The sequence below is a fragment of the Pseudomonas sp. RIT409 genome (genome assembly GCF_003052515.2).
GTDB lineage: Bacteria > Pseudomonadota > Gammaproteobacteria > Pseudomonadales > Pseudomonadaceae > Aquipseudomonas.
In genome coordinates this window covers 170680-284892 of record NZ_QARE02000002.1, presented here as the reverse complement: position 1 = coordinate 284892, position 114213 = coordinate 170680, and the positions used below count along the sequence as shown (strand labels likewise).

Genomic DNA, 114213 nt, shown 5'->3' with positions numbered 1-114213 from the left:
CAGAAAGAACCCGCCATGAATCGAAACGCCATCGCCATGCAGCGACTCGTCCAAGGCTCCGGCATTGGCTAACGTCTGTCGCTCGACATCGGGGTAAACCTTACGCCGGATAATCCCGGCGTCGAGCAGCACCAACAGACCGTTGACCAGCATTTCGCTGCACCCATACAGGCCTTGCGCAAAAGGCGAGACCCCGCCCTCGCGTTCGATCAGGGGTTTCCAGGTAGAAATCCCGTCCAGCTCAGAAAGGCACGCGCGGTAGCTCTCATTGTTAGCCTGGCGAGCGAGCAATGCGGCGGTCAGCGCATCGCCCATCGAACCGATACCGATCTGCAACGTGCCGCCGTCGCGCACCAACGTACTGGCATACAAGCCGATAAAGTGATCTTGGGTACCCACCGGCATATTGGGTGTCGAGAACAGCGTGCTGCGCTCTTCAAAATCGATCAGCAGGTCGAAGGTGTCGACGCTCACCTCGGCATCGCCCGGCATATAAGGGAGATCGTCATGCACATGACCCAACACCAGGACCGGCTCACCTGCGGCCCTACGCTTTTCCAGCATGGGCAGCAAATCGAGGGTGATATCGGGGTTGCAGCACAGGCTCAAATGATCCGGGCGTTGCGCATCATGGGCCACCAGTTGCGCGATCAGGTTCACGCCATTGGCGTTGATGTCCCGCGCCGCATGGCTGTAGTTACTGCTCACATAGTCCTGTTGCGCCGGTGCGCTGCCCAGCAGGCTGCCGGGCTGCATGAAGAACTGCTCTACATGCACGTGCGGCGGGAGGATGCCTTTGTGCAGGTCAGTGAGGAAGTCAAGCTCGGGGTAGTCGCCAAAAACGCGCTCCAGAAACGGCTCAAGAAAGCGGCCCTGCAAACCATCGCCCGCGTTCGGTCGGCCCAGGCACAGCGCGGTGTAGATCGTCAGTTGTCGGTCAGGCAGGGATTTGATCCGGTTGTACAGCGCATTGGCAAAGCGATTGGGCTTGCCCAGCCCTAACGGCATGCCCATGCGAATGTGCGCAGGCAGTACGGCCAGTACATGATCGACGGCTTGCTCGATCGAGCAGGAATGCGGCATCCGGCCTCTCCTGGATTGTTATTCGATGGAGGTTGGACCGGGGATGGAGAGGAATTGCTGCACGGCTTTTGATTCTACCCGTAGGCCACTATGGCGTGCAGATCAGTCCCGCCGAGTATCGATCGCAACCAGCTTGTCCTCAATGAATTTCAGGTGCTGAAAGGCGCCATTGCGGGGACCGTAGATCCAGAAACTCACCTTCGCAGCATTCATACGTGGCACGCCATTGATACGTGCGACAGGCTCCTGCTCTTCGCTTTTGTCAGGTGCCCCGCACTTCTCGCGGACCACGCTCGCGGTATCACCCAAGCTGATCAACGCCGTCCCGCAGCGCATGGTCGCGTTGGCCACGCCCATGAACATCAGCAACGAAAGCCCTGAAAGCATCAGTGATTTTCTGAACATGGCACCTCGCTTCTGGTGAGGGGGCAGAGGGCGTTACAGCCCGGACATTTTCTTGATCGCGCCCTTCAAATCGTCGTCCGAACAGTCGGCGCAGGTGCCTTTGGGGGGCATGGAGTTGATGCCGGTGATGGCTTTGGCCAGCAGGCCATCAAGGCCGCCCTGTTCCTTGGCGCGTTTGCTCCAATCGGCGCTGTCACCGATCTTGGGCGCCCCAAGCAGGCCCGCACCATGGCAGGCGTTGCAGTGCTTACCAATGACATCGTCCGGCGATTTGGCCCCACCCGTGCTGCCCGCTGTCGCGGCGACGTCCATACCTGGGCATTCCTTACCCTGAATACAGACTTGGCCGACCGGTTCGAGTCGCTTGGCGAGATCATCCCTAGAGGAGGCCTGTGCAGCGAACACCCACCAGGCAAGCAGTGCGATGACAGCCAGGATCTTATTATTGAGGTTCACGCTTTCACCCTCACGGTGGCTATGACGCTACCGCGGTCTTGGTCAGCCGCAGGTTGCGAAAGTATAGCGGGTGCCCCGTAGGGTGTCGGTCGTTCAAGGAGCGGGGTTGACCTGGCCCACCCGCAGAATGCGGGCGGGGCGGCTCAGAAGTTTGCAGGCGTGGCGGCGCTGATCAGCCGTGCAGGTGCGTCGAACGGATTGCGGAAGCGATGGGGCCGCGTGCTTTCGAAATAGTAGCTGTCGCCGGCTTCGAGCACGTAGGTGTCGATCCCCACCACCAGTTCGAGCCGGCCTTCGACCAGAATCCCGGTCTCCTCACCTTCGTGAACCAACATTTCTTCACCCGTGTCGGCGCCGGGTGGGTAAACCTCGGTCAGAAAGGCAATGGCACGGCCCGGATGGGATTTGCCCACCAGTTTCATGGTGACAGCGCCGTCCGAAATATCGATCAGTTCGCTGGCTTTGTAGACGACCTGCGTCGGATTTTCGGGTTCGAGTTCTTCGGAAAAGAACTCCACCATGGACATCGGAATGCCACCCAGCACCTTACGCAACGAGCTGATCGACGGGCTCACGCTGTTTTTCTCGATCATGGAAATGGTGCTGTTGGTCACGCCCGCTCGTTTGGCGAGTTCACGTTGAGACAGACCTTTTAATTTGCGAATGGATTGCAGTCGCTCACCGACGTCCAATGCGGGGGTCCTCCTGATAGTCAAGCACGGTCTCGTGGCCGCCATCATGGCAACAGCGTTCAGTATTTACAACACTTGAGCAGATCGAGAATCGACCGGAAGACTGGCGGCCGCGAACAGCCGCGCACTACGCGTTGAGATGCAGCGGTCAGGCTTCGGAATAGAGCCTTGGCACCCGCTTCAGGTTGCAGAATATCTGATAAGGGATGGTGCCCGCGCTCGCCGCGACATCGCTGGCAAGCACCTGCTTACCCCACAATTCGACACGGCTGCCTACGCCTGCCGTCGGTACGTCGGTCAGGTCGACGCACAGCATGTCCATCGAGACCCGACCCAGCAACTGACTGCGCTGGCCCTCAACCGCGACCGGCGTGCCGGTAGGCGCCTGGCGGGGATAACCGTCCGCGTACCCCATCGCCACGACGCCGATGCGCATGGCGCGATCGGTCACGAATGCCCCGCCGTAGCCCACCGGCTCGCCTGCGGGCAGCTCGCGCACGCAGATGACACGAGACTCCAGGGTCATGACTGGCTGCAGACGGTCCGCTACCGATTGCGCTTGGTCGAAAGGCGTCGCGCCGTACAGCATGATCCCGGGGCGCACCCAATCGCTCGGCACGGTTGGCCAGCCCATCACCCCCGGCGAATTGCGCAGACTGACCTGGGCCGCCAACCCTTCCCGAGCCGACTGGAAAATCGCCACTTGTTCGTCGGTGCGCCCGCTGCCCAGCTCATCGGCACGGGCGAAGTGAGTCATCAGTACGACGCTGGCAACCTTGCCCGTGGCCAGCAGCCGGTGGTAAGCCGATTGATACTCGTCGGGGTGCACGCCGACTCTGTGCATGCCTGAATCCATCTTTAACCAGATGTTCAGTGGCTTGCCGGCAGGAGCGTGCTCGATGGCCTCCACTTGCCACATCGAGTGTACGACGCACCAGAACTCATGCTCGACGATCAGCGCCAGCTCGTCGGCCTCGAAAAAACCCTCCAACAACAGGATGGGCGCACGAATGCCGGCTTGGCGCAGCTCCAGCGCTTCCTCGATACACGCGACGGCAAAACCATCGGCTTCGCTTTGCAGCGCCTGAGCGACGCGCACCGCACCATGTCCGTACGCATCGGCCTTGATCACGGCAAGAGCCTTGGCACCAGCGGTTTCGCGGGCCAACTGATAGTTGTGGCGTAACGCCTGGAGGTCAATGAGGGCGCGGGCTGGACGCATGGTGGGGCTTCTAGTCTGAGAGTTTTTGAACGGTAGGAGCGCGCTCGCCCGCGATGCGTCCTGTCAGTCAACGCCGATACGGCAGGCATGACGTCATCGCGGGCAAGCGCGCTCCTACAGGTAAGGCGTTACGGCAGTGCAGCGATCACCGAGATCTCGATCAGCACGTTCGGGGCGGCCATCTTCGCCTCAACGGTTGCACGCGCAGGTGCAACGCCCTTTGGCAGCCAGGTATCCCACACGCTGTTCATCGCGGCGAAATGCGCCTCGATGTCCTTCAGATAAATCGTCACCGATAACAACCGGGTGGTGTCGGTCCCGGCGAGGTCAAGCAGACGCTCGATATTGCCGAGCGTCTCACGGGTCTGCTGTTCGATTCCCGCATTCAGATCGTTAGCCACTTGCCCGGCGAGGTACAGGGTGCCGTTGTGGGCGACGATCTGGCTCATGCGCTCATTGGTGAGCTGGCGTTGTACTGACATGTCGGGCGATCTCCTTGGAGCTTCCGTAGCGGGAAATATCGAGGCCTTCGGCACTGATCTGCGGCTTTCTGCGGGCGATCAGATCAGCGAGCAAACGACCGGAGCCGCACGCCATGGTCCAGCCCAGCGTGCCGTGGCCGGTGTTCAGAAAAAGGTTGCGATAGGGCGTGGCGCCGACGATAGGCGTGCCATCCGGGGTGGTCGGACGCAAGCCGGTCCAGAAACTGGCTTCGCTCAGATCGCCGCCCTGAGGATAGAGGTCGTTGACGATCATCTCCAGCGTTTCCCGCCGACGCGGATTCAACGAGAGATCGAAACCCGCGATTTCTGCCATACCGCCGACCCGGATGCGGTTGTCGAAACGGGTGATGGCAACTTTGTAAGTCTCGTCAAGGATGGTCGAAGTCGGCGCCATGTCAGGGCGGGTGATCGGCACCGTCAACGAATAACCCTTGAGCGGATAAACCGGGGCTTTGATGCCCAGCGGCTTGAGCAGTTGTGGCGAATAGCTGCCCAGCGCCAAGACGTAGCGATCGGCGGTTTCCAATTGACCGTTGACCCGCACGCCATTGATTCGATCGCCCGCGAAATCGATCGACTCGATGGACTGGCCGAAACGGAATTCAACGCCTAACTTCACACACATCTCGGCGAGACGCGTCGTGAACAGTTGGCAATCGCCGGTCTGATCGTTAGGCAAGCGCAGCGCGCCACTGAGGATATGGCTAACGCCCGCCAACGCCGGTTCGACACGCGCGATGCCCTCACGGTCAAGCACCTCGTAGGGCACACCGGCCTGCTCTAGCACGGCGATGTCTTTGGCGGCGTTATCCAATTGTTCCTGGGTACGGAACAGCTGGGTGGTACCCAGAGTGCGGCCCTCGTAGGCGATACCGGTCTCGGCACGCAGTTCGTCGAGGCAGTCACGGCTGTATTCGGACAGCCTGACCATGCGCTCTTTGTTCACTGCGTAACGACTCTGCGTGCAGTTACGCAGCATTTGCGCCATCCACAGGTGCTGGTTCACATCGCCGGTGGCCTTGATGGCCAGTGGCGCATGGCGCTGCAGCAACCATTTGATGGCCTTGAGCGGCACGCCCGGCGCCGCCCAAGGCGATGCATAGCCCGGCGAGACTTGCCCGGCGTTGGCGAAACTGGTCTCCATGGCAGCGGCAGGTTGACGGTCGACGACCGTCACCTCGAAACCTGCCCGGGCCAGGTAGTAAGCACTGGTAACACCGATTACGCCACTTCCAAGGACCAGCACGCGCATGTGAATTCCCTCATCGCGGATATCCGCTGACGTTTTGAAGTTTCGAGCCAAGATGTGCGCAGTATAAGCAGCGGCTGGCAGTGCTTTTCACTATATAAACGCCTATATTCGGCGTTAATTCTGGACATCCGACGGTTTAGCAGAGAGAGGCTTGGCCATGCGCACTCAACACCAGTCAAAACGTGAGCTGGACAAGATCGACCGCAACATTCTGCGCATCCTTCAGAACGACGGAAGGATTTCGTTCACCGAGCTGGGCGAACGTGTCGGCCTGTCAACGACGCCGTGTACGGAGCGGGTCCGTCGCCTTGAACGCGAAGGCATCATCATGGGCTACAGCGCTCGCCTCAACCCGCAAAACCTCAAGGCCAGCCTGTTGGTTTTCGTCGAGATCAGCTTGGACTACAAATCCGGGGACACCTTCGAAGAGTTCCGCCGCGCCGTTCTGAAATTACCCCACGTGCTGGAGTGCCACCTGGTGTCGGGAGATTTCGACTATCTGGTGAAGGCCCGGATTTCCGAAATGGCCTCCTACCGCAAGCTATTGGGCGACATCTTGCTCAAGCTGCCCCACGTGCGGGAATCCAAGAGCTATATCGTGATGGAAGAAGTGAAGGAGAGTCTGAGTCTGCCGATCCCGGAATGATGGAAGCCATTAGGCTCGTCAGACCAATACCTGACGCGTGGAGGCAATGAACGCATGCACCTGCTTTTCCACGCGAGGATGGATCAGGACCTCAGGACGGCGACCATTGGGGCATGGCAGCGTGGGCGTGGTGCCGAACAGGCGGCAGATCAGCGGACGCTCATCGTAAACGGTGCAGCCGTCAGGCCCCAGGTGCACGCAATTCAAGGCGTTCAGCGCGGCCTCCTGCTCGGCCGGGCTTTTGCGCGGCAACCGCGCCATCTCCTCGGAGGACGTGGTTACTGGCCCACAGCAGTCATGGCAACCCGGTATACAAGCAAACGATGGAATCTGTCGCCGCAGGTCGCGAATCCTCTGGCTGTTGCAGCTCATTACGGCAGTTTTCCCTGTGAAAGGCATGATTGTGCCTTAACGAGGGAATGGCTGACAGCGTTCTGGACGCCTGCGCGTCCAGCGCCAGGGCTCAGAGAGCCAGCACCTGGTACGCCTTGCCGCCTTCAAATCACCTCGTTACCCTCCTAAGCACTTTCCGACAGCCAGCCGAGATTCCGTATGACCGTCTCTCCCCATGCCGCTTCTTATTACGCGGCCAGTAGCCACGAACAGCCGGTCTACCCAACGCTCAAAGGCGAAGTCTCGGTAGACGTCTGCGTGGTCGGCGGCGGTTTTACCGGGCTCAACACCGCCATTGAACTGGCCGAGCGCGGCCTCAGCGTCGCACTGCTAGAGGCGCACCGCGTTGGCTGGGGCGCGAGCGGGCGCAACGGCGGGCAGTTGATTCGGGGCGTCGGCCACCATGTCGAAAGGTTTCGCCGCGACATCGGCGACGAAGGCGTACGTCAGCTCAAGCTCATGGGCCTGGAAGCCGTGGACATCGTGCGTGAGCGCATCGAGAAGTATCAGATCGCGTGTGATCTGACCTGGGGCTACTGCGATCTGGCCAACAAACCCAAGGAATTCGAAGGATTCGCTGAGGATGTGGAAGAACTGCGCGGCCTGGGCTACACGCGCGAGTTGCGATTGATCCCAGCCAACGAGATGCGGACGGTGATTGACTCCGGTCGCTACGCTGGCGGCCTGCTGGACATGGGATCCGGGCATCTGCACCCACTGAATCTGGCGCTGGGCGAAGCCCGCGTTGCGCAGTCGTTGGGCGTGCAGGTCTATGAGCGTTCTGCCGTGACCCGCCTGGAATACGGCACTGAGGTGAAAGTCCATACGACGCAGGGGGTGGTCCGCGCGAGCTCTCTGGTCCTGGGTTGCAATGCCTACCTCAACGGGCTGGACACTACCCTCAGCGGCAAAGTCTTGCCCGCAGGCAGCTACATCATTGCCACCGAACCGCTGAGCGAAGCGCTTGCCCAGCAATTGCTGCCGCTCAACACCGCCATGTGCGACCAGCGTGTCGCCGTGGATTATTTCCGGCTATCGGCGGATCGTCGCCTGCTGTTTGGCGGCGCCTGCCACTATTCGGGTCGCGACCCTCAGGACATCGGCGCTTACATGCAGCCGAAGATGCTCAAGGTGTTTGCACAACTCAAGGATGTAAAAATCGATTTTCAGTGGGGCGGCATGATCGGCATCGGCGCCAATCGCCTGCCGCAGATCGGGCGTCTCAAGGATCATCCCAATGTATTTTACGCGCAGGCCTATTCAGGTCACGGCCTGAACGCCACGCATTTGGCGGGCAAATTGCTGGGCCAAGCCATAAGCGGCCAGCACAGCGGCGGCTTCGAGCTGTTCGCGCAAATTCCGCACATCACCTTCCCTGGCGGCAAGCATTTGCGCTCGCCCTTGCTGGCGTTGGGGATGTTATGGCATCGAATGAAAGAGTTGGTTTGATCAATCAATCGCTGTGGCAGCACAGTTGGGCTGCCACAGCGAGACGTCGCGCGACATGACACCAGGGAAACTTACGCGCCGCGCGCATCATTCCCTCCAAAACGGTTTAAGCCCTTCATGACGAGCCTGCTCGTAAGTCAGACCGATGTCCCGCAGTTGCTCCTCGGTGAGCGCAAGCAATGCGCGGCGAGTGCTTTGCCGTTGCCGGAAAAGCCCCAACAAGCTCAGCCCTTCAGGCCCGCGGCTGCGGACGGTGGTTTTTTGACCATCCAGCAATTCCCTACCATACAGCGATAAACGAACGTCACTTATCCCGGCCATTTCCAGACACCTCATCATGGGTTTCAAGTGATTCCATGATGCGTCTGTATGGAAAACCAATACAGATTCAAATAATTCTTATTTTTTGCATACAGATTATCCTCAGCGGGTCCTGAATGCTGTATTTTCCCGTCATCTGTATCGGTCCGCCGATGCGCCAAGATGCGAGAGTACGCCATGACCCTCTACGTTAACCTTGCCGAATTAATCGGCACCCGCATTGAAAACGGCTTCTACCGGCCCGGCGATCGGTTGCCTTCGGTCAGAGCCTTGAGCGTCGAGCATGGCGTCAGCCTGAGCACGGTCCAGCAGGCCTATCGGTTGCTCGAAGACAATGGCCTGGCGTCACCGCGCCCCAAATCAGGTTATTTCGTGCCCGCCCACCGCAGAGCGCCTGCGTTGCCTGCAATCGGCCGCCCCGCACAAAGGCCCGTCGATATTTCCCAATGGGAGCTAGTGCTGGAACTGGCCAGGGCCACACCTAGCCCAGACGTGGTGCAACTCGCCCGCGGGATGCCGGATGTGACCAGCCCCACCCTTCGGCCTTTGACTCAGGCGCTGGGCAAGATCAGCCGCCGCCAGGACATGCCGGGTCTGCATTACGACAACATCCATGGCACCCAATGCCTGCGCGAGCAGGTAGCGCGCCTGCTTCTGGATTCGGGCACGCGGGTGGCACCTGACGACTTGATGATTACGACCGGCGCGCAGGAGGCACTGGCCGTGAGTATTCGCTCGATCTGCCAGCCCGGAGACATCGTCGCCGTCGACTCCCCCAGCTTCCATGGTGCAATGCAGGCGCTCAAAGGGCTGGGCATGAAGGCCTTGGAAATCCCCACCGATCCGCTGACAGGTATCAGCCTGGATGCACTGGAGCTGGCGCTGGAGCAGTGGCCGATCAAGGCCATACAACTGACTCCCAACTGCAACAATCCGTTGGGCTACAACATGCCCGAAGACCGTAAACGGGCGCTGTTGACCCTTGCCCAGCGCTTTGACGTCGCGATCATCGAAGACGATGTGTATGGCGACTTGTCCTACACCTACCCACGCCCTCGCACAATCAAATCCTTCGACGAAGACGGGCGCGTTCTGTTGTGCAGTTCCTTTTCGAAAACACTGGCCCCCGGACTGCGAGTGGGGTGGATCGCGCCGGGGCGGTACCTTGACCGAGCGCTGCACATGAAATACATCAGCACCGGATCGACGGCGACCCAACCGCAGTTGGCCATTGCCGAATTTCTTCAGGCCGGGCATTACGAGCCGCATCTGCGCCGCATGCGCACTCAATACCAGCGCAGCCGCGACCTGATGATCGATTGGGTGATGCGGTATTTCCCGGAGGGTACCCGCGCCAGCCGCCCGCAAGGCGGCTTCATGCTATGGGTCGAGTTTGACGAAGACTTTGACTCGTTGCGCCTGAACAGAGCTTTGCAGGGCCAGGGCGTACAGATCGCGGTGGGTAGCATTTTTTCGGCCTCGGGCAAGTATCGAAACTGCCTGAGGATGAATTTTGCCGCCAAGCCTACACCGCAAATCGAAGCTGCCGTCAAAAAGGTGGGCGAAACTGCCGCGCGGCTCATGGCTGAATCCTGATGGGTCAGGGTTAACCTTTTGCTGAACGTGCGGTCATACCGCCATGACGTAACTTCTGGATGACAGCGTTGACGAACCACTGGGCAGTCTCTTTTCTTCTGACCTTGGCCTTTGGCATCAGCGGCTGCGCGACCAAGCCTGCGCAACAGGACGGGCCGAGCCAGGCGATTCCAGCCTCAGTCTCACCCTTCGGGCGCTCGATCCTGGCAGAAGCAGCACCCCATGGCGGCCGCTCCGGCTTTCGCCTGCTGCCTAACAGCACCGATGCGTTCACGGCTCGCGCCGAACTGATTCGAAATGCCAAGACCAGCCTCGACCTGCAGTACTACATCGTTCATGACGGCCTGAGCACGCGCGCGCTGATCGACGAGCTGCTCAAGGCCGCGGACCGCGGGGTGCGCGTTCGCATCTTGCTGGACGACACCACCAGCGACGGGCTGGATGAAGTCATCGCTACCCTCGCCGCCCACCCCAATATCCAGATCAGGTTGTTCAATCCGCTCAACCTCGGACGCAGCACCGGCGCGACGCGCTCGCTGGGGCGCCTGTTCAACCTGTCCCAGCAACATCGGCGCATGCACAACAAACTATGGTTGGCCGACAGTGCGGTGGCCATCGTGGGCGGGCGCAATCTGGGCGACGAGTACTTCGACGCCGAGCCAAATCTCAATTTCACCGACATCGACATGCTCGGCGTAGGGCCCGTCGCCGAGCAACTGAGCCATAGCTTCGATCAGTACTGGAACAGTACCTTGAGCAAGTCGGTTGACGATTTCGTCTACTGGCCACCAGACATGAAAGACCTGACGGAAGCGCGTAAGCGCTTGGCCGCCTCGCTGGACCAGGCTCATGTGGAGAAAAAAGCCCTTTATGAGCGGCTGATGGCCTACAAGACTCAACCGCGCCTGAAGACCTGGCTCAACGAGCTGATCTGGGCCTATAACCAGGCATTGTGGGATGCGCCGACCAAGGTGTTGTCCCGAGGCGAGCCCGATCCCCATCTGCTGCTGACCACGCAGTTGAGTCCCGACCTGCTGAGCGTGCATCAGGAATTGATGATGATCTCGGCCTACTTTGTGCCCGGACAGGAGGGCCTGACCTATCTCACCGGCCTGGCAGACAAGGGGGTGTCCGTCAATCTGCTGACCAATTCCCTGGAAGCCACGGACGTTCCTGCCGTGCACGGGGGTTACGCGCCCTATCGCAAGGCCCTGCTCGCTCACGGGGTCAAATTGTTCGAGCTGCGGCGCCAGCCTGGCGACCCCAGCAACTCGCGGGGAAGCGGCCCCAGTTTTCTACGCACCAAAACCTTCAAGGGCGGCTCTGAATCGAGTCTGCACAGCAAGGCCATGATTTTTGACCGGCAGAAAATTTTCGTGGGCTCGTTCAACTTCGACCCCCGCTCGGTGCTCTGGAACACCGAGGTGGGCGTGCTGGTCGACAGCCCGGAGCTCACGGAACACCTGCGTGAACTCGCCCTTCAGGGTATGGCCCCGGCCGTCAGCTACCAGGCCGAGCTGGAAAACGGCCAGGTGGTCTGGGTCACCGAGGACAACGGCAAGATTCACACGCTGTACAAAGAGCCGGGAGATTGGTGGCGCCGCCTGAACGCGTGGTTCAGCAGCGCCGTCGGCCTGGAAAGAATGCTCTAGGCCGCAACCGGCTGCGGACCGAAAGCACGCGCACGGCGCGCCAGGATGACCAGCCCGAACGCACCTGCCGCCATGAGTAGCGGCAACGCTTGGCCGCTGATCCACTGCCCCCCTGCTCCAGCCGCCAGCGGCCCGAGCAAGCAGCCCACACCCCACAGTTGCGCGACGTGGGCATTGGCCCGCACCAACGCATCGTCACGGTACCGCTCGCCGATCAAGATCAACGACAGGGTGAACAGTCCGCCTGCGCTGGCACCGAACAACACCCAGAGCGGCCACACCGCGACCGTGTGAACGAATAATGGAATCGCCAGGCTCGCCAGCATCAACACCGCGGCGCAGCCTAAAAACAGACCACGACGGGAGATTCTGTCCGCCAATGCCCCGATGGGCAGTTGCAGTAAGGCGTCGCCGACGACTACCGTGCTGACCATCATCAGGGCCACTTCCGGGGTAAAGCCTTGTTGCAGGCAATAGACCGGAAGCAGCGTCAAAATCATCGCCTCAAAGCCTGCGAACAATGCAATCGCCCAGGCAATGGCCGGTAGCTGCTGACAGAAGCCCGCGAGGTCCCGGAAGCTGACGTGACCTGACTCGGCACTTGGCGCGCCAGTGCGACCCAACAGCAGCAGAGGCGAAGTGGCCAGCAACGCCGCGCCGACCCAGAAGCCATAATCGTGCTCGGTGCCCAGCGCGCCCAGCAAAAGGGGCCCACCCAGCTGGCTCAGGGCATAAGTACTGCCGTAGAGCGCCACCAATTTGCCCCGTAGACGCTCGATCACCAATTGGTTGATCCAGCTTTCGCCCAGAATGAACACCATGGTCAGGATCACTCCGAGCATCAGGCGCAGCACCAGCCAGATCCAGTAATGGGGTAGCAAGGCGAGCAACCCAACCGAGAGCGACCCGCCCCACAGGCAAAGGCGCATGACGTTGGCGGTGCCAAGCGTCGAAGCCAGACGACTGGCCAGGCTGGCGCCGAGTAGCACGCCAATCGCCGGCATGGCCGCCATTACACCAATGGCGAAAGCGCCATAGCCCCAAGCTTCCAGACGCAACGACACCAGCGGCATGCTGACGCCAAGCGCCAGGCCGACGCTCAGCACGGACGACAGCACTGCGAAATAAGTCCCCCACCGCATTACCACGCTCCTGTGGCTCAACAAATCAAAAACAAAACAGCCAGGCTGTTGGGACAAGCCTGGCTGCTCGACGCTCCATTCGATCTCCCCGAAGAGATCACAACCGAGCCCAGGCCGGCGAGATGCGCCTACCTGGACAGAACACATGCTTCGGGGTCATTCGCGTTCAGAAAAAAAGCGAAAGCGGTGAGACGACTGCCCCACCTCGCTCACTTCACAACTTGATCCAAGTCGCCTTCAGCTCGGTGTATTTGTCGAACGCATGCAGCGACTTGTCGCGGCCGTTGCCCGATTGCTTGAAACCTCCGAAGGGCGCCGTCATGTCGCCGCCATCGTACTGATTGACCCAGACACTGCCCGCACGCAATGCACGCGCAGTGAGGTGGGCCTTGGACAGATCGGACGTCCAGACCGCTGCTGCCAGACCGTAGGGTGTGTCGTTGGCGATCTGCACGGCTTCCTCGGCCGTGTCGAAGGTCAGGACCGACAGAACGGGCCCGAAGATCTCCTCTTGAGCGATCTTCATCGCGTTGGTCACACCATCGAAGATGGTCGGTTCGACATAGGTGCCGCCCGTTTCCTGCAGAATACGGTTGCCGCCCACTACAAGCTTGGCACCATCGGTATGCCCGGCCTCGATGTACGACAGCACGGTGTTCATCTGCTGGGTGTCCACCAAAGCGCCGACGGTGGTTGCTGGGTCGAGCGGATGTCCGGGTTTCCAGGCTTTCAATGCCTCGATCACCATCGGCAGGAACGTGTCCTTGATGGAGCGCTCCACCAGCAGTCGCGAGCCTGCGGTGCAAACCTCACCCTGGTTGAACGCAATGGCGCTGGCGGCAGATTCAGCGGCCGCCTGCAGATCCGGGGCGTCGGCGAAGACGATGTTCGGGCTTTTACCGCCTGCCTCGAGCCAGATGCGTTTCATGTTCGATTCGCCTGCGTACACCAGCAATTGTTTGGCGATCTTGGTCGAGCCGGTGAACACGGCGGTGTCCACGTCCATGTGCAGAGCGAGCGCCTTGCCGACGGTATGGCCGTAGCCCGGCAGCACATTGAGCACGCCAGCGGGAATACCTGCCTCCACGGCCAACTGCGCGACGCGGATCGCGGTCAGTGGCGACTTTTCCGACGGCTTGAGGATGACCGAGTTGCCACTGGACAATGCAGGGCCGAGTTTCCAGCACGCCATCAGCAGCGGAAAATTCCACGGTACGATGGCCGCCACTACGCCGACCGCCTCGCGGGTCACGAGACCCAACTGGTCATGGGGCGTGGCCGCCACTTCGTCATAAAGCTTGTCGATGGCCTCGCCACTCCAACTCAACGCATTGGCCGAGCCCGGAATGTCGATGCCATAGGAGTCGCTGATCGGCTTGCCCATGTCGAGGGTTTCGAGCAGGGCCAGTTCTTCGACGTGTTCTTTGATCAGGGCAGCAAAACGCAGCATCGCGGCCTTGCGTTTGGCCGGCGCCAGGCGCGACCAGACACCGGAAGTGAATGTTGCGCGAGCACTCTCGACCGCGCGCTGGGCGTCGGCGGCATCACAACTGGCGACTTTGGCGAGGAATCGGCCATCGACGGGGCTGATGCAATCGAACGTGGCACCCGATGCAGCTTGGGTGTATTCGCCATTGATGAAGGCGCGGCCTTCGATCTTCAACGCCTGGGCTCGTTGTTCCCAGTCAGCATGAGTCAGAGTGGTCATCGAATGTCCTCCTATGAAATGTGCACGCCCTGACGCTCATCAACCGCGCAACAGGACACCGCCTGACAGGCCGACGGTCAGCCAAAGGCATCCGTCACCCTAAACCAGCACCGAAGGAATTTCCAATATATTGGACATAAATACGAGAAACGAGGTGTTATCGTGCATTTTATTCAACAGAGGCGTGTGAAGCAGGCCAATGGGAGCAATGACTCCCTCCTGCCCTCTAACGTCGTCCAGGCAGCAAGACTCAGGAGCTAACAACATGACTGTCGAAAGCATCGTCGATTTCAGCGAAGCCACCACTGGGGCGGAACGCTTCAAACCCGCCGCGGAAAAGGTCCTCAAGGGAGACCCGGAACAAACGATCTATAACCACTACAACAGCCCGTGCGGGCAAATGAGTGCCGGCGTTTGGGAAGGTGAGGTCGGGCAATGGAAGGTTAACTATACCGAGCACGAATACTGCGAGATTGTGCAGGGCGTGTCAGTGATCCGGGACGAGGACGGCCATGCAAAAACACTGCGGGCAGGCGACCGCTTCGTGATCCCCGCTGGATTCAAGGGCACCTGGGAAGTCTTGGAGACATGCCGCAAGATTTACGTGGTGTTCGAACAGAAGCCCTGATTCCCTTCGTTCGAGCTCTCAGGATGTAGCCAAAAACCACGCCCACAAAAAAGCCCGCATCGCTGCGGGCTCTTTTGCAAGAGAGAAAACCAATTACTTGATTTTGCCTTCTTTGTAGATCACGTGCTTACGAACAACCGGATCGTATTTCTTGATCTCGATTTTGTCCGGGGTAGTGCGCTTGTTCTTGTCAGTGGTGTAGAAGTGACCAGTGCCAGCGCTCGAAATCAAACGGATCAGTTCACGCATGATGCTCTCCTTAAACCTTTGCGCCGTCGCGGCGAATTTCGGCCAGAACGACATCAATGCCGCGCTTGTCGATGATGCGCATGCCTTTGGCAGATACGCGCAGACGTACGAAGCGTTTCTCGCTCTCAACCCAGAAGCGGTGATGCTGCAGGTTTGGCAGGAAACGACGACGGGTTTTGTTGTTTGCGTGGGAAATGTTATTCCCGGTTACCGGACCCTTACCGGTAACTTGACAGACTCTCGACATGCCTCAGCCCTCTAAAACCACATGCCCAACCCGGCATGGGTTGGCCGCTTAATCTCTCAGTCATTTGGCGCCAGGCGCCGCGTTTCTTCAGGGGTCTTACCGGCCACACCGACGGTGAAGGCAGCGGGCCCCTAGAAAAGAGCGCTGCTTTATACCAGAAAGGCTTGGGGGCAACAACACAAACGACGAATTACCTGAAAGAAAATCAGGCCATTTCCCTGCGCAGGGCCGCCGCCCAAGGGGATGAGCGGCACTCTACCATTCGTCGCGTTAAATAGAGCGCCTGGCTCGGATGCAAGGTCCATGGGGCTGGTGGCCGTGGCGGCTTGCAAAGGAGGGTCGACAGCCCCTAGGGTAGACCTCTTGCCAGACTGCACCGGCAGATGGGCCATTCTAGAAAGGAAAATCGCCATGCGCCTAGCCGCTTTACCCCTTTTGTTCGCCTCTCTGTCCCTGCCGCTGATGGCTCAGGCCGCAACGAGCCTGAGCGTCTGCACGGAAGCCAGCCCCGAGGGCTTCGACGTAGTGCAATACAACTCGCTGACCACCACCAATGCATCGGCCGATGTGTTGATGAACCGCCTGGTGGACTACGACGCACAGACCGGCAAGCTCGTCCCTAGCCTGGCGGAAAGCTGGAGCGTCTGGCCCGACGGCTTGACCTACGACTTCAAACTGCGCACCGGGTTGAAATTCCATCACACCGACTACTTTACCCCGACCCGCGACTTCAACTCGGCGGACGTGGTGTTCAGCTTCCAGCGCATGCTAGACCCGGCCAATCCGTGGAACAAAGTCGCCGTGCAGGGCTTCCCCCACGCCCAGTCGATGCAATGGCCCTCGCTGATCAAGAAAATCGAGGCGCCGGATGCCAATACCGTACGCATCACGCTGGATCATCCGGACGCAACCTTCCTCGCGACGCTGAGCATGGGCTTTGCCTCCATCTATTCGGCCGAGTACACGGCGCAGTTGCTGAAGGCAGGCACCCCTGAAAAGCTCAACGCCGAACCCATTGGCACCGGCCCCTTCATCTTCAAGCGTTTCCAGAAGGATTCCGTGGTGCGCTACGTCGCCAACCCTGACTATTTCGCCGGCAAGCCGAGCGTCGACACGCTGATCTATGCGATCACGCCCGATGCCAATGTGCGCTTGCAGCGGATCAAGCAGAACGAGTGTCAGATCGCGCTTTCTCCCAAACCGCTGGACGTGACCGAGGCGGGCAAGGATTCCAACCTGAAAGTCGAAAAGACCGACGCTTTCATGACCGCATTCCTGGCGATCAACAGCCAGCACCCACCGCTCGACAAGCCGGAAGTGCGTCAGGCGATCAACCTTGCCTTCGACAAGGACACCTACCTCAAAGCCGTATTCGAGGGCTCGGCACGCGCGGCCAATGGCCCGTACCCACCCAACACCTGGGGCTACGCCAGCGACTTGCCGGGCTACAAGCATGATGTCGCCAAAGCGAAGCAACTTCTGGCCAAAGCCGGACTGAAGGACGGCTTCAAGACCACGCTGTGGACGCGTCCTTCCGGCAGCCTGCTGAACCCGAATCCGAGCGCGGGCGCGCAACTGCTGCAAAATGATCTGGCGGCCATCGGCATCAAGGCAGAGATCAAAGTGATTGAATGGGGTGAACTGATTCGTCGCGCTAAAACAGGGGAGCATGACCTGCTTTTCATGGGTTGGGCAGGCGATAACGGCGACCCGGACAATTTCCTGACACCGCAATTCTCCTGCGCTGCGGTCAAGTCCGGGACCAACTTCGCGCGGTATTGCGATGAAGGCCTGGACAAGCTGATCAGCCAAGGCAAGGCCGTGACCGATCAAGCCCAGCGCGCCAAGCTCTACCATCAGGCTCAAGCACAGATTCAACAACAAGCGCTGTGGCTGCCATTGGCTCATCCCACTGCCTTTGCACTGACCCGCAAGGACGTTGTGGGATACAGCGTCAGCCCATTCGGACGGCAGGACTTTTCGAAGGTGATGGTGAAGTAAAGGCGCCCGACCCGGACCGGCAGCGCTGTGGCGACGAATGCGTTCGCTGCCACAGCCATGCCACCCGCGAGCCCCTTACATGACGCCGTGCTCCACCATCGACAATGGATCGCCGTCGCCCACGATCAGGTGGTCCAGCACCCTCACATCGACCATGGCCAGCGCCTCCTTCAAAACCCGGGTCAGCTCGATGTCGGCATCGCTCGGGTCGGTCATGCCGGACGGATGGTTATGGCAAAGAATGACGCCGGCTGCGTTGTGGGCCAGCGCTCGCTTGACCACTTGCCGGGGGTGGACATGTGCCACGTTGATCGAGCCGTGAAACAGCGACTCGAACGCCAGCACGCGGTTTTTACTGTCCAGAAACAGGCATCCAAACACCTCGTGGGGCTCGTGCCGAAGCAGCGCTTTGAGATAACTGCGCACCTGGGTGGGACTTTTCAGCGCCGAACCGCGCTTCAAACCCTCTCCCAAATGTCGTCGGGCCATTTCCATGACCGCCTGCAACTGTGCGTATTTGGCGGGGCCCAGCCCAAGTTCGTTACTGAACGTGGCGAGGTTGGCTTCCAGCAACGCACGCAGGCTGCCGAATTGACTTAACAAGTGCCGCGCCAGGTCCACTGCGCTTTTTCCGGACACGCCCGTGCGCAGAAAAATGGCAAGGAGTTCGGCATCCGAAAGACTCGCGGCACCTCGCTCCAGCAGCTTCTCCCGGGGCCGTTCCGCCGCGGGCCAATCGCGAATACTCATAGCACCTCCCTGTCAGTGGACGCCGCTGTCTCCGGGCGGTCGCTGTGCTATCTTAGCCATCTTTTTTACGCGTCGATTGGGCCCTGACCGGCCATAAGGTTGCCGCGTGTAACTCGACCTGAAGGCAGGCCTATGCAACGGCTGTATCGGAAACGCATCGTTCTCGGCGTAGGCGGCGGCATCGCGGCCTATAAAAGCGCCGAGCTGGTCCGCCGCTTGCGCGATCATGGAGCTGAAGTCCGCGTTGTGATGACCAAGGGCGGCGCCGAATTCATCACGCCCCTGACCATGCAAGCGCTGTCCGGGCATCCGGTGCACCTGGATCTGCTGGACCCCGCCGCCGAAGCAGCCATGGGCCATATCGAACTGGCCAAATGGGCGGACATGGTGCTCATCGCACCGGCAACTGCTGACTTGATCGCACGTCTGGCCCAAGGCATCGCCAATGATCTGCTGACCACGGTGGTGCTGGCCACTGACGCCATCGTCGCGGTCGCCCCAGCGATGAACCAGGCCATGTGGCGCGACCCATCGGTGCAAGCCAACCTGCAGGTGCTCGAATCCCGAGACTTTCGCCTGTTCGGGCCGGCCAGCGGCAGTCAGGCCTGTGGCGACGTGGGGTATGGCCGCATGCTGGAGCCCAACGACCTCGCCCAGTCCGCCGCCGACTGTTTCCAGCGCCTGAGCCTGACCGGCAAACACGTGCTGATCACCGCCGGGCCGACCCAGGAAAACATCGACCCGGTGCGCTACATCACCAACCACAGCTCCGGCAAAATGGGCTTTGCCCTCGCTGAAGCCGCCGCAGAAGCCGGGGCCCGCGTCACGTTGGTGACAGGGCCGGTCAATCTGCAGACGCCAGACCGCGTGTCGCGCATCGATGTGGTCAGTGCGCGGGACATGCTTGCGGCCTGCGAAGCCGCCATGCCATGCGATCTGTTCATTGCTTCGGCAGCGGTCGCAGACTACCGCCCTGAAGTCATTGCCCCCCAAAAACTCAAGAAAGATCCTACGACCGGCGACGGCCTGCTGCTGCAAATGGTCCGTAACCCGGACATTCTTGCCACCATCGCCCAACGGGATGACCGCCCATTCAGTGTTGGTTTCGCCGCCGAGACCGAACATCTGCTCGACTACGCAGCGCGCAAGCTCAAGGACAAAAACCTTGATCTGATCGTCGCCAACGACGTCGCCAATCCCAGCATTGGCTTCAACAGCGAGGAAAACGCCTGCAGCGTTATCGACCGAGCGTTGAAGGAAACGCTCTTCGCCCAGACCAGCAAGGCCAAGATTGCCCGCCAGTTGGTGACTTTTATCGCCGAACGTTTGAACCAGGTTTAATCACGTATGCACGCTCTACAAGCCAAGATCCTCGACCCTCGCCTTGGCAGCGAATTCCCGCTTCCGGCTTACGCCACCACCGGCTCCGCCGGCCTGGACCTGCGCGCCATGCTCGAAGAGGACACCGTGCTGGAACCCGGCCAGACCCTCCTGATCCCCACGGGTCTGTCGATATACATTGCAGACCCCAGCCTCGCTGCGCTGATTCTGCCGCGTTCCGGGCTGGGCCATAAACACGGCATCGTCCTGGGTAATCTGGTGGGGCTGATCGATTCCGACTACCAAGGACCTCTGATGGTCTCCTGCTGGAACCGTGGCCAGAGCGCGTTCAAGATTTCCGTCGGCGAGCGCTTGGCTCAACTGGTGCTCGTGCCCATCGTTCAGGCGCATTTCGAAGTGGTCGAGGCGTTTGACGAAAGCCAGCGCGGCGCGGGCGGCTTCGGCCATTCGGGCAGCCGCTGAGCCCACCAAGCGTCGATCCGGCGGGCCTTTCGTCGAATCTCCGAACCGGCATGGCAGGATGCTATAAACATACAACGCCCCAGGAAGTAACAGCAGGGAGAGTCAGGTTTGAAAGGCATCAAGCGCACAGCCAAGGCGAGCTCTCGCCCGGAAACGACTGACGCAACGATCAAGGACGCCCCTCTGAGCCTGGCAAGTCCCGGGCTGATTCCTTCACTCATTGGCTGGGTGGCCGCCGGTGTTCTGGTCTGGCTTGGCCTGCTCGGGCAACCCGAGGAAAAAGACCAATTGGCCCAGGCCTGGGGCACCGCCCAGGCAGGGGCTATTGGAAAGGCGCTGCGGCAGATCAACGCGGGAACCCAGGCTGCTGCGCTGGACCCGTCCCTCTCGAAAGCGTTGCAGAGCAACGATCCGGCTGCCATAGACACCGCCCAGGGGTCACTGAAATACCGCGACAGCGTCGTCGGTGCGCGGCTGAGCCCTTTGGGCTTAAACACGCCCGACACGTCCGCCTTGCCGATCAGCTTCGCCACGCTCGACATGCTCGCCAGCGCTGCCAAAGGTGAGGTTCCGCCGCCGGAAGCCCGGAAAGTGGGCGACAGTTGGCTGATCTACAGTGTCGCGCCAGTGCGTGCCACGGCGGACGGGCCGATTTCCGGGACCTTGCTGCTGGCTTACAAGCTGCAAAGGTTGACCAACGCGTTGCCGGACGCTCCAGCCGAAGTCGGCCAGATCGTGCTCAGTCAGCAGTTCGGCGATGCAACGGCGCAAAGCTTTCTTACACGAGGGCAGGCTGATGGGGGGCGTGCGGTCGACTTCACCACCGGCTACCCCAACTGGAAGCTGACATTCACCCCCGGCCCTGCGCTGCAATCCTCCCCTCCCTCATTGATGCTTGCGCTGGCCGCCCTCGTGGCGCTTGGCAGCCTGCTCCTGGGGTTGTATCTGAACGAGAGTACGTTCAAACGGCGCGTCAAGGCCGATGCCAGACAACTGGAACAGCTGCTGCAAGAACTCTCCAGCGGAAAGGCCGTCAAACCCTTCGGCCTGAGCATGCCCGCCTTGAACGGCCTGGCTCAGAGCCTTGCAAGGCTCTCGCTGCGCCCTGCACCTGCGGCGCCTGCTTCGCCCTCCAGCCATGGCGCGGCAACTCCGAACCCAGATGCAACAGGCAGCTCGATCGGCTTTTCATCAGTCGATGCCCCTGAAACGGAGCTGACGGACCCGCTGTTCCAGGACACCGACATTCTCGACATCGACCTGCTCGATGAGCCACAGGATTTCCAGACGTCGGAGCAACCACCCGCAATGAGCAGTACAGTTTCCTATGCCCCCGAGTTTCCTGACTCGATTTTCCGCGCCTATGACATACGCGGCATCGTCGGCGAAACCCTGACAGGCGAAACGGCCTATTGGATCGGCCGGGCAGTCGGCGCCCAGAGCCTGGCGCAGGGCGAGCCGAACGTCTGCGTGGGGCGTGACGGGCGTCTTTCAGGGCCGGAACTGATCGCGCAATTGGTCAAAGGCTTGTACGACAGCGGCTGCAATGTCAGCGATGTCGGCCTCGTTCCTACTCCGGCTCTCTATTACGCCGCCAGCGTCCTTCAAGGCCGTACGGGCGTGATGCTGACCGGCAGTCACAACCCGAAGGATTACAACGGGTTCAAGATCGTCATCGCGGGCGACACCCTCGCGAACGAGCAGATCCAAGCGCTGCACGACCGCATCAAGCGCAACCACCTGCCTGCGGGGAAGGGCAGCGTCAGCAAGGTCGACATCCTCGATCTCTACTCGGGGCAGATCACCAACGACGTGGTCTTGGCGCGCCGCCTTAAGGTGGTGGTCGATTGCGGCAACGGCGCTGCGGGCGTGATCGCTCCGCAATTGCTGTCGGCGCTGAATTGCGAAGTGATCCCGCTATTCTGCGAGGTGGACGGTCATTTTCCGAATCACCATCCGGACCCGGGAAAACTGGAAAACCTTCAGGACTTGATCGCCAAGGTCAAGGAAACCGGCGCCGATGTAGGTTTGGCCTTCGACGGCGATGGTGATCGGGTAGGTGTCGTGACCAACGCGGGGAGCGTCGTATACCCCGATCGGCTGTTGATGCTGTTCGCGCGTGATGTGGTCAAGCGCAACCCGGGCGCCGATATCATCTTCGACGTGAAATGCACGCGCCGTCTGGTCCCGCTGATCCAAGCGTACGGCGGCCGTCCGGTGATGTGGAAAACCGGCCATTCGCTGATCAAGAAAAAGATGAAAGAGAGTGGCGCACTTCTGGCGGGTGAGATGAGCGGCCACATCTTCTTCAAGGAGCGCTGGTTCGGGTTCGACGACGGCATTTACAGCGCAGCACGGCTGCTGGAAATCCTCAGCCAGGAAACGCTCAGCGCCGAAGAACTGTTCCAGACGTTTCCGAATGACTTTTCGACGCCGGAGATCAACATAACGGTTACCGAGACGAGCAAGTTCAGCATCATGGAGGCGCTGGAGCGTGACGCGCAATGGGGCAATGCCAGCTTGACCAGCATTGATGGCGTGCGTGTCGATTATCCAAAAGGCTGGGGCCTGGTGCGCGCTTCCAATACCACGCCGGTGCTGGTATTACGGTTCGAAGCCGAGACCGAGGACGAGCTGCAGCGGATCAAGGACGTGTTCCATACCCAGTTGAAAACCGTAGCACCGGATCTAGAACTACCTTTTTGATAACTTTTTGAGTGGAGCCCAAATGACCCTCGAACGCGATGCCGCATCCAACGCCGCCAAAGTCCTTTCCGAAGCCTTGCCCTACATTCGACGGTTCGTCGGCAAGACGCTGGTGATCAAGTACGGCGGCAATGCCATGGAAAGCGAAGAGCTGAAAACCGGCTTCGCGCGCGACATCGTGCTGATGAAAGCCGTGGGTATCAACCCGGTCGTGGTCCATGGCGGCGGTCCGCAGATCGGCGACCTGCTCAAGCGCCTGTCCATCGAAAGCCACTTCATCGATGGCATGCGCGTCACCGATGCACAGACCATGGACGTGGTTGAAATGGTCCTGGGCGGCCAAGTCAACAAAGACATCGTCAACCTGATCAACCGCCATGGCGGGAACGCCATCGGCCTGACCGGCAAAGACGCCCACCTGATCCGTGCCAAAAAGATGAACGTCACCCGCCAGACGCCGGAGATGACCAAACCGGAAATCATCGACATCGGCCATGTCGGCGAAGTCGTGGGTATCAACACCGAGCTGCTGAACATGCTGGTCAAAGGGGATTTCATCCCGGTCATCGCCCCGATTGGCGTAGGTGCCGAGGGTGAGTCCTACAACATCAATGCCGATCTGGTCGCTGGCAAAGTGGCAGAAGCGCTCAAGGCCGAGAAGCTGATGCTGCTGACCAATATTGCCGGCCTGATGGACAAGGAAGGAAAGGTACTGACCGGCCTCACCACCGAACAGGTCAACGGCCTGATTGCCGATGGCACCATTTATGGCGGCATGCTGCCGAAGATCCGTTGCGCATTGGAAGCCGTGCAAGGCGGTGTGACCACCTCCCACATCATCGACGGTCGCGTGCCCAATGCCGTGTTGCTGGAAATCTTCACCGACACCGGCGTCGGCACGCTGATCAGCAACCGCAAGCGTCACTGACCGAGCCGATTCACCTTGTAGCGGTGCCGTCCAGCCGCACCGCTACAAGCCCGCCCGGTGGATCACTGCGCCAGCAACTGCTGCAACCGCGCCCGGTCCTGGGTGAAGTCAGCGTCCGCCTGCTGCCGGTTAGCCTGATAACGAAGGATATCCACCTTCAGATTCTGCTGTTGATCCCGCAAATCGTTCATCTGATCGAGCAGACCCTGCTGCACCGGGTGACCTGCCCGCTCCTGATCGGCGGCCTGCTTTTGCAGGGAAGCCTGCTGATTCGCAAGCGCTTGAATGTTGCCTTGGGCCACCGAAATGAGCGCGTCGATTTCCGCCAGCTTGCGCGCCCGCGCTCGTTCCACATCCGCTACACCGCTGTAGAGGTGCAACAATTGCGCGTCGGCATCGGACTGGATCTTGGCTGCCTGAGCAGCCGCTTGGGCCTTGCGCGCCTGATCGGCCGTGGGCGCAGGCGGGATCACTTGAATCACGCGGCCCCGCTGATTCAGCACTTCGTAACCCTTGCCGGCGTACTCGGCAGGTACGCCTTGGCGATCGAGCACCGTAACGCCGCGACTGTCGACATAGCGATAGAACACAATGCCCGGCCCCTCATCGGCCAGAGCGCCTGCAACGCACCCCATGCCCAACGAGAACCAGAGCCCTGCAGCGCATAGCTTCTTGAGCATAAAAAGGAGAATCCTCTGGCAATCAGACGCCGTATTGAGCCCGGTACGCTTCCACCGCAGGCAAATGCTGCTTGAGCTGCGGATCGTCGGCCAGAAACTCCAGCACCTGATTCAGCGACACGATGCTGACCACCGGAATACCGAAGTCGCGCTCGACTTCCTGAATGGCCGAAAGCTCGCCATTACCCCGTTCTTGACGGTTCAGCGCAATCAGCACGCCTGCTGCAGTGGCGCCCTGCGCCTTGATGATCTGCATGACTTCGCGAATGGCGGTGCCTGCAGTGATCACGTCATCGATGATCAGCACGTTGCCGGTCAACGGCGCGCCCACCAGACTGCCCCCTTCGCCGTGGTCCTTGGCCTCCTTGCGGTTGAAGCACCATGGCAAGTCCAGCGCGTGCTGATCGGCCAACGCCACGGCCGTTGCGGCCGCCAAGGGAATACCTTTGTAAGCCGGACCGAACAGTACGTCGAAGGAAATGCCGCTTTCAACGACCGCCGCCGCGTAGAACTTACCCAGTTGGGCCAGTGCAGAACCGCTGTTAAAAAGACCGGCATTGAAGAAGTAAGGACTGGTGCGTCCCGACTTCAAAGTGAACTCACCGAAACGCAAAACCCCGCGATCGATGGCAAAACGAATGAATTCGCGCTGATACGCCTGCATGAAAAAAGCCCCGAATACCACGGATTTAGCTAATTAGGTAGAGCTCGGGTATCATACACGCACGTGATTTTTGGGGCCATTTATGCGGATCATCAGTGTGAACGTTAATGGTATTCAGGCTGCAGTCGAGCGTGGTTTGCTCAGTTGGCTGCAAGCCCAGAATGCCGACGTCATCTGCCTTCAGGACACCCGCGCCTCTGCCTTTGAACTGGACGATCCGGCCTACCAGCTGGACGGCTACTTCCTGTATGCCTGCGATGCCGAAGTTCCCGCCCAGGGCGGTGTGGCACTGTATTCGCGGCTGCAGCCAAAGGCGGTGATCAACGGTCTGGGCTTTGAAACAGCCGACCGCTATGGGCGTTACCTGCAGGCCGATTTCGACAAAGTCAGTATTGCGACCTTGCTGCTGCCCTCTGGCATGAACGGCGATGAGGACTTGAACCAGAAGTTCAAGCTCATGGACGACTTCGGCAAATACCTGGACAAGCAACGCCGCAAACGTCGTGAGTACATTTATTGCGGCTCGCTTTACGTTGCGCAGCAGAAGCTGGACATCAAGAACTGGCGCGACAGCCAGCAGTCGCCGGGCTTCCTTGCGCCGGAACGCGCCTGGATGGATGAGATCGTCGGTAACATGGGCTATGTCGATGCCCTGCGCGAAGTCAGCCGGGAAGGCGACCAGTACAGCTGGTGGCCGGATAACGAACAGGCCGAAATGCTCAACCTGGGCTGGCGGTTCGACTACCAATTGCTGACCCCGGGCCTGCGCCGTTTCGTACGCAGCGCACGCCTGCCACGCCAGCCGCGCTTCTCGCAGCACGCACCGCTGATCGTGGACTACGACTGGACGTTGACCATCTGACGTCCCGCTCGCCCAAAAGAAAGCCGACGTGAAGTCGGCTTTTGTTTGCCTGGCGTCTGGTCCGGGAAGGCTGACGACAGCATTGTTTGGCGATTATTTGATCAACCGCCAGGTAAACGGATACCGATAGGCGATTCCGTCATTGACCTTGATGCCGGCGATAATGGTCAGCACCAGCGCACCTACGCCAACCAACATCAGCAGTGGAAAGCCAATCACGACGATCATCAGCAGAAAGCAGATCATCGCCGCAATGGCCACGGTGATCTGAAAGTTGAGCGCTTCCTTGCCCTGCGCATCGATGAAAGGATCGGTTTCCTTCTTCAATTGCCAGACGATCAGCGGCCCCAACAGATTGCCAAAAGGGAAAATCAGCCCGAAAAACGCGGCGAAGTGGCACAGCATGGACCACTGGCGAACTTCCTTGCTCGGGAGGGGTGAAGGCGTCTGGTCGATCATCGTGCGGGCCCTGTCTGGAGGTAATGGGGTCGGTCAGTCGGCCAGCGCCGCTTTCTGCAAGTCGAAAATCTGACTCATGCCCTGCTGCGCGAGCGCCAGCATGGCATTGAGTTCGTCCGGCTGGAAGGGTGCGCCTTCGGCCGTGCCCTGGACTTCGATGAAGCCACCGGCACTGGTCATGACCACGTTCAAATCCGTCTCGGCGGCGGAGTCCTCCAGGTAGTCCAGGTCCAGCACAGGCTCGCCCTGGTACATGCCGACCGACACCGCCGCGATCATCTGCTTCAGCGGATCGCCGCCCTTCAGGCCGCCGCGCTTCTTGATCGCTTTCAAGGCGTCGACCAGCGCAACCATGGCACCCGTAATCGATGCGGTGCGGGTACCGCCATCGGCTTGGATCACGTCGCAATCGACATACAAGGTGATATCGCCCAGCTTGGACATATCCAGCGCAGCGCGCAGCGAACGCCCGATCAAACGCTGGATTTCCAACGTCCGGCCGCCCTGCTTGCCTTTGCTCGCTTCGCGCTGGTTACGCTCGCCGGTCGAACGCGGCAACATGCCGTATTCCGCGGTCAGCCAGCCTTGGCCCTGACCTTTGAGGAAACGTGGAACGCCATTCTCGACGCTGACCGTGCAGATCACCTTGGTGTCGCCGAACTCGACCAGCACAGAACCCTCGGCGTGCTTGGTGTAGTTGCGGGTGATGCGGATCGAGCGAAGCTGATCGGCAACGCGACCACTTGGACGTTTCATCTGGGATACCTGTACTGAGACGGAAAACTGACCTGCATTATAGAGGTGCAAGCTCACGCTTGGGGCATCAAATCATTGCACAGCGATCGTCGGGGCCAGGACACGGCCACCCAAATGGCTGTCCGCGCCAAGCGCAAGGCATCGCCGATCGTATGCGTTAACGCCACATTTGGGCGCACACCTTGCTCTGAGCTACAATCTTGCGCCTTTACAGCCGGTCGCTTCTTTACGACTTCATCAGGTGCGGGTTGCTCGCCCTTTTTAGGCTGATCCTGACTTTTACAGAGGTACTTCCCATGGTGCACAGCATGACGGCTTTTGCCCGTGCCGAACGAGCGGGCTCACAAGGCACGCTGAGCTGGGAACTGCGCTCGGTCAACCATCGCTACCTCGAACCCCACCTGCGCCTGCCCGAGTCTTTCCGCGATTTGGAGGGCGCTGTCCGTGAGGCCCTGCGGCAGGGCCTGTCCCGGGGCAAGGTCGAATGCACCTTGCGCTTCACTGAGGAAAACGCGGGCAAACCGCTGCAAGTGGACCGCGAGCGCGCCGGCCAACTGGTGGCTGCCGCTGAAGTCGTCGCGGGCCTGATCAAACAGCCTGCGGCGCTCAATCCACTTGAAGTGCTGGCCTGGCCAGGCGTACTGGTCGCCGATGCCGCCGACCCCCAAGCCCTGAATAACGATGCAATGGCCCTGTTCAACGAAGCCCTTGACGAGTTGAAGGCCGGCAGAGCGCGCGAAGGCGCGGACTTGGCCAAACTTCTCGACGAACGGCTTTCGTCGATCAAAGCAGAAGTGGCCACACTGCGCACCCTCGTGCCCCAGATGCTGGCTGCCCAACGTCAGAAAATTCTCGACCGTTTCACCGACATGAAGGCCGAACTCGACCCGCAGCGCCTGGAACAGGAAATGGTCCTGCTGGCACAGAAAAGCGATGTAGCCGAAGAGCTCGACCGCTTGAGCACGCATGTGACTGAAGTGCGGCGCGTGCTCAAGGCCGGCGGACAGGCTGGGCGGCGGCTGGATTTCCTGATGCAGGAACTCAACCGCGAAGCGAACACCCTGGGCTCCAAAGCCTTCGACCCTCGCAGCACTCAGGCTGCGGTCAACCTGAAAGTGCTGATCGAGCAGATGCGCGAACAAGTGCAGAACATTGAGTAAGGCCCGACACGACATGACCCATAGCACCGGCACGCTGTACATCATTTCCGCCCCATCGGGTGCAGGCAAGACCAGTCTGGTCAAAGCCCTGATCGATGCCCAGCCGCAGATCCGCGTCTCTGTTTCCCACACCACTCGCGCCATGCGCCCCGGCGAAGTGGACGGCGTGAACTATCACTTCGTCGACCGTGCCGAGTTCGTGCGCATGATCGAGCACGGCGATTTTCTCGAACAGGCGGAAGTCTTCGGCAACCTGTACGGCACATCGCAGAGCCGTCTGCAGCAGACATTGGACGAGGGGCACGACCTGATTCTCGAGATCGACTGGCAGGGCGCCGAGCAGGTCCGTCGGTTGATGCCCCATGCCCGGTCGATCTTCATTCTGCCGCCGACCCAGCAAGCGCTGCGCCAGCGCCTGACCAACCGCGGACAGGACAGCGACGACATCATCGAAGGGCGCATGCGCGAAGCCGTCAGTGAGATGAGTCATTACGTCGAGTACGACTACATCGTCATCAACGATGATTTCGCGACAGCCCTCGAAGACTTGAAAGCCATTTTCCGCGCCAACCTGCTGAGTCAGGAACATCAGCAGCAGCGCCACGCCGAGCTGCTGGCCCAACTGCTGGCATGAGCTTGCAGGAGCGCGCTTGCCCGCGATAGCGTCAGACCAGAAACCAGCCTGTCTCTGACGTATAGCTATCGCGGGCAAACGCGCTTTTACAGGAGACGTGTACGGCCCGCTGTAGCGCGTGAAAACCGACCGCTCGTGGCGTGCCGCTTGAAGCTTGTGGCTGACCACTTGTAAACTACCGAGTCCGCTCGCCCATCCGGGCACCGCGCATCCGCATTTGCTACGAGGAATACCCATGGCCCGCGTGACCGTTGAAGACTGCCTGGAACATGTAGATAACCGCTTCGAGCTGGTCATGCTCGCCACCAAACGCTCGCGTCAACTGGCGACTGGCGGCAAGGAGCCGAAGCTGGCCTGGGAAAACGACAAGCCCACCGTTGTTGCCCTGCGTGAAATCGCAGCGGGTCTGATGGACTACTCCGTCATTGCAGAAGCTGAAATCGTTGAAGATGAACCACTGTTCGCTGCGTTCGAGGACGAGTCCAACGAGGCCGTCTAAGCCTATGCCTGGTCGACGTAGCAAGCCGCAGGGTCACAGTCTTCGGCAAGGAGTTCCATCTTGCCGAGCATAGACGCCCTCGCCGATCGCCTCTCGACCTACCTCGGCGCCGACCAGGTCAACCTGGTTCGCCGGGCGTATTTCTACGCCGAACAAGCCCACGACGGCCAACGCCGTCGCAGCGGCGAAGCCTACGTCACCCATCCGCTGGCGGTGGCCAATATCCTTGCCGATATGCACATGGACCATCAGAGCCTGATGGCCGCGATGCTGCATGACGTGATCGAAGACACCGGCATCGCCAAGGAAGCGCTCAGTGCGCAATTTGGCGAAACCGTGGCCGAACTGGTCGACGGGGTCAGCAAACTGACCCAGATGAACTTCGAAACGAAGGCCGAAGCCCAAGCGGAAAACTTCCAGAAGATGGCCATGGCCATGGCGCGGGACATCCGCGTGATCCTGGTCAAGCTCGCCGACCGCCTGCACAACATGCGCACGCTGGAAGTACTCTCGGGCGAAAAACGGCGTCGCATTGCCAAGGAAACCCTCGAAATCTATGCGCCCATCGCCAATCGTCTTGGCATGCACAACGTGCGCATCGAATTCGAAGACCTGGGCTTCAAGGCCATGTACCCCATGCGCTCCTCGCGCATCGGTCAAGCGGTCAAGCGCGCTCGCGGCAATCGCAAGGAACTGGTCAACAAGATCGAAGAATCCCTCGCCCATTGCCTGGCGGTAGATGGCATACAAGGCGATGTCAGCGGGCGGCAGAAACATTTGTACGGCATCTACAAGAAGATGCGCGGCAAGCGCCGGGCTTTCACCGAAATCATGGACGTCTATGCGTTCAGGATCATCGTCGACAAGGTCGATACCTGCTATCGCGTACTTGGCGCTGTACATAATTTGTACAAACCGCTGCCTGGCCGCTTCAAGGATTACATCGCAATCCCTAAGGCCAACGGCTATCAGTCGCTGCACACCACCCTGTTCGGCATGCATGGGGTTCCCATCGAGATCCAGATTCGCACCCGCGAAATGGAAGAAATGGCCAACAACGGCATCGCCGCCCACTGGCTATACAAGTCTTCCGGCGACGAGCAACCCAAAGGTACCCATGCCCGTGCCCGTCAGTGGGTCAAGGGCGTGCTGGAGATGCAGCAGCGGGCGGGCAACTCGTTGGAATTCATCGAGAGCGTAAAGATCGACCTGTTCCCCGACGAGGTCTACGTATTCACGCCCAAGGGCCGGATCATGGAGCTGCCCAAAGGCTCCACGGCCGTCGACTTCGCGTATGCCGTGCATACCGATGTGGGCAACAGTTGCATCGCCTGTCGGATCAATCGGCGACTGGCGCCGCTGTCAGAGCCCCTGCAGAGCGGTTCGACCGTCGAGATCGTCAGCGCGCCTGGCGCACGCCCCAACCCGGCATGGCTCAATTTCGTGGTGACCGGCAAGGCGCGCACCCACATTCGCCACGCATTGAAACTTCAGCGCCGGTCTGAATCCATCAGCCTGGGCGAGCGCCTGCTCAATAAGGTGCTGAACGGTTTCGACAGCAGCCTGGAGAAGGTTCCGCACGAACGCCTTCAGGCAATCCTCGCCGAATACCGGGTGGAGGTCATCGAAGACCTGCTCGAGGACATCGGCCTTGGCAATCGCATGGCCTACGTGGTGGCGCGTCGACTGCTGGCCAGCGAAACCGAAGAGTTGCCGACCGCGGAAGGTCCGCTGGCGATTCGCGGCACTGAAGGCCTGGTGCTCAGTTACGCCAAATGCTGCACGCCGATCCCGGGTGACCCGATCGTCGGCCATTTGTCGGCTGGCAAGGGGATGGTCGTGCACTTGGACAATTGCCGAAACATCAGTGAAATCCGCCACAACCCGGAAAAATGCATCCAGCTTTCCTGGGCCAAGGACGTCACCGGTGAATTCAACGTCGAGCTGCGGGTGGAGCTGGAACACCAGCGCGGCCTGATCGCCTTGCTGGCCAGCAGCGTCAACGCGGCCGACGGCAACATCGAGAAAATCAGCATGGACGAGCGCGATGGTCGTATCAGCGTGGTCCAACTGGTGGTCAGCGTGCACGACCGTGTGCACCTGGCCCGCGTGATCAAGAAACTGCGCGCCCTGGCCGGGGTGATCCGCATCACCCGCATGCGCGCGTAGCCCACCGCCCACAGGAGTTTTTCATGAGCAAGACCGTTATCTCCAGCGACAAAGCCCCTGCCGCCATCGGCACGTACTCTCAGGCGATCAAAGCTGGCAATACTGTCTATATGTCCGGCCAGATCCCGCTGGACCCGAAAACCATGGAGTTGGTCGAAGGTTTCGAAGCCCAGACCGTTCAAGTCTTCGAAAACCTCAAGGCAGTCGCCGAAGCGGCAGGCGGCTCGTTCAAGGACATCGTCAAGTTAAACATTTTCCTCACCGACCTGAGCCACTTCGCCAAGGTCAACGAAATCATGGGCAAGTATTTCGAACAACCTTACCCGGCGCGTGCAGCCATCGGCGTCGCTGCGCTGCCACGCGGTGCGCAGGTCGAAATGGATGCCGTGCTGGTCATCGACTGATCCTCTCGCGGAGCGTACCCGCGCTCCGCTATCCCCTTAACTCAGGAAGGACTCCGCCATGCCGATGCGCGTCGCGTTCGCCCTCTCGCTGTTGGCCGCGCTGCTGAGCGGCTGCGCCAGCCACTCCAACAAAACTCCCGACGGTGTCTGGATCAACCAGGCGGCTATCGATGCGGCGGCCGAGGGCGGAAATCTTCGCCAGTCGCTGCTGGCTTACGGCCCGACCCTGGAATGGAACATCAATACTGCCGCAGGCCAGGCCACCGCGTATAACGGCTTCGAGCTGACCGAAGGCAAGATTGCCAAAGATCCACAAGGGGCGTGGAAGGTCAATGTCTACGGCAGCGCCTCTGACGAATTGAAACTCAAAGGTGACGAACTGGTGCAAAGCGCCACCGATTCAGGACCTGAGCAGCATTTCCGCACGCCAAAAGAGCCAGCCCAGGCGGGTGCACAGCCCGGAAGCAGTTTCGAGCGTGCGCTGTACTCGGCCTATCTGGGTGGTAAATGGACCATCGTCAATGGCGAGGGGCAAGGCAGCGTGGTCGAGTTCGCTCCGGACGGCAGCGTCACTGGCCTGCCAGGGAATGACCGGTATGCACTGTGCCTTGCGGGCGACTGCGCGGCCATGAGTGGCGAATACGACAGCATGTGGCTGGAAAGAAACGAGCGTGGCAATCCCTGGGTGTTTGTGCGCCAAGGCAAGCAACTGGAGATTTTCCAAGCGGTGAACAACGCTCAACCCACCGAAATGCCTGACCTGCGCCCTGGCGAACGGCATTGGGTGCTGGAAAAGAACTGAACGGCGCAAACGGGTTGTCGATGGGAGAGAATGCGCTCCCATCGATGAATCGCCATCCACCGATCAGATAGGGTCGGCCGCCAGCATGGCCTCGTACCCCTCTTTGTAGCTCGCGTACCGAGGCGCCCAACCCAAGGCTTTCGCCCGAGCATTGCTGCAGCGCTTGCTCCCCGCTCGCCTCACGCTGTTCTCATCAGACCAGCGCGTGACGCCCAGCCGCTGCCGCATCCAGTCCACCACCTCCGCCAACGGAGCGGGAGCGTCGTCCACACCCAGGTAGCAGTCATCCAGCGCCACGCCTCGCGCATCCGCCTGAAGCAAGAACGCCAAAAGTCCCGCCGCATCGTCTGCGTGAATACGGTTGCCGTATAACGGCGGGTCGACGGCGACGCTGTACCCCTGACGCACCCGGTTCATCAAATCGCTGCGGCCAGGACCATAGATACCCGTCAGTCGGACAACACTCGCAGGCCACCCGCTGGCCAGCGCCACCTGTTCCGCCTCCCGCATGATGCGTCCCGAAAAACCGTCAGCCTCGGCCGGCGAAGCCTCGTCGACCCACTCGCCACCCTGCTGTCCGTACACGCTACTGCTGGAGACGAAGACCACCCGTCTGGGCTTCTGTCCGCTTCGCTGGATCCAGCCCAGCACATGATGCAGCCCCTGTACGTAAGCGGCACGATAGCCTGCCTCGTTCCGCTCACTGGGGGTGGCGCAGTACACGAGGTAGTCGATTCGACCGTCGGGCCACTGGTCGGGCATACGCGCGTCGAACAAGTCGGCGGTCACCCCCTGCACGCCTCTCGGCAGCTTTGCAGTGTTTCTGCGCAGCCCGTATACCGTCCACCCCGAAGCAAGCACCTGCGTCGCAAGACGGCTCCCTATATCGCCACATCCTGCAATCAAAACCGATGGCCCAGCCATGCCTCGTTCTCCACATCGAAAATCGTTCGAACCCGTAAATAAAGGGCGTCATGCGACCATCGGGACGCATTCACGTTAAAAAAAGATACTCTATTACTTTTGTTAACAAGAATTACTTGCAATAATGACGACCCTTTGTTCTTCTCCGCTCGCCTCGCGCAGCGTGACGCATTCAGAACGGATACACCTTTCACATCAGGTCGGGCCAGCATGACATTCACTCAATCCCCCGCTTCCTCAATCACGTCTTCGGGTCTGCCACGCGCAGCGCGCGTCATCGCGGCGCTGCTGTTCAGCCTGATGCTCTCGCCTCTTGCACTCGCCGACTCTTCCGCTCCGGCGCCGACGCCTGCCACACAATCTTCAACGCCAGCGCCTGCCGCTCCAGTGGACACTGCCGCGGCACCTGCCGTTCAGGATCTTGCATCGCCCGCTCCTTCGGAGTCCGAAGCTGCCGCCGAAGATAACACTCTGGGCATGTCTCACGACCTGTCGCCATGGGGCATGTACAAGAATGCAGACGTGGTCGTCAAAGCGGTCATGATCGGCCTGGCGATCGCCTCGATCGTCACCTGGACCATCTGGATCGCCAAAGGCCTGGAATTGCTGGGCGCCAAGCGCCGCCTGAAGGCCGAAATTGCCGCCCTCAAACGCGCGCGCACACTCGACGAAGCCAGCGCCGGCGCCAAGAAGGAAGGGACATTGGCCCACCTGCTGGTTCACGATGCGTTGGAAGAGATGCACCTGTCGACCAACAGCCGTGAACGCGAAGGCATCAAGGAACGCGTCAGTTTCCGTCTGGAGCGGCTCGTCGCAGCCTGCGGTCGCAACATGAGCATGGGCACTGGTGTTCTCGCGACCATCGGCTCGACCGCACCGTTCGTTGGTCTGTTCGGCACCGTGTGGGGCATCATGAACAGCTTCATCGGCATCGCCAAGACGCAGACCACCAACCTCGCCGTGGTCGCCCCGGGTATTGCCGAAGCCCTGCTGGCCACGGCACTGGGGCTGGTGGCCGCCATTCCTGCCGTCGTCATCTATAACGTCTTCGCCCGCTCCATCGCCGGCTACAAAGCCCAGGTGTCGGATGCGTCGGCTCAGGTCCTGCTGCTGGTCAGCCGAGACCTGGATCACCAGCCGACCGCCGAGCGTAGCCCGGCACCGCACATGGTCAAGATGGGGTAAACCATGGGCCTGCATCTCAACGAAGGTGGCGATGACCTCGCCGAGAACCACGAAATCAACGTGACGCCGTTCATCGACGTCATGTTGGTGCTGCTGATCATCTTCATGGTGGCCGCGCCGCTGGCGACGGTGGACATCAAAGTCGACCTGCCTGCCTCCACGGCGAAGCCTGCACCAAGGCCCGAGAAGCCTGTATTCCTGAGCGTCAAAGCCGATCAGAGCCTGTACCTGGGTGACGAAAAAGTCGCGCGCGAGCAGATCGGCCCCGTGCTGGACGCCAAGACCAAGGGCAAGAAAGACACGACTATTTTCTTCCAGGCCGACAAGGGCGTGGATTACGGCGACCTGATGGAGGTCATGAACCTGCTGCGCGGTGCCGGTTACCTGAAGGTCGGTCTGGTGGGTCTCGAGACGGTTGGTAAGAAATGATCAATACGCGCCAAAAACTGACGCGCTATAGCGGTAGTCTGTTGTTGGTGCTGGCGGTCCATGCTGTGGCGATTTTCATTGCGCTGCACTGGTCCGCGCCGCAGGCCATCGAACTGCCTCCGGCGGCGATGATGATCGAGCTGGCACCCGTTCCGGAGCCCGCGCCGCCGCCACCGCCGAAAGTGGTTCAACCACCTCAGCCGCCTGCGCCGGAAGAGCCTCCGCCGATTCCGCCTGTTGCCGAAGCGCCGAAGCCTGAAATCGCGGTTCCAAAGCCGGTCAAGCCAAAGCCGAAACCCCAGCCACCCAAGCCGGTGAAAAAGGTCGAGCCGCCGAAGGAAGAGAAGCCTGCCGATGAGAAGCCGGTAGACACGCCTCCCTCCAACGCCAAGCCGGAAAAATCGGCAGCCCCCGAGCAAGCGCCTCCCGCGCCGCCGAGTACTGCGCTGCCGACGTGGCAGGGCGATTTGCTGCGCCATCTGGCCAAGTACAAGCGCTATCCGGAAGATGCGCGCCGTCGTGGCATGCAAGGCATCAACCGTCTGCGCTTCGTGGTGGATGGGGAAGGTCGCGTTCTGTCGTATGAAATCGCAGGCGGTTCGGGCAGTGCGTCGCTGGACAGGGCCACGCTGGAAATGATCCGCCGCGCCCAGCCGCTGCCCAAACCACCGGCCGAATTGCTCAACAACGGCACTCTGGAAGTCGTCGCACCCTTCGTTTATTCGCTGGATAAACGTTGAAACGTTGATTTTGCGACGACAGAGGGTTTGATAACGTGCGTCTATCGATTGCACCCGCTATGCTGGGGCCGCAACTTCATGGACGCACGCTATGACCCTCACAGAATTGCGCTATATCGTTACCCTCGCCCAAGAGCAGCACTTCGGCCATGCCGCCGAACGCTGCCATGTCAGCCAGCCGACCCTGTCGGTGGGCGTGAAGAAGCTGGAAGATGAACTCGGTGTGCTGATTTTCGAGCGCAGCAAGAGTGCAGTACGTCTGACGCCGGTTGGCGAGGGCATCGTCGCTCAAGCGCAGAAGGTGCTCGAACAGGCCCAAGGCATTCGTGAACTTGCCCAGACGGGCAAGAACCAGTTGACCGCTCCGCTGAAAGTCGGCGCGATCTACACCGTCGGGCCTTATCTGTTCCCACACCTGATCCCGCAGTTGCATCGGGTCGCGCCGCAGATGCCGCTGTACATCGAAGAAAACTTCACCCACGTATTGCGCGACAAGCTGCGCAACGGCGAACTGGACGCGATCATCATCGCGCTGCCATTCAACGAAGCCGACGTCCTGACCATGTCGCTTTACGATGAGCCGTTCTACGTGCTCATGCCGGCAGAACACCCCTGGACGCAGAAACAGACCATCGATGCCTCGGCCCTCAATGACAAGAGCCTGCTGCTGCTCGGAGAAGGTCACTGCTTCCGCGATCAGGTGCTGGAAGCCTGTCCGACGCTGGTCAAGGGGGGCGATAGCAGCAAGCACACCACGGTGGAATCCAGCTCCTTGGAAACCATCCGCCACATGGTCGCCTCTGGCCTCGGGGTTTCGATCCTGCCGATGTCGGCCGTCGACAGCCACCACTATGCCCCAGGCGTGATCGAGGTTCGTCCACTGTCGGCGCCGGTGCCGTTCCGCACGGTCGCCATCGCATGGCGGGCAAGCTTCCCGCGCCCCAAAGCCATTGAAATCCTCGCCGACTCGATCCGTCTGTGCTCTGTTGCTCGCCCCAAAGCGCAGGCACAAGCGAGCTAAGTGGCGGTATGACAGAGCTGTCCCACGTCTCGGTCACGGTGCTCAAGGGCGTCGGTGAGGCCATGGCGGAAAAGCTGGCGAAGGTCGGTCTGGAAAACATCCAGGACGTCCTTTTCCATTTGCCGCTGCGCTATCAGGATCGCACCCGCGTGGTGCCCATCGGCGCGCTGCGGCCCGGTCAGGACGCCGTGATCGAGGGCGTGGTCAGCGGCGCCGATGTGGTGATGGGCAAGCGCCGCAGCCTGTTGGTCAGGCTGGGCGACGGTACCGGCGTGCTGAGCTTGCGCTTTTACCATTTCAGCAACGCCCAGAAAGATGGCCTGAAACGGGGTACGCACCTGCGCTGCTATGGAGAGGCGAGGCCGGGCGCCTCGGGATTGGAGATCTATCACCCTGAGTACCGCGCGATAACGGGTGATGAGCCCATCCCCGTTGACCAGACACTGACGCCGATCTACCCGACGACCGAAGGCTTGACGCAACAACGGTTGCGGCAGTTGTGCCAACAAAGTCTCGGCATGCTTGGCCCTCGAAGCTTGCCGGACTGGCTGCCGGAGGAGTTGGCACGAGACTACCAGTTGGCTGCGCTGAGCGATGCGATTCGCTATCTGCACCACCCGCCGGCTGACGCAGACGTCGAGGAGTTGGCGCTGGGGCATCACTGGGCACAGCACCGGCTGACCTTCGAAGAGTTACTGACCCATCAACTGTCACAGCAGCGCCTGCGCGAAAGCTTGCGCTCGCAGCGAGCACCTGCACTGCCTGTCGCCCGCAACCTGCCGAAGCAATTTCTGGCCAACCTGGGCTTCCCGCCGACCGGTGCTCAACAGCGGGTCGGCAAGGAAATCGCTTACGACTTGAGTCAGCAGGAGCCCATGCTGCGGCTGATCCAGGGCGATGTGGGCGCGGGCAAAACCGTGGTTGCCGCGCTCGCGGCCCTGCAGGCGCTCGAAGCCGGCTACCAAGTCGCGCTGATGGCCCCCACCGAAATTCTCGCTGAACAGCACTACATCAACTTTACCCGCTGGCTCGAACCTCTGGGCATCGAGACGGCCTGGCTGGCGGGCAAACTGAAAGGCAAGGCGCGTGCTGCGTCGCTCCAGCAGATTGCCAACGGCGCGCCGATGGTGGTGGGCACTCACGCTCTGTTTCAGGACGAGGTGCAATTCAGGAACCTGGCCCTGGTGATCATCGACGAGCAACATCGCTTCGGCGTCCAGCAACGGCTGGCCCTGCGTAAAAAAGGCGTGGGGGGCCAGATGTGCCCGCACCAATTGATCATGACCGCCACGCCCATCCCCCGGACGTTGGCCATGAGTGCCTATGCGGATCTGGACACATCGATTCTCGACGAGCTTCCGCCCGGCCGCACCCCGGTCAACACGGTGCTGGTTGCCGATAGCCGCCGCATCGAGGTGGTGGAACGGGTGCGCAATGCCTGCGCCGAAGGCCGCCAGGCGTATTGGGTGTGCACGCTGATCGAAGAATCCGAGGAGCTGACGTGCCAGGCCGCCGAAACCACCTTCGAGGAGCTGACCAGCGCGCTGGGCGAGCTCAAGGTCGGGCTGATTCACGGTCGCATGAAGCCGGCAGAAAAAGCCGCCGTCATGGCTGACTTCAAATCAGGCCTCCTGCAGTTGTTGGTAGCGACTACAGTCATCGAGGTGGGTGTGGATGTGCCCAACGCCAGTCTGATGATCATCGAGAACCCGGAAAGGCTCGGGCTGGCTCAGCTTCACCAGTTGCGGGGCCGCGTCGGACGCGGCAGCGCGGTCAGCCACTGTGTGCTGCTGTATCACCCGCCGCTGTCGCAAATCGGCAAACAACGGTTGGGCATCATGCGCGAAACCAACGACGGCTTCGTGATCGCCGAAAAAGACCTGGAGTTGCGCGGCCCAGGAGAAATGCTGGGAACCCGACAAACGGGCTTGCTGCAGTTCAAGGTTGCCGATCTGATGCGCGACGCAGACCTGCTGCCCGCTGTCAGGGACGCCGCCCAGGCATTGCTGGAGCGTTGGCCCCATCACGTCAGTCCACTGCTGGAACGCTGGTTGCGACACGGCCAGCAATATGGCCAAGTGTGAAGTGGTCGGCATTAGAGACGTGTCTCACCTATAGAACAACCAAGCTGGTTATACTTCAGCAATTGTAGGAATTTGGATACAGGCCATGACAGAAGTTGCCCAAATCGACGCAACCCAACACGCCCCGTCTGTCATCCGGCAGTTGCTTGGCAAAGCGGCCATCAGCTACCGGGAAGTCACGGACGACGAGAAACTGCCGACCTCGCAGAAAGTGCAGGCCATTCTGGTCCACGACACAGTAGGTGCGTTACTGGTTCTGTTCTCGCAAAACCAACTGCTGGATCTGAACCGCATCACCGAACTCACCGGACGCAAGCTGACTGCCGTGTCGCAGGATCATCTCGATCAGATGCTGGGCAAGCACAGCTTGCGTGTCTTGCCTGCCCTGCCCGCACTGACCAGTTCGCCCTGTTTATATGACGAGCGCCTGCTGTTGGAGCCGACCGTGCTGATCGACTCGGGCGAACCGGGGCTGCTGTTGGAAATCGACAGTGATGACTTCAAGACGCTGCTGAGCAAAGCCAGCGCGGCCGCCTTTGGCGAGCCCATCGCGTCGGTCCAACCGAACCTCACCCGCCCTGACGACGACCGCGACGAAATCACCAAGGCCGTGCAGCACTTCACCGCCCGCCGTATTCAGCAGCGCCTGGAAGCAACGGTGGAGATTCCGCCACTGGCTGACACCGCGCAGAAGATCATCAAGCTGCGCGTCGACCCTGACGCTACCATCGATGACATCACCGGCGTCGTCGAAACCGATCCGGCACTGGCCGCCCAAGTGGTGAGCTGGGCAGCATCGCCTTACTACGGCTCGGCGGGCAAGATTCGCTCGGTCGAAGACGCCATTGTCCGTGTGCTTGGCTTCGATCTGGTCATCAACCTGGCGCTGGGGCTGGCGCTGGGCAAAACGCTAGCGCTGCCGAAAGATCAGCCGCAACATGCAACGCCCTATTGGCAGCAGTCAATCTACACCGCAGCGGTCATCGAGGGCCTGACCCGCGCCATGCCGCGCGCCAAGCGCCCCGAAAGCGGCCTGACGTACCTGGCGGGCCTGCTGCACAACTTCGGTTACTTGCTGCTGGCTCACGTCTTCCCGCCGCACTTCTCCCTGATTTGCCGTCAGATAGAAGTCAACCCGCACCTGCACCACAGTTTCGTCGAGCAGCACTTGCTGGGTATCACGCGGGAGCAGATTGGCGCCTGGTTGATGCGCAATTGGGACATGCCCGAAGAGTTGGCCACTGCGCTGCGCTTCCAGCACGACCCCCACTACGCAGGCGAGTATCACGAATATGCCAACCTGGTATGCCTGGCCGTGCGTTTGCTGCGCAAGGAAGGGATCGGCTCTGGCCCCCAGGAAAGCATTCCGGACGAGCTCTTCCAGCGCCTGGACCTGCCGCGCGAAAAAGCCGAAGACGTCGTGCAGAAAGTGTTGGAGGCCGAAGTGCTGCTGCGCGAGTTGGCGTCGCAGTTTCATTAAGCCGAATACTTGCCGCGCCCTACATACTGTAGGAGCGCGGCTTGTCCCGCGATCTGTCGGGCACCGACAGTAAAACCGGCAGACTTTGACCGCCTGAGAGACCGCATCAGCTGATTTCACGGCGACAGCGTCCCCGATCGCCGGACAAGCCACGCCCCTACAGAATTACGCCTTCTTCTTCCTCGGCTTCAAATACTTCGTCAGGCCCTGAAACCACATCACCAATCCGGTGTTGCCGGTGACCTGGATGTCTTTTTCCTGAATCCCATGCATGAACGCCAGTTGCTTGTTCTTCGCCTGCAACGTGGCGAAGCCATAGGCCGCGTCTCTGAATGAAATGGCGAACGCAGGCGATGCCACCGCGCCGCTTTGGCTCGTGACTCGCTGATCACGTATCACGAAATGCCGCGACACTTTTCCATCGCGGGTCTGCAACTGGAACGTCAGGTCCTTACCGGCCAGTTGTTGCTGAAAGGCCGGGTTGCGACGACTTGCACGGGCCATCATCAAGCCCAGCATCCAGAGAAGAAAACGAAACTTCATACCCAAGACCCCCACCCGAGCGATGCGAAATCAGCATCCGGTGGCAGTGTACCCAGCCTTTCGTGGGCATGAGCGAGCAGAACCCGTCAGTCGCGAAGTGGCGCACTAGACACCCTCGGGCGCAATGGGGCGTCGCCCAACAGTGGCGGCACTCCGCGCAAAAACCAGCCATAAAAAATGGGCATCCCGGTTTCAGGTATGCCCACTTGCGCACCGTTCGCCTTCCGCAAGGCGTCCGGTCCCAGATTATGGGTTGACGCTGTCTTTCAGAAATTTGCCGGGTTTGAAGGCGACGGTGTTGCTGGCCTTGATCTTGACCGGTTCACCCGTCTGGGGATTTTTCCCGGTGCGGGCGCCGCGATGGCGTTGCAGAAACGTACCGAAACCAACCAAGGTTACGCTGTCCTTTTTGTGCAGCGCATTGGTGATTTCGTCGAGGAGAGTGTTGAGAACGCGGTTGGCTTGTTCTTTGGTGAGATCTGCTTTTTCAGCAATGGCGGCTGCGAGTTCTGGTTTACGCATATGAAGCCTCTTTACGGTTTTTGTTTTTATGTCCCGCGCAGCCAGCAATAGGCTGCAAGCAGGTGCCGCGACGGCTCTACGTAGCGGCAGACCGGAATGAGGATGGCATGCCACCGAGCACGACGCCAGTGCAGGAGCGACGTTTATATCAACAAAAACGTGGCTTATCCGACAGAACGACATGCATTTACGCCAACAGCGGCGGCAGCACCTTGTTCAGCGCGAGTTTGTCCATCACAGCCGCGCCGGTGAGGGCGTATCCGAGCAGGTTTCCGTCCACATCGCGACACAGCGCCTTGATGTCGGCCCCCTGCCCTTCGACACTCCAGGCGCCCTCGCGGCCTTTTGGCACGGGCGAAACCACCAATGGGCAAACCGGGGTCTTTACGGTTACGGGCATCGGCCCGTACTTCACCGCTGTCGGGGTGCCAGTGAGCGTTTGCGCCAGCGCGCGGGCGCAACTCATCAGCGGCATGACGTACAGCAAATTGAGACCATCCACCTCGGCGCAATCACCTAGCGCATAGATGTTGGCGTGCGATGTTTTCAAATAACGGTCCACCACGACGCCTCGCGACGTTTCAAGGCCGGCGGCGGCTGCAAGGTCTACGCGCGGACGCAAGCCAACCGCCGAGACCACCAAATCGCAGCGCAGCACTTGGCCATCAGACAAGTGCGCCTCTAATCCTTCCTCGGTTCGTAACAGCCGACTCAACACCGGACCGAGGTGAAATCGCCCGCCGATGCTTTCCAGCCCGGCCTGAACCGCCGCCGCGGCTGCCGGGTGCAACAGGGTCGGCATGACCTGTTCACAGGGGGCGACAAGGTCCACCTGATAACCGCCAAGCATCAGGTCATTGGCGAACTCGCAACCGATCAATCCAACGCCGAGGATCAAGACCCGGCGCTTGCCCAGTGCAGCCAGACGGAAACGAGCGTAATCCTCAAGATCGTTGATCGGAAAAATCGCATCACTTGCATCGCCCTCCACCGGCACGCGCACGGTTTCAGCACCCCAAGCCAGCACCAGGTCGCGGTAATAAACGGCCTCTTCACCGATCCACAGTCGCTTGTGCCCTGGGTCGATCCCGCTCACTCGGGTGTGAGTCCGCACTTCAGCCTTCAGTTGATCGGCCATTGCCCCGGGCTCGGCCATGCTAAGGCCGTCGGCGTCCTTGCTCTTCCCGAAACCGGTGGACAACATGGGTTTGGAGTACGAACGACCATCATCGGCGGTGATCAGCAACAGCGGCGTCTCGCTGTCGAGTTTGCGAAATTCACGGGCCAGGTTGTATCCCGCCAGGCCAGTGCCAATGATCACCACAGGTGCGCTCATGCCGCTCTCCAGAGTCAGTAGGTCAATGAAATCAAGCGATTTCGATCATCTCGAAATCCATTTTTCCGACGCCACAGTCCGGGCATAGCCAGTCCTCGGGAACGTCTTCCCAGCGGGTTCCGGGGGCGATGCCGTCATCCGGCCAACCGTCGGCTTCGTTGTAAATCAGGCCACAGACAATGCATTGCCACTTTTTCATGGGTCGGTTCTCTCGGTTTCAGGCTATACGTGCCCAGCCGCACGGCTGTAACTCCTGGACAGAGCCCCGTATTTTTGACGACTGGGTCAGGGCGTTTTACTGACCGGCGGGCGTCTATGCAAGTTTCATCGACGCCGATGACCGTACCCGGTCGTCGGACCGCTTCGCCAATCGTGCTAAGCTCGCTGCCTCGATTGCCGCCGATATCTGCTCACTGTGATCCCGCGAAATCCTGCACCTACTTCGCCCGAATGGCTGTTGCGTGAGCAACTGATCGCCCCTCCCGCGCCTGTCGTGCTCGAATGGCTTTTCCATGAAGACTCCCTCACGCGCCGGCTGACGCGGCTTTCCAACGAGAGCTTCAGCGTCATGCCCTTGTTCGAGGGCTGGCAGCGCCTGCGTGCTGACGAATGCGCCGCATTGCAATTGCCCACAGGCAGCGAGGGTTGGGTCCGCGAGGTGTACCTGTTGGGGTGCGGCGAGAAATGGGTGTTCGCCCGCAGCGTCGCCGGGCGCGCCGCGTTGGCGCAGGATGGCCTGCACATGGACCAGCTCGGCACACGCTCGCTGGGCGAATGGCTGTTTAGTGAACGAGCTTTCGTGCGGGGGCCGTTGCAAGTCTGCCAATACCCCACGCGCTGGCTGCCCGATGCAGACGCTGGTGAGGAGCTGTGGGGGCGCCGTTCGTGTTTCCGCCGTGGGCCGCTGAGCATCCTGGTGGCCGAAGTGTTTTTGCCGACCGTCTGGCAGGTTATCGACCAGACGCCCCATGCTGCCAGGGAGCGCCGCTGATGTATCTGTCGCTGCTCAAATCCTTCAATCGCCTGCACCCTCGGGCGTGGGATTTTATTCAGTTGATGCGCCTCGAAAAGCCCATCGGCATCTACCTGCTGCTGTGGCCGACGCTCTGGGCATTGTGGATCGCAGGCAAGGGCTCGCCTTCGCTGGGCAATGTGCTGATTTTCGTGATCGGTGTCTTCCTGATGCGCGCCGCAGGCTGCGTGATCAACGATTTCGCCGACCGCAAGGTCGACGGTCATGTCAAACGCACCGAACAGCGCCCGCTGGTCAGCGGCAAGGTGACGTCGAAAGAAGCGCTGATTCTGTTTGCGCTGCTGGTAGGGCTGAGTTTCGGGCTGGTCCTGCTGACAAACGCGACCACGGTGTGGCTGTCGTTCGGCGGCCTCGCGTTGGCCGCGACCTATCCCTTCATGAAGCGCTACACCTATTACCCGCAAGTGGTGCTCGGCGCCGCGTTTTCCTGGGGCATGCCGATGGCGTTCACCGCGCAGGACGGCAACCTGCCTGCCGCAGCCTGGTTGTTGTACATCGCCAATTTGCTGTGGACCGTGGGTTACGACACGTACTATGCGATGACCGACCGCGAGGACGACCTCAAGATTGGCGTAAAGTCCACGGCGGTACTGTTCGGCGACGCTGACCGGGTGATCATTCTCACGCTGCAGGGATTGGCGCTGTTCTGCCTGATGCTGGCGGGTTCGCGGTTTGAACTGGGGTTATATTTCTTTCTCGGACTGGTGGTCGCTGCGGCCTGTTTCGTCTGGGAGTTCTGGTCAACCCGCGACAGGGATCCACACGCCTGCTTCCGGGCTTTCCTGCACAACCACTGGGCCGGCCTGGCGATTTTCGTCGGGATCGTCGTGGATTACGCGATGCGCTGACCCGTGAGGGCCAGCGCAGACGGCTCGAAGTGGATCAGGGTTTGGCAACGTGCCAGACATCGCCTTTGCCATCGCCGGACTTTTCTCCCGCAGCCTTGTCATTCTTGAAGGTGTACAGCGGCTTGCCTTTGTAGACCCACTGCGAGGCGCCGTCGTCACGCTTGATAATGGTCCAGTCTCCCTTGGCCTTGTCGCTGGCCTCAGCCACCAGCGGCGGCCAGTTCACCGCGCATTGGTCGTTGCAGACCGATTTACCGGCAGACGTATCCTTGTCGAAGGTGTAAAGCGTCATGCCTTTGCTGTCGACCAGCACGCCGTCTTTCGTTTCAGCTGGAGACGCGAACGCCATGCCGGATGAGGCCAGCGCAGCCGCCGTCAACAGGCCCAGGAGTGCAGTAGAAAGTTTTGCCATCGGTAGATCCTCTTTTGTTCGTCGTTGCTTCGACATTTCTTGTAGGACAGGGCCGATAGTCTAGCTGGAGCCCAGACTTCTCGCCTCATTCGCATTAACCTGTCACACGACTGCAATAATTCCGTTATCTAATGCGGCCCAAGACAGTTAAATGACATGAGGTTCGAGGCATGGTTGGCAGGAGCATTCTGATCGTCGACGACGAAGCGCCGATTCGCGAAATGATCGCCGTCGCACTGGAAATGGCCGGCTATGACTGCATGGAGGCGGAAAACTCTCAGCAAGCGCACGCCGTCATTGTCGACCGTAAACCCGACCTTATCCTGCTCGACTGGATGCTGCCCGGCACCTCCGGCATCGAGCTGGCGCGCCGACTCAAGCGTGACGAACTGACCGGCGACATCCCGATCATCATGCTGACGGCCAAGGGCGAAGAGGACAACAAGATCCAAGGCCTGGAAGTCGGCGCCGACGATTACATCACCAAACCCTTTTCCCCTCGCGAATTGGTCGCGCGCCTCAAGGCCGTGTTGCGGCGCGCAGGCCCCAACGACGGTGAGTCACCCATCGAAGTCGGCGGTTTGCTGCTCGACCCGATCAGCCATCGCGTCACCATCGACGGCAAGCCTGCGGAAATGGGCCCCACCGAGTATCGCCTGCTGCAGTTCTTCATGACCCACCAGGAACGCGCCTATACCCGCGGGCAATTGCTGGATCAGGTCTGGGGCGGCAACGTTTACGTCGAAGAGCGCACCGTCGATGTGCACATTCGTCGCCTGCGCAAAGCCCTCGGTGATGCCTACGAAAATCTGGTACAAACCGTCCGCGGTACTGGTTACCGTTTCTCCACCAAAAGCTGAACAGGCTTTTGGCGAAGGTCAGCATGACGCTGAAAGACAAGGACGCGTTAATTGAATCAAAACTGGCATGGCACCCTGATACGCCACCTGCTGCTGTTGGTCAGCGCCTCGCTGCTGGCCGGGCTTGTCAGCGGGCATTACGGCGGGTGCCTGGCGATCGGTCTGGGGCTGTACCTGGCCTGGACACTCAAGCAGCTGCTACGCCTGCATGAGTGGTTACGCCACCACACGCCCGATGAGCCACCGCCGGACGGCTATGGACTGTGGGGCGACGTTTTCGACAGCATCTACCATTTGCAACGGCGCGACCAACGCGTGCGCGGGCGCTTGCAGGCGGTCATTGATCGCGTTCAGGAATCGACCGCCGCACTCAGGGACGCTGTCATCATGCTCGACAGCGAAGGCAACCTCGAATGGTGGAACCGCGCCGCTGAAACGCTGCTGGGCCTGAAAACGCCACAAGATAGCGGCCAACCCGTGACCAATCTGGTGCGGCATCCACGCTTCAAAGAGTATTTCGAACAGGCCAATTACGCCGAGCCACTTGAAATTCCCTCACCTGCCAGCGACCGCATGCGCATTCAAATGCTGATCACGCGCTATGGCAACAACGAGCATCTCATGCTCGTGCGAGATGTGACGCGCTTGCATCAACTCGAACAGATGCGCAAAGACTTCGTCGCCAATGTATCTCACGAGCTCCGCACCCCGCTGACGGTCATCTGCGGCTACCTGGAGACGCTGCTGGACAACGTCGAAGAGGTGAACCCCCGCTGGAGTCGGGCGTTGCAACAGATGCAACAACAGGGTGAGCGCATGCAAACGTTGCTCAACGACTTGTTGCTGCTGGCCAAGCTCGAAGCCACTGACTACCCCTCCGACAACCACCCTGTTGCCATCGCCCCCCTGCTAAAGAGCATCACCCATGACGCTCAGGCGCTGTCAGGCAGCAAGAATCAGCAGATCACGCTGGCCATCGAAGATGAGGTGAGCCTCAAAGGCAGCGAGGCGGAATTACGCAGTGCCTTCTCCAACCTGATCTTCAACGCGGTGAAGTACACCCCCGCCGACGGCACGATCCGCATCCGCTGGTGGGCGGACGGGCGCGGAGCGCATTTGAGTGTGCAGGATTCAGGCATCGGCATCGACACCAAACACATACCTCGCTTGACCGAGCGCTTTTACCGGGTCGACTCCAGCCGCGCGTCCAACACTGGTGGCACCGGGTTGGGCCTGGCGATCGTCAAACACGTTCTGCTTCGTCATCGCGGCGCGCTGGAGATCAACAGCGTGCTCGGCAAAGGCAGCCTGTTTATCTGCAACTTCGCCCCTGCACAGATGACCAAACCCTAGCAATGGCGCTAGATACCCGCTAGATTGCGCTGCTTGGGCCCTCCATCCGTGAGGGCTTATTTCATCCTTATTTTGAAACGGAACCTGCAAAACTCCATCATGGACCCTTCCCCTGGTATCAACCTGGCTTCACTTTTTGCCGACTTCGGCATGATTCTCTTCGCAATGATTCTGGTCCTGCTCAACGGATTTTTCGTTGCCGCAGAGTTCGCCATGGTCAAACTGCGCTCCACCCGCGTGGAAGCCATCGCCGAGCAAAACGGCTGGCGGGGCCGCATTCTCCGGACGGTACATAACCAACTCGACGCCTATCTGTCGGCGTGCCAATTGGGTATCACCCTCGCGTCGCTGGGGCTTGGCTGGGTCGGTGAGCCCGCTTTCGCGCACCTGCTGGCACCGTTGCTGGAAGCCGCGGGCGTCATCTCGCCTGAAGTGATCAAAGGCGTATCGTTCTTCACAGCGTTCTTCGTCATCTCTTATCTGCACATCGTGGTCGGCGAGTTGGCTCCCAAATCCTGGGCGATCCGCAAGCCCGAGCTGCTGTCGCTGTGGACCGCTGTGCCGCTCTACCTGTTCTACTGGATCATGTACCCCGCCATTTACCTGCTCAACGCGAGTGCCAACGGCATTCTGCGCATCGCCGGCCAGGGTGAACCGGGGCCTCATCATGAGCACCACTACAGCCGCGAAGAGCTCAAGCTGATTCTGCACTCCAGCCGCGGCCAGGACCCCAGCGACCAAGGCATGCGTGTTCTGGCCTCCGCCGTGGAAATGGGCGAGCTGGAAGTGGTCGACTGGGCCAACTCTCGCGAAGACATGGTCATTCTTTATGCCGATGCGCCGCTCAAAGACATCTTGGCCATGTTCCGCCGCCATAAATTCAGCCGCTACCCCGTGTATGACTCGGAACGCGAGGAGTTCGTTGGGCTGTTGCATATCAAGGATTTGCTCCTCGAACTGGCGGCGCTCGATCACCTTCCCGAGTCGTTCAACCTGTCGGAGCTGACCCGCCCGCTGGAACGCGTGTCCAAACACATGCCTCTGTCCCGTCTTCTGGAACAATTCCGCCAAGGCAGTGCGCACTTCGCGCTGGTGGAAGAAGCGGACGGCAAAGTGATCGGCTACCTGACCATGGAAGACGTGCTCGAGGTGCTGGTCGGCGACATTCAGGACGAACACCGCAAGGCCGAGCGCGGCATCCTGGCCTATCAGCCTGGCAAACTGCTGGTGCGCGGCGACACCCCGCTGTTCAAGGTCGAGCGGTTGCTGGGCATCGACCTGGACCACGTCGAAGCCGAGACATTGGCGGGCCTGATCTACGACAGCCTCAAGCGTGTGCCTGAGGAAGAAGAAGTGATGGAAGTCGAAGGCCTGCGCATCATCATCAAAAAGATGAAAGGGCCGAAGATCGTGCTGGCGAAGGTGTTGAAGCTGGATTGAGGCAAGGCTTGTTGAAAATCTTTGCCAGCAGCCTTGCGATACGAGTAGCCATGCTCTCCAGCTGTTCGCCACCCCGGCCTTGATTGGGCCGCGGGTGAGGTCGGTGACGACGGCGGTCAGGAGCAGTGATACCAGCTGCTCTTGGCCGCGAGCCAGTTTGCGGACTGCTCGTTCGGTCCATTTCTGAATCTGTGCTGCGAAGCCGCCGCAGAGGGGCAGCCCCACCGGTTTCACACCAAAAGAAAGGTCGGATCAAATCAGGGCGGATTGCTGGGAAGAATCACTCATGCGAATACGTACAGCCTCGCCTCAATTCCCACCCACCGCAAAATTCGGCAGGCTCTGCACCGGCTGAGCGAATTCATACGGAATCGACTCCAGCGCAAGCCCCACGTTGCGCTGTACCACGAAGTGCAGATGCGGGCCGGTGCTGTTGCCGGTATTTCCCGAGCGGCCCAACGGCGTGCCTACTACCACCCGGTCTCCTTCCTTGACGCTGACAGAGCCCTGTTTCAGGTGCAGATAGACGCCCATCGTCCCGTCATCGTGAAGAATCCGCACGAAGTTGCCGGACGGATTGACCCCTCGGCCTGACTGGTTGTTCTCCGTTTTAATCACAGTCCCGCTCCGCGCGGCGATGATGGGCGTGCCCTCTGGCATGGCGATATCGATGGCGTAGCGGCTCTTGGCGCCCACATGGCTGTAGGCGCCGTTGGGGCCTTGGCTTATACGAAACGGCCCGCCAATCCAGGGCAGCGGATACCGATATCCCCCGCTGCTGTTCGCGATGCCCCGCACCGGATCTCCCATCGTCGAGCGCAGGCTGGGTTTGTAGGCCATGGCCTTGCTCGGGATCTGCGGGCTGAGGGCAATCAGGCGTTCGTTGCTGCGCGCAGGGAGGGTACGCCGGATGACTTGATCGGTGACACCTATGACGTTCTTGACGCCCGAGAGCCTGAGTTCCACCTCGACCGGCGCGTACAGATCGTTGCGCACGTAAAGGCTGTCCGTGCCCTTGGCCTTCCGGACACTCAAGCGCACTTGGCTGTCGATGCGCTCGACCATGCGCTCACGCAGCTTCATCACCTGCGCGCCGGGCACGGGATGGTCGGTAAACGAAACCACCCCATTGGCGTCGGTATATCGATAGATGGTGACGGCGGCGGCCGATTGCGCAGCCAGCAGGAATGCACACACCACCAGCAAGCGCTCTAACATCTGGATAGGCCTGGCGTTGGAGAACAATGGGCGCCAGCCTAACAGCGATACCGATGAAACGGGACTCAACCGTATCAATCGGTAATAGACGAAGCGTCAAGGAAATCGCGTCAGGGCCGGGCGCCTGGGGTTGTGCAAATTCTATGCAACGCAAAGGGGCGTCTGTCGCGGCAGTCTCCCTCGACAGTTCAGCCCCCTATGGATTCAGGCGCTTACGCGCCCGGAACGAAATGCTTCTGCGCAGTACCACGGGCAATCAGACGCGACAAGTAATCGAGCTTCTGGGTGTCTTGATCGACAAAGCGGAATGTCAGTTGCAACCAGTCGCTGTCCGGCTTCTGCTCAAACGCTGCAATCGCATGGAGGTAGCCGTTCAGGCGGGCCACTTCAGCGTTCTCTCCTTGCTCAAGATCCAGCACCGCACCATCGAGAATCTGTGGCAGGACTTCACCGCGACGCACGATGAGTAACGCCTCCTTGAGCGTCAGGGCCTTGATCACGCATTGCTGAGCGCCGCTGGGCAAGCGCAACTGACCTTGCCCTCTGCCAGTCGGGGCAGGGGCAGCTGCAGCGGGCGCAGGCGTGGGTTGGGGCTTGACCAAAGGTTGGGCAGCAGCGGCTGGAGTAGCGGACACCACTTCAGGACGATTACCTGTGAGCGCACCCAACGAATCGTTGGCAAATGCCGCAGTGGGGCGGGGCGCACTGCTCATCAGGGCGTCAAGTTTGCCGACTTTGTGCAGCGCTTTTTTCACCTTGGTCAGCAATTGTTCGTTGGTGAACGGCTTGCCAATGAAGTCGGAAACACCCGCCTGAATCGCTTGAATAACGTTTTCTTTGTCGCCACGACTGGTCACCATGATGAACGGCATGGTTTTCAGGCTTTCCTGCTGACGGCACCAGGTCAACAACTCGAGCCCGGACATCTCGGGCATTTCCCAATCGCAGAGCACCAGATCGAACGCTTCCTTGGTCAGCAGTATCTGAGCTTTGCGGCCATTGACCGCATCTTCCAAAGTGATGCCGGGAAAAGCGTTGCGCAGACCTTTCTTGACCAGATCGCGAATGAACGGCGCATCATCCACGACCAACACACTGACTTTACTCATCGACGCTCCTGATGGCGTGTTCACCGCAAATGGCGAGCATATCGCTGGCTGGTGGCCAACTGCCAAATTGTTTGACGACACCGGGACATTGTATTCGCGGGTGACTGAAAAATAGGGAGGCCAGACCGGCTGGCTGCCCAAAAAAAAGCCCGGCGTTCGCCAGGCGTTTTTTCTCAGGCAATATTACTTATCGTCAGGCGAGTCTGGAACATTAGGCATTTCTGCAGACAGCCCTTTGACTTCTTCCTGCATGCGCTTGAGGCCCAGGTGGCGCACATCGGTACCCCGCACCAAATAGATCACGAGCTCAGCGATGTTGCGCGCATGGTCGCCAATACGTTCCAGTGAACGCAGTGCCCAGATCACATTCAGCACGCGTGAAATCGAACGGGGGTCTTCCATCATGTACGTGACCAGTTCACGCAGGGCTGTCTTGTACTCGCGGTCGATGTTTTTGTCATATTGCGCTACCGCCAGGGCGAGGTCCGCGTCGAAGCGGGCGAACGAGTCAAGCGCGTCACGCACCATCTTGCTGACCTGATCACTGATGTGGCGGACCTCCACGTACCCCCGCGGCGATTCACCTTCCTCGCACAATTGAATGGCGCGACGGGCGATCTTGGTGGATTCGTCTCCGATGCGCTCCAGATCGATGACCGACTTGGAAATGCTGATGATCAGGCGCAGATCCGAGGCCGCGGGTTGGCGGCGAGCCAGAATGCGCAAGCACTCTTCATCGATGTTACGTTCCATCTGGTTGATGCGATCGTCGACTTCACGAACCCGCTGGGCCAACCCCGAGTCGGCTTCGATCAGTGCGGTCACGGCATCGTTGACCTGCTTCTCGACCAGCCCCCCCATTTCCAGCAGGTGGCTGCGAACGTCTTCCAGCTCAGCGTTGAACTGCTGGGAGATGTGATGTGTATGGCTGTCTTTGATCATGCTGGGTGTCCGTCCGATTGATTGCGCGGTGGTTCAGGGCTGACGAAGCACGTGCTAGCCGTAACGACCGGTTATGTAGTCTTCAGTCTGCTTTTTGGTCGGATTGGTGAACAGCGTATCGGTGTCCCCAAACTCGACTACCTTGCCCATGTGCATGAAAGCGGTGTAATCCGATACACGCGCCGCCTGCTGCATGTTGTGGGTAACGATCACAATGGTGTATCTGGATTTCAGTTCGTAGATCAGCTCTTCGACTTTTAACGTCGAGATCGGGTCGAGCGCGGAGCACGGCTCATCCAACAGCAGGACTTCAGGCTCGACGGCGATGGTGCGTGCGATCACCAGGCGTTGCTGCTGACCACCGGAAAGTCCAAGGGCCGACTCGTGGAGGCGGTCTTTGACCTCCTCCCAGAGGGCCGCGCCCTTCAACGCCCACTCGACCGCTTCATCCAAAGGGCGCTTTTTGTTGATGCCCTGAATGCGCAAGCCATAGACGACGTTTTCATAAATCGTTTTTGGAAAGGGGTTCGGCTTCTGGAACACCATGCCCACGCGACGACGCAACTCGGCAACATCTTCGCCCTTGGTGTTGATGTCACGCCCTTCGAGGCGAATTTCGCCTTGCACACGGCAACCGTCCACCAGATCGTTCATGCGGTTGAAGGTGCGCAGCAAGGTTGATTTGCCGCAGCCAGAGGGGCCGATGAACGAGGTCACGCGCCGTTTCGGAATGTTCATCCGAATATCGAAGAGTGCCTGCTTGTCGCCGTAGAACAGGTCAAGGCCGGGCACTTCCAACGCGATGTCCTCGCCGGCGAAGTCCTGTCCCTGACGCTTGCGCCCCATGGCCGATAGGTTCACGCCGTGCGTCTGTGGATCTTTCTGCATCTCTATCTCGCTTCGGTCTTTGCGGCACGTTTCAAGCCGCAAGGTGCACGTTCGGAAAAGCACGGAGCGGCGTTGAGCTTGCCGCCTGAAGTTTGTCGCTCGCCGCTGCTTCTAGCCGTCCAGCGCACGGTATTTTTCACGGAGCCGGTTGCGAAGCGTCACCGCCGACAGGTTCAGCAGGGCGATCACCAGCACCAACAACAGCGCAGTGGCATACACCAGCGGCCGCGCGGCTTCGACGTTGGGGCTCTGGAAGCCCACGTCGTAGATATGAAAGCCCAAGTGCATGATCTTTTGGTCGAGGTGCAAGTAAGGATAATGACCATCCACCGGAAGGGATGGCGCCAGCTTGACCACCCCTACCAGCATCAGCGGCGCCACTTCACCGGCGGCGCGGGCAACCGCCAGAATCAAGCCGGTCATCATGGCGGGGCTGGCCATGGGCAGCACGATTTTCCAAAGCGTTTCAGCCTGGGTTGCGCCGAGGGCCAGCGAACCTTCACGCAAGGACAAGGGAATACGGGCCAAGCCCTCTTCGGTGGCCACGATCACCACCGGCACCGCGAGCAAGGCCAAGGTCAGCGACGCCCACAGCAGGCCGGGCGTGCCGAAGGTCGGTGCCGGCAACGCTTCAGGGAAGAACAGCTGATCCAACGAGCCGCCGAGTACGTAGACAAAAAAGCCCAGGCCGAAGACGCCGTAGACGATGGCCGGCACGCCCGCGAGGTTGTTCACGGCGATGCGGATCAGCCGCGTCACCGGCCCTTGCCGCGCATACTCACGCAGATAGACTGCCGCCAGCACGCCGAACGGAGTGACGACCACGGCCATGATCAACGTCATCATGACGGTCCCGAAGATCGCCGGGAAAATGCCACCCTCGGTGTTGGCCTCGCGCGGATCGTCGCTGAGGAACTCCCCCAACTTCATGAAGTAGAAGCCTAGCTTTGATGTCACGCTCATCGCGTTGGGTCGATAGGCGTGAACGACTTTGCCAAGGTTGATTTCGACTTCCCTGCCGCTGGCATCCCGCGCCGTCAGGCTGTCGCGCCCGACCTCGGCGCGCAATGCGCTCAAGCGGGACTCGACCTGCTTGTAGTGCGCCTCGTATTCGGCGCGCTCGGCCGCCATGTCAGCTTGTGCTTCGGGTCCTAGCTGGCCGTCGAGCTCCAGCTTGCGCGCTCGCAGGCGCAGCCGTTCGATACCGTGGTTGATGGCACCGATGTCCGTCTTCTCGAGACCGCCGAGTTCCTCGGAAATGCGCTGTGCACGTTGAAGACGCGCCTGAAGTTGCGGCCATGCGGCGTCACCGTCGGCGACAACGTGGCCACTTTCTTTTACGTTGACCAGGTAGCCGTAGAAATTGCCCCATTCGCGCCGTTCGAGTGTCATCACGTCGGCAGGCGTGCTTTGCTCCGTCAGCCACTCCCCCACGACCCAGTTGAAATCGCTGGGATTGAGATCGCGGTTACCGACTTTGAACAAGTCTCGTGTCATGAACTCCGGGCCCTGGTCAGGCACGGGCAGCCCGGCACTCTTCAAGCGTTCGCGCGGCACCTCTTCGGTCTGCACCCACTCCCCCACCAGCTTCTGAGGTGCCTGACCCGGCACCGCATAGGTGGCGGAGAGTACGTCTGCCGGCCAGAAGTGCCCAAGCCCCCGCACGGCAATGATGGCCAGCAAACCGATCGTCATGATGACCGCGATCGATACGGCACCCGCGCTGATCCACACACCGGGGGCGCCACTTTTGAACCAGGTCTTGAGGGAGGTCTTTTTCATCTGTACCTGCCCTAGAAAGACGAATACTGCTTGCGCAAGCGCTGACGAATCAGCTCTGCCAAGGTGTTCATGACAAAGGTGAACGTCAGCAGGACCAGCGCAGCGAGGAACAACACCCGATAATGGCTGCCGCCGACTTCCGATTCCGGCATCTCCACCGCGACGTTAGCCGCTAGAGTGCGCATGCCTTCGAACAGGCTCATATCCATGATCGGGGTGTTGCCCGTGGCCATGAGCACAATCATGGTTTCGCCCACGGCGCGGCCCATACCGATCATCAGCGCCGAAAAAATACCCGGGCTGGCGGTGAGGATCACCACCCGCATCAGCGTCTGCCAAGGTGTCGCACCCAACGCCAGCGAGCCATGGGTCAAACTGCGTGGCACGCTGAATACGGCATCTTCGGCAATCGAATAGATGTTGGGGATGACAGCAAAACCCATGGCAAGACCAACCACCAGGGCGTTGCGCTGGTCATAAGGGATGTCCAAATAGTGCGTGATCCACGAGCGCATGTCGCCATCGAAGAACCAGTTCTCCAAGTGCGAACTCATGCTCAGTGACAACCAGCCCACCAGCAGAATGACCGGAATCAGAATCGCACTTTCCCACCCGTCGGGGACACGCAGGCGAATTGAATCGGGCAAACGCGACCAGAGAAACCCCGCCACCACGATACCGATGGGCGTGAAGATCAAAAGGCTGAAGATGCCCGGCAGGTGCCCCTCGATGTAGGGCGCCAGGAACAAGCCGGCGAAGAAGCCAAGGATGACCGTCGGCATGGCTTCCATCAGTTCGATTACCGGTTTGACTTTGCGGCGCATGCCCGGCGCCATGAAATACGCCGTGTAGATCGCCGCCGCCACGGCCAGCGGAGCCGCGACCAGCATGGCGTAGAGCGCAGCTTTCAGCGTGCCATAGGTCAGCGGTGCGAGGCTGAGTTTTGGCTCGAAGTCACTGCTCGAAGCCGTGGATTGCCAGATGTACTTGGGCTCGTCGTAATTCTCGTACCAGACCTTGTCCCACAACGCACTCCAAGAGATTTCCGGATGCGGGTTTTTCAGGGTCAGAGGCAGCAACTTGCCGCCGTCTTCGACCAAGACGCGGTCTGCACGAGGGGACAGCGCCATGATCGCCGGCCCGCTTGCTACCGGCTCGATCAACAGCGTGCGGTGGGCAGTACTGTGAAACACGCCGAGCCTGCCAGAGGTGTCCATGGCGATGAAGCCTTTGCGACGCTGTTCAGCGACGATCTGCGCGATCGGCGCGCCGCTCATCTTGAAATCCCGGATGTGTTGCAGGCGCATTTCGCCGTCCACATCACGCGCCATGAACCACTGAGCAATGTTGCCTCTGGAATTGCCGATCATCAGCGAGATACCACCGACCAACTGGGCGCTGGCCGTGGTCTCGGCACTGGCATCCTCGAGCAGCTTGTAGCGCCCGTTGAGGGTACGGTCCTCGAGGCTGAAGACATCGGCTTGAGCGCGCCCATTGATGACATACAGCCATTGCTGACGCGCATCGATGTAGATCGCCTTGACCGTTGACGAGAGTTGCGGAAGGTCGATTCGGCTTTGACGATGGGCCGATTCACCGGTCAGGGGATTTTCGGTCTGTGTCAGCGACCGCACGTGCAGTTCGGCACCGGTCGCGCCTGCGAGCATCAGCGTGGTGTCGCTCGCGTTGAGGCTGACGTGTTCCAGCGCACGCCCCTGCGCATCGAGCGTGATCGGGGTTTCGCCATATGGGAAGGTCACAGCCGGGGTGATGGTTTTCTTGTTCTCGGGGTAGCTGATCGGGTAACCGTGCTTGAACACGAGCACTCGGCCATCGGACAACCCAACCGCCACCAATGCCTTGCCCGGCTGATCCTGGGCCACAGAGGTTGCGTGTACCCCGGTGGGGATCGGCAATCGCACGCGGGAAAGCTCACTGCCATCCCGGGTGTCGAAGAACAGGACATCACCCTTGTCAGAGACTCGCATGCCGACCAGATTCTGCTCTTCGAGCGTCAGCAGCATCGCTGTGCCGGCGCCGTGTTCCCAAGCTGGGCTTTGCGCCGTCGATGCAGTCAGTGTCGCGCCCTGGAAAAGCGGCAGCACCACGTAGGCCAGATAAAAGAAGATCAACGTGATCGCCGCAAGAACGGCCAGGCCACCCAGCAGGACGTACCAGCGCGTCAGACGGTCCTTGAGCGCACGGATACGACGCCTGCGTTGCATCTGCGGCGTATTGAAATCAATACGCTCAGGTGGGGACTTCTCGATCATCGATGAATTGGCCAAATCATTCATGCGCACACCCTAGCGGCAATGTATGACAGATACATGACAGCATGGTGACGCAAAAAAGCCCGTCGCCCCGGAACCGTGGCAACGGACTGCTCATATTTCGCAAGCCTCGATCCGTAAGGCCCTCTACTCCATGCAGGACGAACCTCTCGCCCTGCATCCGGGTTGTCCAGGCAGCGATGCGCGCTACCGTTTTTGTAGCCCCAGATCAGCCAGCGTCTTGTCGACAACCTTGGCTGGTAGAGGAATGTACCCGTCTTTCATGACAACTTCCTGACCTTGTCGGGACAAAACCAGTTTGACGAACTCCGCTTCCAGCGGGTTCAGCGGTAAGTTAGGGGCCTTGTTGACGTAGACATAAAGAAAGCGCGCCAGCGGATAAGTCCCATTGAGCGCATTGGCTTCGTTGTCCTCGATGTAGGTATCGCCTTGCTTGCGCGCCAGCGGTACGGTTCGCACGCTGGAGGTTTTGTACCCGATACCGGCGTAACCGATCCCGTTCAACGAGTTGCTGATCGAACTGACCACCGAGGCGGAGCCTGGCTGCTCGTTGACATTGGGTTTGAAATCGCCCTTACACAGCGCAGCCTCCTTGAAGTACCCATAGGTACCCGACACTGAGTTACGGCCAAACAGCTGAATCGACTTGCCTGCCAGGTCGCCGGTCACTCCCACGTCTGCCCACGTCTTGGCCTCGGCCTTGGCGCCGCACAGGCGCGTGGCCGAGAAGATGGCGTCCACTTGCTGCAACGTGAGGCCTTTGATGGGGTTGTCCTTGTGTACGAAGATCGCCAATGCATCTACTGCCACAGGAATGGCCGTGGGTTTGTAGCCGTATTTCTGCTCGAAGGCCGATACTTCGCCATCTTTCATTTTGCGACTCATGGGCCCGAGCGTCGCGGTTCCCTCGGTCAGCGCGGGGGGTGCCGTCGATGAGCCGGCGGCTTGAATCTGAATATTCACCGCGGGATATTCCTGCTTATAAGCTTCAGCCCACATCGTCATCAGGTTGGCCAATGTATCGGAACCGACGCTGGACAGGTTGCCCGACACTCCGGAGGCTCTTTTATAGGAACTGATCGCGGGATCCACTGCGGCGCTCGTATGAACGGCTGCCAAACTGGCTGCAAGGAGGCTGATTGCAGCCATCATACGTTTGAGTCTCATGCCGGCTCCTGGCGAAGTTTCAGGTGGGCCCGATGGAGGGCCATGTGACCACTCTATGACCAGATTGTGACAGGCATATGAATGAGTCATCAGGCGCGCTCGCCATCCATTCTGACCCTGCAGTCAGTCAGCGATGGCTATTCAGCGCACGTTTGCTCGACGCTTCTTACGAATGAAGCTCGATGACGACAAAAAAAGGCAAACCCAGAACGTTTCGCTGTGGCACCCAGCACGGGGAGTAACGGGACCCGTTTCATCATCGCGGGTCACCGCCAAATGCTGGCGCGGCCTCGCGGGCAGGGGCTGCCCGCGAACCGTCGTCTTTTTACTGAATCCGCTTGCTCTTCAGCAGGTACAGCCCAATCACCATTCCCAACCCGCACAGGATCGCCACGTACCACGCGGGGCCCATGGGGTTGGCTTTGAGCATCAGCGTGACCACCATCGGCGTCAGCCCGCCGAAGATGGCGTATGCCAGGTTGTAAGAGAACGACAACCCTGAGAAACGCACGACAGGCGGAAAGGCCTTGACCATCACGAACGGCACCGCGCCGATGGTGCCGACGAACAGCCCGGTCAACGCGTAAAGCGGGTACAGCCAGTCGGGGTAGGCCCCGACGGTGTGGTAGAAGGTCCAAGACGTGACCAGCAGCCCGAGTGAGCCAAGGAGAAAGACCAGCCCCGCGCCGAATCGATCCGCCAGAGCGCCTGCGCCGATGCAGCCCAGGCTGAGCATGACGATGGCCAGGCTGTTGGCTTTCAATGTCACCGCAGGCGCGAAGCCATGCAGGGTTTGAAGGAGGGTGGGCGTCATGAGGATGACGACGACAACGCCTGCCGAGAGCAGCCAGGTCAATGCCATCGACAGTACGACCGCGCCGCGATGATCACGCAGCACGGCTTTGAGGGGGACTTCTTCAGCCAGTTGCTTGCGCAATTGCAGTTCGGCGAACACCGGCGTCTCGTGGAGCCAGCGGCGCAGGTAAACCGACATCAGACCAAACACGCCTCCGAGAAGGAAAGGAATACGCCAGGCGTAGTCCGAAACCTCAGCAGGCGTGTACAGGCTATTGATCCAGGTGGCTACCAACGAGCCGAGCAGAATGCCGGCCGTCAAACCGGACGTCAGGGTGCCACAGGCGTAACCGACGTTACGTGAGGGAACGTGCTCGGAAACGAATACCCACGCCCCAGGCACTTCGCCACCAATCGCCGCGCCCTGAATGACGCGCATCAGCAACAGCAGCATCGGCGCCCAGATGCCAATTTGAGCGTAGGTCGGCAGCAGGCCCATGATGAGCGTAGGGAGCGCCATCAGAAAGATGCTCAGAGTGAACATTTTCTTGCGGCCAAGCAGGTCGCCAAAGTGGGCCATGACGATCCCACCTAACGGACGGGCCAGATAGCCGGCTGCAAAAATGCCAAACGTTTGCATCAAACGCAGCCATTCCGGCATGTCCACAGGGAAAAACAGCTTGCCGACGACCGCGGCGAAGAAGACGAAAATGATGAAGTCGTAAAACTCCAGCGCGCCGCCCAAGGCGGAAAGCGACAGCGTTTTATAATCGTTGCGGGTCAGCGGGCGCGACGGCGCGACACTGGAAGACACAGAGGACATGACAATGGCTTCTCTTTTGAGGCTCTCTTGGGCGAATGATCAACAGTCAGGCAGCCGCGGATAACAGCTGTGCACGCTATTTATCGTCTCGAAGAGGTAATCGGGCATCAAAATTGCGTGCCAATGTCGGCGCAGTACGCCAAATCGGTTCGGCACGATAGCAAATTGCGCGCTGATGCACATGGATTGCAACGCACACCGGGCAAAATGGGCACCCAGCGGTCGTTTCGTGAAACATCGATCGATATACTGGCCAGCCGCGACTCAGTCGGTCTTTGAAGGAAATTGTGCGAAGCCATTTAACCAAGTCGTCTTCGCAGAGTTTCCCTGACAATGAATTGAAGACTTGGGTTCTTTACGAACCCGGCGCGTTATGGGTCCGAGGCCCCTCGACAATGAATGAACTTGAACAAGAAGATCCTATTCCGCAGGGCGATCTGGCGCTGCAAATCACTGCACTTCCGCGTGAAACCAATGGCTTTGGCGATATCTATGGCGGCTGGCTCGTCGCGCAGATGGACCTGGCAGGCACGGCCATGGCCAGCAAGGTGGCGGGTGGCCGGGTCGCCACAGTCGCCATCGACCGCATGGCCTTTCTGGTGCCAGTGGCCGTAGGGGCGCAGTTGTCGTTCTACACCCAGACCCTCGAAATCGGCCGTAGCTCGATTCAGATGATGGTCGAGGTCTGGAGCGACGACCCGTTGTCCAGTGAGTGGCGCAAAGTGACCGAGGCGGTCTTCGTCTTCGTGGCCATCGACGGCAGCGGTCGTACCCGATCGGTCCCGGCCCGGCGCTGACCTACAAACGGGAACAGAACCGTCGCACTTGGCAGCACGCAGTAAACTCATCAAGCTTGGCACAGTCTGATTCAGTCACTGTCCTTTGAGTGAGTATTCCTCTATGCCTACGCCAGAAGTCGAATCCATCCAGCTCGGCGAGCTCAACTGCTGGCGTATTCGCCACGGCCAGGCCGAATTGGTGGTGGCCCAACAGGGCGCGCACATCGTCAGCTATCAGGTCGACGGCGACGAACCGCTGATCTGGTCCAACCCGAACGCGGTGTACAACCACGGCAAGGCGATTCGCGGCGGCATGCCCATCTGCTGGCCATGGTTCGGCAACTTCCAGCGCAACCCGCAGAGCGTCCAGGCGATGCGACGCAGCAGCGAGCCTGCGAACGCCCATGGTGAAGTCCGTGCGATTGACTGGGAACTGATGGGCATGGGTGAAGACGGCGAGGCCCTGATCATCGAGTTCATCCAGCCCAAAGCCGAGGGTCATCTACCGGGCTGGCCACACGTGGTCGGCGTGAAGCTGCAGATTCGCATGGATACCGCCCTGAACGTCAGTCTGGCCAGCTTCAACGCAGGCGACCATGACGTCACGCTGAGCCAGGCACTGCACACCTACTTTGCCGTCAGCGACGTGCATCAGATCAGCATTCAGGGTCTGGATGGCGTCAGCTACCTCAACACGCTGGAAAGCTGGGAAAAGCAGAATGTCCAAGCGGGTGACATCAGGTTCACTGGCGAAACGGACCGTATCTACCAAGACACACCCGCCCGGGTATCGATCATCGACCCCGCCTGGAAACGTCGTATCGAAATCCAGACTCAGGGTTCTAAGTCGTCGGTGGTCTGGAATCCCTGGGTCGAGAAGACGAAAACCTTCAGCGACATGGGCGCCGATGACTGGACGGGCATGGTCTGTGTCGAAACCGCGAATGTCATGACCGACGTGGTGACACTCAAGCCGGGCAACATGCATGTGATGGGTGTGAGCCTGTGGGCCGAGCCCCTGACTGACGATTGATAGCGAGTTTGCGACGCTCTGTGGGCGTGAGCCTTTCACCCCCACAGCCGCGTGGATCCTGACCGTGTTCCTGACTGAACGGGTGTTCTACAGGTCGGCCTCGGTCACCACCCGCACCTTCGACGCATCCAGCGCATAGGCCGCATCGGCCAAATCGTTGCTGACCTTCTCGATTTTCAATGTGCCAACGACCCAAAGCGGCGTGTAGATGTCCTCGATCTTCAAGCCTTTCGGATAGCGCACCAGCACCAACTGATTGGGCGGGGGCGGGGGCACGTGGATGCAGGCGCCCGGATATGGGACGAGGAAAAACAGGGTGCTGTGCCCCTTCGCGTCGGTCTCCAACGGCACTGGATAGCCGCCCAGCCGGATGGCTTTACCATCCATCGCAGCCACGGTCTTGGTTGAATACATCACGGCGGGCAAGCCTTTGCTCTGCTTCAATCCCCCCTTGCTGTTGAACGTGCCTTGGGCTTCGGGCGAGTTGTGATCGATCTCAGGCATGGCTTCGAGAGCTTTTTGATCCGACTTGGGCATCAGTTCGAGCCAGTCGGTTTCAGGGAGCTCGGCCGCGTGGGCCAGTCCGCAAACCAGCAGGAAGGAGAGGAGGAGAAGACGACGCATTGATGTGCTCGGCAGGGGAAAGATGCCGCGCATTCTAGCCCCCCGCGCGCCGATCGCGCAGAGGGCCGGAACGGATTTCATCTCTTTTTGATCAGGCCGTAAATCACCAGCAGGACAATCGCGCCGACCAGCGCGCCAAGGAAGCCTGCGCCTTCGCCCGCCTGATAGATCCCCAGTGCCTGACCACCATAGGTTGCCACCAGAGAACCGGCGATACCCAGAATGATGGTCATGATCCAGCCCATGCTGTCGTCGCCCGGCTTCAGAAAGCGCGCCAGCAGCCCCACGATCAAGCCGATGAAAATGGTTCCGATGATGCCCATGCCATGTCCCTCTGTTCAGTGAATAAGCCAAAGCCTAGACGGCAATTGGCAACACGCTATCTGAGGGGTGTGGGAGATGAATGGTTCAACACGATTCCACACACGAACCTGTAGGACCGCCCTTAACCCCGACTGCGGTGTAGCTGTACCCCTTGCGGGGACTGACACACTGCAATCGCGGGCAAGTGCGCTCCTACAGGCGGCTCGCGGGGTGATCAGTTTTTGATCAGCGCTTCGACAAGCTTCACCTGACGATCCAGCGTCGCACGGTCCTGGCTGCGCACGGTGGCATGCCCTACCTTGCGACCGGCCTTGAACGCCTTTCCGTAGTGGTGCAAATGGCAGTCATCGACCGCGATGACGCTTTGCACTGCAGGCACTTCACCAATGAAGTTGATCATCGCGCTCTCGCCCACTTTGGCCGTCGAACCCAATGGCAGACCGGCCACAGCCCGCAGGTGGTTTTCGAACTGACTGCACTCGGAGCCTTCAATGGTCCAATGGCCGGAGTTGTGGACGCGCGGCGCGATTTCGTTGGCTTTCAGGCCGCCGTCGACTTCAAAGAACTCGAAGGCCAGTACGCCGACGTAATCCAGTTGATTGAGCACGCGACCGGCATAATCTTCGGCCAGCGCCTGCAACGGGTGATCGGTGCTGGCGATCGACAGGCGCAAGATGCCACTGTCGTGGGTGTTGTGCACCAGCGGGTAAAAGCGGGTTTCGCCATCACGGGCGCGCACGGCGATGAGCGAGACCTCACCGGTGAACGGCACGAAACCTTCCAGCAGGCACGGCACGCTGCCCAGTTCGGCAAAGGTGCCGACCACATCCTCGGGCGTGCGCAGGACCTTCTGGCCCTTGCCGTCATAGCCCAAGGTCCGGGTTTTGAGGACCGCAGGCAGGCCGATAGCGGCGACGGCATTGTCCAGATCTACCTGAGACTGAATATCGGCGAACGCAGGCGTTGGAATGCCCAGGTCCTTGAACATGCTCTTTTCGAACCAGCGGTCGCGAGCGATGCGCAGCGCTTCAGCGCTCGGGTAAACGGGCACGAACTGCGAGAGAAAGGCCACGGTTTCGGCAGGAACGCTTTCGAATTCGAAGGTCACCAGATCCACTTCGTCAGCCAACTGGCGCAGGTGGTCCTGATCGCCGTAATCGGCACGCAGGTGCTCGCCGAGAGCGGCTGCACAGGCATCCGGCGCCGGGTCGAGAAACGCGAAGTCCATTCCCAGCGGTGTACCCGCCAAGGCCAACATGCGGCCTAACTGGCCGCCACCGATTACGCCGATTTTCATGAAAACCTCAGGCCTCGCGTGGGTCTGGATTGTCCAGAACGCTGTCTGTCTGCTCAGTGCGGAATTTTTTCAGCACTGCATGGAATTGCGGGTGCTTGGCGCCCAGGATGCTGGCGGACAGCAACGCGGCGTTGATCGCCCCTGCCTTGCCAATCGCCAGCGTCGCAACCGGGATGCCCGCAGGCATCTGCACAATGGACAACAGGGAGTCCACGCCCGAAAGCATCGAGGACTGAACCGGAACGCCCAATACCGGCAAGTGGGTCTTGGCCGCGCACATGCCCGGCAAGTGCGCAGCGCCGCCGGCACCCGCGATGATCACCTCGATGCCACGGGCCTCGGCCTCTTCGGCGTACTGGAACAGCAGATCCGGCGTGCGGTGAGCCGAAACCACTTTGACTTCGTACGGAATGCCGAGCTTTTCCAGCATGTCGGCGGTGTGGCTAAGGGTGGACCAATCGGACTTGGAGCCCATGATCACGCCAACCAGTGCGCTCATCGTCGTGCCTCTTCATCGGGCGCCCGTAGGCGCGTCTAAAAACAACAAGCCACGCGGGAGGACCGGCGTGGCTTGTTGTACGAATGCTGACCAGTGCAACCGGCCAAAGGCCGCGCAGTATACCGCAATGAAACGGGTTTGAAAGATGGCCGGCGACCACCCGTCAACTGCACGGCCCGTTTGCCATTTCCAGCTCAGGTTTTGGAAAAAACCGACCGGCTCTTAGGCATTGGCTGACCGACACCGCCTTTGGCAGATGTTGAGCTTAAGACGCTTCAACCCCAACCCTTCTCAAGGACGAGAACCTACTATGCAGAATTTCATCGCAACCCTCACCGCAACCCTGCTCGTCTGGGCCTCGGCCCATATGGCTGTGGCAGCCGAAAACCATGACGAACCGGAAAAGCTGCCGATCGTCTTGACGCTGTTCCTGCACGACGAACTGACGGATCAGGCGCTCAGGGCACTCAATAACGAGTATCTCGACTGGTTCACTGACGATCTGGAATACATCACCGGCAGGAAAGTCGACATCGTTACGGTTGCTCGCAAGCCCGGCTATACGGACTTCGACTATCGCCTGGGCGATGCGGACAAGTCGATTCAGGAGTGGGATCAACGTGTCATCGATTATGTCGTCTCTGAGCAGAAGCCTCGTGACAAGCGCCACAAATACCTGCTCATCACCCGTGACAAGCTGACACTCTTCACGCAAGGCATCGCAAGATTTGGCGGACGCTCCGCCATCGCGTCGATGACAGCCTATCGCACCATTGCGCATGAAGTCGGACATACGCTCGGCGCCTCACACAGCGACGGCGAATTCCTCGCCACCGCAGCCCCAGCACCCTGCATCACCAACATGTTCATCGAGGACGTATTCTTCCTCAAAAACTGCTACCGGTACGGTGACCGTTCCGCACAGGCCATCAGAAACTACCTGCGCGAAACCCCATGATGCTCGGTTCGGGTGTCCTGATCATTGAACCGTTTCGCTGGTCAGGGCCGCCGTTTCCAACTTGCGCCACAGCAACCGCACGTTGGCCTTGCGTACCAATGCACAGCGGTACAAGCGAATCTCCAGCGGTACATGCCATTGCGGCCCCCCACAGACCACCAACTCGCCCCGCTCCAGTTCGGCAGCGATGGAAAGTCGCGGCACCCATGCGATGCCTAAGCCTTGAAGTGCCATGCCCTTTAGGCTGTCGGCCATGGCCGTTTCGTAAACGGTGGTGAAGCGCAGCGCCCGCTGACGCAACAGCAAGTTCACCGAACGCCCGAGAAATGCGCCCGCGCTGTACGCCAGCAGCGGGACGCTCTGGTCGCCTTCCAGGTCGAACAGGGGCTTGCCGTCGGCATCCGCCGAGCAAACGGGGAGCATTTCGGTCATGCCCAGGTGCAGCGAAGGGAAGATTTCGGCGTCCATTTGCAGCGCCGCGTCCGGATCGTAAAACGCCAGCATCAGGTCACAGCCTCCTTCGCGCAAGGCATGCACCGCGTCGCCCACGTTGGTGGCGACCAGCCGCGTGGCGATGTTCAAGCCCTCGTTGCGCAACTGAGCGATCCAACGAGGGAAAAAACTCAACGCCAGCGAGTGCGCGGCGGCAATCTGCATCACCTCCCCCTGCCCACTTTCCAGATGATGCAGATGGCGCAACACCTCCCCGAGTTGATCGACCACCGTCCGTGCCGTGACCAGGAAGAGTTGCCCCGCTGCCGTCAGCTCGATGGGCGTGCGGGAGCGGTTGACCAGCGTCAGGCCGAGGGCGGCTTCCAGGCTGCGAATTCTTCGGCTGAACGCCGGTTGCGTAACGAACCGGCGCTCCGCCGCCTGCGAAAAGCTCCGGGTCGCTGCCAACGCACTGAAGTCTTCCAGCCATTTGCTTTCAAGGTTCATGGTCATCTCCAGAGCACGACGACGCGGGAGCATGTCCAGCGTCGGCGGATAAGCCATCCGGGGCAGAAATAGGTTCGGTACATGCCTGACGCACGCGCTTCATGCCTCACGCGTCACATCAGCATTATGCCGTTTGTGCATAGGCTAGCGCGCAACAGCATTGGTTCGCAATCGCTCACAGGCCTAGTATTCAAGGCGTTCCGGCTTAGTCCGTGTCTCTCCTGAGAGTTTCTCTATCATGTCCTGCGCTGCATCGTTCCGCATCGAAAAAGACCTGCTTGGCACCCTCGAAGTCCCTGCCGATGCTTATTTCGGCATCCAGACCCTGCGCGCAGTGAACAACTTCCACTTGTCGGGCGTACCGCTCTCGCACTACCCGAAACTGGTGGTCGGCCTGGCAATGGTCAAGCAGGCAGCTGCGGATGCGAACCACCGTTTGGGCCACTTGAGCGACGAGAAACACGCCGCGATCAGCGAAGCCTGCGCTCGCATCATCCGCGGGGATTTTCACGATCAGTTCGTGGTGGACATGATCCAGGGTGGCGCGGGCACGTCCACCAACATGAATGCCAACGAAGTGATCGCCAACATCGCCCTCGAAGCGATGGGCCGAGCCAAAGGCGAATACAAATACCTGCACCCAAACAACGACGTAAACATGGCGCAGTCGACCAACGACGCTTACCCGACCGCCATTCGCCTGGGTCTGCTGCTGGGCCACGATGCCTTGCTTGCCAGCCTCGACAGCCTGATTCAGGCATTCGCCGCCAAAGGGCAGGAGTTCGCCCATGTGCTGAAAATGGGCCGCACCCAGTTGCAAGACGCCGTACCGATGACCTTGGGCCAGGAATTCCGTGCCTTCGCGACCACCCTGACCGAGGACCTCAACCGCCTGCGCAGCCTGGCGCCCGAGTTGCTGACCGAAGTGAACCTGGGCGGTACCGCCATCGGCACCGGCATCAACGCCGACCCTGGCTATCAGCACCTGGCGGTCGAGCGCCTGGCGATCATCAGCGGCCAGCCGCTGGTGCCGGCGGCGGACCTGATCGAAGCGACCTCCGACATGGGTGCGTTCGTGCTGTTCTCCGGGATGCTCAAGCGCACTGCGGTCAAGCTGTCGAAGATCTGTAACGACTTGCGCCTGCTGTCCAGCGGGCCACGCACCGGCATCAATGAGATCAACCTGCCAGCGCGCCAACCGGGCAGCTCGATCATGCCAGGCAAGGTCAACCCGGTGATCCCCGAAGCGGTGAATATGTGCGCCTTCGAAATCATGGGCAACGACCTGGCGCTGACTGTGGCGGCCGAAGGTGGCCAGTTGCAGTTGAACGTGATGGAGCCGCTGATCGCTTACAAAATCTTCGACTCCATCCGCCTGTTGCAACGCGCCATGGACATGCTGCGCGAACATTGCATCGTCGGCATCACGGCCAATGAGCAACGGTGCCGTGAACTGGTCGAACACTCGATCGGGCTAGTCACCGCACTGAACCCTTACATCGGTTACGAGAACGCGACCCGTATCGCCCGCGTCGCGCTGGAAACAGGCCGCGGAGTGCTCGAACTGGTGCGCGAAGAAGGCCTGCTGGACGAGGCAATGCTTGCCGACATTCTGCGCCCCGAGAACATGATTGCTCCGCGACTCGTGCCGCTGAAGGCTTGATCGCGAAGTGACCGCAATGTCTGCAACACGATCACCAGGCTGAGGGTCTAGACACCCCTCACCCTTTTGAGGGCCGGAAGAACATGCTTCCAGGCCCTTTTTTTTACCTGCCGATTTTTCGGAGCAGCACAACCAGACAGCCATACGCCGGGGTAGACCGTCCGTCCCCCGCCGAACGAAATGGGTTCAAAAGCAGAAACGTTTTACAGACTCCAATAACGCGCATCGGTATAGTGCGCCCCCTCTAAAAAAGCGAGGAAACATCAATGCTTGAAGTCATCAACGACTTCCTTTCGGGAAAACTGCTGATCGTGCTCATTGTCGGGCTCGGTGGATATTTCACGATTCGCTCGCGTTTCGTTCAATTACGTCATTTTGCGCACATGTTCGCGGTTTTTAGGGAAAGCTTGCGTAGCAGCTCAGGCCAACTGAGTTCCTTTCAGGCGCTGATGCTGAGCCTCGCCGGACGCGTGGGCGCGGGCAATATCGCGGGTGTTGGCATCGCCGTGACCCTCGGCGGACCGGGCGCGGTGTTCTGGATGTGGGTCACCGCCCTCGTTGGCATGGCCAGCAGCTTTTTCGAGTGCGCGCTCGGTCAGCTCTACAAACGTTGCGATTCCGAAGGCCAGTATCGAGGCGGCCCGTCGTTCTACATCCAGCACGGCCTGGGCAAGCGCTGGCTCGGAATGGTCATGGCGGTCCTGCTGCTGGTGACCTTCGGCTTTGCATTCAACGGCCTGCAATCCCACGCGGTGACGCATTCGCTGAACAGTGCATTTGGAGTTTCGCCCGGTTACGCGGGTATCGCACTGGCCGTGTTGCTAGGTCTGGTGTTCATCGGGGGCATCAAACGAATCGCCGCGGTTGCTGACCTGCTGGTGCCTGTCAAAACGCTGGTTTACATCGGTGTGACGCTGTACGTGATCGGCGTGCAGTTCGAACACGTCCCACACATGCTGATGACCATCGTAAAAAGTGCATTCGGTATGGATGAGGTGTTCGGCGGCCTGGTGGGCAGCGCTATCGTCATGGGCGTGAAACGTGGCGTGTTCGCCAACGAGGCGGGCCTCGGCAGCGCCCCGAACGTCGCTGCGGTGGCAGAGGTTCAGCACCCGGTGGCGCAAGGCGTGGTTCAGGCGTTCAGCGTTTTCCTCGACACCTTCGTCATCTGCACCTGCACCGCGTTGCTCATTCTGCTTTCCGGTTTCTACACACCGGGCTTCGAAGGCGACGGTATCGCCTTGACGCAAAACTCGCTGGCAGCCGTCGTGGGCGACTGGGGCAAGTTGTTCATCAGCGTGGCCCTGGCCCTGTTCGTGTTCACCTCGATTCTCTACAACTACTACCTGGGCGAAAACAGCCTACGCTTCCTGGTTGGAGAGAGCAAAAAGGCTCTGATCAGCTATCGCGCATTGGTGTTGTCATTGATTCTGTGGGGCGCGGTGGAAGACCTCGGTACCGTGTTCGCTTTTGCCGACATCACCATGACCCTGCTGGCGTTCGTGAACCTGATCGCGTTGGCAATGCTGTTCAAGATCGGTTTGCGTATCCTGAACGACTACGATGCGCAGCGTAAGGCCGGCGTCAAAACGCCCGTGTTCGACTCCAGCCAATTCCCGGATCTGGACCTGGACCTGAACGCCTGGCCCAAGCCTGGTCATCAGAAGCCTGCTGGCCAATCCGCGTCGGTCACTGGCGAAGCCGCCGCCAACGCACGCTAATCATCTGAAGTCAGCCCAGGGAGACATCCATGAATCGCGAAAACGCCACACCGGCCAGGCACGTGATGGTGCTCTACACCGGTGGCACCATCGGAATGCAAGCCAGCGAGAACGGCTTGGCGCCCGCCTCCGGTTTCGAAGCGAGGATGGCTGAACAACTGGCCGCCTTGTCCGACGAGGTGTTCGCGCAATGGCAGTTTCACGAGATGTCTCCCTTGATCGACAGCGCCAACATGACGCCCGCCTACTGGCAGCGTCTGCGTGAAGCGGTGGTCGATGCCGTCGATGCCAAAGGCTGCGACGCGGTGCTGGTGCTGCACGGCACCGATACCCTGGCCTACAGCGCGGCGGCTATGAGCTTCCAACTGCTCGGCTTGAATGCGCCAGTGGTATTCACCGGCTCGATGCTGCCCGCCGGCGTACCGCAGAGCGATGCCTGGGAGAACGTCACCGGCGCTCTGCAGGCGCTGGGGGACGGGCTACCTCACGGCGTGCATCTGTATTTCCACGGCGCCCTCATGCAACCGACGCGTTGCGCGAAAATCCGCAGTTTCGGCCGTCATCCTTTTGCCGCGCTGAACCGCTCCCGCGGCGGTCAACCGGTCGGCGTACTGCCCGGAGCGCTGGACTATCGCAACAGGAAAAACCTGGCCAACGTGGCGGTACTGCCACTGTTTCCCGGTATCGGCGCCGCGCAACTGGATGGAATGCTCGACAGTGGCATTCAGGGGCTCGTCCTCGAATGTTTCGGCAGCGGCACAGGCCCCAGCGATGACCCTGCCTTCCTCGACAGCCTTCAACGCGCCCATCGACAAGGCATCTGCGTGATTGCGATCACCCAGTGCCATGAGGGCGGCGTCGAACTGGACGTTTACGAGGCAGGCAGCCGCTTGCGAAGCGTGGGCGTGCTTTCCGGCGGTGGCATGACCCGTGAGGCGGCGCTCGGCAAACTGCATGCACTGCTGGGTTCCGATCTGCCTGCACAGGAGGTGAGGCGGTTGGTCGAACTGGATATGTGTGGGGAGTTGCTGTAACCCTCGAAACTTCATTGCGGTACGCCGCGTGCGGGTTGTGACATAGGCGGCTGAACTGGGACACGCCGCGCAGAAAGGCACAGCTTTTGCTCCTCCTTTCCGGTCGGACAGTCATCGGAAAACCCGCCATGCTTCACTCTCATCTCACGACCCTCAATGCCGTTTCGCTGGTACTGGAAACGTTTTGTGCTGAGGGCTGGAGCAGCGAGGCGCTGCTGGCCGGAAGCGGCATCACGGAAGCAGACCTTCGTCGCCCGGACATTCGCATCACCACGTTTCAGGAAATGCAGGTCTGCGCCAATGCCGTGGCACTGCGAGGGGACATCGGCTTGCCCCTCGGCCGACGCATGCATGTGTCGTCCTATGGGATTCTCGGTTACGCGCTGCTCACCAGTGCCACGTTGGGTGACGCTTTGCGGCTGGCACTTGCATATCCGGCGTTGCTGGGCACGCTGTTCGAGCTTGAGTTGGTCGACGAGGGGGAATGCATCTGGTTCTGTGCCAGCGACTACCGCGATGAGGAAGGGTTGCGGGTTTTCAACGCCGAGCTGTGCATGGCGTCGTTGAAAGTGATCTGCGATGACCTGTTGGGTGTCACACTGCCGTTGCTCGCGGCGCGCTTTACCCATTCGGCGCCCGAGTACCAGGCCAGCTACCGCGAGAGCTTTGCCTGCGATTTGCGTTTCGATGCGCACGACAACGCGTTTGCGTTTGACCGAAGCTGGCTCGATCGACCGCTCCCTTTGGCTGATCCCGTCACCCACCGTGACATGCGCGAGCGTTGCCGCCGACAGAACATCGAGTTTACCGGGCGCCAGGCGTGGCTAGGCCGCATCCGCCATCTGCTCGCCGCCCAACTTGAGCAAACGCCGAGCCTGGCCATCCTCTCGCAACAGATGAATTGCTCCGAGCGCACATTACGCCGCCACTTGCAGGCCACCGGCAGCAGCTACCAGCAACTGCTCGATGAGCTGCGGTTCGAGCGGGCGAAACAGCTGTTGCAGGAGGATCAGATGCCAGTTCACCGTATCGCCGAGGCGCTGGGCTTCAGCGAGACGGCAAGCTTCCGCCATGCGTTCATCCGCTGGAGCGGTGTGGCACCGAGTCAATTCAGAGGCTGAAACGCCTTAAAACGAGTCGCTCCGCTCTGCTCAGGGGCGATTTTCGGACAGATTTTATGGCCGTCATTATCCTCTTTTGACCGTTTCCGTCGTTCTCCTGAAGGCTGAGCGCCTCAAGAATGTGGGGCAACCAAGCCCACTGGAGAACAAGAATGCTGACGATCTATTCGGACGATCATCATCTGCATCACGGCCGCTGCGAGTTGATTGACGGCAAACTGATGCCCTGCTTCGAGATGCCCTCCCGGGCTGACCATGTGCTGCAGCGGGTACTGGACCGCGACATCGGGGCCGTGGAAGGCCCCGGTGATTTCGGCATCGAACCGATCAAGCGCATTCATACCGATGCGTTTCTGGCCTTTTTCAAAGGCGCATGGGACCGCTGGGCGGCCACCGGCCCGGAAGGCGACTTACTCCCTTACACCTGGCCTGCGCGCACATTGCGATCGGTCATTCCGACCAGCCTTCACGGCCAGTTGGGTTACTACACGTTCGATGCCGGCGCGCCGATTACCGCAGGGACCTGGCAGGCGGCCTACAGCGCCGCGCAGGTCGCACTCACTGCGCAAGCGGCAATCCAGCAAGGCGCCCGGAGTGCCTTCGCACTGTGCCGGCCGCCGGGACATCACGCCGCCAGCGACGTCATGGGCGGTTATTGCTACCTGAACAACGCTGCGATAGCCGCGCAGGCCTTTCTCGATCAGGGCCGTCGACGGGTTGCGATTCTGGATGTGGATTATCACCACGGCAACGGCACCCAGTCGATTTTCTACGACCGCAGCGACGTGCTGTTCGCTTCGATACACGGCCATCCGGACTTCGAATTTCCTTTCTTCCTCGGTTACGAAGATGAGCTGGGCGAGGGTGCTGGCGAAGGTTTCAACTTCAATTACCCGTTGGCGGCTGGCAGCGACTGGCCTATCTGGAGCGCTGCGCTGGAAAAGGCCTGCGCGCAAATCGACCGCTTCGGCGCCGACATCCTGATCGTTTCCTTAGGCGTGGACACTTTCAAAGACGACCCGATCTCGCAATTCAAGCTGGACAGCCCGGACTACCTGCGCATGGGTGAACGTATTGCGCGGTTGGGCCTACCCACACTGTTCGTGATGGAGGGCGGTTACGCCGTCGAAGAGATCGGCATCAACGCCGTAAACGTGCTGGAAGGCTTTGAAAGCGTCTGACCCCTCCAATCTGCCCCTCCGAGACACGAAGAGAGAAAACGATGAACAGACTCAAGCGCCTCATTCTTCCCGCTGTCTGCGCGGCCATCTTCAGCAACGCGATGTACGCCGACGAGCCCAAAACCCTGCGCGTTTATAACTGGTTCGACTACATCACCCCGCAGGCCCTGGAAAATTTCAAAAAGGAGACCAGGGTCCCCCTGATTTACGACATCTTCGACACCAATGAGGCACTGGAAGCGAAATTGCTCACAGGTAACTCGGGGTACGACGTTGTGGTGCCGTCCAACGTGTTTCTGGCCAAACAGATCCAGGCCGGCGTATTCCAGCCGCTGGACAAAAGCAAACTGACCCACTACTCGCACCTTGATCCCAGCCTGATGAAACTGCTGGAGGCGAACGATCCCGGCAACAAGTTTGCCGTCCCCTACATGTACGGGACCATATTGATCGGCTTCAACCCGGACAAGGTCAAAGCCGCGCTGGGCGACAACGCCCCCGTGAACAGCTGGGATTTGATCTTCAAGGAAGAGAACATCAGCAAACTGAAAGCCTGCGGCGTGACGCTGCTGGACTCACCTTCGGAAATTCTGCCATTGGCCTTGCAGCACCTGGGGCTCGATCCGAACAGCAAGAATCCGAAGGACTATGACAAGGCAGAAGCCTTACTGATGAAGATCCGCCCCTACATCACCTACTTCCATTCGTCCAAATACATGGCCGACATCGCGAATGGGGACATTTGCGTGGCGGTAGGTTATTCCGGCAGTTTCTCGCAGGCGGCGAACCGGGCCAAGGAAGCGAAGAACGGCGTCGTCGTGGACATGCGCCTGCCGAAGGAAGGCGCGCCGATCTGGTTCGACATGCTCGCCATTCCGAAGGGCGCCAAGGACGTCGAAGACGCCCACACCTTCATCAATTACTTGCTGCAACCGGATGTGATCGCACCGATCAGCGATTTCGTCGGCTACCCGAACCCGAACAAGGATGCGACCCCACTGGTTGACCCCGCGATCCGCAACAATCCGAACCTCTATCCAACCCCTGAGGCAATGAAGACGCTGTACACCCTCACCCCGCTGCCCCGTGATGCGGAGCGCGCGAGGACGCGGGTATGGACCAAGATCAAATCCGGCACCTAGTCGCCGCGGCCATTCTTCAGGCGAGCGACACGGCGGGGCAGACGACCTTCCCTGTCGCTCAACGCTGCATTTCCGTTGCATCTCGCAACATCGAGTTCAAATTGCCTGAAATATTCGCGCACAGCGCCTTCATCTGAATTTCATGCTCTGAAGCCTTGAACGGGCTCTGCAGATCGCTGCCGATCTTTTCGATGGCCAGCAGCATGAAACCTACGACGGTCGAGGCCAGTGGGGTGAACCAACCCAAGGTCTCGACCAGCCCGATCGGGACGATGATGCAGAACAGGGTAATGAACAGGCGCGGAAAGACCACGTAAGGGTATGGCAGCGGCGTATTGGCGATCCGCTCCATGCCCCCCTGGCAGTTGGAGATTTCCACCAGCGTCGCTTCCAGCCGTTCGAAACGAATACTGTCCAGGCGACCTGCCTTGTATTCGTCCGCCAGTATCGCTGCAGACACGTTGAGGATGTCGTTGGGAAAGTTATTGGTGCGCTTGCGCCGTTCGTATTCTTCACGGGGAATCATGGCTGTCACATCTTCGGCGCAGTCTTCGCCCTTGAGATGCGAGGACAAACACTCGACGTACGCCACATGCCGGCGCAGCAGTACGGCTTTGACCGGGTTAAGTTGGCCTTCGTCGTCGATCAAGGTCAGCACCTGCCGCGCATAGCTGCGGGAATTGTTGACCAACGCCCCCCAGAGCGTGCGCGCTTCCCACCAGCGATTGTAGGCGCTTGAGTTTCTGAAACTGGTCAGCACCACCAGAGCCGACCCGAGCAGCGTCAGGGGCATGGACGGCAGCGTGATCTTGGGGTCCAGAAAAAGCATGAAATCCACCGTCACGATCACGTCCCAGATCAATAGCCAGAACAGCGACCATCCGATGTAGGTAAAGGTTTTGATCGTGGCCCGGTACTTCTTGATGATCGTTTCCTGCAATGGCGACCCCCTGGCTTTATGACGACCCGGCAACTGGCCCGGGATCCAAGGTGTTCGAATGCAGAGGGGGTGATTCGTTCGCTGCTGGAAAATTCTGAAACATTCTTCGCACCGGCCCCTCCTTCGATATTTCATGGAACGAACCCGCCTCGCCCGTGCTCAACCCTGTCTGAACGTTTCAGCTACACGTCATGAGGAGAACGCCATGGGCTCGCCTGCTACGTCGAATGCCAATGAACACGATCAACTGACCATCAATACGATCCGCACGCTGGCTATGGATGCGGTGCAAAAGGCCAACTCAGGCCACCCCGGCACCCCTATGGCGCTCGCACCGGTGGGCTACACGCTGTGGAAAGAGTTCCTGCGCTATCACCCGGAACATCCCGACTGGCCCAATCGCGACCGGTTTGTGCTCTCGGTCGGCCACGCCTCAATGCTTTTGTACTCATTGCTGCACCTGGCAGGCGTGGTCGAGATCGACGAGCACGGCACTCCATCCGGCAAACCGGCGGTCAGCCTCGACGACATCAAGCAGTTCCGTCAGATGAGCTCGAAGACGCCGGGTCACCCTGAATACCGAATGACAACGGGGGTGGAGACCACTACTGGCCCGCTGGGTCAAGGCTGCGCGAATAGCGTTGGGATGGCGATGGCCGAGCGTTGGCTGGGCGCGCATTTCAATCAGCCCGATGCGAAGTTGTTCGACTACAACGTGTACGTCCTGTGCGGGGATGGCGACATGATGGAAGGCGTTGCCGCCGAAGCCGCATCGATTGCCGGCCACCTGAAGCTGTCGAACCTGTGTTGGATCTACGACAACAACACGATCAGCATCGAAGGTCATACGGAGCTGGCTTACAGCGACGACGTGCAGAAACGCTTTGAGGGTTACGGGTGGAAAACCTTGCATGTGAAGGACGCCAACGATACGGCGGCCTTGGCCGAGGCAATCCGCGCTTTTCAGAGCACTACCGATGCGCCGACGTTGATCGTGGTCGACAGCGTGATCGGCTACGGCTCGCCGAACAAGCACAACACCGCGTCCGCCCACGGTGAGCCTCTGGGCGAGGACGAGATCAAACTGACCAAAAAAGCCTACGGCTGGGATGAAAACAGCAGTTTCTCGGTCCCTGAGGAGGCACGTCATCACTTGCGCGACGCGATGCTGAGCCGCAGTGCGAGCGAGTACGACGAATGGCAGAAGACCTTCTCGCAATTCGAAAAGGAACAACCTGCTCTCGCGGACGAGCTGCAACGGATGCGTGCGGGTGAGATGCCGGAAGGCTGGCGCAATACCGCCATGAGCTTCGAGGCAGACCCCAAGGGCCTTGCCACACGGGCCTCAGGCGGCAAGGTGCTGAACGGCTTCGCGCAACAGATCCCCTGGCTGCTGGGTGGCTCGGCCGACCTGTCGCCATCGACCAAAACCAACCTGACGTTCGACGGCGCTGGCAGTTTCGCAGCCGGAAGCTATGGTGGCCGCAATCTGCATTTCGGGGTCAGGGAGCACGCCATGGGGGCTATCGCCAACGGGCTGGCGTTGTCCTATCTGCGACCTTACACCTCAACCTTTCTCGTCTTCAGCGACTACATGAAGCCGCCAATCCGTCTGGCGGCGATCATGGAACTGCCGGTGGTGTTCGTCTTCACCCACGACTCCATCGGCGTCGGTGAGGACGGTCCCACCCACCAGCCTATCGAGCACTTGACGCAATTGCGCGCGACACCTGGCCTGTTGACCCTACGTCCAGGCGACGCCAACGAAACCGAGGAAGCCTGGAAAGTCGCGCTGGCGCAGACCCATAAACCCAGCTGCATCGTGCTGTCACGCCAGCCCATGCCGACGTTGGATCGCTCGGTGTACGCGAGCGCGGAGGGGGTCGCCAAAGGCGCGTACGTGTTGGCTGACGCCGTGGAAGGCAAGGTGGAGGTGATTCTGATCGCGACCGGCAGTGAAGTCGGCATGACCGTCGAAGCCTTCGAGCAACTCAAGGCAGCAGGGGTTGCCGCCCGCGTGGTGTCGATGCCAAGTTGGGAGCTTTTCGAGCACCAGGGCAAGGCCTACCGCGATAGCGTATTGCCCCCCGAGGTGAAGGCACGTGTGGTGGTGGAACAGGCTGGCCCGCTGGGATGGGACCGGTACGTGGGCCAGACGGGCGCGAAAATCGTCATGAACACCTTCGGCGCTTCGGCACCCATCGACAAGCTTCAGGCGAAGTTCGGGTTCTCTGTGGACAACATCGTCAAGCTCGCGAAAGCGCAGATCGGAAAATAATCAGCGCCAGCCACTGATCGTTCCAGATACGCCCCGCCGTGCCGTGAAAGTGCATTTGAAAAGGAAGCTTTCAAACACGCAATCGACTCACGTCGGCGGGGAGTCTCCCGGGAGCGTCAGTTCTTGATCAACATCCGCTCAGTACTGCTGGGCGTCGCTCGCCTTCGAAGAAGAACGGGCGTAGGCGCACGCCCACGGCGTTACCTGCAAATGCTGCGATCAACCACAACCAGCCATGCAAGCTGCCTGATGCGATGCCGCTGAAATAGGCGCCAATGTTGCAGCCGTAGGCCAGACGCGAGCCATATCCCAACATCAGCCCGCCCAAGACCGCCGCGATCAGTGAACGCAGCGGAATGTTCAGGCTGGGCGCGAAACGCCCCGCCATGCCTGCAGCCACAGCTGCACCCAACATGATCCCGATGTCCATTACGGTGGTGATGTCTTCCCACACCGGCGCGGCCAGTGCTTTCGCATTGGCGGGCATTTGCCAAAACACCCAACTGCTCACATCGATGCCCAGCCCGCTGGCGACTTTCGCGCCCCACAATGCGAAGGCCGAGGTGATGCCCCAAGGTCGACCGGCCAGCGCCAACGTTGCGTAATTGAGCAAGGCCAGCGCGACCGCGCCCCACACCAGCGGCCACGGGCCTCGTAAAAAGCGGCGCACGCCGACATGTTCACTGGTCACGGCCGTTTCCAGTGCGCCGTGACGGCGTTTTTCCAGTTTCACGGTGATCAGGACAATGAGCGCGAACAGCGCAAGGCTCATGACCAGGGCAGGCAGGACGCCGAAGGTCTTGACGATCGACGTCGCCGGGAAGGACGGCAACGAGAACCACCAGTCGGCGTGATGGGTGGCCACTACTGAACCGATGATGAAGAACAGAAGAGTCACCAGCATTCGAGCGTTGCCACCCCCCACGGTAAACAGCGTGCCCGACGCACAGCCACCTCCCATTTGCATGCCGATACCGAACACGAACGCACCAAAGACCACCGACACGCCTGCCGGTGCGACGAGTCCGGTCACTGGCGAGCCAAATAAGGTGCCAGCACCGAGTGCCGGGAAAAACAGCACGACGGCGATCGATAGCATGATCATTTGCGCACGCAGGCCTGCACCCCGGCGTTCATTGATGAACACTCTCCAGGCCGAGGTAAAGCCGAAGGCGGCGTGGTAAAGGGTCAGTCCCAAGGCGGCGCCAACGAGCAGCAATGCCACTTGCTTGCCACCGACGGTGGTTTGAAGGAATAAAGCACCGATCACCAGCAGAGCGACGGCGAACAGCGGCGCGCCGAGCTTGCGCTCAGGCGTCGCAGAGAGAGGGAGGCTCATGAATGTGTCTCAGAACAGGTTAGCGATGAGGCGAGTATAACCCTCTAAGGGTGTCAGCTAGAAACGCAACGCGTGCACGCTGCAGGCAATTCAATGGCCCGCTCACCACACTTGGCGCAGCCGCTTCAGGGCGCAGGCAATATCGGTCTCTGGAACAGCGGCGAAACCCAATACCAAACCTGCCCGGCTATCCACGGGTATCTCTGAGTCGGGTAGCCAATAGTCGCTGAGCGGCGAAAACTCGACGTCCACGCTCGCGGCTGCGGCAATCAACTCCCGCTCTCGCTCGAGGCTATCCACTCCCACGCAAACATGCAGGCCGGCCAGTGGCTTGGGCATCGGGCGACAGCCCGCGATCTGATCGGGCCAGGCCGCCAGTAAGGCGTCGCGCCTATTCAGCGCAGCCCGGCGCATGCGCCGGATGTGCCGTTGAAAGTGGCCTCCCGCGATGAAGTCGGCCATCACCCTCTGTGTCCCGACTTCAGAATGGCGCATGTCCACAGCCCGCCGCTGGCTGAACACGTCGACCAGATGGTGAGGCAGCACCAGATAGCCCAATCGCAGTGCCGGGAACGCGACCTTGCCGAAGGTGCCGACGTAAATCACCCGACCGTGTCGGTCCAATGCGGCCAACGGCGCCAACGGTGCGCCGCTGTAACGGTATTCACCGTCATAATCGTCCTCCACGATCCAGCCCTGACTGCGCGCGGCCCATTCCAGCAATTCAAGGCGCCGCGCCAGGCTCATGGTGACACCCAGTGGGTATTGGTGGGACGGAGTGACGTAAGCCAATTTGCAACCGCCCCCTGCAGGACAGTGCATGCCATCGCCGTCAACGGGCAGCCCCTCAAGCTTGGCACCCGCGATGGCGAAGGCATGTCCGGCGGCCCGATAGCCGGGATTCTCGATGGCGACGGCGTCTCCCTCGTTCAATAACAACTGTGCACAAAGTGAGATTGCCTGCTGTGCACCGGAGGTGATCACAATTTGTTCAGCGCTGCAGTGAAGGTCGCGGGATGTCTTGAGATAGACAGCGATCAACTCACGTAGCCGCCATTCCCCTGCCGGATCCCCGTAGCCCAAGTGATGCAAGCCCGGCTTTCGCCAGAAAGCCGCATGGAGCTTGCCCCACACGTCAAAGGGGAACAGATCGAAGGCGGGAATACCCACCCGAAAAGCCTTTGGAGCGCCGGTTTTGGGAGGGCTGAGATGATGCTCAGCAAGCACCCCAGCGGCGGTACTGTGGATAACTTCAGGCGCTACATCACCCTGCTCACGGAAGGGATTTGTGGATAAACCTGTCGATAACCTTGGTGATAAGCCTGTGGATATTTTTGTGGATAGTTGAGGCGGTGAAAGCTGCGCGATGTAAGTGCCGTCCCCAACACGCCCCTCTGTGAAGCCTTCTGCATACAGCTGGTCGTAGGCCCTCAGCACACTGTTTCGTGAGATCGCTAGCGCTGCGGCGAGGTCACGAGTGGCGGGTAAACGGGTCCCCCCGCTCAGACGCCCGTCCAGGATCCGCAGGCGCAGCGCCTGGAATAACTGACGGCTTAAGCCTTGACGGCGGTCCAGCTCGATTCCGGCGAAATCGAATGTCATCGACGGCGTAGGGGGTGGCATGAATTGGCCCTATGAAATAGATCCTAAATGGTGCTTACGAAAGACCAATAGCCTGCCTAGGATGAGGCCAATCGCCAAGGACTATCTCATGTACATACCCAGCCATTTCAAAGACGACGACCTCGCAAGCCTGCACCGGGCTATGGAAAGCTCACGCCTGGCAACGGTAGTGACTGCGGATGCGGCCGGCCTCCAGGCGATTCACGTGCCGCTGCTACTGGACCGTACACAGGGCCCCAACGGCATCCTCTTCGGTCACTTGGCTAAAGCCAATCCGCAGTGGAAGGCACTGGCATCGGGTGAGGCACTGGTGATTTTTCAGGGGGCTGATGCGTATGTCAGCCCTTCTTGGTACGCGGCAAAAACCGAGCACGGCAAGGTCGTACCCACTTGGAATTACACCGCCGTTCATGCCTATGGCCGAGCCGAGGTCTTCACCGATCCTGTGCGGCTGCTGCGGCTCGTCAGCGATCTGACCGATAAACACGAAGCGAACCGCGCTGAGCCCTGGGCCGTCAGTGATGCCCCGGCCGATTACATCACCAACATGCTGAGCGGCATCGTCGGCTTCGCCATTCCCATCGAGCGGCTGGAAGGCAAACGCAAGCTCAATCAGAACCGCAGCGCAGAAGACATCGCTGGCGTAAGTAAAGGATTGGCTAATAGCCAACACCCACGTGATCAGGAAATCGCTCGATTGATGAGCCAAGGAGAAAACTGTGCCTGACGTACAAATTCGCCCTGTCACCGCCGATGACCACTCGGCATGGATGCCGTTGTGGAAGGCCTACCTGACTTTCTACAAGACCGAATTGCCGGATGCGGTCACCGACAGCACGTGGAAGCGTTTCCTTGACAGCGATGAGCCGACCAACGCCGCCCTCGCCTGGCAGGACGGCAAAGCAGTGGGCCTGGTGCATTTCATCTATCACCGCTCGAACTGGAGCATCAATGTGTCCTGCTATCTTCAGGACCTGCTGGTGACGCCCGAGCAACGCGGCACAGGCGTGGGGCGCAAGTTGATCGAACACGTTTACGCCACGGCGAAGAAAGCCGGTGCCGACAAGGTCCACTGGCTGACCCACGAAACGAATACGACCGCCATCCAACTGTACGAACGCATCGCTGAACGCCCCGGCTTCATCCAATTTCGCAAACCGCTCTGAGCGCTGGAACTCTGAACATGTCGAACCTTGAACACTGGCAAGCAGCAAAGCTGCCTGACAACCGTACGTTGAACGGGCACTTCATTCGTCTGGAAAAACTCGATGCCGCGCGCCACGGCGATGGTCTGTGGGCGGCATTGGAAGGCCCGGATTCCGATCCAAAGCTGTGGGACTACCTGGCCGTCGGGCCATTTACAGAGCGCGCAACGTTCGATGACTATCTGGCCAGCCTGCAAGACTCGACCGATCCGTGGTTCTACACGGTGATCGACCAGCAGACCGGCGCCATCGACGGCTTTCTCAGCTTGATGTCTATCGTGCCGAGCGCCGGACGCATCGAAATTGGTCACGTGACCTTCGGCGCTTCCATGCAGCGCACGCCGAAAAGCACCGAGGCGGTTTACCTACTGGCGAAAGAGTCCTTCGCACTGGGCAACCGTCGTCTGGAGTGGAAGTGCAATGCAGACAATGCCCGGTCCATCGCTGCAGCCAAGCGCTTCGGCTTCAGCTATGAGGGCACATTTCGCCAACACATGATCGTCAAAGGCAAGAACCGCAACACGGCCTGGTTTTCGATTATCGACAGCGAATGGCCCGCAGTCGAAAAGGCATTCGCTGCTTGGCTGGCTGTGGATAATTTCAAGGAAGGTAAACAAATCGACACATTGAGCCATTTCAGGTCGTTATAAACCTGTCATATCAAACAGCTATACAGGACGGCCTTTTCATAAAATAGGCCGTCCGTCATGTTCCGCGCCAAGAACCGTCTCGCCCTGCAAGTCGCTCTCATCGTCTCCAGCGGCTTCGCAGGCGAAGCCTTCGCCGTGCCTGAGCCTCAGGACCTTCTGATCACGACACCCGATCAAGCAGGCGTCAAATTGAGCGGCACCGACAAGCTGACCGTGACCAACACCGGAGGCATCACGGCGAGCGGCAAGGCGGTCAGCTTCAATGACATGACCAGCGGGTCCGGTGTGGTTGTGGATAACAGCGGCACCATCAAATCCACTGGCGGGCGGGCGTTCGACAGCAGCGGCGACGAAACTCAATCGCGCGACTACAGCATTATCAACCGCTCGACGGGGGTGATCACCAGTACCGATGACGCCATCCGCATCGACACCGACTTTCCCAGCGGCCGCGTTCTGATCGACAACAGCGGCACCATTCGCTCGACGGCAGGCGGTCAGGGGATCGACATGGATTCGGTGCGGGGTGCGGGCGTGACGACCACCATCATCAACCGCGAGGGCGCGCTGATCCGTGGCGACTTGAGCGACGGCATGAAGACCGGCTCCAACGCCACCATCACCAATTACGGCGAGATTTCCTCAGGCGACTCGACCAAAGCCGATCAGAAATTCGACGGCATCGACGTCGACTCGGCGACCGGCGTGACCCTCAACAACTACGGCCTGATTTCGGGTGGCCGCCACGGTATCACCACCGACCTGGGCGCCACGCTGACAAACTACAGCACGGGCATCATCATCGGCCGCAACGGCTCGGGCTTCGGTTCCGATGGCAATGGCACCGTGATCAACTACGGCACCATCATCGGTAGCAACAACGGCCTGCAGCCCAACGGCGACGGTGACGGCGTGGACATCGACCTGCTCGCCCACATCGAGAACTACGGCACCATCAAGGGTCTGGGCGCCAGCGGCGTGGACAAGAACGGTTTTGCCAACGGCAGCGAAGGCATCGCTGCCGGCGGTGGCTACATCTCCAACGCCAGCAATGCGCTGATCAGCAGCGTAGACAACGCCATTCTGGTCGACAACGGCAGCGACGGTCCCGGTGTGGCCGCCACGACGTTGATCAACCACGGCACCATCGAGGGTCTGGGTGGCTTCGGCGTGAAGTTTGTCGGCGAGTTCGCCGACACTGTCTACAACAATGGCTTGATCAGTGGCAGCAGCGGCCTGGCCATGGACATGGGCGGCGGTGACGACACCCTTGCATTGGGGCACAACAGCCAGTTCATCGGCGTAGTCGACGGCGGCACCGGCACTGACTCGGTCATCATGGACGATGCGATGGGTGGCAGCTTCGGCGCCAGCCGGAACTTCGAAAAACTGCAAGTGCGCCAGGGGACCTGGACCCTGACCGGCAGTGGCGATTTCAGCGACGGCGGTAGCGTGTCCAACGGTGCAGCGCTGATCAACCAGGGCGGCATCGCGGGCGCCATGACAGTCGATCAGGGCGGCCTGTATGCAGGCGGCGGCACGGTGGGTGGGCTGAACGTCAACGGCACATTGGTCGCGAACAAAACCCTCGGTGCTGCGCAGGTCAACGGCAATCTCAACATGGGCAGCGGCTCGACAGTGGCCTTTGGCGCCGATGCAGACGGCGGCAGCGCGACGATCAAAGTCGGCGGCAACGCCAACCTCAACGGCGCCTCGCTGGTGGTCAATGCCAGTTCCGGCACTTACCCGTGGCAAAGCCAGTACACCGTGCTTCAGGCAGGCAGCATTAGTGGCACCTTTGGCAGCGTCACCAGCGATTACGCGTTTCTCACCCCGACACTCACCTATCAACCCACCCGTGTTGGCCTGACCTATACCCGTAACGACGTGGCCTTCATTGACTACGCCACCACTGGCAACGGCGTTCAGGCCGCGAACAGCCTGGCGACACTGGGCAAGAACAACGCACTGTACGAGGCATTGCTCAACACCAGCACGTCATCCGCAGGTACGGCCATTGAGCAACTGGCAGGCAGCAGCAACGCCAACCTGACCAGCGCAACGCTGAGTGGAACCTCTCAAGTCAGCGCCACCATGATGTCGGCGATGCAAGGGATGAGCAGCAGTTCCAGCCTGTTGGTCGGCAGGGACGACAAAGACACCCCGGCCCTCGCCGCCACTGGCATTCCAACCGCAGCGCGCAACCTGAACGACCCGAACGCACAGGGCCGTGTCTGGCTGCAGGGCATCGGCAGCTACGGCAAGCTCGACGGCGAACATGGCAGCGCCGGTCTGGAACAGCGCACCAAAGGGACGGTGCTGGGCGTCGACTGGTCGTTGACCCCCGCCTGGCGCATGGGTGTGCTGGGTGGTTATTCGCGCACTGACCTGGACAGCACAGGTGTGGATGGCAAGGTCAACATTTGGCACGTCGGCGCCTACGCGCAGCGTCAGGATGGCCCGGTCGCGTTGCGCTTGGGCGCGGCTTATAGCCGTCATGATGGCGAGAGTAAACGCTCGGTGGCGTTCGATGGCTTCAGTGATCGTCCGAAAAGCGACTACGACGCCGACAGCCAGCAGGCATTCGCTGAATTGGGCTATCAAATGGGCAGCGGTCGTCTGAACGTCGAACCATTCGCGAACCTCGGCTACCAGCGCTACCACCGGGACAGCTACACCGAAAAAGGTGGCGCAGCGGCGTTGAGCGTCGACTCGCAAAGCCAGGACAATTTCAGCAGCGCCTTCGGTGTACGTCTGGCACAACTGACCCAACTGGAAAACGGCATGAGCCTTACACCACGGGGCAGCCTGGGCTGGCGCCACACCTACGGCGACGTCGACAGTAAAACCCGTCAGGCCTTCGTTCTGGGCGGCAGCGCATTCAGCGTTGAAGGTACTGCGCTAGATCGCGATGCCATGGTCGTTGAAGCCGGCCTGGATCTAGGAATCTCTGCTCGCCACACCCTTAGCGTCGGTTACAACGGTGAGCTGGGTAGCAACAGCCGCAATCATGCGTTGATGGGGCAGTGGCAAATGAGTTTCTAATCCGCAGCACGCTGGGCAAAAAAAAGAGGAGCCACGAGAGCTCCCCCAGAGGTAACCGTTCAGCCTCTCGCGTCTGTGCGCGGGAGGCTGTTCAATCAATGATCATTCGATCTCGATCAGAATCTCACCCGGATTCACGCGGTCGCCCTTGGCCACGTTGATGGCCACGACCTTGCCTGCCACAGCGGCCTGGACCTCGGTTTCCATCTTCATCGCCTCGGTGATCAGCACGGCCTGACCGGCCTTCACCACATCGCCTTCCTTGACCAACACATCGACGATGTTGCCCGGCATGGTCGTACTGACATGGCCCGGTTTGCTGGCTTGAGCGCGCTTGCCGATACCGCCACCGACGAATTCGTTGAGCGGTTCGAACACCACCTCTTCCGGCATGCCGTCGATGGACAGGTAAAAGTGCCGTTTGCCTTCGGCCTTGACGCCCACACCCGTGATGTCGACGCGGTAGCTTTCGCCGTGCACGTCGATGACGAATTCGGTCGGCACGCCTTCACCACTGGCCTTGGCGACTGCACCAGGCTCGGGGATCGGGAGCAGCGGCTCTGGTGACAACGTGCCTGCCGCGCGCTCTTCGAGAAACTTGCGTCCGATGTCTGGGAACATCGCGTAGGTGAGTACGTCTTCCTCCGATTGCGCCAGCGCGCCGATTTCGCCCCGCAGCTTGGTCATTTCCGGCTTCAGCAAATCGGCTGGCCGCACGTCGATCAGCTCTTCATTGCCGATGGCCTGGCGCCGCAATTTTTCGTCGATCTGACCAGGCGCCTTGCCATAACCGCCGGTGAGGTACAGCTTCACTTCGTTGGTGATGGTCTTGTAGCGCTCACCTGCCAATACGTTGAAAAACGCCTGCGTCCCGACGATCTGCGAAGTCGGCGTGACCAAAGGCGGATAGCCCAGGTCTTTGCGCACACGAGGAATCTCGGCCAACACTTCGTTCATTCGGTTCAGCGCGCCCTGCTCTTTGAGCTGGTTGGCGAGGTTGGAAATCATGCCGCCTGGCACTTGGTTGACCTGCACACGGGTATCGACAGCGGTGAACTCGCTTTCGAACTGGTGATATTTCTTGCGCACCGCGTAGAAATACAGGCCGATCTCCTGCAGCAGTTCCAGATCCAGTCCGGTGTCGAACTCGCTGCCCTTGAGTGCCGCAACCATCGATTCGGTGCCCGGATGGCTGGTACCCCAGGCAAAGCTGGAAATGGCCGTGTCGATGTGATCGGCGCCGTTCTCCACCGCTTTCAGCTGGCACATTGCAGCCAGGCCAGCGGTGTCGTGGGAGTGAATGAACACAGGCAGTGACTGCTCGGCTTTCAGCGCCTTGACCAGCTCGCCCGTGGCGAACGGTGTCAGCAGCCCGGCCATGTCCTTGATTGCGACCGAGTCGCAACCCATCGCTTCCATCTGCTTGGCCTGGCTCACGAACGCCTCGATGGTGTGCACCGGGCTGGTGGTGTAAGCAATGGTGCCTTGTGCGTGTTTGCCGGCAGCCTTCACCGCTTCGATGGCTACCCGCAGGTTACGGACATCGTTCATCGCATCGAAGATACGGAACACGTCGATGCCGTTAACCGCAGCCTTGGCGACGAAGGCCTTGACCACGTCGTCGCTGTAATGGCGGTAGCCCAGTAGGTTCTGGCCCCGCAGCAGCATCTGCAGACGGGTGTTCGGTAACGCTGCACGCAATTGACGCAGGCGCTCCCACGGGTCTTCTTTCAGAAAGCGCACACACGCGTCGAATGTCGCGCCGCCCCAGACCTCCAGCGACCAGTAGCCGACCTTGTCGAGCTTCTCGCAGATCGGCAACATGTCCTCGGTGCGCATGCGGGTGGCCAGCAACGATTGGTGGGCGTCGCGCAGGATGGTGTCCGTTACAAAGATCTTCTTCGTCATTCTTATCTCCTCACCAGCGTCGAGCTCCAAGCCACAAGCTACAAGTCAGCACGCGTACGGCTTTTACTTGAGGCTTGCAGCTCGCAGCTTGAGGCTGCTGTTAAAGGCCTGCGTGGGCGGCAATGGCGGCGGCGATGGCCAAAGCCAACTCTTCGGGTTTGCGCTTGATCGAGTAGTTGGTCAGTTCCGGGTGGCTTTCAACGAAGCTGGTGTTGAACTGACCGCTGCGGAACTCCGGATTGCGCAAGATTTCCTGGTAATACGCCGCGGTGGTTTTCACCCCTTGCAGGCGCATGTCATCCAACGCCCGAAGGCCGCGGTCCATCGCCTCTTCCCACGTGAGTGCCCAAACGATCAGTTTCAGACACATGGAGTCGTAGAACGGCGGAATGGTGTAACCGGTGTAGATCGCCGTGTCCGTGCGCACCCCCGGGCCCCCAGGGGCGTAGTAACGGGTCACCTTGCCGAAACTGGGCAGGAAGTTGTTCTTCGGGTCTTCGGCGTTGATGCGGAACTGCAACGCGAAGCCACGATGAATGATGTCCTCCTGCTTGACCGACAGCGGCAGGCCAGAGGCGATGCGGATCTGCTCGCGAACGATGTCGATCCCGGTGATTTCCTCGGTGATGGTGTGTTCCACCTGCACCCGGGTGTTCATCTCCATGAAGTACACCTCGCCTTCGGCGAGCAGGAACTCCACGGTACCGGCATTCTCGTAACCCACTGCTTTGGCCGCGCGCACGGACAGGTCACCGATGTAGGCTCGCTGCTCTGGCGTCAACTGAGGGCTGGGCGCGATTTCGATGAGCTTCTGGTTGCGACGCTGGATGGAGCAATCTCGCTCGAACAGATGCACCACGTTGCCGAAGCGGTCACCGAGGATTTGCGCCTCGATGTGCTTGGGGTTGACGATGCATTTTTCGAGGAACACCTCCGCCTTGCCGAACGCTTTGGTCGCCTCGGAAATCACCCGTGGAAACGCCTGTTCCAGCTCATCTCGACTGTTGCAACGACGGATGCCCCGCCCGCCCCCGCCCGAGGTGGCCTTGAGCATCACCGGGTAACCGATGCGGTCCCCTTCGGCCAAGGCTTCGGTGATGTCCGCCACGTTGCCCTCGGTGCCGGGAGTAACGGGCACGCCGGCCTTGATCATGCTGCGTCGGGCTTCGGTCTTGTCACCCATGCGGCGAATCACTTCAGCGGAAGGTCCGATGAATTTGATCCCGCGCTCGGCGCAGATTTCAGCCAGCTCAGCGTTTTCAGAAAGGAAGCCATAACCGGGATGCAACGCATCACAACCGGTCTCCACGGCCAGATTCACCAATTTGCGCGGGTTCAGGTACCCCTCCAGAGGCTCCGAACCGATGCCATACGCCTCATCAGCACGCTTCACATGAAGGGCATGACGATCTGCGTCAGAGTAGATCGCCACCGAGCGAATGCCCATTTCGGCGCAGGCGCGCACGATACGAACAGCGATTTCCCCACGGTTGGCGATCAGGATTTTTGTTATCACTGGCATTTCCTCGACCGATGAGCAGACGGACCGGTAGACCCGGTCAGCACGTCGCGACATTCCGTAACTTCATGTTGCGTCGCAGCGATGCATGCACCCTAAGTCCAATCAGCAATTAATAAAAATGAGTAAAAATTGGGATAACCATAAGTAAAGACTTATAGTCTTAGTTTCGATCATCGAGAGAGCGTTGACAAAATGCGTAAGTCATTGATGCGTATGACATTGCGTCAGCTACGCGTTTTCAACGAGGTCTGCGATTTACGTTCATACAGCCGCGCGGCAGAAGAAATGTCGCTGACGCAGCCTGCGGTTAGCCTGCAGATCCGGCAGCTGGAAGAACTCGTTGGGCAGCCTCTTTTTGAGTATGTCGGTAAAAAGCTTTACCTGACCGAGGCTGCCGAAGCGTTGCAATTGGCCAGCCGCGATATTTTCGGGCGCCTTGAAAACCTCGACATGCAGCTTTCCGACATGCAGGGCTCGTTGCAGGGGCAACTGAAGCTTGCGATCGAGTCCAGCGCGAAGTATTTCGTTCCGCACCTATTCGCCGCATTTAAGCGCCAATACCCTGAAGTCATGCTCAGTCTGACCGTCGTCAACCGCGCCCAGGTGATTCGTCGACTCTCCGACAACCGAGACGATCTGGTGGTGATGTCGATGGTTCCACAAGACATGGGGCTGGAGTTTCTGCCGTTCCTGAACAACCCCATCGTGGCCGTCTCCAGACCCGATCATCCTCTCGCTCAACTGGCGGAACCGTCCTTAAAAGACCTGGAAAGCCACACGTTGGTAGTCCGGGAACAGGGCTCTGGCACGCGCAAGGCCTGCGAGGAATACTTCAAAGAAAAGCGCATTCACTTCGATAGCGCTCTGGAAGTGTCGTCCGCCGAAGCACAACGCGAATGCGTGGTGGCGGGGCTCGGCGTCGCGTTGCTGACCCGCCACGCGCTGAGTCTGGAGCTGGCCGCAGGCACCCTGAAAGAGCTGCCGGTGGCCGAGCTGCCGCTTTATCGAAGCTGGTGCGTCGTTCAGGCCAGAGAGAAACGTCTGTCACCAGTGGCACACGCTTTCCTGGCCTTCATTCGCACGGAGCGGGCGCAGATCAGCGAGCTGGTCAAACGCTTTGACGGGCACCTTCGGACAGGCTAGCGAGCCGCCAGTGGCCTTCCGTCGCTTCGAGGTAGTCATCGAATTCAAGGCTCAGGCGACGGTCTTCGAAGCGGGTCTCGATAGCACGCCGAAAGGCCATGCGTCGTTGATCTTCTTGCTGACGGCGAGTTTTGGCGCTGGTGTGCTGCTGTGAGTCATCGTAGTGCCGAGGCATATCCTGTCTCCCATTGCGTGTGCGGAAGTACAGCATCGCGCTCAGCCGTGACGATCAGGTGGCGCGGCGATTACAAGTTGGTGAAGGGTGCAGAGCGCAAAGCCCGGCCTCAATCACCGCGCGCTGGCTCAATCTTCTGCCGACTTTATGGATTTCGGCGACAGACGCAGACTGCGCAAACTGCGCTTGACGCTCTTCAGGTGGTTGACCAGCGTCGGCCCGCGCGCCATTGCGACCCCCATCGCCAGCACATCGATCACGACCAGATGGGCGATTCGGGAGGTCAGAGGCGTATAGATTTCGGTGTCTTCGTGCACATCGATCGCCAGGTTGACGGTCGACAGCTCGGCCAACGGTGTCTGACTTGGGCACAGCGTGATCAGGTTGGCGCCGCTTTCGCGAACCAGGTTGGCGGTGATCAGCAGGTCCTTCGAGCGCCCGGACTGAGAGATACACACCGCGACGTCCGACGGTTTGAGGGTGACTGCGGACATCGCTTGCATGTGCGGATCGGAGTAGGACGCCGCCGTCAGCAACAGCCTGAAAAATTTGTGCTGCGCATCCGCCGCGACCGCGCCGGATGCGCCGAATCCGTAGAACTCGACACGCTGCGCGGCAGCCATCACTGTCACTGCGGCTTGCAGTGCATGAGGGTCGAGCTTTTCCCGAACCTCCATCAGCGTATGCAGCGTGGTATCGAAAATTTTCAGGCTGTAGTCCGCGACCGAATCATCCTCATGAATCGCGAACTGCCCGAAACTGGCCCCTGCGGCGAGGCTTTGGGCAAGCTTGAGCTTCAGGTCCTGAAAGCCCGTGCACCCGATGGCGCGACAGAAGCGCACGATGGTCGGCTCGCTGATGCCGACACTGTGGGCCAGATCGGCCATGGAACTGTGCATGACAGCCGCAGGGTCAAGCAGCACATGGTCGGCTACCTTGAGCTCTGACTTACGCAAGAGATGGCGGGACTGGGCAATGTGCTGCAACAGATTCAAAGGGCAGGACTCATTGAGGATGATGGGCCGGGCTGTAGCTTTCTTGTAGTTATACTACATGACCTGCAAACCGCACAGCTAAACGAGCTTGGAGTTCGCAACTGATTGGCAGGAGCAGACAGTTCGCCGGTTAGTGTAGGACTTTTCATACGTGACTCCAGGCAACCGACGAAGAACCACGCAAGACTTCACCCATCGCGGCTGTCTCGAGTGGCCGACTGATCAAGTACCCCTGCACTTCATCGCAACCATGGGCTTTCAGGAAATCCAGTTGCCCTGCGTTCTCGACCCCTTCGGCAACCACCTTCAGGTCAAGACTGTGGGCCATGGCGATGATGGCACGGGTGATCGCAGCATCCTCGGAACCTTCACCGAGGCCGCGAATGAATGCCTGATCGATCTTCACGTAATCCACCGGAAAGCGCTTCAGGTAGCTCAGAGATGAATAGCCCGTACCAAAATCGTCAATGGTCAGCTTCACCCCCAGCTCCCGCAGTTGGCGGAACGTACTGATAATGTGCTCGACACTGTCGAGCAACTGACTTTCTGTCAGTTCGAGCTCCAGGTATTCAGGCATCAGACCGGTTTCGTCGAGCACCTGACGAACCAGGGTGACCAGTTTGCCTTGCCTCAATTGGTGCACGGACACATTGACCGAGACTCGGATCGGCACCCACCCAAAGCGCTGCCATTCTCGGGCCTGTCGACAAGCACGCCGCAAGACGAATTCGCCGATATCACTGATCAGACCAGACTCTTCAGCCAAGCCGATGAAATCCCCGGGAGGGACCATGCCATGCACCGGATGGTGCCAGCGGACCAGCGCTTCGGCAGAATTCAGCCGCCCAGATGCCAGATCGAGCTTGGGTTGGTAATACACCGTGAGCTGCCCTTCCTCGATGGCACGCCGCAACTGGATTTCCAGCTGCAATGTCTCCAATGTCCGAGCCTGCAGACGCTCGGTATAAAACTGGAAATTGTTGCCTCCCAAATGCTTGGCATGTTGCATCGCCATGTTGGCTTGAGTGACCAGCGTCGAAACGTCGCGTGCAGTATCTGGGAACAGCGCGATGCCGATCGATGCACTGACTACTAACTCGTGCCCGGCCACCGACAGGGGTGAGCGCAGTTTGGCCAGCAAACGCGTGGTGATCCGGGCAAGCGTCGTCAGGTTGCCCTGGGCATCCAGCAAAATCGCGAATTCGTCGCCAGACAACCGTGCGATGGTGTCCGCCTCCGCCAATGCTGCACTCAAGCGCCGTCCCACTTGGCGCAGCAACTGATCGGCGATGTCGTGACCCAGGCTGTCATTGAGCAAGGTGAAGCGGTCCAGATTGATGTGCAGCAGCGCCAGCGAACGCCCACCCTGACGCACACGCTGGTTCGCCTCGCGCAGACGCTCGTTGAACAGTGCCCGATTCGCCAGACCGGTGAGCGCGTCGTAATGGGAGAGGTAGCGCGTGCGCTCTTCGAATTGCCGGGCAAGCTCTCGATTGAGCGCTTCGCTGTTGGCTTGCGCTTGCTGCAAGTGTTCGATCAGGGCCAGATTCTGGAAACGCCGCATCAAGCCGCGCTGAATCACTCGGTTGACCTGCGCCGCGACGACGATCAGCGCCAAGAGAAGGATCAACCCCAGCCAGCCCCAGCCTCGCAAGCGAATGTCGCCGCTCCAGAACAGGTAAACCACAGGCGGCAACAGGCAAGGCACGGCGAAGGTCAGAAATGCCGGAATGCTCGCAGCGTAAGCCACGCTTGCCGAGAGGGTCGCGGCACCGATAAGGCCGAACACCCACGCCTGTTGCACGAAGCTTTCCGTCGGCACGAGCACCAGCGCCGCGGTGGACAGCGTCAGACCGCTCACACAGGCTCCCGCCAGAAACGTACGTTTCCAGACCGGATCGGCCTGCCGGTCTGACGAGGCGGCGCGAAAGGCTGCCACCTGAAGAATGCGCAGGCACACCAGTGCAGACAGCCAGCCTACCCAGATGCCGACCAGCACATAGCGCTCCGGGCTCCAGAGCAACCAGGCACACAGCAAACCATTGATGAACATGAACAGGGTTGGCAGCATCGAGCCTTGATAGAGAAGACGGATGCGTGCGGCCGCAAGCTGAGTGGCGTAACGCTTGCGAATGACAGAAGGTGTCGCCACGGCGTCGGCCGGGGCTGCTGGGCGGGTAGTCATGGCGATTCTTATAATTAGCGGCCTTGAACGTCAGCGGAGCATACACAAGCGGCTGACCAGACCAAACAGTCAGCACAATAAAATGCGTGAACGGTCGGCCGACGAGCGCGGGTACAGGCGCAGGTCGCCGCCTTCGCCCGTGGGAACGGAAGGTGGCGGGCGATTTAACGACCGGCCAGCGTTAGGGTTTGCCCGCTCTCCTCCCGCACCCTAGAATGCGCCGATGCATAACGACGACCTCTCCCTTCTGCTCAACTCCCTCAACGATGCCCAACGCCAGGCGGTCGCCGCTTCGGTAGGGCGTCAGTTGGTCCTTGCTGGCGCTGGCTCCGGCAAAACCCGCGTGCTCGTGCACCGCATCGCCTGGCTGATCCAGGTGGAGAACGCTTCGCCGCATTCGATCCTGTCGGTGACGTTCACCAACAAGGCCGCGGCCGAAATGCGCCATCGGATCGAGCAGTTGATGGGCATCAACCCGGCGGGTATGTGGGTGGGCACGTTCCACGGGCTGGCGCACCGCTTGCTGCGCGCGCACTGGCAGGAAGCGGGGCTGAACCAGAACTTTCAGATCCTCGACAGCGATGATCAGCAACGGCTGGTCAAACGCGTGATCCGCGAAATGGGGCTGGACGAGCAGAAGTGGCCCGCGCGTCAGGCGCAGTGGTTCATCAACGGTCAGAAAGACGAAGGCTTGCGGCCCAAGCACATTCAAGCGTCCGGCGACCTGTTCCTGAGCACCATGAAGGCAATCTACGAGAACTATGAGGCGGCCTGCCAGCGGGCCAGCGTCATCGACTTTTCGGAACTGCTGCTCCGGGCATTGGACCTGTGGCGCGACAATCCAGGCCTGTTGGATCACTATCAACGCCGCTTCCGTCACGTGCTTGTGGACGAATTCCAGGACACCAACGCCGTGCAGTACGCCTGGTTGCGTCTGCTGGCCAAGGGCGGCGACAGCCTGATGGTCGTCGGTGACGACGATCAGTCCATCTACGGCTGGCGTGGGGCAAAGATCGAAAACATCCATCAGTATTCCGATGATTTCCCGGACACCGAAGTCATCCGCCTGGAGCAGAACTATCGCTCCACCGCCAGCATCCTGAAGGCCGCCAATGGGCTGATCGTCAATAACAGCGGGCGCCTGGGCAAAGAGCTGTGGACGGACGTGGGCGATGGCGAACTGATCAGCCTGTACGCGGCGTTCAACGAACAGGACGAAGCGCGCTACGTGGTCGAAACCATCGAAAGTGCGATCCGCAACGGGCTGTCGCGCAGCGACATCGCCATTCTCTATCGCTCCAACGCCCAGTCCCGGGTGCTTGAAGAAGCCTTGCTGCGCGAGCGTATTCCCTATCGTATCTACGGTGGCCAGCGCTTCTTCGAGCGCGCCGAGATCAAGAACGCCATGGCCTACCTTCGCCTGCTTGACGGCCGGGGTAACGACTCCGCGCTGGAGCGGGTGATCAACGTCCCGCCACGCGGCATCGGCGAAAAAACCGTCGAGGCCATCCGCGAACATGCGCGTCATGCCGATGTGTCCATGTGGGAGTCCATGCGGCTGTTGATCGCCAATAAAGGTCTGACCGGCCGGGCAGCCAGTGCGCTGGGCGCGTTCATCGAACTGATCGAGAACCTTTCGGCCAAGGTCATGGACATGCCGCTGCACCTGATGACCCAGACGGTGATCGAACAGTCCGGCTTGATCACATACCACCAAGAAGAGAAAGGCGAGAAAGGCCAGGCCCGGGTGGAAAACCTTGAAGAACTGGTCAGCGCGGCCCGTGCTTTTGAAAACAGCGAAAGCGAGGAAGACTTGACCCCGCTGGCCGCTTTCTTGGGGCATGCTTCCCTGGAGGCGGGGGACACTCAGGCCGACGAGCACGAAGACAGCATCCAACTGATGACATTGCACAGCGCCAAGGGGCTTGAGTTCCCTTACGTGTTTCTCGTCGGCATGGAGGAAGGGTTGTTCCCGCACAAGATGAGTCTGGAAGAACCGGGCCGTCTGGAAGAGGAACGCCGTCTGGCTTATGTGGGCATCACCCGCGCGATGCAGCACCTGGTGCTGACCTATGCCGAAACCCGGCGTCTATACGGAAGCGAAACCTATAACAAGGTGTCGCGTTTCGTACGCGAGGTTCCACCGAACCTGATTCAGGAAGTGCGTTTGTCCAACAGTGTGTCGCGCCCTTTCGGTGGCTCGAAGACCATGGCACCGAGCCGACTGTTCGATGGCGAAGGCATACCGCAAAGCCAGTTCTCCTTGGGCCAGCGGGTGCAGCACGCTGTTTTCGGCGAGGGCGTGATTCTGAATTTCGAGGGTTCCGGTGCACAGGCGCGCGTTCAGGTGAATTTTTCCGAAGGCAGCAAGTGGCTGATGCTGGGTTACGCGAAGCTGGAGCCGGTTTGACGCTCGGCGTGGCTTCGTAGAAGCGCGCTTGCGCGGGATTGTGGTGTGTCTGTATGCAACGACGTGTCAGGCAAATAGCAATCGCGGGCAAGCGCGTTACCACACTGGTCGACACACCTACGCTTGCATTCCTACGCATGGCCCCCATCTTTCCTACAGAACTTTCTCCGTAGCCCTACAACCCAAGTCTTATAGGCGCTATTGAGATCCACGCAAAAGCCAGAAACATTTGGCCGCTGGTCAGACACAGTCGTCCTGTTCAATATGGCGCGCGTGCAATCCACAAACGGGAATTCCCACTATGCAACGTTTTCTTAGCATCGCCCTGGCGCTGGTCATCGGACTCACCATGAGTCTGGACGCCAACGCCGCGCGTTTTGGTGGCGGCAAGAGCATGGGCTCGGCGCCGACTCACCAGGCGCGTCAGACTGCCCCTTCTGCCCCTGCCGCTGCTCCTAACGCCGCCGGACGTCCTGCGCCCGCCGCAGGCGGTGCTTCCAAGTGGCTGGGCCCGCTGGCCGGTATCGCCGCCGGTGGCCTGCTGGCCTCCATGTTCATGGGTGGCGGTTTCCAGGGCATGCAGTTCTTCGACATCCTGATCATGGCGATCATCGCCTTCGTCATCTTCCGCTTCATCGCAGCCCGTCGTCGCAAGCAGCAGCCGCACATGGCTCCGGCTGGCGCGCCGTACCAACGTGAAACCGTGGAACAGCCTGCGCAGAACAACCACTCGATGTTCGGTGGTTCGAGCGCCGCCGCGCCACGTCCGGTGATCAACGCACCGGCCTGGTTCAACGAGGAGCGCTTCGTCGAAGCCGCACGTACGCACTTCCAGTCCCTGCAACAACACTGGGACGCGAACGAAATGGACAAGATTGCTGAATTCGTGACCCCGCAAATGCTGCAGTTCCTCAAAAAGGAACGTGCCGACCTGGGTGACGCCTTCCAATCGACGTACATCGACAACCTGACCGTACAACTGGAAGGTGTCGACGACCGCGCTGACAAGACCATCGCAACGCTGACATTCAATGGCGTGGCGAAGACCTCGCGCTTTGATCAGGGCGAAGTGTTCAGCGAAAGCTGGAACATGGAGCGCGCCCCGGGCGAGAACCAGCCTTGGCTCGTAGCGGGTATCCGCCAGAACGGCTGAAACTCTTCCAGGCTTCGCTAATCCAAAACCCCGACTGCGATCGGGGTTTTGTTTTTCAGGGGCCGCAGTTAATTTGGTGTCGGCTTTAAGCTACTGTATAAACCGCGCATATCGTTAGAGGGTCCACGTCGTGGAAGAAGTTATCGAACAACTCCGTGAAGCCAATGAGCCGGTCCCCGTCCCGCTTGAGCTGCCGGACGAAGATCAGCTTGTCGAAATCGAAGAAGAGCTGTTCATCAACATTCCTTTCGTCTTCAAGGAATTCCTGCTGAATGTCAGTGACGTGGTGTACGGCAGCCTGGAGCCTGTGACCGTTACCGATCCCGGTTCGCACACTTATCTTCCGGAAGTGGCGGCCAACGCATGGGACGCCGGTGTTCCACGCGACCTGATCCCGATCTGTCAGGACGGTGAGGATTACTACTGTGTCGAGGAAGACGGCACCGTCGTGCTCTGGTCGGGCGACGAGGAGCTTGTCACTGAAGAAAGCTGGGAGTCGGTCTGGCACTGGGCACGAGACGTCTGGCTGGAAAGCTGAGCCGAATCTACGCATGCCAACCAGCAGCCTTCAGCGGCTCAGTGCTCTGAAGGCTCCTGATGATTACCCAGCGTCTCCAGCAACGCGATCTGCATCCGCGTGTGCACGCGAATGAACCAGCGCCATAGCACCGCCGCCACTACGCCCGCCACGCCCACGATCAACAACAGCCATTCGCTCGTCGGCAACATGCTCGCCGACAGCAAGGCGATCAACAGGAAAATCACCATCAGCGACAGCAGCGGGATCACTTCGGCGATCACCCGCCGGACACGCTCTGTGTGACGTCCGGCCATTTCCGGCTTCACGCTCATCTCGGCCAGTAGCATCGACAAGGCCTTGAGCTTGCGATACGCCGCGATCAGGAAAGGCAGCGACAATAGAAGCGAGGCGCCCCAGATCCAGGCTTTCTGTTGGCCGGGGTCCGTCACCCACTCGCTGAAATAGTCGCCTATGCGCTCAGCGAAATATGCGCCACAAAAGAAGATCGCCACGACCAATGCCAGATTGACGCCTACCTGCAGCAGAATCTTGCGAATCATCGAGGCCAGCAAAGCGCTTTGGCCTTGAGGCTGGATGCTGCGCAGCCATTCCCCGTACAGCCCAAACACCCGCGCCATACGCGTGGGTACGACCCTCCCGAACGTGTGAGAAAGCGGATCGGCCGCACGAATCAAATAGGGCGTGAGCAAGGTGGTGATGGCTGAAACGGCCACTGCCACGGGGTAAAGAAAATCGCTGGTGACCTGGAGCGTCATCCCAAGGGCGGCGATGATGAAAGAAAATTCGCCGATCTGTGAGAGCCCCATTCCGACGCGTAGCGAGGTTTTGCCATCATTGCCTGCAATGAACGCCCCGAGGCCGCAAGACAGCATTTTGCCCAACACCACGGCGACCGTAATGACGACAATCGGCCAGGCGTATTCGACGAGAATGTTCGGGTCGATCAACAGCCCGATGGCGACAAAGAAGATGGCGCTGAACATGTCCCGAATGGGCTCGACCAGGTGTTCTATCTTTGCCAGCTGCCTCGACTCGGCCATGATCGCGCCGATCAGGAAAGCGCCCAGCACCATACTGTACTCAAGCTTGACCACGAGCAGACAGAACCCGAAGCACAGCCCCAGCACCGTGACCAGCAGCATTTCATTGCTCTGGAATTTCGCGACGTAGGCCAATAAGCGCGGCACCAGCAGAATGCCGATGACCAGGGCCACGATCATGAACAGCGACAACTTGCCGACCGTGGAAAAGACCTCACCCGAACTGACCGTGCCACTGACCGCGATGCCCGATAACAAGGCGATGATGCCGATGCCCAGAATGTCTTCGACGATCAGCACACCGAAAATCAACTGAGCGAAGCGTTGGTTCTTCATCTTCAAGTCGTTGAGGGCCTTGACGATGATGGTCGTAGAGGAGATCGCAAGGATTGCCCCCAGGAACAGCGAGTCCATCGTGCTCCAGCCGAAAAACTGGCCGATTTCATAACCGATCCAGATCATCAGCATGATTTCCAGAAACGCTGCGATGAAGGCCGTCGCGCCGACCTTGAACAGCTTGCGCAAGCTGAACTCCAGGCCAAGGCAGAACATCAGGAAGATGACCCCCAGCTCGGCGAGTGTCTTGATGGTTTCTTCGTCGTGGATGAGGCCGAACGGCGGTGTGTGGGGCCCGATGATGAAGCCCGCCACAATGTAGCCAAGAACCACCGGTTGCTTGAGACGATGAAACAGGACGGTCACCACGCCCGCCACCAACATGATGACTGCCAGATCCTGAATGAAACCGATGGCATGCATGGCGTGGCTCCTTGTAACTGCGAGAAGGTGGCGCTATCGAGAAAAATACGGACGACTGCTGTACGACAATTCGTTAGCAGGGCCAGAATCTTCTGGTCGGAACGCAGGAATTACCCCATCCAAGGGTTTCCGCAGGTTAACACCGCGCAAAAGCGGATAAAGCCGGTGCAATATATGGAAACAGATCGACACCGAGCGTGACGGAAAACCCGCTGCCAGCGTCCCGGTAACGTCGGTTTTGATGGCCGCATTGCATTCGAACACCCCTACGAGGTGTCAATTGACTCAACCTGACCGTGAGCACGCTATGGAACCCGGAAACGCCCAGCTGTCGATGACTGTTTTGATGACCCCGGACATGGCCAACTTCTCTGGCAACGTGCACGGCGGCACCCTGCTCAAATACCTCGACGAAGTCGCCTACGCCTGCGCCAGCCGTTACGCGGGGCGTTATGTGGTGACGCTGTCGGTGGATCAGGTGATTTTCCGCGAGCCGATCCATGTCGGTGAGCTGGTTACCTTCCTGGCCTCGGTGAACTACACCGGCAACACGTCAATGGAAGTCGGTATCAAGGTGGTCACGGAGAACATTCGCGAACGCTCCGTTCGCCACACCAATAGCTGTTTTTTCACCATGGTGGCCGTTGACGACCAGCGCAAGCCGGCCAGTGTCCCGCCCCTCACACCCGAAACCAGCGAAGGCAAGCGTCGTTACGTGCAAGCACAACAGCGCCGCCAGATTCGTCAGGAGTTGGAGAAGCGGTATCGCGAGATTCGCGAAGACGGGGTTTGATGGAAATCGTTGGCGTTTGAAAGCCCCCATCGCGGATTCATCCGCGATGACGTTTGATCGTCCCCATGCTCTGCGTGGGTACGCATCCCGTGACGCTCTGCGTCACCCCGGCGATGGACGCAGAGCGTTCAGAACGGCATTCCCACGCAGAGCGTGGGAACGATCATGTGCCTATCAAACATCCAGCCGGGTTGCCTCAAACCTGACCCTCGGGTGCGCAATCCTGTCCTGCGCCCGAACCAGTTCGAGCTCGTAACTGGCGCAAGCCTGGGTTTCCAGCAGCACTTCATGCACCGCTGAGGCCGCGAACTCAAAGGCGCTGCGCAGATCCTCGCCGAGCAGCACCTTGCCGAGGAACAAACCGGACGTGAGATCACCCACGCCCACCGGTTGCCGAGGAAACGCCAGCAGCGGCCGACGCAAGTGCCAGCTTTCGTGCTCGGTCACCAGTAGCATCTCGAAGCTGTCAGCTGGCTTGCCAGGGTAGGCGAGGTGTTTGACCACCACGGCTTTCGGCCCCTTGGTGAGCAGCACGCGAGCCATCGCCAGGCAATCGGACAGTCCGCTGGGTTTGCGTCCAGAAAAACTGTCCAGCTCAAGCTGGTTCGGGCACAGGTAATCCGCGACGGCCGCCGCTTCTTCCAGCAGAAAATCACTGACCTCCTGGGGCACGATGCAACCCTTCTCCGGGTGGCCCATGACCGGGTCACACAGATACACCGCGCGAGGATTGGCACGTTTGATTTGCGCCACCGCTGCCAGAATCGCTCGTCCCTGAGCCGCACTGCCCAGATAGCCCGACAAGACCGCATCGCAATTGCCCAACTCGCCAATGGCCGCGATGCCTTCCACGAGGGCCGGAATCTGCTGCGGCGTCAGCACTTCGCCACTCCAGTGTCCATACTGGGTGTGATTTGAGAACTGAACGGTATTCAGCGGCCAGACGTTGATGCCGATACGCTGCATAGGAAAGACGGCCGCGCTGTTGCCAGCGTGCCCGAAGACCACATGGGACTGGATTGCGAGTAGGTGAGGCGAACGTTTCATGACAGGTTCCTGAGGCCGGGAAAGCACAGTAGTAGCGATGCCGGACGAAGTGAAGCGAAATTAAACCATCGGGCTATGGCTGTCGGCGACCTGACGCAGTTAAGCTGGACATCTTCTGTTGGAGCTCTCTTTTCATGCTGACCCTGGGCAACATTTTCGTCCTGATGCTGCTGGCGACCGCTGGCGCATGGCTGTGGCATTCCCATGGTCTGCGTGAACGGGCTTTGGAGCGTGTCAAACAGCACTGCGCCAAGCTCGATCTGGAACTGCTCGACGGCAATGTCGCGCTGCGGCGGCTCACCTTCAAGCGCGACAATGAAGGCCGCAAGCGGCTGGCCCGCGTGTACACCTTCGAATTCACCGTGACGGGTGAGCAACGTCACCCCGGCACCCTCACGATGTTCGGCGCCCACACCGCCCAAATCGAACTGGCGCCCTACCCGTTCGAGATCAAAGATCCCAAGCCGACGGCCGAGATCATCCAGCTCAGTGAATGGCGGCAGGAACACAACAAGTGGAAACAGTGATCGGCGTGGATAACGGGCGCTAGACCAGGCAGGCCCTGATCTGCGCAGATAACGCCCCCTCGTCTTGAGGCTCGTCGAAGATCAACTCCAGGCGCGAGTCCTTGCGCCACTCACTCGTCGTAAATTGGACTTCACTGCCTGCCAACGCATTGCCGGACACCCAGCCCTTCTGGCTGTGGATAAGCAACTTCGCCCGCCGCCAGTCGAGGCTTCGCAGCCAAGCTTGCACTTTGGACGCATCGAATGAACGGTCCGGGTGCCAGCGCCAGCCGATGCTCCAGCCCTCCACCTGCCGCTGGCTCAGGCAGATCGGCTCCAGGGGGTCGCTCCAGACGGCGGGCAACTGCGCCAGGCTCCTGGGCATGACCAAGCTGTCCACACCCTCGGTTGCCCGATGATCGCGCCCCGGTAATCGATCCAGCGGCACGACCCCCGCCTCGGCCCACCAGATGGGACGATCGGGGAGCATCCCCAAGACCGCTCGCTTGTTCACGTCATCCAGTGCCGCCGACTTGTTGAGGACCAACAGTCCGGCGTCTTGCGCAGCGTCTCGCTGTGCCGGAGGTAAGGGGGTTCCGGCTGCGAGGGCCTGACTGTCCAGTACGATGACGCTGGGTTGCACGGCAAGCACACCGCGCCAGGGTGCCTCGCGCAATTGAGCCATCAGTTGCGCTGGGTGCCCGAGCCCGGAGGGCTCGATGAATAGCCGATCCGGTTGCGCCTTGCGAAGCAGACGACCCAGGCCGATCTGAAACGGTGCGCCATTGACACAGCACAGGCAGCCTCCAGCCACCTCACCCAGTGCGATACCATCCTCAGCCGTGGTCAGCAGTGCGGCATCCAGCCCGATCCGACCGAACTCGTTGATCAGAATCGCCCAGCGTTCATTGCCCGGCTTCTGCGACAACAGGTGCTTGATGAGGGTAGTCTTGCCTGCGCCCAATGGGCCGGCAATGACATGGGTAGGAATGTTCTGCAGCATGTCCGACCATTGTTCAACGTGGCTCCTCAGCGGAGCGCAGATGGAGATTATCGATGCGAGCAAGCGGGCTGCCCGCGCCACTGGCGATGCTGCTGATGGCCATGATGTCGAGCCAAGTGCGGGCCGAATCCTGTGTGGTCCATAGCCAGGCCGAGCGGCTTGACGTCAAGGTCTGCCAGGAAAACCTCACCATCCCGCCCGAGCTGTTTCACGACGGCTTTTGCAAGCCGCAGCTCAAGGATCAAAAGGTTGAAGTGACCTTCCTCGAGCAGTGCCCGAGTGGCTCGTTCGGCCAATGCAGCAACGCACAAGTCGCCAATATGCCTTATCGACAGAACATTCACTATTACGGGGTGGCCAGCGATGCCGCTTTTCTCAAGCCCTTCTGTGAACAGCAGAGCAAAGGCATCTGGAAAGCGCCGTGATCGCAGCGGGCGTTGATCCAGGGTAGCGAGCGGACTCGCGACGCGTCAGGTACGTTGACACCTTGTTCATCGCATTCGGTTCGAGCCGCGCTCGTGAGCCCGCTGCGCCCCTAAGGCTTTCTGTATCAAGCCGCCTCGCCATGCCAGTCACCGAACGGATCGGCGAGTTGAGCCCAACCCTCTACCCCGGCCGCCATTTCGACGTCCGTCAGCAGGCAGGCATCTAGCTCAGCGTCGAGGCGCGCAAAATCGATGTTCTGACCAATGAACACCAATTCCTGGCGGCAATCGCCACTCTGCGCCATCCAGTTGCGCATGATGACTTCTGTGCTTTCCTCGTCCTGTGGCCAGTGCTCTTTGGGGACAAACCGCCACCAGCGGCCAGCAAAGCCGTAACGCATCAAGCCGCCGGCCTGCGACCAACTGCCGGCCTCCTGATGTTTGTTCGCCAGCCAGAAGAACCCCTTGGAGCGCAGCAACCGGCCGTTGGTCCACTCGCCATTGATGAAGTCGAAGAACCGTTGCGGGTGGAACGGGCGCCGGGCGCGATAGGCGCCCGAGGCGATGCCGTATTCCTCGGTTTCGGGAACGTGCTCGCCTCGCAACTCCTTCAGCCAGCCCGGCGCTTGCGCGGCGCGCTCGAAGTCAAAACGGCCCGTGTCGAGAATCTTTCCAAGCGGCACCGCGCCCATCACCATCGGCAGGATCTCTGCCTGATGGTTGAGACGCTTGAGAATGGCCATCAATTCCTGACGATCACTGGTGCCAATCAAGTCGATTTTGCTGATCAGGATGACGTCGGCAAACTCGACCTGTTCGATCAGCAGATCGGTGATCGAGCGTTCATCCTCGTCCCCCAGCGTCTCGCCCCGGGTCGCGAGGCTTTCGGCGGCTTGGTAGTCCTGCAGAAAATTCAGCCCGTCGACCACCGTCACCATGGTGTCGAGCCGCGCGACATCGGCCAGGCTCTGCCCTGTCTCATCGCGAAAGGTGAACGTCTCAGCGACAGGAAGGGGTTCTGAGATCCCCGTGGACTCAATGAGCAGGTAGTCGAAGCGACCCTCATTGGCCAGACGGCTGACCTCTTGGAGCAGGTCCTCGCGCAACGTGCAGCAGATGCAGCCATTACTCATTTCCACGAGTTTTTCTTCTGCGCGGTTGAGGCTGACATTGCGCTGGACTTCGCTGCCATCAATGTTGATTTCGCTCATGTCATTGACGATCACCGCGACCCGCAAGTTTTCACGGTTGCGCAAGACATGGTTAAGGAGCGTACTTTTACCGGCACCGAGAAAGCCGGACAGGACGGTAACGGGAAGACGGTTCATGAAGGTCTCATCAGGTAGCAGGTTCGGACGCTTTTTACGTTATAGTATAACAATACTAATCTGCTAACTTTTTTACAAGGACCGCTCAATGGTCAGGGTTTCCCACATCGTTGTCGGTTTAGTCCTGATACTGGGCACGCCGGTCATGGCTGCGCCACCTTCACCTAAGCTGACTCGAGCACTGTGCACGCGCAGCGCCACGCTCCTGGCGTGCGTTGATGCCTACGACAACCGCTACAACGTGGCGATGTCGGGCACCACCCTCTACTTGCGCGGCTTCGAAAGCGCAGGCAATCGCAGTTGGGCGCAGACCAACAGTCGCTATGGCGCGCTGACGTTTTTTACGGGGCTGGCCTCGGACGGGGAAGCGTGGGTGGGGACCATCCAGAAAGTCGGCTGGACGACGATCAGCCGGGTCTCCAGCTCCAGCGGCACTCGGAGCAGGATCACGTGCGATCGGGTCATGGGCTGCCGCTGAAGAGGCGCGGGTCAGGCCTCACATCACGCGAGGGCCTGCTCCGCCGCTTTCTGCTCCTGCCGCCAGGCGATGTACGACCCCAGCGGCGGATTGCGCTCGAAGTATTGCTTCATACCTTCGAACAAGCCGTCGGCCACGGCTTGCTGGTGACGCGCCGTGACCAGGCGCTGGCTGTCGCGGGTATTGGAGATGAAGCCCGTTTCGACCAGAATCGACGGGACGTCGGGGGATTTCAACACCGCAAACCCCGCCTGCTCCACGCGCTTCTGATGCAATGTGGTGATGCCCTCCAGGCTGCCCAGTACCGAATGCCCCAACTGCAGGCTGGCGGCGATGGTCGCGTTCATTGACATGTCGAGGATCACCCCCGCAAGCATCGGATCCTTGTCCTTGAGATTGAGCAGGCTGTTGGCGCCGATCAGATCGGCGTCGTTTTCACGCTGAGCCATAAAACGGGCGGTGGCCGATGTGGCGCCGGTTTCCGACAACGCGAACACCGAAGCGCCGGAGGCGGTGAGCCGGGGTGCTGCGTCCGCGTGAACAGAGATAAACATGTCGGCGTTGTATTTACGAGCGATGTCGACGCGCTTGCGCAGTGGCACGAAAAAGTCATCGTTGCGCACCATGCGCACGTCAAAACCCTTCTCACGCTTCAGGCGCTTGGCGAGCAACTGTGCGATGGAAAGCACTACGTCTTTCTCACGTTCGCCTTTGGAGCCGACCGCACCAGGGTCCTTGCCACCATGACCGGCGTCGACCACCACCATGATGTCGCGCTTGGGGTGCGCCTTGTCGGCGACGGGGGCTGGTTGCTTGATCACGGCCGCCGGCGCGGCAGCGAGTTGTACAGGCGGATGGGCTGCAACCTCGTGCCCTAAGTCCAGCACCAGTCTGTTGCCCTGGGCGCCATCCGGGCCAAGGAGAAAGCTATTGAGTTGAACCGGCGAGACCAGGTCAAGCACGATGCGCGTATCGCCTTGGCCAAAGTGGCCTGAACGAATGCCCTTGATCGGTGTGTTTTCCAGGGCGAGTTGGCTGAAATTGCCCTCCAGGCGCGCGCCACTGATGTCGATGATGATGCGCTCAGGCGCACTCAGCGTGAACGTCTTGTACTGCACCGGTCCACTGAGATCGAAGACCAATCGCAATTTGCTATCGGAACGCCACAGGCGGGCATTACGAATCTGCGTGGCATTGACGGAGAAAGGAAGCGCAAAGGCGGCGCTTGCCAACAGCATATTGAGCAGCATCTGACGTCGGTGCATGACACGTTCCGAAAGAAGATGAGATTCTTCGCAACAATATAACATGCCGGCAACGCGGTGAAGATGAAGCTTTTGATAGGTTCTGCCCTGGATTTATCACTCAAAACAACGGGTAACGGCAAAAAACTCAGGTGAAACAACAAGATGTTCCACGTGGAACATCAGGCCGTGTTCGAGCTGAAAAAGAAATGCCCCGGCGAACGGGGCATTCGGACGAACGGTCTATCAGGTGCGGGGCTTGACTGCCCCACAATTCTGTCCAAGCCAAACCGCTTTGGTGTCCATGCTGCCGTTTTGCTGTTGCCCGGTCGCATTGAAAGAGCCCACGACATGGGTGGTGAACTGACGATCGCTCTGGAACTGCGCAACGCCGGTGCCCTGAGCTTTTGGGCAACTGAATTCGAATTTCCAAGTCGGCCCATTGCGATCAGTGATCCGCTGAGTGCAGCCCGTCTTGGGATCGGTCAGCGGGATCTGTTCATTTTTAACCTGCTCCGAGGTAAGGCATACGCGAACGCCTTGGCCGCCCAGGGTAATGCCTTGCTTGGCGAGCATTTGCTCCATGGCCGCGCGTTGCTGGGGGGCCATCATTTGCAGTTGAGCAAGCATGACTTGCATGTCGGGCATCTGCTGGCCGTCCACCTGCATATTGCTAGACGTCAGCTCCCACAAGCCGGGCTGCAGCACCTGCGCCTGGGCGAAGGGCGCAGCCAGACAAACCATCAACGCCATGACGCGCTTTTTCATGAACATGTTCCTTTATCTGCTGAAGCAAACGAAATGTGGCCGCGTAACAGGGTGGCCCGCCGATGACGCTTAGACGGCAGATCTTCTGGCCAGTTGCAGGCCAAAGAAAATAGCGACAATCCCAGCGCACTGTGGTCTGTTAGGCACTAGGCCAACAGGATAAGGTCGCGCATGGATTATCACAGCCCGTATTTTTTTGGCTACTTGCTTGGCTTTACGCACCTCATTGGCATCGTAGCAGCGATTCACGCGCTGCTGACCGTACGCACGGCACAAGGCTCGATCGCCTGGGCGATGCCGTTGATCTTCATCCCTTACGTCACGCTGATTCCCTATCTGGTGTTCGGCCGAAGTACCTTCGATGCCTACATCAAAGCGCGGCGGCAGGCCAACGAGGAGATGCGTAACGCAATTGTCGACTTCAACTGGAAACCCTGGATTGAAGAGGCGGTGGCCGCACGACGCTCAGCCGCTTATGAATCCTTGCGAGCGATGCCGAAGCTGGGGCGCATGCCGTGTCTGGCCAACAACGAGGTAAAACTGCTGATCGACGGCGACATGACATTCTCCGCCATCTTCGAAGCCATCCGTTCCGCCAGCCGGGTTGTGTTCGTACAGTTTTTCATCATCCATGACGACGACCTCGGGCGGCGCTTGCAATCCTTGCTGCTGGAAAAAGCGGCTGAAGGCGTGGAAATCTTCGTGCTCTATGACCGCATTGGCAGCCACGCCTTGCCCGCTCGCTACGTCGAGACGCTGCGGGCGGGCGGCGTGAAAGTGAAAGCTTTCGCTACGCGCGGGGGCTGGCTCAATCGCTTCCAGATAAACTTTCGCAATCACCGCAAGATCGTCGTGGTGGACGGCGTGAAGGGGTTCGTCGGCGGGCATAACGTGGGCGATGAATACCTTGGACTGAAGCCGCCATTGGCCCCGTGGCGCGACACACATGTGTCGATCGTCGGGCCGGTGGTGGCATGCCTGCAGGAGTCTTTCGCTGAAGACTGGTTCTGGGCAACCCGAGAGTTGCCCCCTTTGATCCTGCCGGACAGCTACCCCGAAGACGGCGTGTTATGTCAGTTCCTTGCGACCGGCCCGGCCGATCGGCAAGAAACCTGCTCGCTGTTTTTCGTCGAAGCGATCCACGCGGCGACCGAACGGGTCTGGATCACCACCCCTTATTTCATTCCCGATGAAGCGGTATCGGCTGCACTGCGCCTGGCCGTACTGCGCGGTGTCGATGTGCGTCTGCTACTGCCATCGCGTCCGGATCATTACACCGTTTACGCAGCGTCCAGTCTGTTTGCCTTCGAAGCGGTGCGCGCGGGCGTGCGGATATTCCGCTACACGCCGGGCTTCTTGCATCAGAAAGTCGTCCTGGTGGACAACGAAATATCGGCCATTGGCAGCGCGAATCTGGATAACCGATCATTTCGGCTGAATTTCGAGCTCATGCTGCTGACGGTGGATGAAGACTTCGCCAGGGAGGTCGAGGCCATGTTGAGCGACGACTTCGCCCAGGCCCATGAAATCTCGATAGAGGAAAGCAAGGAAACCCATCACTTGCAGCAGTTGGGGATGCGCGTGGCGCGGCTGATCTCACCAATCCTGTAGGTCATTCTGGCGTTAGGCGGTCCGTCCGGCTGCCCGGCGCTGGCGTTTTTACCACGCCAGGCCCGACAAGCCGAACGGTACAACGATGGCGAGTGCGCGGTCAGGGATACAGGTCATCCCGCGTCCAGGGCAGGTCATGACCACCGTCGCTACGAGGCTTGACGGCCAGGATCTGATGGAGGTTGATCCAGCCTTTCGAGAACGCATACGCGCACCCCGCCAGGTACAACCGGAAAATCCGCAGGGCCTGCTCCGGTACCATGGTCGCCGCCACGTCCAGCTTCTGCTCCAGACGCATGCTCCAATGATCGAGGGTTTTGGCGTAGTGCAGACGAAGGCTTTCCACGTCGACCACTTCAAGGCCCGCTTCGCTGATGAAGGCGGTGATCATGGCCAGGTGTGGTAATTCGCCATTGGGAAACACATAGCGGTCAATGAAGTCGCCAGCGCCGCGCCCTACCGGACGACCGTCAGTGTGCTTGGCGGTAATGCCATGGTTCATCACCAGACCGCCCTCCTTCACCGCGCCAAATAGGCATTTGGCATACAGAGCGAGGTTCGCATGACCGACGTGTTCAAACATGCCGACACTCACGACTTTGTCGAAGCGGCCATCCTGAGGCAGATCGCGGTAGTCGAGGAGTTTGAGTTCGACCCGATCCTGCAGCCCCTCTGCCTTCACTCTCTCTTGCGCCAGCGCTAATTGCTCGCGGCTCAAGGTGATGCCGAACACTTTCACGCCATATTCGCGGGCGGCGAAACGTGCCAGGCCGCCCCAGCCGCAACCGACGTCCAGCAGGTATTCACCCGGCTTGAGACGCAGCTTGCGACAGAGGTGATGAAATTTATCCTGCTGGGCCTGATCGAGTGTTTCTTCGCCGGTCTTGAAGTAGGCGCAGGAGTAGACCATCTCCTTGTCCAGCCACAGCCGGTAGAAGTCATTGGACAGGTCGTAGTGATAAGAGATGGATTTCGCGTCGGTGTCCTTGTCGTGCTGGGTGCGCACCGGGGCGACACCCTCGTCCGCGTCCGCCAACGCGGCGGTCAATTCGTCGCAGACGCGCATGACTTCGCTGATCGAACCTTCCAGTTCGAGACGCCCTTCCACAAAAGCACTGCCCAAGAGGTCTAGGCTCGGGTGGGTGAAGTCGGACACCAGCGAAGGATCCTTGACGACAATCGTGACGCTGGGGTCATTCCCCAGTTCCACCTCGTTGCCGTCCCAGAGCTTGAGACGCAGGGGCAGATGAAGGTTCTGTAACGCCGGTGGTAATTGCGCGAGCATCGAAGGTAACTCCCTGGTCCAAGACAAGGAAAAGGGTAGTCCAAAACCGGCTCCAGACAGGAACCGTCAGGCTATCGGCGTTAGCGAGGGACTGCGACGAATCTGCTGCAGGGGCGGCCGCTGCTCCGCCTCAGGATTCGAGCCCATTTGAAGCCTGCTGTGTTGGAGCACCCACTCATGACTGACTCATAATTTGTTACAGAGTTCTTCAAGGCTCAAGCGAATTCGAGACCATGGCCGAGCCTTCTGGAGCGCTGCCGGTCGTGGAGGCAGCGCAACCCAAGGCTTGCAAACGTTTATGAATATTTACCGATGGGCTCGTGGAAACGCAGCAGCCGCCCGGCATTACCCAAGACCAGCAGCGTACTGAGGTTATGCAGCACAGCAGCGATCATCGCGCCCGCCGCACCGAGAACACCGAACGCCGCGAGCGCGACGATCGCCAAGGTCCACCCCAGGCCGATGATGACATTCACCTGCAAGGTCGTGCGGCATTGGCGGCTCAATCGCACACAGGTTCCCAGTCGACGCAAATCGCTGCCGATCAGCACGATATCCGCTGACGCCAACGCGATGTCGGCGCCACCGGCCCCCATCGCAACACCCACTACGCCGGCTTTCAACGCGAGTGAGTCGTTGATGCCGTCGCCTACCACCATGGGCCGGAAGCCACGACTGATCTCGCCCATGACGCGATTGAGCTTGTCTTCCGGCAAGGCTTGCGCCTGGATGTCGCCGATACCGACCTCCGCTCCCAGGCTATCGGCCACGCTCTGCCGATCACCGGTCAACAGCAGTTGCCGCCCAAGCCCCAGGTCACGTAACTCGCCAAGCGCCTGTCGCGCCTCGGGCTTGAGGCTGTCTGCCAGGAGCAGCCAGGCGAGAAACGTACCATCGATCGCCAGCCCCGCGATTGGCCCGTCATGGGCGGGAACCGGCGAAGTCGCGATTCCCAACTGGGCAAACAGCTCGGGGCGACCCAGTGCCGCCTCGCCTCGCGACGTGTGTGCGACGACGCCCAGCCCCTGACGTTCGCGGATATCTTCCAGCGGCACATGCAGGTCTTTCTCGACCAGGCCTGCCAGGGCGCGGCTGACCGGATGGCTGCTGGCCGAGCCCAGGCTGGCGGCCAGCACAAGAATGTCCTCACCCGCCCCTTCCTGCGCCAGGACGGACTGCAGGCGCAGACTGCCGTAGGTCAGGGTGCCTGTTTTGTCGACCACCAACGAAGTCAGGTCCGCGAGTTCTTCGAGGAAAGCCGAGCTGCGGATCAGGATGCCGTGTCGCGCGGCCACGGCGATCCCGGCAATCGCCGTCGCCGGGGCGGACAACACGAGCGCGCAGGGGCATGCGGCGACCAGCACGGCGAGCATGGCTTGCGCGTTGTTGGTGATGAACCAGGTCACGGCAGCGATCAGCAACACCAGCACCATGTAACTGCCCGCGTAGCGTTCCAGCAGGCGCGTGATCGGCGGCTTCGAACGCTCGGCACTCTGCATCAGGGCGATGACCTTACCCAGCGTCGATTCGTGGCCAATGCGCGTGACTTCGATGCGCAGCAGCCCATCCAGGTTGATCGCGCCGCCAAACACCTCCATACCGGAGCGGGCTTCGAGGGGCACCGATTCGCCAGTAATGGGCGCCGTGTCGAGACTCGCCTGTCCCGAGATCACCCGTCCGTCCGCGGGCACACGATCCCCGGCACGCACTTCAACGCGATCACCCGCCACCAGCGAACCGTTGTCCACTTCACGAATCGAGCCGTCCGGCGCGATCAGACGCGCGTGGCTGCGAGTCAGCTTGCCAAGGGCCTGAATGGCTTCTTGCGAACCGATGACGCTGCGCTCCTCCAGCACATGGCCAAAAATCATGATGATGGGCAGCAGGGCAGCCGTCATCAGATCGCCGGTCGCCCAAGCGCCGAGCATCGCCAGCGCGATCAACTGGTCAGTAATGCCATGCAGGCTCGGATAGCGCAGGCTATGCCAGCCAGCGCTGACCACTGGGATCGCCACCAGCAGTGAAGCGGCGCCCAGCAGCAATTGGCTGACGCCCACTTGCTCCGGGGCGAAGAACCGCCACACCAACCCCAGCGCCAGGAGCCCCAATGCCAACATGGCCAGTGTGAGTTGCCGGGCAGCGCTGCGCTGCTCGGTGCTGGTCAGCATGCTGCCAGGCGTCGCCGGTTCGGCGGAATGATGATCGTGAGCGTGGGTGTGTGCGGCTTGGCCACTCATTTGTCGGCTCCCTGAATGATCAGGCGTGAATCGTCATGGGGGTCGACCGTCGTCACCGAGCCGGCCTGCTTGAGAATTCCCGGCACCCGCTCGCGGTACAGGCGCAGCAACAGCCCGGGGTCACTCTTGTTCTGGATCGACTGGGAAAGGCCTGTTACCGCAGCCGTGTCGGTCTGCGCCTTGGCCAGCCGTTCGGAAGCCTGAGCATGGGCGACCTGCAGCAGGCGGTCCGCTTGTTGATTGGCGGCCTGGTTCTGTTTTTCGGCGTCGGTGCGCGCGTTGGCCACGGCCTGATCGGCCTGCTGACTGGCAGTGAGCACGGCGTTGAAGGCGTTCACTGCGGCCGGGGGCAGGCTGGACTGAACGTCCACCCGCACCACCTCGACACCCAGTCCGCCGCCAATGGTGGCGAGCGCTTCGAGGCGCTGATTGATCCCCTGTACCAGATCGCCTCGCAGCCGCTCGCGCCGCTCGGCCGCCTGGCTGTCGGACCCCACCAGTTCAGGGCGCGCCACCAGAATCGTGTCCAGATCACGTGCAGCGGTGAGGCTGACCGCGCTGCGGTTGACCAGACGATCCAGTGCTGGCAGCACATGTTCGCCCTGCAGAACGAAGGCCCGGGGATCGGTAACTTTGTAGTACGCCGTTACGTCCAGTTGCACGACGCCCGCATCCCCGGTGAGGAGAAAGCCCGAGCCCGCCAGCGCATCGCTCATCGGCGTGGCGAAGCTGGTGATCTTGTCGGCAGCCAGCGCTGCGGGCGAACGCAGCAGCGCTTCAACGTGGCGCTCAATGACGCGGTCCGCCGACGGCAGCAGCACGACTTGCTCGAACGGCTGTGGCCATGCCAACAACAACCCTGCGTTCTGCACGCGATCCAGTTCACCGAAGCGAAATACCACTGCGCGATTTTGCGGATCGATCTGGCGGACGTTGGAGACCGCCCAGCCGATGGCCGCAAGCAGTGTCACCACGTACAGGCCCACAAACGCCAAACGGCTGGCTTGCAGCCACGGGCTGTTCACCGCCGGGCGCTCAATGTGCGACGCCTCATGCTCACTCATGGCTGCGTCCCGGCCTTACCATCCTGCTTGCCTTCCGACAGCGTGGGCGGCCCGTCGACCAGCACCCGAAACGGCGCAGCGTCGGTGCGCAGGATCAACTTGGTGCTGGGGCCGACAATCGTGCCCAAGGTGTCGAGCGAGCGCAGCAAATTGTAGAGCTGCGGTGAACTGGCATAAGCCCGGCCGTATATTAGCGCCGCCTCCACGCGGGATTGCGCTTCGATATCGGCGGCTTTCACCGTGGCATCGGCCTCGACGATACGCGCGTCGCGCTCGGCGGCGGAGCGGATCTGCGCCGCTTCGCGTTTGCCGATGGCCGTACGTTCGGTGGCAATGGTTTCCCGCTCGGCGCGCATGCGATCGACCGTGGCATTGAGCGTCACTGACGGAAGCGTCAAACGCTCCACGCCCACCTGCAACACACGCACCCCGTAGGTATCGAGCAGTTGCTTCTCGATCTGTTGCCGTAACTGGTTTTCGAAGTCACCGATGCGCACTTGATTGGCATCGGTGTTGATCAGGTTTGCCAGGTCGAAACTGGCGGCGGTCGTTTCCAGCGCCGAGCCGACGAAGGTACGGATCTGCCGCGCCGCTTCGTCCGGCTGATTCTGGACGGCGCGCATGAAGCGCTTCACGTTGTCAGGGTCGCCCTGCACCTGCCAGGCCACATAGGCTTGAACGATGATGCGCAAACCGTCACGGGTGCCGACGTCCTGCAGGCCGCTGGATGTGGTGCGCAGGCGCAAGTCCACTGGAATCGCCGCTTCGAACGGCGCGGGCCAGCGCCAGCTCAACCCCGGATCGAGGAGTACACGGGCCGGATTGCCGAAGCGAGTGATGACGGTCGCCTCGCCAGAGCGCACCTGGACCAGGCTCGCCGCGGCCACTGCAAAGGCCACCAACAACGCCGCCAGACCGGCTCGACGCCAGGGAAACCCGACCGGGCCGGCGTCTTCGCCATGATGAGAATGGCCATGATGGTGCCCATGCCCGTGACCGGCATGGTCGTGATGATCGTGGGAATGAAACAGACTCAAGGAACGACTCCT

At 60.1% G+C, this 114213-nt stretch carries 107 protein-coding genes (2 of these 107 cut by a window edge); 51 read left to right on the top strand and 56 right to left on the bottom strand.

Features of this window, described 5'->3' with window-relative positions; genetic code table 11:
- The 7 genes from DBP26_RS03845 to dadA all read right to left on the bottom strand — a co-directional run.
- Positions 1-1083, bottom strand: partial view of an acetyl-CoA hydrolase/transferase C-terminal domain-containing protein gene (locus DBP26_RS03845; RefSeq protein ID WP_108236180.1) — the 5' portion only. Its footprint begins 840 nt before the window's first position; 1083 of the gene's 1923 nt are visible here — the first part of the coding sequence; its start codon is at positions 1081-1083; its stop codon lies beyond the left edge, outside the window.
- A gap of 102 nt (positions 1084-1185) precedes the next feature.
- Positions 1186-1488 (bottom strand): DUF2845 domain-containing protein, encoded by a 303-nt coding sequence (locus DBP26_RS03840; RefSeq protein ID WP_108236181.1) that lies wholly within the window; start codon positions 1486-1488, stop codon positions 1186-1188.
- Positions 1489-1521: 33 nt separating this feature from the next.
- A complete protein-coding gene (locus DBP26_RS03835) occupies positions 1522-1944 on the bottom strand; it encodes a c-type cytochrome (protein WP_108236182.1) in 423 nt (140 codons plus the stop codon).
- A 143-nt stretch (positions 1945-2087) separates the two neighbouring features.
- Entirely contained in the window at positions 2088-2636 is a 549-nt protein-coding gene (locus DBP26_RS03830) for a cupin domain-containing protein (RefSeq protein ID WP_108236183.1), read from the bottom strand.
- 148 nt (positions 2637-2784) lie between these two features.
- Positions 2785-3858, bottom strand: a complete 1074-nt coding sequence (gene alr, locus DBP26_RS03825) for an alanine racemase (RefSeq protein ID WP_108236184.1) — start codon at positions 3856-3858, stop codon at positions 2785-2787.
- Between the two features lie 128 nt (positions 3859-3986).
- Positions 3987-4340: a RidA family protein gene (locus tag DBP26_RS03820; RefSeq protein WP_108236185.1), complete on the bottom strand. Its 354-nt coding sequence runs from the start codon at positions 4338-4340 to the stop codon at positions 3987-3989.
- Positions 4312-5613 carry a D-amino acid dehydrogenase gene (gene dadA / locus DBP26_RS03815; RefSeq protein ID WP_108236186.1) on the bottom strand — a complete coding sequence of 434 codons (1302 nt, stop codon included), beginning with the start codon at positions 5611-5613 and terminating at the stop codon, positions 4312-4314. The genes DBP26_RS03820 and dadA overlap by 29 nt, the downstream gene beginning before the upstream one ends.
- 157 nt (positions 5614-5770) lie before the next feature.
- Here dadA and dadR point away from each other — a divergent pair, with 157 nt between their 5' ends.
- Positions 5771-6259: a transcriptional regulator DadR gene (gene dadR, locus DBP26_RS03810; RefSeq protein WP_108236187.1), complete on the top strand. Its 489-nt coding sequence runs from the start codon at positions 5771-5773 to the stop codon at positions 6257-6259.
- Positions 6260-6277: 18 nt separating this feature from the next.
- Here the strand turns inward: dadR and DBP26_RS03805 are convergent, their stop codons facing one another.
- Complete coding sequence (locus tag DBP26_RS03805; RefSeq protein ID WP_108236188.1) at positions 6278-6631, bottom strand: YkgJ family cysteine cluster protein; 354 nt, start codon at positions 6629-6631, stop codon at positions 6278-6280.
- A gap of 180 nt (positions 6632-6811) precedes the next feature.
- Here DBP26_RS03805 and DBP26_RS03800 point away from each other — a divergent pair, with 180 nt between their 5' ends.
- On the top strand, positions 6812-8101 hold the full coding sequence (locus tag DBP26_RS03800) for an FAD-binding oxidoreductase (protein WP_108236189.1): 1290 nt from the start codon (positions 6812-6814) through the stop codon (positions 8099-8101).
- Positions 8102-8188: 87 nt separating this feature from the next.
- On the opposite strand, the gene DBP26_RS03795 is transcribed toward DBP26_RS03800, so the two are convergent.
- Complete coding sequence (locus tag DBP26_RS03795; RefSeq protein WP_108236422.1) at positions 8189-8422, bottom strand: DUF1127 domain-containing protein; 234 nt, start codon at positions 8420-8422, stop codon at positions 8189-8191.
- Positions 8423-8599: 177 nt separating this feature from the next.
- Between DBP26_RS03795 and DBP26_RS03790 the strand changes: the two genes are divergently transcribed.
- The gene (locus DBP26_RS03790) at positions 8600-10018 is read left to right on the top strand and encodes a PLP-dependent aminotransferase family protein (protein WP_108236190.1); all 1419 of its coding nucleotides are present in this window, start codon (positions 8600-8602) and stop codon (positions 10016-10018) included.
- A gap of 68 nt (positions 10019-10086) precedes the next feature.
- Positions 10087-11670 (top strand): phospholipase D family protein, encoded by a 1584-nt coding sequence (locus DBP26_RS03785; protein WP_108236423.1) that lies wholly within the window; start codon positions 10087-10089, stop codon positions 11668-11670.
- On the opposite strand, the gene DBP26_RS03780 is transcribed toward DBP26_RS03785, so the two are convergent.
- Entirely contained in the window at positions 11667-12812 is a 1146-nt protein-coding gene (locus DBP26_RS03780; protein WP_108236191.1) for an MFS transporter, read from the bottom strand. The two genes, DBP26_RS03785 and DBP26_RS03780, sit on opposite strands and share 4 nt — an antisense overlap.
- Positions 12813-13026: 214 nt before the next feature.
- Positions 13027-14520, bottom strand: a complete 1494-nt coding sequence (locus DBP26_RS03775) for an aldehyde dehydrogenase (protein WP_108236192.1) — start codon at positions 14518-14520, stop codon at positions 13027-13029.
- 265 nt (positions 14521-14785) lie between these two features.
- Here DBP26_RS03775 and DBP26_RS03770 point away from each other — a divergent pair, with 265 nt between their 5' ends.
- Positions 14786-15148 carry a cupin domain-containing protein gene (locus DBP26_RS03770; protein ID WP_108236193.1) on the top strand — a complete coding sequence of 121 codons (363 nt, stop codon included), beginning with the start codon at positions 14786-14788 and terminating at the stop codon, positions 15146-15148.
- Positions 15149-15241: 93 nt separating this feature from the next.
- Here DBP26_RS03770 and rpmG read toward each other — a convergent pair whose 3' ends face one another.
- Together rpmG and rpmB are read right to left on the bottom strand one after the other, a co-directional pair.
- Positions 15242-15397, bottom strand: a complete 156-nt coding sequence (gene rpmG, locus DBP26_RS03765) for a 50S ribosomal protein L33 (protein ID WP_003177274.1) — start codon at positions 15395-15397, stop codon at positions 15242-15244.
- A gap of 10 nt (positions 15398-15407) precedes the next feature.
- Positions 15408-15644, bottom strand: a complete 237-nt coding sequence (gene rpmB / locus DBP26_RS03760) for a 50S ribosomal protein L28 (RefSeq protein ID WP_108236194.1) — start codon at positions 15642-15644, stop codon at positions 15408-15410.
- 411 nt (positions 15645-16055) lie between these two features.
- Between rpmB and DBP26_RS03755 the strand changes: the two genes are divergently transcribed.
- Positions 16056-17645, top strand: coding sequence for an ABC transporter substrate-binding protein (locus tag DBP26_RS03755; protein ID WP_108236195.1), 1590 nt, complete (start codon positions 16056-16058; stop codon positions 17643-17645).
- Between the two features lie 75 nt (positions 17646-17720).
- On the opposite strand, the gene radC is transcribed toward DBP26_RS03755, so the two are convergent.
- On the bottom strand, positions 17721-18395 hold the full coding sequence (radC, locus tag DBP26_RS03750) for a DNA repair protein RadC (RefSeq protein ID WP_108236196.1): 675 nt from the start codon (positions 18393-18395) through the stop codon (positions 17721-17723).
- Between the two features lie 132 nt (positions 18396-18527).
- Here radC and coaBC point away from each other — a divergent pair, with 132 nt between their 5' ends.
- The 4 genes from coaBC to argB all read left to right on the top strand — a co-directional run bounded on the left by coaBC (position 18528) and on the right by argB (position 23832).
- A complete protein-coding gene (gene coaBC / locus DBP26_RS03745; protein WP_108236197.1) occupies positions 18528-19736 on the top strand; it encodes a bifunctional phosphopantothenoylcysteine decarboxylase/phosphopantothenate--cysteine ligase CoaBC in 1209 nt (402 codons plus the stop codon).
- 6 nt (positions 19737-19742) lie between these two features.
- Positions 19743-20198, top strand: a complete 456-nt coding sequence (gene dut / locus DBP26_RS03740; RefSeq protein WP_108236198.1) for a dUTP diphosphatase — start codon at positions 19743-19745, stop codon at positions 20196-20198.
- Between the two features lie 1308 nt (positions 20199-21506).
- Positions 21507-22904: a phosphomannomutase/phosphoglucomutase gene (locus tag DBP26_RS27115; protein WP_218565113.1), complete on the top strand. Its 1398-nt coding sequence runs from the start codon at positions 21507-21509 to the stop codon at positions 22902-22904.
- Positions 22905-22926: 22 nt separating this feature from the next.
- Positions 22927-23832 (top strand): acetylglutamate kinase, encoded by a 906-nt coding sequence (gene argB / locus DBP26_RS03730; protein ID WP_108236200.1) that lies wholly within the window; start codon positions 22927-22929, stop codon positions 23830-23832.
- A gap of 62 nt (positions 23833-23894) precedes the next feature.
- Here the strand turns inward: argB and DBP26_RS03725 are convergent, their stop codons facing one another.
- Both DBP26_RS03725 and pyrE read right to left on the bottom strand, forming a co-directional pair.
- Entirely contained in the window at positions 23895-24467 is a 573-nt protein-coding gene (locus DBP26_RS03725) for a DUF4124 domain-containing protein (RefSeq protein WP_256601178.1), read from the bottom strand.
- A gap of 67 nt (positions 24468-24534) precedes the next feature.
- Positions 24535-25176 (bottom strand): orotate phosphoribosyltransferase, encoded by a 642-nt coding sequence (pyrE, locus tag DBP26_RS03720; protein ID WP_108236424.1) that lies wholly within the window; start codon positions 25174-25176, stop codon positions 24535-24537.
- An 82-nt stretch (positions 25177-25258) separates the two neighbouring features.
- Between pyrE and DBP26_RS03715 the strand changes: the two genes are divergently transcribed.
- A complete protein-coding gene (locus DBP26_RS03715) occupies positions 25259-26038 on the top strand; it encodes an exodeoxyribonuclease III (protein WP_062379788.1) in 780 nt (259 codons plus the stop codon).
- A gap of 93 nt (positions 26039-26131) precedes the next feature.
- Here the strand turns inward: DBP26_RS03715 and DBP26_RS03710 are convergent, their stop codons facing one another.
- Positions 26132-26497 carry a DUF4870 domain-containing protein gene (locus DBP26_RS03710; protein WP_108236202.1) on the bottom strand — a complete coding sequence of 122 codons (366 nt, stop codon included), beginning with the start codon at positions 26495-26497 and terminating at the stop codon, positions 26132-26134.
- A gap of 33 nt (positions 26498-26530) precedes the next feature.
- A complete protein-coding gene (rph, locus tag DBP26_RS03705; protein WP_108236203.1) occupies positions 26531-27253 on the bottom strand; it encodes a ribonuclease PH in 723 nt (240 codons plus the stop codon).
- 296 nt (positions 27254-27549) lie between these two features.
- Between rph and DBP26_RS03700 the strand changes: the two genes are divergently transcribed.
- The 6 genes from DBP26_RS03700 to DBP26_RS03675 all read left to right on the top strand — a co-directional run bounded on the left by DBP26_RS03700 (position 27550) and on the right by DBP26_RS03675 (position 32921).
- Positions 27550-28413 carry a YicC/YloC family endoribonuclease gene (locus DBP26_RS03700; protein ID WP_108236204.1) on the top strand — a complete coding sequence of 288 codons (864 nt, stop codon included), beginning with the start codon at positions 27550-27552 and terminating at the stop codon, positions 28411-28413.
- Positions 28414-28426: 13 nt separating this feature from the next.
- Positions 28427-29047: a guanylate kinase gene (gmk, locus tag DBP26_RS03695; RefSeq protein WP_108236205.1), complete on the top strand. Its 621-nt coding sequence runs from the start codon at positions 28427-28429 to the stop codon at positions 29045-29047.
- Positions 29048-29282: 235 nt separating this feature from the next.
- Positions 29283-29546 (top strand): DNA-directed RNA polymerase subunit omega, encoded by a 264-nt coding sequence (gene rpoZ / locus DBP26_RS03690; RefSeq protein ID WP_108236206.1) that lies wholly within the window; start codon positions 29283-29285, stop codon positions 29544-29546.
- A gap of 60 nt (positions 29547-29606) precedes the next feature.
- Complete coding sequence (gene spoT, locus DBP26_RS03685) at positions 29607-31715, top strand: bifunctional GTP diphosphokinase/guanosine-3',5'-bis pyrophosphate 3'-pyrophosphohydrolase (RefSeq protein WP_108236207.1); 2109 nt, start codon at positions 29607-29609, stop codon at positions 31713-31715.
- Positions 31716-31738: 23 nt separating this feature from the next.
- On the top strand, positions 31739-32119 hold the full coding sequence (locus tag DBP26_RS03680; RefSeq protein WP_108236208.1) for a RidA family protein: 381 nt from the start codon (positions 31739-31741) through the stop codon (positions 32117-32119).
- Positions 32120-32183: 64 nt separating this feature from the next.
- The gene (locus DBP26_RS03675) at positions 32184-32921 is read left to right on the top strand and encodes a hypothetical protein (protein WP_108236425.1); all 738 of its coding nucleotides are present in this window, start codon (positions 32184-32186) and stop codon (positions 32919-32921) included.
- Between the two features lie 63 nt (positions 32922-32984).
- Here DBP26_RS03675 and DBP26_RS03670 read toward each other — a convergent pair whose 3' ends face one another.
- Positions 32985-33845, bottom strand: coding sequence for an NAD-dependent epimerase/dehydratase family protein (locus DBP26_RS03670; protein ID WP_108236209.1), 861 nt, complete (start codon positions 33843-33845; stop codon positions 32985-32987).
- A 210-nt stretch (positions 33846-34055) separates the two neighbouring features.
- On the opposite strand from DBP26_RS03670, the gene exbB reads away from it, so the two are divergent.
- The 6 genes from exbB (at position 34056) to DBP26_RS03640 (ending at position 40784) form a co-directional block, all read left to right on the top strand.
- Positions 34056-35030 (top strand): tonB-system energizer ExbB, encoded by a 975-nt coding sequence (exbB, locus tag DBP26_RS03665; RefSeq protein ID WP_108236210.1) that lies wholly within the window; start codon positions 34056-34058, stop codon positions 35028-35030.
- A 3-nt stretch (positions 35031-35033) separates the two neighbouring features.
- Positions 35034-35459 (top strand): TonB system transport protein ExbD, encoded by a 426-nt coding sequence (gene exbD, locus DBP26_RS03660; RefSeq protein WP_108236211.1) that lies wholly within the window; start codon positions 35034-35036, stop codon positions 35457-35459.
- On the top strand, positions 35456-36199 hold the full coding sequence (locus tag DBP26_RS03655) for an energy transducer TonB (protein WP_108236212.1): 744 nt from the start codon (positions 35456-35458) through the stop codon (positions 36197-36199). The genes exbD and DBP26_RS03655 overlap by 4 nt, the downstream gene beginning before the upstream one ends.
- A gap of 91 nt (positions 36200-36290) precedes the next feature.
- Positions 36291-37220, top strand: a complete 930-nt coding sequence (locus DBP26_RS03650) for a hydrogen peroxide-inducible genes activator (protein ID WP_108236213.1) — start codon at positions 36291-36293, stop codon at positions 37218-37220.
- A gap of 8 nt (positions 37221-37228) precedes the next feature.
- Complete coding sequence (recG, locus tag DBP26_RS03645; RefSeq protein ID WP_108236214.1) at positions 37229-39304, top strand: ATP-dependent DNA helicase RecG; 2076 nt, start codon at positions 37229-37231, stop codon at positions 39302-39304.
- Positions 39305-39389: 85 nt separating this feature from the next.
- Positions 39390-40784, top strand: coding sequence for an aminoacyl-tRNA deacylase and HDOD domain-containing protein (locus tag DBP26_RS03640; RefSeq protein WP_108236215.1), 1395 nt, complete (start codon positions 39390-39392; stop codon positions 40782-40784).
- 165 nt (positions 40785-40949) lie between these two features.
- Here the strand turns inward: DBP26_RS03640 and DBP26_RS03635 are convergent, their stop codons facing one another.
- The 4 genes from DBP26_RS03635 to DBP26_RS03620 form a co-directional block, all read right to left on the bottom strand.
- Positions 40950-41327: a helicase gene (locus DBP26_RS03635; RefSeq protein ID WP_108236216.1), complete on the bottom strand. Its 378-nt coding sequence runs from the start codon at positions 41325-41327 to the stop codon at positions 40950-40952.
- 246 nt (positions 41328-41573) lie between these two features.
- A complete protein-coding gene (locus DBP26_RS03630; RefSeq protein ID WP_108236217.1) occupies positions 41574-41849 on the bottom strand; it encodes an HU family DNA-binding protein in 276 nt (91 codons plus the stop codon).
- Positions 41850-42036: 187 nt separating this feature from the next.
- Positions 42037-43185: an FAD-dependent oxidoreductase gene (locus DBP26_RS03625; RefSeq protein WP_108236218.1), complete on the bottom strand. Its 1149-nt coding sequence runs from the start codon at positions 43183-43185 to the stop codon at positions 42037-42039.
- 31 nt (positions 43186-43216) lie between these two features.
- Positions 43217-43384 (bottom strand): rubredoxin, encoded by a 168-nt coding sequence (locus DBP26_RS03620; protein ID WP_108236219.1) that lies wholly within the window; start codon positions 43382-43384, stop codon positions 43217-43219.
- 216 nt (positions 43385-43600) lie between these two features.
- Between DBP26_RS03620 and DBP26_RS03615 the strand changes: the two genes are divergently transcribed.
- Positions 43601-44176 carry a chorismate lyase gene (locus tag DBP26_RS03615; RefSeq protein WP_177411000.1) on the top strand — a complete coding sequence of 192 codons (576 nt, stop codon included), beginning with the start codon at positions 43601-43603 and terminating at the stop codon, positions 44174-44176.
- On the top strand, positions 44176-45066 hold the full coding sequence (ubiA, locus tag DBP26_RS03610; RefSeq protein ID WP_108236220.1) for a 4-hydroxybenzoate octaprenyltransferase: 891 nt from the start codon (positions 44176-44178) through the stop codon (positions 45064-45066). Before DBP26_RS03615 ends, ubiA begins: the two co-directional genes overlap by 1 nt.
- 34 nt (positions 45067-45100) lie before the next feature.
- Here ubiA and DBP26_RS03605 read toward each other — a convergent pair whose 3' ends face one another.
- Positions 45101-45478, bottom strand: coding sequence for a hypothetical protein (locus tag DBP26_RS03605; protein ID WP_108236221.1), 378 nt, complete (start codon positions 45476-45478; stop codon positions 45101-45103).
- Between the two features lie 170 nt (positions 45479-45648).
- Between DBP26_RS03605 and phoB the strand changes: the two genes are divergently transcribed.
- The 3 genes from phoB to DBP26_RS03590 all read left to right on the top strand — a co-directional run bounded on the left by phoB (position 45649) and on the right by DBP26_RS03590 (position 49131).
- A complete protein-coding gene (phoB, locus tag DBP26_RS03600) occupies positions 45649-46338 on the top strand; it encodes a phosphate regulon transcriptional regulator PhoB (protein WP_062379821.1) in 690 nt (229 codons plus the stop codon).
- Positions 46339-46389: 51 nt separating this feature from the next.
- On the top strand, positions 46390-47691 hold the full coding sequence (phoR, locus tag DBP26_RS03595; protein WP_108236222.1) for a phosphate regulon sensor histidine kinase PhoR: 1302 nt from the start codon (positions 46390-46392) through the stop codon (positions 47689-47691).
- A gap of 99 nt (positions 47692-47790) precedes the next feature.
- Positions 47791-49131, top strand: coding sequence for a hemolysin family protein (locus DBP26_RS03590; RefSeq protein WP_108236223.1), 1341 nt, complete (start codon positions 47791-47793; stop codon positions 49129-49131).
- Between the two features lie 309 nt (positions 49132-49440).
- Here the strand turns inward: DBP26_RS03590 and DBP26_RS03585 are convergent, their stop codons facing one another.
- The 8 genes from DBP26_RS03585 to DBP26_RS03550 all read right to left on the bottom strand — a co-directional run bounded on the left by DBP26_RS03585 (position 49441) and on the right by DBP26_RS03550 (position 60149).
- Positions 49441-50349: a M23 family metallopeptidase gene (locus DBP26_RS03585; protein ID WP_108236224.1), complete on the bottom strand. Its 909-nt coding sequence runs from the start codon at positions 50347-50349 to the stop codon at positions 49441-49443.
- A 212-nt stretch (positions 50350-50561) separates the two neighbouring features.
- A complete protein-coding gene (locus tag DBP26_RS03580; protein ID WP_108236225.1) occupies positions 50562-51458 on the bottom strand; it encodes a response regulator in 897 nt (298 codons plus the stop codon).
- A 183-nt stretch (positions 51459-51641) separates the two neighbouring features.
- Positions 51642-52400, bottom strand: a complete 759-nt coding sequence (gene phoU, locus DBP26_RS03575) for a phosphate signaling complex protein PhoU (protein WP_108236226.1) — start codon at positions 52398-52400, stop codon at positions 51642-51644.
- A 54-nt stretch (positions 52401-52454) separates the two neighbouring features.
- Positions 52455-53288, bottom strand: a complete 834-nt coding sequence (gene pstB, locus DBP26_RS03570; protein WP_108236227.1) for a phosphate ABC transporter ATP-binding protein PstB — start codon at positions 53286-53288, stop codon at positions 52455-52457.
- A gap of 111 nt (positions 53289-53399) precedes the next feature.
- Positions 53400-55070, bottom strand: a complete 1671-nt coding sequence (gene pstA / locus DBP26_RS03565) for a phosphate ABC transporter permease PstA (RefSeq protein WP_108236228.1) — start codon at positions 55068-55070, stop codon at positions 53400-53402.
- Positions 55071-55081: 11 nt separating this feature from the next.
- Positions 55082-57367, bottom strand: a complete 2286-nt coding sequence (locus DBP26_RS03560) for an ABC transporter permease subunit (RefSeq protein ID WP_177410999.1) — start codon at positions 57365-57367, stop codon at positions 55082-55084.
- 183 nt (positions 57368-57550) lie between these two features.
- Complete coding sequence (locus DBP26_RS03555) at positions 57551-58531, bottom strand: phosphate ABC transporter substrate-binding protein PstS family protein (protein WP_108236229.1); 981 nt, start codon at positions 58529-58531, stop codon at positions 57551-57553.
- 325 nt (positions 58532-58856) lie between these two features.
- A complete protein-coding gene (locus DBP26_RS03550) occupies positions 58857-60149 on the bottom strand; it encodes an MFS transporter (protein WP_108236230.1) in 1293 nt (430 codons plus the stop codon).
- 395 nt (positions 60150-60544) lie between these two features.
- Between DBP26_RS03550 and DBP26_RS03545 the strand changes: the two genes are divergently transcribed.
- Positions 60545-60946: an acyl-CoA thioesterase gene (locus DBP26_RS03545; protein WP_108236231.1), complete on the top strand. Its 402-nt coding sequence runs from the start codon at positions 60545-60547 to the stop codon at positions 60944-60946.
- Between the two features lie 103 nt (positions 60947-61049).
- Positions 61050-61961, top strand: a complete 912-nt coding sequence (locus DBP26_RS03540) for a D-hexose-6-phosphate mutarotase (RefSeq protein WP_108236232.1) — start codon at positions 61050-61052, stop codon at positions 61959-61961.
- A gap of 87 nt (positions 61962-62048) precedes the next feature.
- On the opposite strand, the gene DBP26_RS03535 is transcribed toward DBP26_RS03540, so the two are convergent.
- The 4 genes from DBP26_RS03535 to purE all read right to left on the bottom strand — a co-directional run bounded on the left by DBP26_RS03535 (position 62049) and on the right by purE (position 64705).
- Complete coding sequence (locus tag DBP26_RS03535; RefSeq protein ID WP_177411002.1) at positions 62049-62585, bottom strand: DUF3299 domain-containing protein; 537 nt, start codon at positions 62583-62585, stop codon at positions 62049-62051.
- A gap of 77 nt (positions 62586-62662) precedes the next feature.
- Complete coding sequence (locus DBP26_RS03530; protein ID WP_108236233.1) at positions 62663-62908, bottom strand: GlsB/YeaQ/YmgE family stress response membrane protein; 246 nt, start codon at positions 62906-62908, stop codon at positions 62663-62665.
- Between the two features lie 215 nt (positions 62909-63123).
- Entirely contained in the window at positions 63124-64206 is a 1083-nt protein-coding gene (locus DBP26_RS03525; RefSeq protein ID WP_108236234.1) for a 5-(carboxyamino)imidazole ribonucleotide synthase, read from the bottom strand.
- Positions 64207-64213: 7 nt separating this feature from the next.
- On the bottom strand, positions 64214-64705 hold the full coding sequence (gene purE, locus DBP26_RS03520; protein WP_108236235.1) for a 5-(carboxyamino)imidazole ribonucleotide mutase: 492 nt from the start codon (positions 64703-64705) through the stop codon (positions 64214-64216).
- 310 nt (positions 64706-65015) lie between these two features.
- Between purE and DBP26_RS03515 the strand changes: the two genes are divergently transcribed.
- Positions 65016-65663 carry a reprolysin-like metallopeptidase gene (locus DBP26_RS03515; RefSeq protein ID WP_108236236.1) on the top strand — a complete coding sequence of 216 codons (648 nt, stop codon included), beginning with the start codon at positions 65016-65018 and terminating at the stop codon, positions 65661-65663.
- Positions 65664-65684: 21 nt separating this feature from the next.
- Here the strand turns inward: DBP26_RS03515 and DBP26_RS03510 are convergent, their stop codons facing one another.
- Positions 65685-66602 carry a LysR substrate-binding domain-containing protein gene (locus tag DBP26_RS03510; RefSeq protein WP_108236237.1) on the bottom strand — a complete coding sequence of 306 codons (918 nt, stop codon included), beginning with the start codon at positions 66600-66602 and terminating at the stop codon, positions 65685-65687.
- Between the two features lie 238 nt (positions 66603-66840).
- Between DBP26_RS03510 and DBP26_RS03505 the strand changes: the two genes are divergently transcribed.
- The 6 genes from DBP26_RS03505 (at position 66841) to DBP26_RS03480 (ending at position 74464) form a co-directional block, all read left to right on the top strand.
- Entirely contained in the window at positions 66841-68265 is a 1425-nt protein-coding gene (locus tag DBP26_RS03505; protein ID WP_108236238.1) for an aspartate ammonia-lyase, read from the top strand.
- Positions 68266-68531: 266 nt separating this feature from the next.
- A complete protein-coding gene (locus tag DBP26_RS03500; protein WP_108236239.1) occupies positions 68532-69986 on the top strand; it encodes an alanine/glycine:cation symporter family protein in 1455 nt (484 codons plus the stop codon).
- 29 nt (positions 69987-70015) lie between these two features.
- Positions 70016-71020 (top strand): asparaginase, encoded by a 1005-nt coding sequence (locus DBP26_RS03495; RefSeq protein WP_108236240.1) that lies wholly within the window; start codon positions 70016-70018, stop codon positions 71018-71020.
- Positions 71021-71148: 128 nt separating this feature from the next.
- A complete protein-coding gene (locus tag DBP26_RS03490; protein ID WP_108236241.1) occupies positions 71149-72141 on the top strand; it encodes an AraC family transcriptional regulator in 993 nt (330 codons plus the stop codon).
- Between the two features lie 152 nt (positions 72142-72293).
- Complete coding sequence (locus tag DBP26_RS03485; RefSeq protein WP_108236242.1) at positions 72294-73322, top strand: histone deacetylase family protein; 1029 nt, start codon at positions 72294-72296, stop codon at positions 73320-73322.
- Between the two features lie 41 nt (positions 73323-73363).
- Positions 73364-74464 carry a polyamine ABC transporter substrate-binding protein gene (locus DBP26_RS03480; protein WP_108236243.1) on the top strand — a complete coding sequence of 367 codons (1101 nt, stop codon included), beginning with the start codon at positions 73364-73366 and terminating at the stop codon, positions 74462-74464.
- A 58-nt stretch (positions 74465-74522) separates the two neighbouring features.
- Here DBP26_RS03480 and DBP26_RS03475 read toward each other — a convergent pair whose 3' ends face one another.
- Positions 74523-75404 (bottom strand): bestrophin family ion channel, encoded by an 882-nt coding sequence (locus DBP26_RS03475; protein ID WP_108236244.1) that lies wholly within the window; start codon positions 75402-75404, stop codon positions 74523-74525.
- Positions 75405-75609: 205 nt separating this feature from the next.
- On the opposite strand from DBP26_RS03475, the gene tkt reads away from it, so the two are divergent.
- Positions 75610-77682 carry a transketolase gene (tkt, locus tag DBP26_RS03470; protein WP_108236245.1) on the top strand — a complete coding sequence of 691 codons (2073 nt, stop codon included), beginning with the start codon at positions 75610-75612 and terminating at the stop codon, positions 77680-77682.
- Between the two features lie 127 nt (positions 77683-77809).
- Here the strand turns inward: tkt and DBP26_RS03465 are convergent, their stop codons facing one another.
- Positions 77810-79021: a YeeE/YedE family protein gene (locus tag DBP26_RS03465; protein ID WP_108236246.1), complete on the bottom strand. Its 1212-nt coding sequence runs from the start codon at positions 79019-79021 to the stop codon at positions 77810-77812.
- A 102-nt stretch (positions 79022-79123) separates the two neighbouring features.
- A complete protein-coding gene (locus DBP26_RS03460) occupies positions 79124-80644 on the bottom strand; it encodes a PLP-dependent aminotransferase family protein (RefSeq protein WP_108236247.1) in 1521 nt (506 codons plus the stop codon).
- Between the two features lie 88 nt (positions 80645-80732).
- On the opposite strand from DBP26_RS03460, the gene DBP26_RS03455 reads away from it, so the two are divergent.
- The 4 genes from DBP26_RS03455 to DBP26_RS03440 are packed head-to-tail and all read left to right on the top strand — an operon-like array spanning position 80733 to position 85544.
- The gene (locus tag DBP26_RS03455; protein ID WP_108236248.1) at positions 80733-81371 is read left to right on the top strand and encodes an FMN-binding negative transcriptional regulator; all 639 of its coding nucleotides are present in this window, start codon (positions 80733-80735) and stop codon (positions 81369-81371) included.
- Positions 81364-81810 carry a GNAT family N-acetyltransferase gene (locus DBP26_RS03450; RefSeq protein ID WP_108236249.1) on the top strand — a complete coding sequence of 149 codons (447 nt, stop codon included), beginning with the start codon at positions 81364-81366 and terminating at the stop codon, positions 81808-81810. The genes DBP26_RS03455 and DBP26_RS03450 overlap by 8 nt, the downstream gene beginning before the upstream one ends.
- Positions 81811-81827: 17 nt before the next feature.
- Positions 81828-82499, top strand: coding sequence for a GNAT family protein (locus DBP26_RS03445; RefSeq protein ID WP_108236250.1), 672 nt, complete (start codon positions 81828-81830; stop codon positions 82497-82499).
- Between the two features lie 57 nt (positions 82500-82556).
- On the top strand, positions 82557-85544 hold the full coding sequence (locus DBP26_RS03440; protein ID WP_108236251.1) for an autotransporter domain-containing protein: 2988 nt from the start codon (positions 82557-82559) through the stop codon (positions 85542-85544).
- 102 nt (positions 85545-85646) lie between these two features.
- Here the strand turns inward: DBP26_RS03440 and oadA are convergent, their stop codons facing one another.
- Together oadA and DBP26_RS03430 are read right to left on the bottom strand one after the other, a co-directional pair.
- On the bottom strand, positions 85647-87452 hold the full coding sequence (oadA, locus tag DBP26_RS03435; RefSeq protein WP_108236252.1) for a sodium-extruding oxaloacetate decarboxylase subunit alpha: 1806 nt from the start codon (positions 87450-87452) through the stop codon (positions 85647-85649).
- 100 nt (positions 87453-87552) lie between these two features.
- Positions 87553-88968 carry an acetyl-CoA carboxylase biotin carboxylase subunit gene (locus DBP26_RS03430; RefSeq protein WP_108236429.1) on the bottom strand — a complete coding sequence of 472 codons (1416 nt, stop codon included), beginning with the start codon at positions 88966-88968 and terminating at the stop codon, positions 87553-87555.
- 198 nt (positions 88969-89166) lie between these two features.
- Here DBP26_RS03430 and DBP26_RS03425 point away from each other — a divergent pair, with 198 nt between their 5' ends.
- Positions 89167-90117: a LysR family transcriptional regulator gene (locus DBP26_RS03425; protein WP_108236253.1), complete on the top strand. Its 951-nt coding sequence runs from the start codon at positions 89167-89169 to the stop codon at positions 90115-90117.
- On the opposite strand, the gene DBP26_RS27215 is transcribed toward DBP26_RS03425, so the two are convergent.
- From DBP26_RS27215 to DBP26_RS03410, 3 genes are all read right to left on the bottom strand, one after another.
- The gene (locus DBP26_RS27215) at positions 90083-90292 is read right to left on the bottom strand and encodes a hypothetical protein (RefSeq protein ID WP_108236254.1); all 210 of its coding nucleotides are present in this window, start codon (positions 90290-90292) and stop codon (positions 90083-90085) included. The genes DBP26_RS03425 and DBP26_RS27215 overlap by 35 nt on opposite strands.
- A gap of 128 nt (positions 90293-90420) precedes the next feature.
- Positions 90421-91287, bottom strand: a complete 867-nt coding sequence (hexR, locus tag DBP26_RS03415) for a transcriptional regulator HexR (RefSeq protein WP_108236255.1) — start codon at positions 91285-91287, stop codon at positions 90421-90423.
- 145 nt (positions 91288-91432) lie between these two features.
- Positions 91433-93472, bottom strand: coding sequence for an EAL domain-containing protein (locus tag DBP26_RS03410; RefSeq protein WP_108236256.1), 2040 nt, complete (start codon positions 93470-93472; stop codon positions 91433-91435).
- A 223-nt stretch (positions 93473-93695) separates the two neighbouring features.
- On the opposite strand from DBP26_RS03410, the gene uvrD reads away from it, so the two are divergent.
- The 3 genes from uvrD (at position 93696) to DBP26_RS03395 (ending at position 97573) form a co-directional block, all read left to right on the top strand.
- Positions 93696-95882 carry a DNA helicase II gene (gene uvrD, locus DBP26_RS03405; RefSeq protein ID WP_108236257.1) on the top strand — a complete coding sequence of 729 codons (2187 nt, stop codon included), beginning with the start codon at positions 93696-93698 and terminating at the stop codon, positions 95880-95882.
- Positions 95883-96183: 301 nt separating this feature from the next.
- Positions 96184-97035 carry a Tim44 domain-containing protein gene (locus DBP26_RS03400; RefSeq protein ID WP_108236258.1) on the top strand — a complete coding sequence of 284 codons (852 nt, stop codon included), beginning with the start codon at positions 96184-96186 and terminating at the stop codon, positions 97033-97035.
- A gap of 130 nt (positions 97036-97165) precedes the next feature.
- Positions 97166-97573 carry an SMI1/KNR4 family protein gene (locus DBP26_RS03395; RefSeq protein WP_108236259.1) on the top strand — a complete coding sequence of 136 codons (408 nt, stop codon included), beginning with the start codon at positions 97166-97168 and terminating at the stop codon, positions 97571-97573.
- Between the two features lie 38 nt (positions 97574-97611).
- Here DBP26_RS03395 and DBP26_RS03390 read toward each other — a convergent pair whose 3' ends face one another.
- A complete protein-coding gene (locus DBP26_RS03390; protein WP_108236260.1) occupies positions 97612-99375 on the bottom strand; it encodes a cation:proton antiporter in 1764 nt (587 codons plus the stop codon).
- Positions 99376-99682: 307 nt separating this feature from the next.
- Between DBP26_RS03390 and DBP26_RS03385 the strand changes: the two genes are divergently transcribed.
- Entirely contained in the window at positions 99683-100168 is a 486-nt protein-coding gene (locus tag DBP26_RS03385; protein ID WP_108236261.1) for an acyl-CoA thioesterase, read from the top strand.
- Between the two features lie 174 nt (positions 100169-100342).
- On the opposite strand, the gene pdxY is transcribed toward DBP26_RS03385, so the two are convergent.
- Entirely contained in the window at positions 100343-101215 is an 873-nt protein-coding gene (gene pdxY / locus DBP26_RS03380; protein ID WP_108236262.1) for a pyridoxal kinase PdxY, read from the bottom strand.
- Between the two features lie 134 nt (positions 101216-101349).
- On the opposite strand from pdxY, the gene DBP26_RS03375 reads away from it, so the two are divergent.
- A complete protein-coding gene (locus DBP26_RS03375; protein ID WP_108236263.1) occupies positions 101350-101742 on the top strand; it encodes a DUF3301 domain-containing protein in 393 nt (130 codons plus the stop codon).
- A 19-nt stretch (positions 101743-101761) separates the two neighbouring features.
- Here the strand turns inward: DBP26_RS03375 and DBP26_RS03370 are convergent, their stop codons facing one another.
- Positions 101762-102724, bottom strand: a complete 963-nt coding sequence (locus tag DBP26_RS03370; protein WP_108236264.1) for a CobW-like GTP-binding protein — start codon at positions 102722-102724, stop codon at positions 101762-101764.
- Positions 102725-102777: 53 nt separating this feature from the next.
- Here DBP26_RS03370 and DBP26_RS03365 point away from each other — a divergent pair, with 53 nt between their 5' ends.
- Positions 102778-103149, top strand: coding sequence for an NADH:ubiquinone oxidoreductase (locus DBP26_RS03365; protein ID WP_108236265.1), 372 nt, complete (start codon positions 102778-102780; stop codon positions 103147-103149).
- 125 nt (positions 103150-103274) lie between these two features.
- On the opposite strand, the gene zigA is transcribed toward DBP26_RS03365, so the two are convergent.
- The gene (zigA, locus tag DBP26_RS03360; protein ID WP_108236266.1) at positions 103275-104477 is read right to left on the bottom strand and encodes a zinc metallochaperone GTPase ZigA; all 1203 of its coding nucleotides are present in this window, start codon (positions 104475-104477) and stop codon (positions 103275-103277) included.
- Between the two features lie 145 nt (positions 104478-104622).
- Here zigA and DBP26_RS03355 point away from each other — a divergent pair, with 145 nt between their 5' ends.
- Positions 104623-104955, top strand: coding sequence for a glutamine synthetase (locus DBP26_RS03355; protein ID WP_256601182.1), 333 nt, complete (start codon positions 104623-104625; stop codon positions 104953-104955).
- A gap of 23 nt (positions 104956-104978) precedes the next feature.
- On the opposite strand, the gene DBP26_RS03350 is transcribed toward DBP26_RS03355, so the two are convergent.
- On the bottom strand, positions 104979-106220 hold the full coding sequence (locus DBP26_RS03350) for an N-acetylmuramoyl-L-alanine amidase (RefSeq protein ID WP_108236268.1): 1242 nt from the start codon (positions 106218-106220) through the stop codon (positions 104979-104981).
- Positions 106221-106445: 225 nt separating this feature from the next.
- Positions 106446-106967 carry a DUF3617 domain-containing protein gene (locus tag DBP26_RS03345; protein ID WP_108236269.1) on the bottom strand — a complete coding sequence of 174 codons (522 nt, stop codon included), beginning with the start codon at positions 106965-106967 and terminating at the stop codon, positions 106446-106448.
- Between the two features lie 171 nt (positions 106968-107138).
- Here DBP26_RS03345 and cls point away from each other — a divergent pair, with 171 nt between their 5' ends.
- Positions 107139-108578 (top strand): cardiolipin synthase, encoded by a 1440-nt coding sequence (gene cls, locus DBP26_RS03340; RefSeq protein ID WP_108236270.1) that lies wholly within the window; start codon positions 107139-107141, stop codon positions 108576-108578.
- A gap of 100 nt (positions 108579-108678) precedes the next feature.
- On the opposite strand, the gene cfaB is transcribed toward cls, so the two are convergent.
- The 5 genes from cfaB to DBP26_RS03315 all read right to left on the bottom strand — a co-directional run.
- The gene (cfaB, locus tag DBP26_RS03335; RefSeq protein ID WP_108236271.1) at positions 108679-109863 is read right to left on the bottom strand and encodes a C17 cyclopropane fatty acid synthase CfaB; all 1185 of its coding nucleotides are present in this window, start codon (positions 109861-109863) and stop codon (positions 108679-108681) included.
- A gap of 296 nt (positions 109864-110159) precedes the next feature.
- Entirely contained in the window at positions 110160-112100 is a 1941-nt protein-coding gene (locus DBP26_RS03330; protein ID WP_108236272.1) for a cation-translocating P-type ATPase, read from the bottom strand.
- Positions 112097-113164 carry a protease modulator HflK gene (locus tag DBP26_RS03325; protein ID WP_108236273.1) on the bottom strand — a complete coding sequence of 356 codons (1068 nt, stop codon included), beginning with the start codon at positions 113162-113164 and terminating at the stop codon, positions 112097-112099. The genes DBP26_RS03330 and DBP26_RS03325 overlap by 4 nt, the downstream gene beginning before the upstream one ends.
- Positions 113161-114201, bottom strand: a complete 1041-nt coding sequence (locus DBP26_RS03320; RefSeq protein WP_108236274.1) for a protease modulator HflC — start codon at positions 114199-114201, stop codon at positions 113161-113163. The genes DBP26_RS03325 and DBP26_RS03320 overlap by 4 nt, the downstream gene beginning before the upstream one ends.
- 11 nt (positions 114202-114212) lie before the next feature.
- On the bottom strand, position 114213 holds a 1-nt sliver of the coding sequence (locus tag DBP26_RS03315; protein ID WP_108236275.1) for a protease modulator HflK. 1979 nt of this gene lie beyond the right edge of the window; only 1 of the gene's 1980 nt is visible here; its start codon lies beyond the right edge, outside the window; its stop codon straddles the right edge of the window (only 1 of its three bases is visible, at position 114213).

What these genes read in the sequence shown, in the direction of transcription:
- DBP26_RS03775 (WP_108236192.1), bottom strand. Translation starts at nt 14,520, where the DNA reads ATGACCACTCTGACTCATGCTGACTGGGAACAACGAGCCCAGGCGTTG.
- DBP26_RS03625 (WP_108236218.1), bottom strand. Translation starts at nt 43,185, where the DNA reads ATGAGCGCACCTGTGGTGATCATTGGCACTGGCCTGGCGGGATACAAC.
- DBP26_RS03425 (WP_108236253.1), top strand. Translation starts at nt 89,167, where the DNA reads ATGCGTAAGTCATTGATGCGTATGACATTGCGTCAGCTACGCGTTTTC.
- DBP26_RS03710 (WP_108236202.1), bottom strand. Translation starts at nt 26,497, where the DNA reads ATGATCGACCAGACGCCTTCACCCCTCCCGAGCAAGGAAGTTCGCCAG.
- DBP26_RS03490 (WP_108236241.1), top strand. Translation starts at nt 71,149, where the DNA reads ATGCTTCACTCTCATCTCACGACCCTCAATGCCGTTTCGCTGGTACTG.
- pdxY (WP_108236262.1), bottom strand. Translation starts at nt 101,215, where the DNA reads ATGAAACGTTCGCCTCACCTACTCGCAATCCAGTCCCATGTGGTCTTC.
- DBP26_RS03440 (WP_108236251.1), top strand. Translation starts at nt 82,557, where the DNA reads ATGTTCCGCGCCAAGAACCGTCTCGCCCTGCAAGTCGCTCTCATCGTC.
- zigA (WP_108236266.1), bottom strand. Translation starts at nt 104,477, where the DNA reads ATGAACCGTCTTCCCGTTACCGTCCTGTCCGGCTTTCTCGGTGCCGGT.
- DBP26_RS03485 (WP_108236242.1), top strand. Translation starts at nt 72,294, where the DNA reads ATGCTGACGATCTATTCGGACGATCATCATCTGCATCACGGCCGCTGC.
- DBP26_RS03330 (WP_108236272.1), bottom strand. Translation starts at nt 112,100, where the DNA reads ATGAGTGGCCAAGCCGCACACACCCACGCTCACGATCATCATTCCGCC.
- DBP26_RS03345 (WP_108236269.1), bottom strand. Translation starts at nt 106,967, where the DNA reads ATGAAAAAGCGCGTCATGGCGTTGATGGTTTGTCTGGCTGCGCCCTTC.
- DBP26_RS03550 (WP_108236230.1), bottom strand. Translation starts at nt 60,149, where the DNA reads ATGTCCTCTGTGTCTTCCAGTGTCGCGCCGTCGCGCCCGCTGACCCGC.
- DBP26_RS03555 (WP_108236229.1), bottom strand. Translation starts at nt 58,531, where the DNA reads ATGAGACTCAAACGTATGATGGCTGCAATCAGCCTCCTTGCAGCCAGT.
- dadR (WP_108236187.1), top strand. Translation starts at nt 5,771, where the DNA reads ATGCGCACTCAACACCAGTCAAAACGTGAGCTGGACAAGATCGACCGC.
- phoU (WP_108236226.1), bottom strand. Translation starts at nt 52,400, where the DNA reads ATGATCAAAGACAGCCATACACATCACATCTCCCAGCAGTTCAACGCT.
- DBP26_RS03700 (WP_108236204.1), top strand. Translation starts at nt 27,550, where the DNA reads ATGGTGCACAGCATGACGGCTTTTGCCCGTGCCGAACGAGCGGGCTCA.
- exbB (WP_108236210.1), top strand. Translation starts at nt 34,056, where the DNA reads ATGACATTCACTCAATCCCCCGCTTCCTCAATCACGTCTTCGGGTCTG.
- tkt (WP_108236245.1), top strand. Translation starts at nt 75,610, where the DNA reads ATGGGCTCGCCTGCTACGTCGAATGCCAATGAACACGATCAACTGACC.
- oadA (WP_108236252.1), bottom strand. Translation starts at nt 87,452, where the DNA reads ATGACGAAGAAGATCTTTGTAACGGACACCATCCTGCGCGACGCCCAC.
- DBP26_RS03770 (WP_108236193.1), top strand. Translation starts at nt 14,786, where the DNA reads ATGACTGTCGAAAGCATCGTCGATTTCAGCGAAGCCACCACTGGGGCG.
- DBP26_RS03495 (WP_108236240.1), top strand. Translation starts at nt 70,016, where the DNA reads ATGAATCGCGAAAACGCCACACCGGCCAGGCACGTGATGGTGCTCTAC.
- DBP26_RS03630 (WP_108236217.1), bottom strand. Translation starts at nt 41,849, where the DNA reads ATGCGTAAACCAGAACTCGCAGCCGCCATTGCTGAAAAAGCAGATCTC.
- DBP26_RS03465 (WP_108236246.1), bottom strand. Translation starts at nt 79,021, where the DNA reads ATGAGCCTCCCTCTCTCTGCGACGCCTGAGCGCAAGCTCGGCGCGCCG.
- DBP26_RS03390 (WP_108236260.1), bottom strand. Translation starts at nt 99,375, where the DNA reads ATGCATGCCATCGGTTTCATTCAGGATCTGGCAGTCATCATGTTGGTG.
- DBP26_RS03840 (WP_108236181.1), bottom strand. Translation starts at nt 1,488, where the DNA reads ATGTTCAGAAAATCACTGATGCTTTCAGGGCTTTCGTTGCTGATGTTC.
- DBP26_RS03410 (WP_108236256.1), bottom strand. Translation starts at nt 93,472, where the DNA reads ATGACTACCCGCCCAGCAGCCCCGGCCGACGCCGTGGCGACACCTTCT.
- pstA (WP_108236228.1), bottom strand. Translation starts at nt 55,070, where the DNA reads ATGAAAAAGACCTCCCTCAAGACCTGGTTCAAAAGTGGCGCCCCCGGT.
- DBP26_RS03635 (WP_108236216.1), bottom strand. Translation starts at nt 41,327, where the DNA reads ATGAAGTTTCGTTTTCTTCTCTGGATGCTGGGCTTGATGATGGCCCGT.
- DBP26_RS03790 (WP_108236190.1), top strand. Translation starts at nt 8,600, where the DNA reads ATGACCCTCTACGTTAACCTTGCCGAATTAATCGGCACCCGCATTGAA.
- exbD (WP_108236211.1), top strand. Translation starts at nt 35,034, where the DNA reads ATGGGCCTGCATCTCAACGAAGGTGGCGATGACCTCGCCGAGAACCAC.
- DBP26_RS03355 (WP_256601182.1), top strand. Translation starts at nt 104,623, where the DNA reads ATGGCTGCGCCACCTTCACCTAAGCTGACTCGAGCACTGTGCACGCGC.
- rpmB (WP_108236194.1), bottom strand. Translation starts at nt 15,644, where the DNA reads ATGTCGAGAGTCTGTCAAGTTACCGGTAAGGGTCCGGTAACCGGGAAT.
- DBP26_RS03445 (WP_108236250.1), top strand. Translation starts at nt 81,828, where the DNA reads ATGTCGAACCTTGAACACTGGCAAGCAGCAAAGCTGCCTGACAACCGT.
- DBP26_RS03530 (WP_108236233.1), bottom strand. Translation starts at nt 62,908, where the DNA reads ATGGGCATCATCGGAACCATTTTCATCGGCTTGATCGTGGGGCTGCTG.
- DBP26_RS03535 (WP_177411002.1), bottom strand. Translation starts at nt 62,585, where the DNA reads ATGCGTCGTCTTCTCCTCCTCTCCTTCCTGCTGGTTTGCGGACTGGCC.
- pstB (WP_108236227.1), bottom strand. Translation starts at nt 53,288, where the DNA reads ATGCAGAAAGATCCACAGACGCACGGCGTGAACCTATCGGCCATGGGG.
- DBP26_RS03560 (WP_177410999.1), bottom strand. Translation starts at nt 57,367, where the DNA reads ATGAATGATTTGGCCAATTCATCGATGATCGAGAAGTCCCCACCTGAG.
- cls (WP_108236270.1), top strand. Translation starts at nt 107,139, where the DNA reads ATGGATTATCACAGCCCGTATTTTTTTGGCTACTTGCTTGGCTTTACG.
- DBP26_RS03480 (WP_108236243.1), top strand. Translation starts at nt 73,364, where the DNA reads ATGAACAGACTCAAGCGCCTCATTCTTCCCGCTGTCTGCGCGGCCATC.
- DBP26_RS03370 (WP_108236264.1), bottom strand. Translation starts at nt 102,724, where the DNA reads ATGCTGCAGAACATTCCTACCCATGTCATTGCCGGCCCATTGGGCGCA.
- DBP26_RS03800 (WP_108236189.1), top strand. Translation starts at nt 6,812, where the DNA reads ATGACCGTCTCTCCCCATGCCGCTTCTTATTACGCGGCCAGTAGCCAC.
- DBP26_RS03680 (WP_108236208.1), top strand. Translation starts at nt 31,739, where the DNA reads ATGAGCAAGACCGTTATCTCCAGCGACAAAGCCCCTGCCGCCATCGGC.
- rpmG (WP_003177274.1), bottom strand. Translation starts at nt 15,397, where the DNA reads ATGCGTGAACTGATCCGTTTGATTTCGAGCGCTGGCACTGGTCACTTC.
- coaBC (WP_108236197.1), top strand. Translation starts at nt 18,528, where the DNA reads ATGCAACGGCTGTATCGGAAACGCATCGTTCTCGGCGTAGGCGGCGGC.
- uvrD (WP_108236257.1), top strand. Translation starts at nt 93,696, where the DNA reads ATGCATAACGACGACCTCTCCCTTCTGCTCAACTCCCTCAACGATGCC.
- phoB (WP_062379821.1), top strand. Translation starts at nt 45,649, where the DNA reads ATGGTTGGCAGGAGCATTCTGATCGTCGACGACGAAGCGCCGATTCGC.
- DBP26_RS03655 (WP_108236212.1), top strand. Translation starts at nt 35,456, where the DNA reads ATGATCAATACGCGCCAAAAACTGACGCGCTATAGCGGTAGTCTGTTG.
- DBP26_RS03650 (WP_108236213.1), top strand. Translation starts at nt 36,291, where the DNA reads ATGACCCTCACAGAATTGCGCTATATCGTTACCCTCGCCCAAGAGCAG.
- DBP26_RS03510 (WP_108236237.1), bottom strand. Translation starts at nt 66,602, where the DNA reads ATGAACCTTGAAAGCAAATGGCTGGAAGACTTCAGTGCGTTGGCAGCG.
- DBP26_RS03375 (WP_108236263.1), top strand. Translation starts at nt 101,350, where the DNA reads ATGCTGACCCTGGGCAACATTTTCGTCCTGATGCTGCTGGCGACCGCT.
- DBP26_RS03755 (WP_108236195.1), top strand. Translation starts at nt 16,056, where the DNA reads ATGCGCCTAGCCGCTTTACCCCTTTTGTTCGCCTCTCTGTCCCTGCCG.
- DBP26_RS03605 (WP_108236221.1), bottom strand. Translation starts at nt 45,478, where the DNA reads ATGGCAAAACTTTCTACTGCACTCCTGGGCCTGTTGACGGCGGCTGCG.
- DBP26_RS03500 (WP_108236239.1), top strand. Translation starts at nt 68,532, where the DNA reads ATGCTTGAAGTCATCAACGACTTCCTTTCGGGAAAACTGCTGATCGTG.
- DBP26_RS27215 (WP_108236254.1), bottom strand. Translation starts at nt 90,292, where the DNA reads ATGCCTCGGCACTACGATGACTCACAGCAGCACACCAGCGCCAAAACT.
- DBP26_RS03675 (WP_108236425.1), top strand. Translation starts at nt 32,184, where the DNA reads ATGCGCGTCGCGTTCGCCCTCTCGCTGTTGGCCGCGCTGCTGAGCGGC.
- rph (WP_108236203.1), bottom strand. Translation starts at nt 27,253, where the DNA reads ATGAAACGTCCAAGTGGTCGCGTTGCCGATCAGCTTCGCTCGATCCGC.
- DBP26_RS03805 (WP_108236188.1), bottom strand. Translation starts at nt 6,631, where the DNA reads ATGAGCTGCAACAGCCAGAGGATTCGCGACCTGCGGCGACAGATTCCA.
- cfaB (WP_108236271.1), bottom strand. Translation starts at nt 109,863, where the DNA reads ATGCTCGCGCAATTACCACCGGCGTTACAGAACCTTCATCTGCCCCTG.
- DBP26_RS03795 (WP_108236422.1), bottom strand. Translation starts at nt 8,422, where the DNA reads ATGGCCGGGATAAGTGACGTTCGTTTATCGCTGTATGGTAGGGAATTG.
- DBP26_RS03580 (WP_108236225.1), bottom strand. Translation starts at nt 51,458, where the DNA reads ATGAGTAAAGTCAGTGTGTTGGTCGTGGATGATGCGCCGTTCATTCGC.
- rpoZ (WP_108236206.1), top strand. Translation starts at nt 29,283, where the DNA reads ATGGCCCGCGTGACCGTTGAAGACTGCCTGGAACATGTAGATAACCGC.
- DBP26_RS03350 (WP_108236268.1), bottom strand. Translation starts at nt 106,220, where the DNA reads ATGCACCGACGTCAGATGCTGCTCAATATGCTGTTGGCAAGCGCCGCC.
- DBP26_RS03715 (WP_062379788.1), top strand. Translation starts at nt 25,259, where the DNA reads ATGCGGATCATCAGTGTGAACGTTAATGGTATTCAGGCTGCAGTCGAG.
- DBP26_RS03540 (WP_108236232.1), top strand. Translation starts at nt 61,050, where the DNA reads ATGCCTACGCCAGAAGTCGAATCCATCCAGCTCGGCGAGCTCAACTGC.
- DBP26_RS03505 (WP_108236238.1), top strand. Translation starts at nt 66,841, where the DNA reads ATGTCCTGCGCTGCATCGTTCCGCATCGAAAAAGACCTGCTTGGCACC.
- DBP26_RS27115 (WP_218565113.1), top strand. Translation starts at nt 21,507, where the DNA reads ATGAGCAGTACAGTTTCCTATGCCCCCGAGTTTCCTGACTCGATTTTC.
- DBP26_RS03460 (WP_108236247.1), bottom strand. Translation starts at nt 80,644, where the DNA reads ATGCCACCCCCTACGCCGTCGATGACATTCGATTTCGCCGGAATCGAG.
- DBP26_RS03325 (WP_108236273.1), bottom strand. Translation starts at nt 113,164, where the DNA reads ATGAGTGAGCATGAGGCGTCGCACATTGAGCGCCCGGCGGTGAACAGC.
- dut (WP_108236198.1), top strand. Translation starts at nt 19,743, where the DNA reads ATGCACGCTCTACAAGCCAAGATCCTCGACCCTCGCCTTGGCAGCGAA.
- DBP26_RS03525 (WP_108236234.1), bottom strand. Translation starts at nt 64,206, where the DNA reads ATGAAAATCGGCGTAATCGGTGGCGGCCAGTTAGGCCGCATGTTGGCC.
- DBP26_RS03590 (WP_108236223.1), top strand. Translation starts at nt 47,791, where the DNA reads ATGGACCCTTCCCCTGGTATCAACCTGGCTTCACTTTTTGCCGACTTC.
- ubiA (WP_108236220.1), top strand. Translation starts at nt 44,176, where the DNA reads ATGTATCTGTCGCTGCTCAAATCCTTCAATCGCCTGCACCCTCGGGCG.
- DBP26_RS03585 (WP_108236224.1), bottom strand. Translation starts at nt 50,349, where the DNA reads ATGTTAGAGCGCTTGCTGGTGGTGTGTGCATTCCTGCTGGCTGCGCAA.
- DBP26_RS03455 (WP_108236248.1), top strand. Translation starts at nt 80,733, where the DNA reads ATGTACATACCCAGCCATTTCAAAGACGACGACCTCGCAAGCCTGCAC.
- recG (WP_108236214.1), top strand. Translation starts at nt 37,229, where the DNA reads ATGACAGAGCTGTCCCACGTCTCGGTCACGGTGCTCAAGGGCGTCGGT.
- DBP26_RS03725 (WP_256601178.1), bottom strand. Translation starts at nt 24,467, where the DNA reads ATGGGGTGCGTTGCAGGCGCTCTGGCCGATGAGGGGCCGGGCATTGTG.
- gmk (WP_108236205.1), top strand. Translation starts at nt 28,427, where the DNA reads ATGACCCATAGCACCGGCACGCTGTACATCATTTCCGCCCCATCGGGT.
- dadA (WP_108236186.1), bottom strand. Translation starts at nt 5,613, where the DNA reads ATGCGCGTGCTGGTCCTTGGAAGTGGCGTAATCGGTGTTACCAGTGCT.
- DBP26_RS03545 (WP_108236231.1), top strand. Translation starts at nt 60,545, where the DNA reads ATGAATGAACTTGAACAAGAAGATCCTATTCCGCAGGGCGATCTGGCG.
- alr (WP_108236184.1), bottom strand. Translation starts at nt 3,858, where the DNA reads ATGCGTCCAGCCCGCGCCCTCATTGACCTCCAGGCGTTACGCCACAAC.
- DBP26_RS03820 (WP_108236185.1), bottom strand. Translation starts at nt 4,340, where the DNA reads ATGTCAGTACAACGCCAGCTCACCAATGAGCGCATGAGCCAGATCGTC.
- DBP26_RS03385 (WP_108236261.1), top strand. Translation starts at nt 99,683, where the DNA reads ATGGAACCCGGAAACGCCCAGCTGTCGATGACTGTTTTGATGACCCCG.
- DBP26_RS03515 (WP_108236236.1), top strand. Translation starts at nt 65,016, where the DNA reads ATGCAGAATTTCATCGCAACCCTCACCGCAACCCTGCTCGTCTGGGCC.
- DBP26_RS03365 (WP_108236265.1), top strand. Translation starts at nt 102,778, where the DNA reads ATGCGAGCAAGCGGGCTGCCCGCGCCACTGGCGATGCTGCTGATGGCC.
- radC (WP_108236196.1), bottom strand. Translation starts at nt 18,395, where the DNA reads ATGAGTATTCGCGATTGGCCCGCGGCGGAACGGCCCCGGGAGAAGCTG.
- pyrE (WP_108236424.1), bottom strand. Translation starts at nt 25,176, where the DNA reads ATGCAGGCGTATCAGCGCGAATTCATTCGTTTTGCCATCGATCGCGGG.
- DBP26_RS03620 (WP_108236219.1), bottom strand. Translation starts at nt 43,384, where the DNA reads ATGAAAAAGTGGCAATGCATTGTCTGTGGCCTGATTTACAACGAAGCC.
- DBP26_RS03400 (WP_108236258.1), top strand. Translation starts at nt 96,184, where the DNA reads ATGCAACGTTTTCTTAGCATCGCCCTGGCGCTGGTCATCGGACTCACC.
- purE (WP_108236235.1), bottom strand. Translation starts at nt 64,705, where the DNA reads ATGAGCGCACTGGTTGGCGTGATCATGGGCTCCAAGTCCGATTGGTCC.
- DBP26_RS03670 (WP_108236209.1), bottom strand. Translation starts at nt 33,845, where the DNA reads ATGGCTGGGCCATCGGTTTTGATTGCAGGATGTGGCGATATAGGGAGC.
- argB (WP_108236200.1), top strand. Translation starts at nt 22,927, where the DNA reads ATGACCCTCGAACGCGATGCCGCATCCAACGCCGCCAAAGTCCTTTCC.
- DBP26_RS03780 (WP_108236191.1), bottom strand. Translation starts at nt 12,812, where the DNA reads ATGCGGTGGGGGACTTATTTCGCAGTGCTGTCGTCCGTGCTGAGCGTC.
- DBP26_RS03640 (WP_108236215.1), top strand. Translation starts at nt 39,390, where the DNA reads ATGACAGAAGTTGCCCAAATCGACGCAACCCAACACGCCCCGTCTGTC.